The organism is Leclercia sp. UBA7405, assembly GCF_037152215.1.
In the GTDB taxonomy this organism is placed as follows: Bacteria; Pseudomonadota; Gammaproteobacteria; order Enterobacterales; family Enterobacteriaceae; genus Enterobacter; species Enterobacter pneumoniae.
Genome location: NZ_JBBCMR010000002.1, coordinates 115,344 through 230,686, shown reverse-complemented (window position 1 = coordinate 230,686; position 115,343 = coordinate 115,344). Strand labels below are relative to the sequence as shown.

Annotated in this window: 100 protein-coding genes, 1 pseudogene, 1 riboswitch and 1 other annotated feature (2 of these 103 cut by a window edge); of the genes and pseudogenes, 64 read left to right on the top strand and 37 right to left on the bottom strand. The window is 55.2% G+C overall.

The genetic code is table 11. From position 1 onward, the window contains the following. Positions 1-474, bottom strand: the 5' end (the start) of a protein-coding gene (locus WFN75_RS13370; protein WP_212477306.1) for a PTS transporter subunit EIIC. The gene continues 1,068 nt to the left of window position 1, outside the view; 474 of the gene's 1,542 nt are visible here — the first part of the coding sequence; the start codon lies at positions 472-474; its stop codon lies beyond the left edge, outside the window. 156 nt (positions 475-630) lie between these two features. On the opposite strand from WFN75_RS13370, the gene WFN75_RS13365 reads away from it, so the two are divergent. The 5 genes from WFN75_RS13365 to deoD all read left to right on the top strand — a co-directional run bounded on the left by WFN75_RS13365 (position 631) and on the right by deoD (position 7,280). Continuing rightward, positions 631-1,854, top strand: coding sequence for an anaerobic sulfatase maturase (locus WFN75_RS13365; RefSeq protein WP_336996311.1), 1,224 nt, complete (start codon positions 631-633; stop codon positions 1,852-1,854). Positions 1,855-2,996: 1,142 nt separating this feature from the next. Further along, positions 2,997-3,776 carry a deoxyribose-phosphate aldolase gene (gene deoC / locus WFN75_RS13360; protein WP_040077277.1) on the top strand — a complete coding sequence of 260 codons (780 nt, stop codon included), beginning with the start codon at positions 2,997-2,999 and terminating at the stop codon, positions 3,774-3,776. Between the two features lie 54 nt (positions 3,777-3,830). Further along, positions 3,831-5,153: a thymidine phosphorylase gene (gene deoA / locus WFN75_RS13355; RefSeq protein WP_336996310.1), complete on the top strand. Its 1,323-nt coding sequence runs from the start codon at positions 3,831-3,833 to the stop codon at positions 5,151-5,153. A gap of 53 nt (positions 5,154-5,206) precedes the next feature. Then, complete coding sequence (gene deoB, locus WFN75_RS13350) at positions 5,207-6,430, top strand: phosphopentomutase (protein ID WP_040077275.1); 1,224 nt, start codon at positions 5,207-5,209, stop codon at positions 6,428-6,430. A 130-nt stretch (positions 6,431-6,560) separates the two neighbouring features. Continuing rightward, the gene (deoD, locus tag WFN75_RS13345; protein ID WP_040077274.1) at positions 6,561-7,280 is read left to right on the top strand and encodes a purine-nucleoside phosphorylase; all 720 of its coding nucleotides are present in this window, start codon (positions 6,561-6,563) and stop codon (positions 7,278-7,280) included. 59 nt (positions 7,281-7,339) lie between these two features. On the opposite strand, the gene lplA is transcribed toward deoD, so the two are convergent. Beyond that, the gene (lplA, locus tag WFN75_RS13340; protein ID WP_040077273.1) at positions 7,340-8,356 is read right to left on the bottom strand and encodes a lipoate--protein ligase LplA; all 1,017 of its coding nucleotides are present in this window, start codon (positions 8,354-8,356) and stop codon (positions 7,340-7,342) included. Positions 8,357-8,394: 38 nt separating this feature from the next. Then, positions 8,395-9,039: a YtjB family periplasmic protein gene (locus WFN75_RS13335; protein WP_040077271.1), complete on the bottom strand. Its 645-nt coding sequence runs from the start codon at positions 9,037-9,039 to the stop codon at positions 8,395-8,397. Between the two features lie 118 nt (positions 9,040-9,157). Between WFN75_RS13335 and serB the strand changes: the two genes are divergently transcribed. Genes serB through nadR form a run of 3 tightly spaced genes read left to right on the top strand, consistent with a single transcriptional unit; the run spans position 9,158 to position 12,788 of the window. Beyond that, on the top strand, positions 9,158-10,126 hold the full coding sequence (serB, locus tag WFN75_RS13330; RefSeq protein WP_207292957.1) for a phosphoserine phosphatase: 969 nt from the start codon (positions 9,158-9,160) through the stop codon (positions 10,124-10,126). Between the two features lie 11 nt (positions 10,127-10,137). Continuing rightward, positions 10,138-11,520, top strand: a complete 1,383-nt coding sequence (gene radA / locus WFN75_RS13325; protein WP_046885038.1) for a DNA repair protein RadA — start codon at positions 10,138-10,140, stop codon at positions 11,518-11,520. Positions 11,521-11,555: 35 nt separating this feature from the next. Continuing rightward, positions 11,556-12,788 (top strand): multifunctional transcriptional regulator/nicotinamide-nucleotide adenylyltransferase/ribosylnicotinamide kinase NadR, encoded by a 1,233-nt coding sequence (gene nadR / locus WFN75_RS13320; protein WP_040077267.1) that lies wholly within the window; start codon positions 11,556-11,558, stop codon positions 12,786-12,788. A 134-nt stretch (positions 12,789-12,922) separates the two neighbouring features. Here the strand turns inward: nadR and WFN75_RS13315 are convergent, their stop codons facing one another. Then, positions 12,923-13,924: a zinc-binding alcohol dehydrogenase family protein gene (locus tag WFN75_RS13315; RefSeq protein ID WP_336996309.1), complete on the bottom strand. Its 1,002-nt coding sequence runs from the start codon at positions 13,922-13,924 to the stop codon at positions 12,923-12,925. A 108-nt stretch (positions 13,925-14,032) separates the two neighbouring features. On the opposite strand from WFN75_RS13315, the gene WFN75_RS13310 reads away from it, so the two are divergent. After that, a complete protein-coding gene (locus tag WFN75_RS13310) occupies positions 14,033-14,932 on the top strand; it encodes a LysR family transcriptional regulator (protein ID WP_040077265.1) in 900 nt (299 codons plus the stop codon). A gap of 76 nt (positions 14,933-15,008) precedes the next feature. On the opposite strand, the gene ettA is transcribed toward WFN75_RS13310, so the two are convergent. After that, complete coding sequence (gene ettA, locus WFN75_RS13305; RefSeq protein WP_040077264.1) at positions 15,009-16,676, bottom strand: energy-dependent translational throttle protein EttA; 1,668 nt, start codon at positions 16,674-16,676, stop codon at positions 15,009-15,011. Between the two features lie 219 nt (positions 16,677-16,895). Between ettA and sltY the strand changes: the two genes are divergently transcribed. Together sltY and trpR are read left to right on the top strand one after the other, a co-directional pair. After that, positions 16,896-18,833 (top strand): murein transglycosylase, encoded by a 1,938-nt coding sequence (gene sltY, locus WFN75_RS13300; RefSeq protein ID WP_336996308.1) that lies wholly within the window; start codon positions 16,896-16,898, stop codon positions 18,831-18,833. Between the two features lie 56 nt (positions 18,834-18,889). Then, complete coding sequence (gene trpR / locus WFN75_RS13295; protein WP_040077262.1) at positions 18,890-19,219, top strand: trp operon repressor; 330 nt, start codon at positions 18,890-18,892, stop codon at positions 19,217-19,219. On the opposite strand, the gene yjjX is transcribed toward trpR, so the two are convergent. Further along, complete coding sequence (gene yjjX / locus WFN75_RS13290) at positions 19,210-19,725, bottom strand: inosine/xanthosine triphosphatase (protein WP_046885036.1); 516 nt, start codon at positions 19,723-19,725, stop codon at positions 19,210-19,212. The two genes, trpR and yjjX, sit on opposite strands and share 10 nt — an antisense overlap. A gap of 49 nt (positions 19,726-19,774) precedes the next feature. Here yjjX and gpmB point away from each other — a divergent pair, with 49 nt between their 5' ends. Next, positions 19,775-20,422, top strand: a complete 648-nt coding sequence (gpmB, locus tag WFN75_RS13285) for a 2,3-diphosphoglycerate-dependent phosphoglycerate mutase GpmB (protein WP_207292961.1) — start codon at positions 19,775-19,777, stop codon at positions 20,420-20,422. Here the strand turns inward: gpmB and robA are convergent. Further along, positions 20,419-21,288 carry an MDR efflux pump AcrAB transcriptional activator RobA gene (gene robA / locus WFN75_RS13280; protein ID WP_040077258.1) on the bottom strand — a complete coding sequence of 290 codons (870 nt, stop codon included), beginning with the start codon at positions 21,286-21,288 and terminating at the stop codon, positions 20,419-20,421. The two genes, gpmB and robA, sit on opposite strands and share 4 nt — an antisense overlap. Positions 21,289-21,501: 213 nt before the next feature. On the opposite strand from robA, the gene creA reads away from it, so the two are divergent. Genes creA through creD form a run of 4 tightly spaced genes read left to right on the top strand, consistent with a single transcriptional unit; the run spans position 21,502 to position 25,498 of the window. Then, a complete protein-coding gene (creA, locus tag WFN75_RS13275) occupies positions 21,502-21,972 on the top strand; it encodes a protein CreA (RefSeq protein ID WP_207292962.1) in 471 nt (156 codons plus the stop codon). A 14-nt stretch (positions 21,973-21,986) separates the two neighbouring features. Further along, entirely contained in the window at positions 21,987-22,676 is a 690-nt protein-coding gene (gene creB, locus WFN75_RS13270; protein ID WP_336996307.1) for a two-component system response regulator CreB, read from the top strand. Continuing rightward, a complete protein-coding gene (gene creC / locus WFN75_RS13265) occupies positions 22,676-24,100 on the top strand; it encodes a two-component system sensor histidine kinase CreC (protein WP_336996306.1) in 1,425 nt (474 codons plus the stop codon). The genes creB and creC overlap by 1 nt, the downstream gene beginning before the upstream one ends. Positions 24,101-24,157: 57 nt before the next feature. After that, a complete protein-coding gene (gene creD / locus WFN75_RS13260; protein WP_336996305.1) occupies positions 24,158-25,498 on the top strand; it encodes a cell envelope integrity protein CreD in 1,341 nt (446 codons plus the stop codon). Positions 25,499-25,541: 43 nt separating this feature from the next. Here creD and arcA read toward each other — a convergent pair whose 3' ends face one another. Continuing rightward, positions 25,542-26,258: a two-component system response regulator ArcA gene (arcA, locus tag WFN75_RS13255; protein ID WP_040077250.1), complete on the bottom strand. Its 717-nt coding sequence runs from the start codon at positions 26,256-26,258 to the stop codon at positions 25,542-25,544. Positions 26,259-26,353: 95 nt separating this feature from the next. On the opposite strand from arcA, the gene yjjY reads away from it, so the two are divergent. The 7 genes from yjjY (at position 26,354) to WFN75_RS13220 (ending at position 33,130) form a co-directional block, all read left to right on the top strand. Continuing rightward, positions 26,354-26,494, top strand: a complete 141-nt coding sequence (gene yjjY, locus WFN75_RS13250; RefSeq protein WP_085938930.1) for a protein YjjY — start codon at positions 26,354-26,356, stop codon at positions 26,492-26,494. Between the two features lie 398 nt (positions 26,495-26,892). After that, positions 26,893-27,579: a tRNA/rRNA methyltransferase gene (locus WFN75_RS13245; RefSeq protein WP_336996304.1), complete on the top strand. Its 687-nt coding sequence runs from the start codon at positions 26,893-26,895 to the stop codon at positions 27,577-27,579. A 212-nt stretch (positions 27,580-27,791) separates the two neighbouring features. After that, positions 27,792-27,860: a thr operon leader peptide gene (gene thrL, locus WFN75_RS13240; protein ID WP_072039575.1), complete on the top strand. Its 69-nt coding sequence runs from the start codon at positions 27,792-27,794 to the stop codon at positions 27,858-27,860. Beyond that, positions 27,799-27,916, top strand: a sequence feature (Thr leader region). Its footprint overlaps the gene before it by 62 nt. Positions 27,917-27,940: 24 nt before the next feature. After that, complete coding sequence (gene thrA, locus WFN75_RS13235; protein ID WP_336996303.1) at positions 27,941-30,403, top strand: bifunctional aspartate kinase/homoserine dehydrogenase I; 2,463 nt, start codon at positions 27,941-27,943, stop codon at positions 30,401-30,403. 1 nt (position 30,404) lies between these two features. Further along, entirely contained in the window at positions 30,405-31,334 is a 930-nt protein-coding gene (gene thrB, locus WFN75_RS13230; protein ID WP_046885028.1) for a homoserine kinase, read from the top strand. Between the two features lie 3 nt (positions 31,335-31,337). Further along, positions 31,338-32,624, top strand: coding sequence for a threonine synthase (gene thrC, locus WFN75_RS13225; RefSeq protein WP_040077245.1), 1,287 nt, complete (start codon positions 31,338-31,340; stop codon positions 32,622-32,624). Between the two features lie 215 nt (positions 32,625-32,839). Beyond that, positions 32,840-33,130 carry a DUF2502 domain-containing protein gene (locus WFN75_RS13220; RefSeq protein WP_336996302.1) on the top strand — a complete coding sequence of 97 codons (291 nt, stop codon included), beginning with the start codon at positions 32,840-32,842 and terminating at the stop codon, positions 33,128-33,130. Positions 33,131-33,161: 31 nt separating this feature from the next. Here WFN75_RS13220 and yaaA read toward each other — a convergent pair whose 3' ends face one another. Next, the gene (yaaA, locus tag WFN75_RS13215; RefSeq protein ID WP_336996301.1) at positions 33,162-33,935 is read right to left on the bottom strand and encodes a peroxide stress protein YaaA; all 774 of its coding nucleotides are present in this window, start codon (positions 33,933-33,935) and stop codon (positions 33,162-33,164) included. A gap of 66 nt (positions 33,936-34,001) precedes the next feature. Further along, a complete protein-coding gene (locus WFN75_RS13210) occupies positions 34,002-35,432 on the bottom strand; it encodes an alanine/glycine:cation symporter family protein (RefSeq protein WP_336996300.1) in 1,431 nt (476 codons plus the stop codon). Between the two features lie 260 nt (positions 35,433-35,692). Between WFN75_RS13210 and tal the strand changes: the two genes are divergently transcribed. The 3 genes from tal to WFN75_RS13195 all read left to right on the top strand — a co-directional run bounded on the left by tal (position 35,693) and on the right by WFN75_RS13195 (position 38,780). Next, on the top strand, positions 35,693-36,646 hold the full coding sequence (tal, locus tag WFN75_RS13205; RefSeq protein ID WP_040077242.1) for a transaldolase: 954 nt from the start codon (positions 35,693-35,695) through the stop codon (positions 36,644-36,646). A gap of 110 nt (positions 36,647-36,756) precedes the next feature. Further along, positions 36,757-37,344 carry a molybdopterin adenylyltransferase gene (gene mog, locus WFN75_RS13200; protein ID WP_040077241.1) on the top strand — a complete coding sequence of 196 codons (588 nt, stop codon included), beginning with the start codon at positions 36,757-36,759 and terminating at the stop codon, positions 37,342-37,344. Positions 37,345-37,466: 122 nt separating this feature from the next. Then, the gene (locus WFN75_RS13195) at positions 37,467-38,780 is read left to right on the top strand and encodes an MFS transporter (RefSeq protein WP_336996299.1); all 1,314 of its coding nucleotides are present in this window, start codon (positions 37,467-37,469) and stop codon (positions 38,778-38,780) included. Here the strand turns inward: WFN75_RS13195 and WFN75_RS13190 are convergent. The 4 genes from WFN75_RS13190 to satP all read right to left on the bottom strand — a co-directional run bounded on the left by WFN75_RS13190 (position 38,755) and on the right by satP (position 42,549). Further along, entirely contained in the window at positions 38,755-39,879 is a 1,125-nt protein-coding gene (locus WFN75_RS13190; RefSeq protein WP_052953265.1) for an ABC transporter substrate-binding protein, read from the bottom strand. The genes WFN75_RS13195 and WFN75_RS13190 overlap by 26 nt on opposite strands. A gap of 26 nt (positions 39,880-39,905) precedes the next feature. Then, the gene (locus tag WFN75_RS13185) at positions 39,906-40,682 is read right to left on the bottom strand and encodes an ABC transporter ATP-binding protein (RefSeq protein ID WP_414671880.1); all 777 of its coding nucleotides are present in this window, start codon (positions 40,680-40,682) and stop codon (positions 39,906-39,908) included. Then, entirely contained in the window at positions 40,679-41,752 is a 1,074-nt protein-coding gene (locus tag WFN75_RS13180; protein ID WP_336996298.1) for a FecCD family ABC transporter permease, read from the bottom strand. The genes WFN75_RS13185 and WFN75_RS13180 overlap by 4 nt, the downstream gene beginning before the upstream one ends. A 230-nt stretch (positions 41,753-41,982) precedes the next feature. Next, positions 41,983-42,549, bottom strand: coding sequence for an acetate uptake transporter (satP, locus tag WFN75_RS13175; RefSeq protein ID WP_336996297.1), 567 nt, complete (start codon positions 42,547-42,549; stop codon positions 41,983-41,985). Positions 42,550-42,845: 296 nt separating this feature from the next. Here satP and dnaK point away from each other — a divergent pair, with 296 nt between their 5' ends. The 4 genes from dnaK (at position 42,846) to nhaR (ending at position 48,298) form a co-directional block, all read left to right on the top strand. Continuing rightward, positions 42,846-44,765 (top strand): molecular chaperone DnaK, encoded by a 1,920-nt coding sequence (dnaK, locus tag WFN75_RS13170; RefSeq protein ID WP_040077235.1) that lies wholly within the window; start codon positions 42,846-42,848, stop codon positions 44,763-44,765. A gap of 87 nt (positions 44,766-44,852) precedes the next feature. Further along, positions 44,853-45,992, top strand: a complete 1,140-nt coding sequence (gene dnaJ, locus WFN75_RS13165; RefSeq protein ID WP_046885021.1) for a molecular chaperone DnaJ — start codon at positions 44,853-44,855, stop codon at positions 45,990-45,992. A gap of 170 nt (positions 45,993-46,162) precedes the next feature. Beyond that, positions 46,163-47,338, top strand: a complete 1,176-nt coding sequence (gene nhaA, locus WFN75_RS13160; RefSeq protein WP_046885020.1) for a Na+/H+ antiporter NhaA — start codon at positions 46,163-46,165, stop codon at positions 47,336-47,338. A 60-nt stretch (positions 47,339-47,398) separates the two neighbouring features. Further along, positions 47,399-48,298, top strand: a complete 900-nt coding sequence (gene nhaR, locus WFN75_RS13155) for a transcriptional activator NhaR (RefSeq protein WP_040077230.1) — start codon at positions 47,399-47,401, stop codon at positions 48,296-48,298. 59 nt (positions 48,299-48,357) lie between these two features. Here the strand turns inward: nhaR and rpsT are convergent, their stop codons facing one another. Further along, positions 48,358-48,621, bottom strand: a complete 264-nt coding sequence (gene rpsT, locus WFN75_RS13150; protein ID WP_001518655.1) for a 30S ribosomal protein S20 — start codon at positions 48,619-48,621, stop codon at positions 48,358-48,360. 123 nt (positions 48,622-48,744) lie between these two features. Between rpsT and WFN75_RS13145 the strand changes: the two are divergent. From WFN75_RS13145 to folA, 14 genes and pseudogenes are all read left to right on the top strand, one after another. After that, a pseudogene (locus WFN75_RS13145) lies at positions 48,745-48,942 on the top strand (DUF2575 domain-containing protein). 7 nt (positions 48,943-48,949) lie between these two features. Beyond that, positions 48,950-49,888 (top strand): bifunctional riboflavin kinase/FAD synthetase, encoded by a 939-nt coding sequence (gene ribF, locus WFN75_RS13140; protein WP_046885018.1) that lies wholly within the window; start codon positions 48,950-48,952, stop codon positions 49,886-49,888. Between the two features lie 33 nt (positions 49,889-49,921). After that, entirely contained in the window at positions 49,922-52,738 is a 2,817-nt protein-coding gene (ileS, locus tag WFN75_RS13135) for an isoleucine--tRNA ligase (protein WP_263616186.1), read from the top strand. Then, the gene (gene lspA / locus WFN75_RS13130; protein ID WP_046885016.1) at positions 52,738-53,238 is read left to right on the top strand and encodes a signal peptidase II; all 501 of its coding nucleotides are present in this window, start codon (positions 52,738-52,740) and stop codon (positions 53,236-53,238) included. Before ileS ends, lspA begins: the two co-directional genes overlap by 1 nt. A gap of 52 nt (positions 53,239-53,290) precedes the next feature. After that, positions 53,291-53,740: an FKBP-type peptidyl-prolyl cis-trans isomerase gene (gene fkpB / locus WFN75_RS13125; protein WP_040077225.1), complete on the top strand. Its 450-nt coding sequence runs from the start codon at positions 53,291-53,293 to the stop codon at positions 53,738-53,740. A 1-nt stretch (position 53,741) separates the two neighbouring features. After that, positions 53,742-54,692 (top strand): 4-hydroxy-3-methylbut-2-enyl diphosphate reductase, encoded by a 951-nt coding sequence (gene ispH, locus WFN75_RS13120; RefSeq protein WP_040077224.1) that lies wholly within the window; start codon positions 53,742-53,744, stop codon positions 54,690-54,692. A gap of 189 nt (positions 54,693-54,881) precedes the next feature. Further along, positions 54,882-55,703, top strand: a complete 822-nt coding sequence (dapB, locus tag WFN75_RS13115) for a 4-hydroxy-tetrahydrodipicolinate reductase (protein WP_336996296.1) — start codon at positions 54,882-54,884, stop codon at positions 55,701-55,703. 454 nt (positions 55,704-56,157) lie between these two features. Then, the gene (gene carA / locus WFN75_RS13110) at positions 56,158-57,306 is read left to right on the top strand and encodes a glutamine-hydrolyzing carbamoyl-phosphate synthase small subunit (RefSeq protein ID WP_046885014.1); all 1,149 of its coding nucleotides are present in this window, start codon (positions 56,158-56,160) and stop codon (positions 57,304-57,306) included. 18 nt (positions 57,307-57,324) lie between these two features. Continuing rightward, entirely contained in the window at positions 57,325-60,549 is a 3,225-nt protein-coding gene (carB, locus tag WFN75_RS13105) for a carbamoyl-phosphate synthase large subunit (RefSeq protein ID WP_040077219.1), read from the top strand. 124 nt (positions 60,550-60,673) lie between these two features. Then, positions 60,674-61,162 carry a toxin-antitoxin system YwqK family antitoxin gene (locus tag WFN75_RS13100; protein WP_336996295.1) on the top strand — a complete coding sequence of 163 codons (489 nt, stop codon included), beginning with the start codon at positions 60,674-60,676 and terminating at the stop codon, positions 61,160-61,162. 88 nt (positions 61,163-61,250) lie between these two features. Further along, on the top strand, positions 61,251-61,484 hold the full coding sequence (locus WFN75_RS13095; RefSeq protein WP_046885013.1) for a YgdI/YgdR family lipoprotein: 234 nt from the start codon (positions 61,251-61,253) through the stop codon (positions 61,482-61,484). Between the two features lie 105 nt (positions 61,485-61,589). Next, the gene (gene kefF / locus WFN75_RS13090; protein WP_207292976.1) at positions 61,590-62,120 is read left to right on the top strand and encodes a glutathione-regulated potassium-efflux system oxidoreductase KefF; all 531 of its coding nucleotides are present in this window, start codon (positions 61,590-61,592) and stop codon (positions 62,118-62,120) included. Further along, positions 62,113-63,978, top strand: coding sequence for a glutathione-regulated potassium-efflux system protein KefC (gene kefC, locus WFN75_RS13085; RefSeq protein ID WP_212477251.1), 1,866 nt, complete (start codon positions 62,113-62,115; stop codon positions 63,976-63,978). The genes kefF and kefC overlap by 8 nt, the downstream gene beginning before the upstream one ends. Before the next feature lie 114 nt (positions 63,979-64,092). Then, entirely contained in the window at positions 64,093-64,572 is a 480-nt protein-coding gene (gene folA / locus WFN75_RS13080) for a type 3 dihydrofolate reductase (protein WP_006173915.1), read from the top strand. Between the two features lie 42 nt (positions 64,573-64,614). Here folA and apaH read toward each other — a convergent pair whose 3' ends face one another. From apaH to lptD, 6 genes are read right to left on the bottom strand one after another with little or no spacing between them, the layout of a single operon-like run. Further along, positions 64,615-65,463 (bottom strand): bis(5'-nucleosyl)-tetraphosphatase (symmetrical) ApaH, encoded by an 849-nt coding sequence (apaH, locus tag WFN75_RS13075; protein WP_336996294.1) that lies wholly within the window; start codon positions 65,461-65,463, stop codon positions 64,615-64,617. 3 nt (positions 65,464-65,466) lie between these two features. Next, complete coding sequence (gene apaG / locus WFN75_RS13070) at positions 65,467-65,844, bottom strand: Co2+/Mg2+ efflux protein ApaG (RefSeq protein ID WP_040077213.1); 378 nt, start codon at positions 65,842-65,844, stop codon at positions 65,467-65,469. 3 nt (positions 65,845-65,847) lie between these two features. Next, positions 65,848-66,669 (bottom strand): 16S rRNA (adenine(1518)-N(6)/adenine(1519)-N(6))-dimethyltransferase RsmA, encoded by an 822-nt coding sequence (rsmA, locus tag WFN75_RS13065; RefSeq protein ID WP_046885009.1) that lies wholly within the window; start codon positions 66,667-66,669, stop codon positions 65,848-65,850. Then, complete coding sequence (gene pdxA / locus WFN75_RS13060; RefSeq protein WP_263616184.1) at positions 66,666-67,652, bottom strand: 4-hydroxythreonine-4-phosphate dehydrogenase PdxA; 987 nt, start codon at positions 67,650-67,652, stop codon at positions 66,666-66,668. The genes rsmA and pdxA overlap by 4 nt, the downstream gene beginning before the upstream one ends. After that, entirely contained in the window at positions 67,652-68,938 is a 1,287-nt protein-coding gene (gene surA, locus WFN75_RS13055) for a peptidylprolyl isomerase SurA (RefSeq protein ID WP_040077208.1), read from the bottom strand. The genes pdxA and surA overlap by 1 nt, the downstream gene beginning before the upstream one ends. A gap of 54 nt (positions 68,939-68,992) precedes the next feature. After that, on the bottom strand, positions 68,993-71,350 hold the full coding sequence (gene lptD, locus WFN75_RS13050; protein WP_336996293.1) for an LPS assembly protein LptD: 2,358 nt from the start codon (positions 71,348-71,350) through the stop codon (positions 68,993-68,995). A 240-nt stretch (positions 71,351-71,590) separates the two neighbouring features. Between lptD and djlA the strand changes: the two genes are divergently transcribed. After that, a complete protein-coding gene (gene djlA, locus WFN75_RS13045; protein WP_040077205.1) occupies positions 71,591-72,409 on the top strand; it encodes a co-chaperone DjlA in 819 nt (272 codons plus the stop codon). A gap of 28 nt (positions 72,410-72,437) precedes the next feature. Here the strand turns inward: djlA and rluA are convergent, their stop codons facing one another. From rluA to araB, 6 genes are all read right to left on the bottom strand, one after another. Then, on the bottom strand, positions 72,438-73,097 hold the full coding sequence (rluA, locus tag WFN75_RS13040) for a bifunctional tRNA pseudouridine(32) synthase/23S rRNA pseudouridine(746) synthase RluA (protein ID WP_336996292.1): 660 nt from the start codon (positions 73,095-73,097) through the stop codon (positions 72,438-72,440). Between the two features lie 12 nt (positions 73,098-73,109). Continuing rightward, a complete protein-coding gene (gene rapA, locus WFN75_RS13035) occupies positions 73,110-76,016 on the bottom strand; it encodes an RNA polymerase-associated protein RapA (RefSeq protein ID WP_336996291.1) in 2,907 nt (968 codons plus the stop codon). Positions 76,017-76,146: 130 nt separating this feature from the next. Then, positions 76,147-78,504, bottom strand: coding sequence for a DNA polymerase II (gene polB, locus WFN75_RS13030; RefSeq protein WP_336996290.1), 2,358 nt, complete (start codon positions 78,502-78,504; stop codon positions 76,147-76,149). A gap of 130 nt (positions 78,505-78,634) precedes the next feature. Next, positions 78,635-79,330, bottom strand: a complete 696-nt coding sequence (gene araD, locus WFN75_RS13025) for an L-ribulose-5-phosphate 4-epimerase (RefSeq protein WP_046885004.1) — start codon at positions 79,328-79,330, stop codon at positions 78,635-78,637. Between the two features lie 53 nt (positions 79,331-79,383). After that, a complete protein-coding gene (araA, locus tag WFN75_RS13020; RefSeq protein WP_046885003.1) occupies positions 79,384-80,886 on the bottom strand; it encodes an L-arabinose isomerase in 1,503 nt (500 codons plus the stop codon). A 10-nt stretch (positions 80,887-80,896) separates the two neighbouring features. Further along, on the bottom strand, positions 80,897-82,606 hold the full coding sequence (gene araB, locus WFN75_RS13015) for a ribulokinase (RefSeq protein WP_046885002.1): 1,710 nt from the start codon (positions 82,604-82,606) through the stop codon (positions 80,897-80,899). Positions 82,607-82,941: 335 nt separating this feature from the next. Between araB and araC the strand changes: the two genes are divergently transcribed. Next, the gene (gene araC, locus WFN75_RS13010; RefSeq protein WP_046885001.1) at positions 82,942-83,787 is read left to right on the top strand and encodes an arabinose operon transcriptional regulator AraC; all 846 of its coding nucleotides are present in this window, start codon (positions 82,942-82,944) and stop codon (positions 83,785-83,787) included. Positions 83,788-83,916: 129 nt separating this feature from the next. Further along, entirely contained in the window at positions 83,917-84,684 is a 768-nt protein-coding gene (locus tag WFN75_RS13005; protein WP_046885000.1) for a DedA family protein, read from the top strand. On the opposite strand, the gene thiQ is transcribed toward WFN75_RS13005, so the two are convergent. From thiQ to sgrR, 4 genes are all read right to left on the bottom strand, one after another. Further along, on the bottom strand, positions 84,681-85,382 hold the full coding sequence (thiQ, locus tag WFN75_RS13000; protein ID WP_336996289.1) for a thiamine ABC transporter ATP-binding protein ThiQ: 702 nt from the start codon (positions 85,380-85,382) through the stop codon (positions 84,681-84,683). The genes WFN75_RS13005 and thiQ overlap by 4 nt on opposite strands. Then, positions 85,366-86,976, bottom strand: coding sequence for a thiamine/thiamine pyrophosphate ABC transporter permease ThiP (thiP, locus tag WFN75_RS12995; RefSeq protein ID WP_336996288.1), 1,611 nt, complete (start codon positions 86,974-86,976; stop codon positions 85,366-85,368). Before thiP ends, thiQ begins: the two co-directional genes overlap by 17 nt. Beyond that, positions 86,952-87,935 carry a thiamine ABC transporter substrate binding subunit gene (thiB, locus tag WFN75_RS12990; protein WP_207292985.1) on the bottom strand — a complete coding sequence of 328 codons (984 nt, stop codon included), beginning with the start codon at positions 87,933-87,935 and terminating at the stop codon, positions 86,952-86,954. Before thiB ends, thiP begins: the two co-directional genes overlap by 25 nt. Before the next feature lie 31 nt (positions 87,936-87,966). Next, a riboswitch (TPP riboswitch) is annotated at positions 87,967-88,066 on the bottom strand. Between the two features lie 36 nt (positions 88,067-88,102). Then, positions 88,103-89,758: an HTH-type transcriptional regulator SgrR gene (gene sgrR / locus WFN75_RS12985; protein ID WP_336996287.1), complete on the bottom strand. Its 1,656-nt coding sequence runs from the start codon at positions 89,756-89,758 to the stop codon at positions 88,103-88,105. 87 nt (positions 89,759-89,845) lie between these two features. Between sgrR and sgrT the strand changes: the two genes are divergently transcribed. Further along, positions 89,846-89,998, top strand: coding sequence for a glucose uptake inhibitor SgrT (sgrT, locus tag WFN75_RS12980; RefSeq protein WP_046884995.1), 153 nt, complete (start codon positions 89,846-89,848; stop codon positions 89,996-89,998). 101 nt (positions 89,999-90,099) lie between these two features. Further along, complete coding sequence (locus WFN75_RS12975) at positions 90,100-91,278, top strand: sugar efflux transporter (protein ID WP_040077189.1); 1,179 nt, start codon at positions 90,100-90,102, stop codon at positions 91,276-91,278. Between the two features lie 189 nt (positions 91,279-91,467). Here WFN75_RS12975 and WFN75_RS12970 read toward each other — a convergent pair whose 3' ends face one another. The 6 genes from WFN75_RS12970 to leuL all read right to left on the bottom strand — a co-directional run bounded on the left by WFN75_RS12970 (position 91,468) and on the right by leuL (position 96,937). Next, positions 91,468-91,740, bottom strand: a complete 273-nt coding sequence (locus WFN75_RS12970; RefSeq protein ID WP_040078599.1) for a hypothetical protein — start codon at positions 91,738-91,740, stop codon at positions 91,468-91,470. Positions 91,741-92,077: 337 nt separating this feature from the next. Next, positions 92,078-92,683 carry a 3-isopropylmalate dehydratase small subunit gene (gene leuD, locus WFN75_RS12965; protein ID WP_207292988.1) on the bottom strand — a complete coding sequence of 202 codons (606 nt, stop codon included), beginning with the start codon at positions 92,681-92,683 and terminating at the stop codon, positions 92,078-92,080. Positions 92,684-92,694: 11 nt separating this feature from the next. Next, positions 92,695-94,095: a 3-isopropylmalate dehydratase large subunit gene (gene leuC / locus WFN75_RS12960; protein WP_336996286.1), complete on the bottom strand. Its 1,401-nt coding sequence runs from the start codon at positions 94,093-94,095 to the stop codon at positions 92,695-92,697. 2 nt (positions 94,096-94,097) lie between these two features. Continuing rightward, on the bottom strand, positions 94,098-95,189 hold the full coding sequence (leuB, locus tag WFN75_RS12955; protein WP_046884993.1) for a 3-isopropylmalate dehydrogenase: 1,092 nt from the start codon (positions 95,187-95,189) through the stop codon (positions 94,098-94,100). Then, positions 95,189-96,760: a 2-isopropylmalate synthase gene (gene leuA, locus WFN75_RS12950; protein ID WP_040077183.1), complete on the bottom strand. Its 1,572-nt coding sequence runs from the start codon at positions 96,758-96,760 to the stop codon at positions 95,189-95,191. Before leuA ends, leuB begins: the two co-directional genes overlap by 1 nt. 90 nt (positions 96,761-96,850) lie before the next feature. Continuing rightward, positions 96,851-96,937 (bottom strand): leu operon leader peptide, encoded by an 87-nt coding sequence (leuL, locus tag WFN75_RS22685; protein ID WP_154298789.1) that lies wholly within the window; start codon positions 96,935-96,937, stop codon positions 96,851-96,853. A 615-nt stretch (positions 96,938-97,552) separates the two neighbouring features. On the opposite strand from leuL, the gene leuO reads away from it, so the two are divergent. The 15 genes from leuO to murC all read left to right on the top strand — a co-directional run. Then, a complete protein-coding gene (gene leuO / locus WFN75_RS12945) occupies positions 97,553-98,515 on the top strand; it encodes a transcriptional regulator LeuO (protein WP_046884991.1) in 963 nt (320 codons plus the stop codon). Between the two features lie 382 nt (positions 98,516-98,897). Next, entirely contained in the window at positions 98,898-100,622 is a 1,725-nt protein-coding gene (ilvI, locus tag WFN75_RS12940; RefSeq protein WP_046884990.1) for an acetolactate synthase 3 large subunit, read from the top strand. Between the two features lies 1 nt (position 100,623). Next, positions 100,624-101,115 carry an acetolactate synthase small subunit gene (gene ilvN, locus WFN75_RS12935; RefSeq protein ID WP_040077180.1) on the top strand — a complete coding sequence of 164 codons (492 nt, stop codon included), beginning with the start codon at positions 100,624-100,626 and terminating at the stop codon, positions 101,113-101,115. A 179-nt stretch (positions 101,116-101,294) separates the two neighbouring features. Beyond that, on the top strand, positions 101,295-102,299 hold the full coding sequence (cra, locus tag WFN75_RS12930) for a catabolite repressor/activator (RefSeq protein ID WP_040077179.1): 1,005 nt from the start codon (positions 101,295-101,297) through the stop codon (positions 102,297-102,299). A gap of 598 nt (positions 102,300-102,897) precedes the next feature. Then, a complete protein-coding gene (gene mraZ, locus WFN75_RS12925) occupies positions 102,898-103,356 on the top strand; it encodes a division/cell wall cluster transcriptional repressor MraZ (RefSeq protein ID WP_040077178.1) in 459 nt (152 codons plus the stop codon). Positions 103,357-103,358: 2 nt separating this feature from the next. Continuing rightward, positions 103,359-104,300, top strand: coding sequence for a 16S rRNA (cytosine(1402)-N(4))-methyltransferase RsmH (gene rsmH, locus WFN75_RS12920; protein WP_040077177.1), 942 nt, complete (start codon positions 103,359-103,361; stop codon positions 104,298-104,300). Beyond that, positions 104,297-104,662, top strand: a complete 366-nt coding sequence (gene ftsL, locus WFN75_RS12915) for a cell division protein FtsL (protein ID WP_040077176.1) — start codon at positions 104,297-104,299, stop codon at positions 104,660-104,662. The genes rsmH and ftsL overlap by 4 nt, the downstream gene beginning before the upstream one ends. Positions 104,663-104,677: 15 nt before the next feature. Next, a complete protein-coding gene (locus WFN75_RS12910; protein WP_040077175.1) occupies positions 104,678-106,444 on the top strand; it encodes a peptidoglycan glycosyltransferase FtsI in 1,767 nt (588 codons plus the stop codon). After that, positions 106,431-107,918: a UDP-N-acetylmuramoyl-L-alanyl-D-glutamate--2,6-diaminopimelate ligase gene (gene murE, locus WFN75_RS12905; protein WP_212477220.1), complete on the top strand. Its 1,488-nt coding sequence runs from the start codon at positions 106,431-106,433 to the stop codon at positions 107,916-107,918. Before WFN75_RS12910 ends, murE begins: the two co-directional genes overlap by 14 nt. Further along, positions 107,915-109,273 carry a UDP-N-acetylmuramoyl-tripeptide--D-alanyl-D-alanine ligase gene (murF, locus tag WFN75_RS12900; RefSeq protein ID WP_263616175.1) on the top strand — a complete coding sequence of 453 codons (1,359 nt, stop codon included), beginning with the start codon at positions 107,915-107,917 and terminating at the stop codon, positions 109,271-109,273. Before murE ends, murF begins: the two co-directional genes overlap by 4 nt. Next, positions 109,267-110,349, top strand: coding sequence for a phospho-N-acetylmuramoyl-pentapeptide-transferase (mraY, locus tag WFN75_RS12895; protein ID WP_040077172.1), 1,083 nt, complete (start codon positions 109,267-109,269; stop codon positions 110,347-110,349). Before murF ends, mraY begins: the two co-directional genes overlap by 7 nt. Before the next feature lie 2 nt (positions 110,350-110,351). Continuing rightward, positions 110,352-111,668 (top strand): UDP-N-acetylmuramoyl-L-alanine--D-glutamate ligase, encoded by a 1,317-nt coding sequence (gene murD / locus WFN75_RS12890; RefSeq protein WP_336996285.1) that lies wholly within the window; start codon positions 110,352-110,354, stop codon positions 111,666-111,668. Beyond that, complete coding sequence (gene ftsW / locus WFN75_RS12885) at positions 111,668-112,912, top strand: cell division protein FtsW (protein WP_040077170.1); 1,245 nt, start codon at positions 111,668-111,670, stop codon at positions 112,910-112,912. The genes murD and ftsW overlap by 1 nt, the downstream gene beginning before the upstream one ends. Further along, positions 112,909-113,973: an undecaprenyldiphospho-muramoylpentapeptide beta-N-acetylglucosaminyltransferase gene (murG, locus tag WFN75_RS12880; protein ID WP_336996284.1), complete on the top strand. Its 1,065-nt coding sequence runs from the start codon at positions 112,909-112,911 to the stop codon at positions 113,971-113,973. Before ftsW ends, murG begins: the two co-directional genes overlap by 4 nt. Positions 113,974-114,029: 56 nt before the next feature. After that, positions 114,030-115,343, top strand: partial view of a UDP-N-acetylmuramate--L-alanine ligase gene (gene murC / locus WFN75_RS12875; protein WP_336996283.1) — the 5' portion only. The gene runs 162 nt beyond the window's last position; 1,314 of the gene's 1,476 nt are visible here — the first part of the coding sequence; it begins with the start codon at positions 114,030-114,032; its stop codon lies beyond the right edge, outside the window.

Sequence of the window (115,343 nt, the reverse complement as noted above, 5' to 3'; positions counted from 1 at the left end):
CGTTTTCCCGAAGCGTTTCTGCACCCAGAACGCCAGGAGCCCACTCAGGATACCTCCCATGACCCCAGTCTGTAAGGTCGTGATACCCATTACGCTTGCCTGACCTGCCGCCGCCAGATTCTCTGTCGCCAGTGTGCCTGACAGTAACAGTGAGGCATTGATCGCCTTGTTCATCACGATAAAGCACAGCACTGCAGCAAGACCGGCGGTGCCTTTATCACTTCGGGCCATACCTACGGCTATCCCTACAGCAAACAGCAGGGACAGATTATCGAAGACCACGCTGCCGCATAGCTTCATGACCGTAAAGATCGCCTGAATAATCTCGCTGTTCAGTACGGGATAGGTAGCTATGGTAACCGGATTAGTGAAAACGCCGCCGAACCCCAGAAGCAGGCCTGCCGCGGGCAGGACAGCAATCGGCAGCATAAACGATTTACCCAGATTTTGTGCTCCGGCAAACAGTTTGCTCATAAAGACCCCTGATGTTGGTGTTATGAAGTTTATATTTCATGTTATATTTGTTTTTGAGAAATATATGTTTCGATCCTTTTTGTACAAAGTCAAAACACGTCAGCAAAACAGTGAACTCTGTCACTAAATTTCCCGGCGTGATTTTCAGGAGTGCGTATGAACAAACCCTTTCACCTTATGGCTAAGTCAGTTAGTTTTCAGTGCAATATCGCCTGCGACTACTGTTTTTATCTGGAGAAAGAAGAGGGAACACTCAAACCTCGTAAAGCTGCCCGTCATATGGACGATAGCACTCTGGAGGCTTATGTCCGGCAGTACATCGAATCAAACCCAGCCCCGGAAGTAGAGTTTACCTGGCAGGGGGGGGAGCCCACCCTTGCTGGTATCGCCTTTTATCAAAAGGCTCTGGAATTGCAAAAAAAGTTTGCTGGCACGAAACGCATTACCAACAGTATTCAGACTAACGGCGTGCTAATTGACGAGCAGTGGGCTGAATTTTTGGCGAGAAATCGCTTCCTGGTGGGACTCTCCATAGACGGGCCGGCATGGCTACACGATCGGTATCGTAAGACTCGCAGCCAGCAATCGGTCTTTGATAAGGTGCTACGCGCTATGAGGCTGCTACAAAAGTATCGTGTTGAGGTGAATGTACTCACAGTCGTGAACAATGTAACGGCCGAGCACCCGCAAGAAATCTACGATTTCCTGACTCAGGAGTTGAAAGCGGAATTTGTTCAATTCATTCCTGCCGTAGAACAACGCGCTGTTGATAAAAAATATGGTGAATTATTGTATCCGCAGACGCTCAAAGGTTCTGTCACCGAGTGGTCGGTCTCAGGTGAACAATACGGACAATTTATGAAGGGGGTGTTTGATCGCTGGGTGCGAAAGGATGTCGGTCGGGTGTACGTTCAGATGTTTGACAGCGCTTTGGCTGCCTGGCTTGGAGAGAAACCGTCGTTGTGTGTCATGCAGTCATCGTGCGGGTTCGGTCTGGTGGTAGAGCAAAACGGTGATGTCTACAGCTGCGACCACTATGTCTATCCTGAACATCGGCTGGGAAACGTCAGGCGAGATAATCTGGCCAGGATGGTCGCCAGTAAACAACAGCGCAAATTTGGTCTGGCAAAAACAGAGGTTAGTGCAGAGTGTATGCGTTGTGAGTGGCGCTTTGCCTGCCATGGCGGCTGCCCAAAACACCGTATCCATAAGAGTGGAGAGCGTTGGCACAATCATCTTTGCGCGGGCTATAAAGCCATTTTTAGCCACATGGATCCTTACATGCGGTATATGGCTGATCAAATAAAAGCTCAGCAACCACCGGCCAGGGTTATGCAGGTTATTGATTCGATTAGCGCCTCTGAATCCATATCGAAATAATCAATTCTGACGAAGAGGAGCGTCTCACTCTTATCTCTGTAATGTCACGGAAGAGGTTATTTTAACGTGCCGGGTCGGTCACCTTTGTGGATAAAATAACAGCCCCTTCATTTGTGTAGCCCGTCGGGAACAGTCTCTTTACACCTGCGAACACGAACGACCAGTAACACGGCATCGACTACTTCAACGTCCCGACTACATGGCAACGCGTCCCGAATATTACCCGCTTGCTCTCAGCGAGACGGGTTCCATAACATTCATTTTATAGCCAGTCGGGCCGCTCACCTTTTCCAGAACGCTATTATCAATAAAGCCAGCGTGTGCGTAGAGATCAACACTGCGCACCGGTGATTTTAGGGTGCAAAGAACAGCCGTACGACAGCGAGTTGTAACAAATGACGGTACTGGCGTGTTTTTTGTGACTATTTTACCATTTTTCGACATCAGGGGTGTCATGTTTGCTGGCTACACAAAGATGGTTGCCCGCATCCCGTCGTCAAACATTCGCGGCGTTCTGCCGATAATTATCTTCTGTCAAAGTGGACGTTAATGGCTGGGTGTCCGCTTCTTACCGTATTTTTTCTCTGATGTAAGGTCTGTTTTCTCTACCGATCTTCATGCCTATAAAAGCTTTCGACAGCATCAGAACGGTACAAGGTTTAAGACGACGATAGATTGTTTTTTGTGTTATAATTATAACATTCTGTTCGCCGTCGTTTACCAGCATGTTAGATGGAAGAGGCTGCTAAAAGCCAATGAGCCGCGAGAAGGCATAGTCAAAGCTTCCTCCTTCCGGTTCCAGCTATTTTGGCCGTTATAGAAGGCTTGTCACACTTAGCTGGCAACGTTATTGCAGGCCACTGAATAGGATGAGGGGCATATCTGCATCCTTAATCTGACTGTCTGGCATGAGCCACCTGGAGAGAGCGTGTGGCGGCTGGTTTTTAAAAACTACGCGTCTGCCTGACGTCGTCCTCAGCCGTCAGGGTGAGATTGTTTGAACTGGATCTCATTACAGTAATGCAAATTTGTATGCAGTTTTCATTAACTGTGATGAATGTCGAAGTGTATGTGCGGGCGGATGTTAGAATATTCACAGACCCGCAAGGTGAAATTTTACGGCAAAGCCGTTGGAGACTGATATGACCGATTTAACCGCAAGCAGCCTGCGCGCGTTGAAACTGATGGATCTGACTACCCTGAATGACGACGACACTAATGAAAAAGTGATCGCCCTGTGTCATCAGGCCAAAACCCCGGTGGGGACTACCGCTGCCGTCTGTATCTATCCACGTTTTATCCCGATTGCGCGTAAAACGCTGAAAGAGCAGGGCACGCCGGAAGTTCGCATAGCGACCGTTACCAACTTCCCGCACGGGAACGACGACATTGAGATCGCGCTGGCCGAAACCCGCGCTGCCATTGCCTACGGTGCTGACGAAGTGGATGTGGTCTTCCCGTATCGCGCGCTGATTGCTGGCAACGAGCAGGTCGGTTTTGACCTGGTGAAAGCCTGTAAAGAGGCCTGTGCCGCGGCAAACGTGCTGCTGAAAGTGATCATCGAAACCGGCGAGCTGAAAGAAGAGGCGCTGATTCGTAAAGCGTCTGAAATCGCGATCAAAGCGGGCGCCGATTTCATCAAAACCTCTACCGGTAAAGTGCCGGTGAACGCAACCCCGGAAAGCGCGCGCATCATGATGGAAGTGATCCGCGACATGGGCGTGGAAAAAACCGTCGGCTTCAAACCGGCTGGTGGCGTGCGTACCGCAGAAGACGCCCAGCAGTTCCTCGCCATTGCCGATGAACTCTTTGGCGCAGAGTGGGCGGATTCCCGTCACTACCGTTTCGGCGCATCCAGCCTGCTGGCAAGCCTGCTGAAAGCGCTGGGTCATGGCGATGGTAAGAGCGCCAGCAGCTACTAAGTATGAATTGCCGGGTGACGCGTTGCGCTCCCGGCCTATTTTCGGGAGGTTACCGTGTTTCTCGCACAAGAAATTATTCGTAAAAAACGTGATGGTCAGGCCTTAAGCGACGAAGAGATCCGCTTCTTTATCAACGGCATTCGCGATAACACCATCTCTGAAGGGCAGATTGCCGCTCTCGCGATGACCATCTTCTTCCACGATATGTCTATGCCTGAGCGCGTGTCGCTGACCATGGCGATGCGGGATTCAGGAACGGTGCTGGACTGGAAAAGCCTTAACCTTAACGGCCCGATCGTCGATAAACATTCCACTGGCGGAGTCGGTGACGTCACCTCCCTGATGCTGGGCCCGATGGTGGCAGCCTGCGGCGGTTACATCCCGATGATCTCCGGGCGTGGCCTGGGTCATACCGGCGGTACGCTCGACAAACTGGAAGCCATTCCAGGCTTCGATATCTTCCCGGATGACAATCGCTTCCGCGATATTATTAAAGACGTTGGCGTGGCGATTATCGGCCAGACCAGTTCGCTTGCGCCAGCGGACAAGCGTTTCTACGCCACCCGCGACATCACCGCCACCGTGGACTCCATCCCGCTGATTACCGCCTCTATTCTGGCGAAAAAGCTGGCGGAAGGGCTGGATGCGCTGGTGATGGACGTGAAGGTGGGTAGCGGCGCCTTTATGCCAACCTATGAGCTCTCTGAAGCGCTTGCCGAAGCGATCGTTGGCGTCTCCAACGGCGCGGGCGTGCGCACCACGGCACTGCTGACCGATATGAACCAGGTGCTGGCCTCCAGCGCGGGTAACGCCGTCGAAGTGCGTGAAGCGGTGCAGTTCCTGACCGGAGAGTACCGTAACTCACGTCTGCTCGACGTGACCATGGCGCTGTGCGTCGAGATGTTAATCTCCGGCAAGCTTGCTAAAGACGATACAGAGGCGCGGGCGAAGCTGCAGGCGGTGCTGGACAACGGCAAAGCGGCCGAGATCTTTGGCCGGATGGTTGCCGCGCAAAAAGGGCCAACCGACTTCGTCGAAAACTATGCCAAATACCTGCCGACGGCGACGCTCAGCAAAGCCGTGTATGCGGATACCGAAGGCTTCGTCTCAGCGATGGACACCCGCGCGCTTGGCATGGCGGTCGTCTCGATGGGTGGCGGTCGCCGTCAGGCCTCGGACACTATTGATTACAGCGTAGGTTTCACCGACATGGCCCGCCTGGGTGACAGCGTTGACGGACAGCGTCCGCTGGCAGTGATCCACGCGAAAGATGAAGCCAGCTGGCAGGAAGCGGCGAAGGCGGTGAAAGCGGCAATTTCCCTTGACGATAAAGCGCCGGAAACCACGCCGACGGTCTATCGCCGTGTCACTGAATAGCGGTATACTGATCTGATCACTCATTTTTGAAGCACTACGTACGGAGAACAATTATGAAACGTGCATTTATTATGGTGCTGGACTCATTCGGCATCGGCGCAACCGAAGATGCAGAACGTTTTGGTGACGTGGGTTCCGATACCCTGGGTCACATCGCTGAAGCCTGCGCAAAAGGCGAAGCGGACAACGGTCGTAAAGGCCCTCTGACTCTGCCAAACCTGACCCGCCTGGGCCTGGTGAAGGCCCACGAAGGCGCGACGGGTAAAATCGCCGCCGGTATGGACGGTAACGCGGAAGTGGTGGGCGCCTACGCCTGGGCGCACGAGCTCTCTTCCGGTAAAGATACCCCGTCAGGCCACTGGGAAATCGCCGGTGTGCCAGTTCTGTTCGACTGGGGCTATTTCTCCGATCACGAAAACAGCTTCCCGCAGGAGCTGCTGGATAAACTGGTTAAGCGCGCTAACCTGCCGGGTTACCTCGGTAACTGCCACTCCTCCGGTACCGTGATTCTGGACCAGCTTGGCGAAGAGCATATGAAAACCGGTAAGCCGATTTTCTATACCTCCGCTGACTCCGTGTTCCAGATTGCCTGCCACGAAGAGACGTTTGGCCTGGATAAACTTTACGAGCTGTGCGAAATCGCCCGAGAAGAGCTGACCGAAGGCGGCTACAACATTGGCCGCGTCATCGCGCGTCCGTTTATCGGCGACAAAGCGGGTAACTTCCAGCGTACCGGCAACCGTCACGATCTGGCCGTTGAGCCACCGGCACCGACCGTGCTGCAAAAACTGGTCGACGAGAAAGACGGCCAGGTGGTTTCCGTGGGTAAAATCGCGGATATCTACGCCAACTGCGGCATCACCAAAAAAGTGAAAGCCACCGGTCTGGACGCGCTGTTTGATGCCACCATCAAAGAGATGAAAGAGGCGGGCGATAAAACCATTGTCTTCACTAACTTCGTAGACTTTGACTCCTCCTGGGGCCACCGTCGCGACGTTGCAGGCTACGCCGGTGGGCTGGAGTTATTCGACCGTCGTCTGCCTGAGCTGATGGAGCTGGTGGGTGAGGACGACATTCTGATCCTGACCGCCGACCACGGCTGTGACCCGACCTGGACCGGTACCGACCACACCCGTGAGCACATTCCGGTGTTGGTGTACGGCCCGAAAGTGAAACCAGGCTCTCTGGGACACCGTGAAACTTTCGCGGATATTGGCCAGACCATCGCGAAATACTTTGGTACGTCCGACATGGAATATGGCAAGGCCATGTTCTGATGTGACAGGGGGGCGGCCTGATGCCGGCACCCCGGCCCTCTCACATAATAAACAAGGGTGCGGTCTGATGCCCTCACCCCAACCCTCTCCTACAGGGAGAGGGAAAATCTCAATGAAAAGGAACTGAAAGATGGCAACTCCTCACATTAATGCAGAAATGGGTGATTTCGCTGACGTCGTATTGATGCCGGGCGACCCGCTGCGCGCTAAACACATTGCTGAAACTTTCCTGGAAGATGTGCGTGAAGTGAACAACGTTCGCGGCATGCTGGGCTTCACCGGTACTTACAAGGGCCGCAAAATCTCTGTTATGGGTCACGGTATGGGCATCCCATCCTGCTCCATCTACACCAAAGAGCTGATCACCGATTTCGGCGTGAAGAAGATCATCCGTGTGGGCTCCTGCGGCGCAGTGCGTATGGACGTTAAGCTGCGCGATATCGTGATCGGTATGGGTGCCTGCACCGACTCCAAAGTCAACCGTATGCGTTTCAAAGATCACGACTTTGCCGCTATCGCGGACTTCGATATGGTGCGTAACGCGGTAGACGCGGCGAAAAACCTGGGCGTGGATGCGCGCGTGGGCAACATCTTCTCCGCAGACCTGTTCTACTCTCCGGACGGTGAAATGTTCGACGTGATGGAGAAGTACGGCATTCTGGGCGTGGAAATGGAAGCGGCGGGCATCTACGGCGTCGCGGCTGAGTTTGGTGCAAAAGCGCTGACCATCTGCACCGTGTCTGACCACATCCGTACCCACGAGCAGACCACTGCCGCTGAGCGTCAGACCACCTTTAATGACATGATTAAAATCGCGCTGGAATCCGTTCTGCTGGGCGATAAAGCCTAATCATCTCGTCCTCCCTCTCCCTTTGGGAGAGGGCTGGAATGCGGTTATCAGACCGCCCGTTACCGTACTGCCCTCGCAATCCACGTCGATAACTCCCGCAACTCTTTCTCTTGCTCCGGGAAATCCCCTAACAACGCATCGCACGCCTGCTGCAGGATATCGGCCCGGTACAGACAGCCCTGTAAACGCGCCGCCAATGCTTCCAGCGGGGCCGGATTCAGGCTATCGGTAAAGACCTGCGTGCGGGTGATATGCCCTTTTTCAACATCGAAATGCAGCTCTACGCCGCCCCAGGTAAAGCGCTCATCCAGCAGATGTGAGAATGCCGGCGCCTGGCCGAAATTCCACTCCCAGCTGCTCTGGCGCGCAAAAGTCTCAGCGAAATTGGGCAGATCCGGCGTTTTGTCTGGTGAGATCACCTCTGCTTCCACGCGCTCGCCGTAATAGGCGAAAAACGCCTCGCGCACGGCGTCGCAAATCTGCTGATGAGTGATCCCCGGCAGTAGCTCCACCAGATTCGCCACGCGGCCACGCACCGAGGTAATCCCCTTAGCCTGTAGCTTTTTCTTGTCCGGATTGAGGTAATTTGCCAGACGGCTCAGATCGGCATTCAATAGCAGCGTGCCGTGGTGGAAGCCCCGATCTTTGGTCTCCCGGTAGGCAGAGCCGGACACTTTTCGGTCGCCCTCCGCGGTTTTCACCACCAGATCGTTACGACCCGAGGCTTCTGCTGTCACGCCCAGCGAATTGAGCGCATTGAGCACGATGGCGGTCGAGATCGTTTTGTCATACTCCGGTTTACCCGCCATAAAGGTAAAGCAGGTGTTACCCAGGTCGTGAAACACCGCGCCGCCGCCGCTGCTCCGGCGCGCCAGGCGCACGTTGTCCTCTTCCATGCGCCGGGTGTTGCACTCCTTCCAGGGGTTTTGCGCCCGACCAATGACCACCGTATCGGCGTTACGCCACAGGAACAGCACGCGCTGGGTGGCGGGCATCTGGCGGAAGATGCACTCTTCCACCGCAAGGTTAAACCAGGGATCGTATGAATCTGAGATAAGCAGGCGTAATGTAGACATGCAGATTTCCTTTTCTGAAAGGGGAGTCAACTGTACCACTACTCTTTCTTTTCGCTCTCTTCCTCTTCCGGCACCGATTTACTGGCGGTCAGCAGGAAGGGCGATTGTTGCCAGCGGGTACGTTTCCCTTGCAACAGGGTTCGCGTCAGCACCACGCCGATTGCCAGCGACAGCAGCAACATCAGGCGCAGAATGTTAGTGGTGTTATCCACCTGCTTGGCCTCGGTTGCCAGCGTGTGGGTATCGAGGGTCAGGCGCAGGTAACCCAGCGGACCGTTTTTCCCCTGGATCGGCTCAACAATCTGCTGGTTAAAATATCCGCCCGCTTTTTTGCCATCCAGCGCCAGTCGGTCACGCACCTCGACGTGCTCGCCGGAGCGGGCAACCAGTTCGCCAGATTCGTCGTAAATGCTGGCATCCAGGATGCGGCTCTCTTCGGTTAACACCCGCAACACCTGGCTGATACGTTTTTCATCGGGCGTTTCGGTACGCATCATCGGGGCGACATTCAGTGAAACCTGTCGCGCCAGCGTGCGGGCCAGCTCTTCAAGCTGGGGATTCCGTTGTCGTTGGTGGTTCTGGCTGAACCACGACGCTCCCTGCATCAACGCCACTAACAGGGCGAGACAGGAGAGGACGATCACGGCACGGTGAAGCCGGAATTTCAGTTTTGCGCGAGCCATATTCCACCTGCTGAAAATTTTCGGCTTAATGTTGCCAGAAGTGATGGTTACAAGGTAGCCTCATGCGTTATTTTCCCCCTGGATGATTCCCGGCGCGAACGATTTTACAGGAGCTTTAATGCCAAACATTACCTGGTGCGACCTGCCTAATGATGTCTCTCTCTGGCCAGGATTGCCGCTCTCTCTCAGTGGCGATGAGGTAATGCCACTGGATTACCATGCTGGCCGTAGCGGCTGGCTGCTGTACGGACGCGGCCTGGATAAACAGCAACTGACGAAATATCAGCGCAAGCTGGGCGCGGCGATGGTTATCGTTGCGGCCTGGTGCGTAGAAGATTATCAGGTCATCCGTCTGGCGGGCTCCTTAACGCAGCGCGCCACGCGCCTGGCACATGATGCCGGGATGGACGTTGCGCCGCTGGGGAAAATCCCGCATCTGAAAACGCCGGGCCTGCTGGTGATGGATATGGATTCAACGGCTATCCAGATTGAGTGTATCGACGAGATCGCCAAACTGGCGGGGACCGGCGAAATGGTGGCAGAAGTCACTGAGCGCGCGATGCGCGGTGAGCTGGACTTTACCGCCAGCCTGAAACAGCGCGTAGCCACCCTGAAAGATGCCGATGCCAATATCCTGATGCAGGTGCGTGAAACGCTGCCGCTGATGCCAGGGTTGACGCAGTTAGTGCTCAAGCTGGAGACGCTCGGCTGGAAAGTAGCTATCGCTTCTGGCGGCTTTACCTTCTTCGCTGACTATCTGCGCGATAAACTGCGGCTTGACGCGGTGGTCGCGAACGAACTGGAGATCCGGGACGGTAAACTCACCGGCCAGGTGATCGGCGATATCGTGGATGCCCAGTACAAAGCGAACACCTTGCTGAGTCTGGCAGAGAAATACGCCATACCCTTCGAGCAAACCGTGGCTATCGGCGACGGCGCGAACGATCTGCCAATGATTAAAGCGGCAGGGCTGGGCGTGGCATACCATGCCAAGCCGAAAGTTAATGAAAAGACGGAAGTGACTATCCGTCATGCTGACCTGATGGGGGTGTTCTGCATCCTCTCCGGTAGCCTGAATCAGAAATAACGAGGTAAACCGTGGCGAAAGCTCCAAAACGCGCATTTGTCTGTAATGAATGTGGTGCGGATTATCCGCGCTGGCAGGGGCAGTGCAGCGCCTGTCATGCCTGGAACACCATCACCGAAGTGCGTGTGGCCGCTTCGCCAACCGTTGCCCGCAACGAGCGCCTGACGGGCTATGCGGGTAATGCGGGCGTTTCGAAGGTCCAGAAGCTGTCTGAAATCAGCCTGGAAGCGCTGCCGCGTTTCTCTACCGGTTTCAAAGAGTTTGACCGCGTCCTGGGCGGCGGCGTTGTGCCGGGAAGCGCCATTCTGATTGGCGGAAACCCGGGCGCCGGGAAATCCACGCTGCTGTTACAGACGCTGTGCAAACTGAGCGAACAGATGAAAACCCTGTACGTCACCGGGGAAGAGTCGCTGCAGCAGGTGGCAATGCGCGCCCACCGTCTGGGTCTGCCCACCGGCAACCTGAACATGCTGTCGGAAACCAGCATCGAGCAGATCTGCATGATCGCCGATGAAGAGCAGCCTAAGCTGATGGTGATCGACTCCATTCAGGTGATGCACATGGCCGATGTCCAGTCCTCGCCGGGCAGCGTGGCCCAGGTGCGTGAAACCGCAGCCTACCTGACGCGCTTTGCCAAAACGCGGGGTGTGGCCATTGTGATGGTGGGCCACGTGACCAAAGATGGCTCGCTGGCCGGGCCAAAAGTGCTTGAGCACTGTATCGACTGTTCGGTACTGCTGGATGGCGACGCCGATTCCCGTTTCCGTACTCTGCGCAGCCATAAAAACCGCTTTGGCGCGGTCAACGAGCTGGGGGTCTTTGCCATGACCGAACAGGGGCTGCGTGAAGTGAGCAACCCGTCGGCCATCTTCTTAAGCCGCGGCGATGAAGTAACCTCTGGCAGTTCGGTAATGGTGGTCTGGGAAGGGACCCGTCCGCTGCTGGTGGAGATTCAGGCGCTGGTGGATCACTCCATGATGGGCAACCCGCGCCGCGTGGCGGTGGGGCTTGAGCAAAACCGCCTGGCCATTCTGCTGGCGGTGCTGCACCGTCACGGTGGCTTGCAGATGGCGGATCAGGATGTCTTTGTCAATGTCGTGGGCGGCGTGAAGGTCACTGAGACCAGCGCTGACCTGGCATTGTTGCTGGCGATGGTCTCGAGCCTGCGCGACAGGCCGCTGCCGCAGGATCTGGTGGTCTTTGGTGAAGTGGGTCTGGCCGGGGAGATTCGCCCCGTACCGAGCGGCCAGGAGCGTATCTCCGAGGCTGCAAAACATGGCTTCCGTCGGGCCATTGTGCCGGCAGCCAACGTACCGAAAAAATTGCCTGAAGGGATGAAAGTCTTCCCGGTTAAAAAACTCTCTGATGCGTTAAGTGTTTTTGACGACTTATAATTATGCATTCGATGTTGCAGGAGGCACCGTAATTTATGTCGTCATTTGACTATATCAAGACCGCGATTCGCCAGAAGGGCTGTACGTTACAGCAGGTGGCGGAAGCCAGCGGCATGACCAAAGGCTATCTAAGCCAACTGCTTAACGCCAAAATCAAAAGCCCCAGTGCGCAAAAACTTGAAGCGCTACACCGTTTTCTGGGGCTCGAATTCCCGCGCCTTCAGAAGAACATCGGGGTGGTGTTCGGCAAGTTTTACCCCCTGCATACGGGCCATATCTATCTGATTCAGCGCGCCTGTAGCCAGGTGGATGAGCTGCACATCATCATGGGCTACGACGATAAACGCGACCGTGAGCTGTTTGAGGCGAGTGCGATGTCCCAGCAGCCGACGGTGTCGGATCGTCTGCGCTGGCTGCTGCAGACCTTTAAGTATCAAAAAAATATCCGCATCCACGCTTTCAACGAAGAGGGGATGGAGCCGTATCCCCACGGCTGGGACGTCTGGAGTAATGGCATCCGGGCGTTTATGGAAGAGAAGGGGATTCAGCCTAATTCGATCTACACCTCTGAAGAGTCTGACGCATCCCAGTATCTGCAGCATCTGGGAACCGAAACGGTGCTTATTGATCCTAAACGGACGTTCATGAACATCAGCGGCGCGCAGATCCGCGAAAACCCGTTCCGCTACTGGGAGTACATTCCCACCGAGGTTAAGCCGTTCTTCGTGCGTACCGTAGCGATTCTGGGCGGTGAGTCGAGCGGTAAATCGACGCTGGTGAACAAGCTGGCAAACATCTTTAACACTACCAGCGCATGGGAGTACGGGCGGGATTACGTCTTCTCACATCTGGGCGGTGACGAGATGGCGCTGCAGTATTCCGATTACGATAAAATTGCGCTTGGGCATGCCCAGTACATTGATTTCGCGGTGAAATATGCCAATAAGGTCGCTTTCATCGATACCGATTTCGTTACTACTCAGGCGTTCTGTAAAAAGTACGAAGGGCGCGAGCACCCGTTCGTACAGGCGCTGATTGATGAGTATCGCTTCGACCTGGTGATCCTGCTGGAGAACAACACGCCGTGGGTTGCAGACGGTATGCGTAGCCTCGGCAGTTCCGTGGACAGGAAAGAGTTCCAGACCATGCTGGTGGAGATGCTTAACGAGAATAACGTTGAGTTTGTGCACGTTGAAGCGTCGGATTACGACACCCGTTTCCTGCGCTGCGTAGAGCTGGTGAAGGCGATGATGGGAGAGCAGGGGTAGATTGCCACCCCTCACCCTAACCCTCTCCCACAGGGAGAGGGGATCGTTCAGAGTTGTCTTTTCACCTTCGCTTACAGGGTGAGTAGCCTATCACCTCCCTCTCCCTCTGGGAGAGGGTTAGGGCAGCAGACCGCTCAATACGCCACAACCACTTTTCCGCGCATATGCCCTTCCAGCACTTTACGGTGCGCCTCGGTGATGCTCTCTACGTTCAGACCATGCAGCGTCTCGCTGAGGGAACTCTCCACCACACCTTCATCCACCAGCTTCGCCACTGCGTTTAAAATCTCGCCCTGACGTGCCATATCTGCGGTCTGGTACATGCTGCGGGTATACATAAACTCCCAGTGCAGAGCAGCGGATTTGGACTTCAGCTTGTCCTGATTCAACGGATGCGCGTTCTCAACGATGGTACAGATATGCCCCTGCGGCGCAATCAGCTCACTGACTGCATCCCAGTGGCCATCGGTATCATTAAGAATAAAGATGTAATCGACGAAGTTAATCCCCTGTTTCGCCAGCTCACCTTTTAGATCGCGGTAGTTCACGACCATATCCGCACCGCGATCCCGACACCACTGCGCGGAATCCTCACGCGATGCGGTGGCAATCACCTTCACCTTGCTGTTGTGCTTCGCAAACGGGATCGCCAGCGAGCCGACCCCGCCCGCGCCACCGATAATCAGCAGGGTTTTATCCGCGTCGGCATCCTGTACGTTGAGTCGTTCAAACAGTCCCTCCCAGGCGGTGAGCGCCGTCAGGGGCAGGGCGGCAGCAGCGGCCCAGTCGAGGCGGGTGGGTTTATGGCCAACAATGCGTGCATCAATCAGCTGGTGCGTAGTGTTGCTGCCTGGACGGGTAATATCGCCGGCATACCAGACCTCATCACCTTCTTTAAAACCCGTGACGGCGCTTCCTGCGGCTTTGACTATGCCGCTGGCATCCCAGCCGAGAATACGCGGTTCCTGTAGGCCGTTTTTAGCTATCCAGGCATGGACTTTGGTATCGACCGGGTTAATGGAGACGGCCTTCACTTCAACCAGGAGATCGTGCTCACCCGGCTGCGGCATTGGCGGGGTGATTTCAATAAAAGCGGCGGGGTTCGCTGGGTTAACGGCAATGGCTTTAACTGACATGGTGTTCTCCTCATTGGAATGCGCTGTGTTGAGGCTAGTCTATTAAGCCATCAGTTGCGTGATAAGATGGACAATCAAGAACGAAGTGTTCGCATAAGGTGAACAATCATGTTTAAACAGCTGCAGGATATGGCGCTCTTTGCGCTGGTAGCGGAGTTGGGCAGCTTTACCTCGGCTGCGCTAAAGGCGGGTCTGCCGAAGTCGAGCGTCAGTCAGCGCATTAGCCAGCTCGAGCAGCAGGTAGGGATCCGCCTGCTCAACCGAACGACCCGCAAACTCAATCTGACGTTTGCCGGGGAGCATTACCTGATTCACTGTCGGGAGATGCTTGCCGCCAGTGAACGCGCCGAGTATGCCATTCAGCGGCTACGGGATAACCCCAGTGGGCGACTGCGCATCACCTGCCCGGCGGGTCTCGGCGCGACGTTGCTGGCCCATTTGAATGCCGAATTTCAGCGCCGCTATCCGGACGTTTCGCTGGATGTGTCCATCTCTGATGACGTGGTGGATTTGGTTGAGTCGGGCTTTGACGTCGCGTTGCGCACCGGCAAGCCGCAGGACTCCTCCCTGATTGGCCGCATGATTGGCCACTGTCCTCGTTACATGCTGGCCTCGCCGGACTATCTGGCGAGCCGGGCTCCGCTCACCCATCCCAGCCTGCTTGTAGAGCACCGCTGTATTACTCATAAAGCCTGGTCAGAGTGGTTGCTGCAAAGCGAGAGCGAGGATTACCGCTATCTGCCGGATAATGCCCATCTGACCGATAACCTGGTCTACGCCCGGGAGTGTGCTATCGCCGGGGCCGGGATCACGCTGCTCCCCGCGTTCCTGCTGGAAGATAAGATTGAGACAGGGGCGCTGGTAAAAGTGCTGCCGGAGTGGAACGTCGAGGGGAACGACCTGTGGCTGGCCTATCCGAGCCGCAAACTGAACTCGCCTGCGCTAATGAGTTATATCGAGTTTGCAATGCAGTTTGATGAGGTGAAGCGGTTTTACGTGGGAGTGTGAAAAGACGGCCTGATGCCCTTCCCACGGGGAGCCGGAACAAATATAAAAAACGGCAACCGAAGTTGCCGTTTTGCTTTTATTTCGCGATACGCTTGTACTTGATACGCTTTGGCTCCAGCGCATCAGCGCCCAGCGTGCGTTTCTTGTACTCTTCGTATTCGGTGAAGTTACCTTCGAAGAATTCCACTTTACCCTCGTCCTGGTAGTCCAGAATGTGGGTCGCGATACGGTCGAGGAACCAACGGTCGTGCGAGATAACCATCGCGCAGCCCGGGAACTCCAGCAGGGCGTTTTCCAGCGCGCGCAGGGTTTCGATATCCAGGTCGTTGGTCGGTTCATCGAGCAGCAGCACGTTTCCGCCTACCTGCAGCAGTTTCGCCAGGTGCAGACGACCACGTTCACCACCGGAGAGCTCGCCCACGCGTTTACCCTGGTCGGTGCCTTTGAAGTTAAAGCGGCCAACGTAGGCGCGGCTTGGCATCTCGGTGTTGCCGATACGCATGATATCCAGACCGCCGGAGACTTCCTCCCACACGGTTTTACTGTTATCCATCGCGTCACGGAACTGGTCAACGGAGGCCAGCTTCACGGTCTCACCCAGGGTGATAGAGCCGCTGTCAGGCTGTTCCTGACCGGACATCATGCGGAACAGGGTGGATTTACCCGCGCCGTTCGGACCGATGATGCCGACGATCGCCCCTTTCGGCACGGAGAAGCTCAGATCGTCAATCAGCAGGCGGTCGCCGTAGGATTTACGCAGGTTGCTGACTTCCACCACTTTATCCCCCAGACGTGCTCCAGGCGGAATAAAGAGTTCGTTGGTTTCGTTACGTTTCTGGTATTCGGTGTTGTTCAGCTCTTCGAAGCGTGCCAGACGGGCTTTGCCCTTAGACTGACGGCCCTTCGCACCCTGACGCACCCACTCCAGCTCTTTCTCGATAGACTTGCGACGCGCCGCTTCAGCAGAGGCTTCCTGCGCCAGACGCTGGTCTTTCTGCTCCAGCCAGGAGGAGTAGTTACCTTCCCATGGAATACCTTCGCCACGGTCCAGCTCCAGGATCCAGCCCGCCACGTTGTCGAGGAAGTAACGGTCGTGGGTAATGGCCACGACGGTACCTTCGAAGTCGTGCAGGAAGCGTTCCAGCCAGGCCACGGATTCTGCATCCAGGTGGTTAGTTGGTTCGTCGAGCAGCAGCATGTCTGGTTTTTCCAGCAGCAGGCGGCACAGCGCCACGCGGCGGCGTTCACCACCGGAAAGCTTCTCGACCTTCGCATCCCAGTCTGGCAGACGCAGGGCATCTGCCGCGCGCTCCAGCTGCACGTTCAGGTTATGGCCGTCGTGCGCCTGAATGATCTCTTCGTACTTGCCCTGCTGAGCAGCCAGCTTGTCGAAGTCCGCATCGGGCTCGGCGTATTTTGCGTACACCTCGTCCAGCCCTTTGAGAGCGTTAACCACTTCGGCAACCGCCTCTTCCACGGATTCACGTACGGTGTGTTCCGGGTTCAGCTGCGGCTCCTGCGGCAGGTAGCCGATCTTGATGCCAGGCTGCGGACGGGCTTCGCCTTCGATGTCTGTATCGATGCCGGCCATGATGCGCAGCAGGGTGGACTTACCGGCACCGTTGAGACCCAGAACCCCGATTTTCGCGCCCGGGAAGAAGCTCAGCGAGATATTTTTGAGAATATGACGTTTCGGCGGTACGACTTTGCCGACACGATGCATGGTATAAACGAATTGAGCCACGTTGGACTTCGCCTCTTTTATCGTGATGAGAATAGCTGCGAAGTGTAGCCTTTTTCCCGCCCTAATCCCAGCCACTGACGCCTGGAGTGTTAAAACGCGCAGAAAAGGTAAAAAAGTGTCCGCAACGTGGCGCGCTGCCGGATGCCTGGTTAGCATAAGTGGGTGACGCTTTTACGCGGCAAGATGCTGCATTTAATGATGAATCAAGAGGAAGAGCTTGTGGAAAAAGCCAAACAGGTGGTCTGGCGTCTGCTGGCTGCCAGCGTATGCGTGATGACGATAAACCACGTGGCTCGCGCCGATTCACTGGATGAACAACGTAACCGCTATGCGCAGATCAAGCAGGCCTGGGACAGCCGCCAGATGGACACCGTCCAGGCGCTGATGCCCAGCCTCAAAGACTATCCGCTGTACCCCTACCTGGAATATCGTCAGCTGACTGACGATTTGATGAACCAGCCGACCGTCGCCGTCGCCAATTTCATCCAGGCCAACCCAACGTTGCCGCCTGCGCGTACCCTGCAGTCACGTTTTGTGAATGAACTGGCGCGCCGGGAAGACTGGCGCGGATTGTTGGCTTTCAGCCCGGAAAAACCGGGCACCACAGAAGCACAGTGCAACTACTACTACGCCAAATGGGTTACCGGTCAGCAGGACGAGGCCTGGGCAGGAGCGAAAGCGCTGTGGCTGTCCGGAAAAAGCCAGCCAAACGCCTGTGATTCCCTCTTCGGCGCCTGGCGTGCCTCCGGCAAACAAGATCCGCTGGCCTGGCTCGAACGCATTCGCCTGGCAATGAAAGCTGGCAACACCCGTCTGGTGACCACCCTTGCCGGGCAGATGCCGTCGGAGTATCAAACTATCTCCTCTGCGGTTATCCAGTTAGCGAACAATCCAGACACGGTGATGGATTTTGCCCGCACGACCGGCGCGACCGATTTCACGCGTCAGATGGCGGAGGTGGCCTTCACCAGCGTGGCGCGGGAGGATGCGGAAAACGCCCGCCTGATGATCCCGTCGCTGGCAGAGGCACAGCAGCTCAACGAGGAGCAGACGCAAGCGCTACGGGACATCGTCGCCTGGCGTTTGATGGGCAATGATGTTACCGATGAACAGGCACGTTGGCGTGATGATGCCATCATGCGCTCGAACTCTACCTCGCTGGTGGAGCGCCGTGTCCGTATGGCGCTGGGAAGCGGCGATCGCCGGGGATTGAATACCTGGCTGGCGCGTCTGCCAATGGATGCGAAAGAGAAAGACGAGTGGCGTTATTGGCAGGCCGATCTGCTGCTGGAGCGTGGCCGGGAGGAAGAGGCGAAGACGATCCTGCATTCCCTGATGCAGCAGCGCGGTTTCTATCCGATGATCTCCGCTCAGCGTCTTGGTGAAGAGTACACCTACAAGATCGATAAAGCGCCGACAACGATCGACCCGGCGCTGGTGCAGGGGCCAGAGATGGCGCGCGTACGCGAGTTAATGTACTGGAACCTGGATAATACCGCGCGCAGTGAGTGGGCCAATCTGGTGACCAGCCGTACCCAGGATGAAAAAGCGCAGCTGGCCCGCTATGCCTTTAACAATCACTGGTGGGATCTTAGCGTGCAGGCCACGATCGCCGGCAAGCTGTGGGATCATCTCGAGGAGCGTTTCCCGCTGGCCTATAACGATCTCTTTGCGCACTACGTCACTGGCAAAGCGATCCCACAGAGCTACGCGATGGCGATCGCCCGCCAGGAGAGCGCCTGGAATCCAAAAGTACGTTCGCCGGTAGGTGCCAGTGGCCTGATGCAGGTGATGCCCGCCACGGCGACGCATACGGTGAAGATGTTTAATATCCCGGGTTACAGTAGCTCTGCGCAACTGTTGGAGCCGGAGATGAATATCAATATCGGCACCAGCTATCTGCAGCATGTTTATGAGCAGTTTGGTAACAACCGTATCTTCGCCTCAGCGGCCTATAATGCCGGTCCTGGACGCGTACGCACCTGGCTGAATAACAGCGCGGGGCGTATTGACGCGGTCGCCTTCGTTGAAAGCATTCCGTTCTCTGAAACCCGAGGCTATGTGAAAAACGTGCTGGCTTATGATGCCTACTATCGTCACTTCATGGGGCAGAAAGATACCCTGTTGAGTGAGAGTGAGTGGCAGCGACGTTACTGATCGCTGTGGGTTATGTTATGCTTGTACTCGTTTAAGAGTACAACAGGCGGCATAACATGACCCAGCATTCCCCGTATTCCTCGGCAATGGCCGAACAACGCAACCAGGAGTGGCTTCGTTTTGTGGAGCTGCTTCGTCAATCTTATGAGCAAGACTTGCACTTACCGCTGCTGCAGTTAATGCTCACCCCCGACGAGCGCGAAGCGCTGGGCACGCGGGTGCGTATTATCGAAGAGCTTCTGCGCGGTGAAATGAGCCAGCGCGAGCTGAAAAGCGAACTTGGCGCCGGTATTGCCACCATCACCCGAGGCTCAAACAGCCTGAAATCGGCTCCCGTAGAGCTTCGTCACTGGCTCGACTCTGTTCTACTGGGCGATCAGCGATAGATAGCGTTGTGGAACGGACTCAACGCCAGGATCACCGCCTGGTGATAGACGCTCGCGCGCGTGAGTGCCCCGGCAGTAAAGACACCGATCGCCCCCTCTTTACGACCAATCTCATCGATGCCGGTGTAGTGCGACATCACCGGCCCGAGCGCTTCACCTTCTTGCACTTTTCTTAAAATCTTCTCGGGTAACGGCAGGGTTGCCGAGCGGGCTTCGCCGCGCTGATCCCGGCTTTCGATCACCACCCAACTGAATGTCGCCCCTTCGTCGATACCGGCTTCAATGGCGACCCAAAAATCGGCATCCGGTACCGCGGCTTTGGCATTGGCAATGCGATTACGTGCGCCAGCCCGTGTTTCTTCACTGCCGAAAGGCTGTTCCGGGACGCCGCTCTCGACGCTGACGGCGTCAATGTGGCACGATCTTTCGCCGTAGATCTCTTCAAAAGCCTTTAGAATTGCCTGAATTTTGGCAGGATTAGTGGTAGCAGAGACAACATGGTGCATAATTGAACTCGATTCAAAAAAAACTCATCGCAGTATAACGGAAAATAACATGTTACAGGTTTACCTTGTTCGCCACGGTGAAACGCAGTGGAACGCCGAGCGACGTATTCAAGGCCAGTCAGACAGTCCTCTCACCTCCAAAGGGGTGGAACAAGCGTGGCAAGTAGCGGAGCGTGCAAGAACGTTGGGGATCACCCATGTCATTGCCAGCGACCTGGGCCGCACTCAACAAACGGCGCGCATTATCGCAGATGCCTGCGGATGCGAGATCACCCTGGACTCTCGCCTGCGCGAACTGGACATGGGTGTGCTGGAGCAGCGTCACGTCGACTCCCTGACAGACGAAGAGGAGAGCTGGCGTCGAACGCTGGTTAACGGTACGGAAGATGGACGTATTCCTGAAGGTGAGTCCATGCTTGAGCTGAGCCAGCGTATGCACGCGGCGCTGGCAGAGTGCCTGAAGCTGCCGGAAGGCAGTCGTCCTTTGCTGGTAAGCCATGGTATGGCGCTGGGCTGCCTGGTGAGTACCATTCTTGGACTGCCGGCTTACGCTGAGCGCCGCCTGCGTCTGCGCAACTGCTCGCTTTCCCGTATCGACTATCAGGAAAGCCCGTGGCTGGCGTCGGGATGGGTAGTGGAGATGGCAGGGGACATTTCGCATCTGGATGCCCCTGCACTGGACGAACTGCAGCGTTAACGACGAATCGGAATCAGGTATTCGCAGCGCAGGTCGATTGGGCGTTCGTCCGGCTTCACATCGGTGGCCGGGTAGTAACGCTCAATGTCCTGCCCTTTACGGCGGTTCAGATTGAGCATAGGCATGCAGGTGCCGTAAACCGTCAGAATGAAATCCTGCACCCCGGTTCCCAGCCCTTCATAGGTGAACATCACATACTCACCGCCTTCCACTACCACCGGTTTGGCATCATGGACATGGCCGTTGGCCATCTCTGGCGTCAGCGCGGTAGTGTAGAACACCTCTTGTTCGTCATCTTTTTCCTGGCTCGGACGCGTTTCGTTCAGGCCATACAGCAGCGGCGGGATGGCCGGAGCATGGCTCAGGAAGTCACGCCAGAACTGTACGCGCATCTGATGACGAAACTCTGAAATCTGCTCCAGTGAGCAGGAGTAGCTCTGCGTCGTGCCGATAAGGTGCGTTTCAGGCAAGGTAATGAATTCATGTTTAGGCATAGTGAATTCACCCATGCGCAGCGGCGGTCGCATCCCAAAGGAGTTCCAGTCCGGCGAGCGGCGATAGAGCGCCGGCGTGAGCGAGAACTGCTTTTTAAAGGCTCGGGTAAAGGTTTGCTGCGAGTCGAAACGGTATTGCAGCGCGATGTCCAGAATCGGACGCGCGGTAAGGCGAAGCGCGACGGCTGATTTAGAGAGCCGACGAGCGCGGATATAGGCACCGATAGCGTGGCCGGTGACATCTTTGAACATCCGTTGTAAATGCCACTTGGAATAACCCGCTTTTGCCGCCACATTATCAAGTGACAAAGGTTGGTCCAGGTGGCCTTCCAGCCAGGTAAGCAGATCGCGAATAATTCCAGACTGATCCATATACTATCCTCATCCTTAAAACAGCAAGAGCCCTGCTAACAGGTTAGCGGATAATAGCATTTTTTGATGTTTAAGCATTCGGTGTTTTTTTTGCGCATTGATGCGTTTTGACCAGTGGATATGAGAACTATTTTCTAATCCTGTGATCTTGCTACCTTTTTCTGCTCACGTGTTGAATAATTACGCAACGCAATTTTCTGATATGGTAACAATATGAAATACAAGAGTTTGATCGCTTTCACGCTCCTTTTTGCTGGCGCTCATGCCGCGCAGGCCGAGCAAATTGGTTCCGTTGACACCGTTTTTAAAGTCTTTGGCCCTGACCACAAAATCGTGGTTGAAGCCTTCGACGATCCTGATGTGAAGAATGTGACTTGCTACATCAGTCGGGCGAAGACGGGCGGCATCAAGGGTGGCCTGGGGCTGGCTGAAGATACCTCCGATGCGGCCATTTCTTGTCAGCAGGTGGGCCCTATTGAGCTCAGCGACAAGATCAAAAAGGGCAAGACAGAAGGGGATGTGGTCTTCCAGAAACGCACGTCATTGGTCTTCAAAAAACTGCAGGTCGTGCGTTTTTACGATGCAAAACGCAACACGCTGGCCTACCTGGCTTACTCCGATAAAGTGGTAGAAGGATCGCCGAAAAACGCGCTCAGCGCGGTGCCAATTATGCCGTGGCATTAATATAAGGACGCAGCATGCAGCAACCGTTGATATGGCTGGTTGAGGATGAAGCCAGCATTGCCGACACCCTCATTTATATGCTTTCGCAGGAGGGGTTTAGGGTCAAAGCGTTTGCCAGGGGTCTGCCTGCGCTGGAGGAAGCCTGGCATCAACTTCCGGCGCTGGCAATCCTTGACGTTGGTTTGCCTGATATCAGCGGTTTTGAGCTGTGCCGCCAGTTGCTGGCGCAGCATCCTCTGCTGCCGGTGTTATTTCTCACTGCCCGCAGTGATGAGGTGGATAAGCTGCTGGGTCTGGAGATGGGGGCCGATGACTACGTGGCGAAGCCCTTCTCACCACGTGAAGTGTGCGCCCGGGTCCGGACTATTCTGCGGCGCTTGCAGAAATCTTCCACACCTGCAGAGATCGTACACATCGGACAGTTTGCGCTTAATGAGCCCGCGGCGCACATCAGCTGGTGCGGCAAACCGCTGCAGCTGACCCGCTATGAATTTTTACTCTTGAAGACGCTGCTGCGTGCCCCAGGACGCGTCTACTCACGGCAGCAGCTGATGGACATGGTCTGGGGAGATGAGGGCGACAGTTTTGACCGCACCGTAGATACTCACATCAAAACCTTGCGCGCCAAGCTGCGGGCTATCAATGGCGATTTGTCACCCATTTGCACCCATCGTGGGCTCGGCTACAGTCTGGGTCTGAATTAATGCGCATCGGAATGCGGCTGTTACTGGGTTATTTTTTGATTGTGGCGATCGCCGCCTGGTTTGTGCTCTCCATCTTCGTACAAGAGGTCAAACCCGGGGTGCGCCGAGCCACCGAAGGGACGCTCATCGACACCGCCACGTTACTGGCCGAAGTCGGGCGCGACGACCTGCTGTCGGGCGACCCGCTAAACGGCAAGCTGGCCCAGGCATTTTCCCGGCTCGCTGCGCGCCCGTTTCGCGCCGATATTGGCGGGATTCATAAAGTCCGTAACGAGTATCACGTCTACATGACCGATGCCCAGGGGCGAGTGGTGTTTGACTCCGCTGGCAAAGCCGTGGGGCAGGATTATTCGCGTTGGAATGATGTCTGGCTGACGCTTCGCGGTGAATACGGCGCCCGGAGCACGCAGAGCAACCCCGGAGATCCCGAAAGCACAGTAATGTATGTGGCCGCTCCGGTAACGGAGAACGGCAAAATTATTGGCGTACTGAGCGTTGGCAAACCCAATAGCGCGATGGCACCGGTGATCAAGCGCAGTGAGCGCCGTATTCTGTGGGCCGGTGGCGCTTTGCTGGGTATTGCTCTGATGATTGGCCTGGCGGTGGCCTGGTGGATTAACCGTTCGATAAGCGCGCTGTCACGCTATGCCGATTCCGTCAGCGGCGACAACCCGCTACCGCTGCCCGATCCCGGAAGTAGCGAGCTTCGCAAACTGGCGCAGGCGCTGGAGAATATGCGTATGCGTCTGGAAGGTAAAAATTACATAGAGCAGTATGTTCACGCCCTGACCCATGAGCTGAAGAGCCCCCTAGCCGCCATTCGCGGCGCGGCAGAAATCTTACGGGAATTGCCCCCGCCGGATGTCGCTGCGCGCTTTACGGATAACATCCTGGTGCAAAATGCGCGGATGCAGACGCTGGTCGAAAAGCTGCTGGCGCAGGCGCGGCTGGAAAACCGTATCGAAATCAGCGCTACGGCTGTTTCGGTGGATGCACTGTTCCGCCGCCTCCTTGATGCCCGTGCTGCACAGATTCAGGCGAAAAAGCTTAACGTCATCTGCCCGACATCATCGCTGATGGTTCAGGGTGATGAGGAGTTGCTGGAGCAGGCGCTGGGGAATTTGCTGGATAACGCGATGGATTTCTCGCCGCCAGAAGGAACCCTTGCGCTTACGGCCCGCGAAGCGCATCAGCGGGTTATGCTGTGCGTGACGGACAGCGGCAGTGGGATCCCAGACTACGCCCTGCAGCGCGTATTCGAGCGCTTTTACTCCTTACCGCGGGAAAACGGCCTTAAGAGCAGTGGGCTGGGGCTGGCCTTTGTGCAGGAAGTGGCGCGCCTTCATCAGGGAGAGATCCATCTTCACAACCGCAAAGAGGGTGGGGTAGAGGCCGTACTGGAACTTCACCGTCCCTTCACATAACTTCAAATTACCCGCACAGAGCTGCCGTACGCTTTCTCCATCACAAAGGAGAAGGTCATGAAAAAATCCCCCCTGTTCTGGAAAGTTACTACCCTTATCGGCTGCATTATGCTGCTGCTCGTTCCCTTGCTACTGGTCAGTAACCTGACCGATGAGCGCGCCAGCTATCGCGAGGAGGTGGAGAGTGCGCTGCGCCAGAGTACCAGTGGTTCACAGCAGCTGGTCGGCCCGTTAATCGCTATACCGGTTACCGAGGTCTTTTACAAATTCGAGGAGGATAAAAAAGTTGAGCATAAGCGCAGCTTCCTCCATTTTTTGCTGCCGGAATCCCTGGTGGTTGACGGAAATCAGCAGGTTGAGTCCCGGAGTATCGGCATTTATGACGGTCAGATTTGGCATACCGATCTTAAGCTTCAGGCGCGGTATAACACCGAAAAACTGACGCAACTGACAGGCGAAACGCTGACATTAGGGCAGCCGTTTATTGTGGTCGGCGTAGGGGATGCCCGAGGTATTAGCGCGGTGAAAGTATCGCCCGTCAACGGCGAAACGCTCACCGTTGAACCCGGCTCGGGTGTGGCCGGGCAGCTGCCGGGCATTCATATTCCCTTGAGCGGTAAAATTCTGGAAGAGAAAACGATCGCCCTGGAGATGTCACTCAGTCTGAACGGTACAGGAAGCTTCTCGGTGGTGCCCGTAGGGCGCAATAGCCAGCTTAACCTGACGAGTAACTGGCCGCATCCCGGCTTTATGGGTGACTACCTGCCTGTAAAGCGTGACATCACTGCCTCAGGGTTCCAGGCACACTGGGAAAGTAGCTGGTTTGCGAACAACCTTGAAAGCCTGTTCAGCGAGAAAGCCCTTCCCGAATGGCACAACGTCCCTGCGTTTAGCGTCACGGTGGCGACGCCGGCGGATCAATATCAGCTGACGGACCGTGCCATCAAATATGCGATTTTGCTTATTACCCTGACGTTTATGGCCTTTTTCGTCTACGAAACCCTGACCAGGCTGCGTCTGCATCCGATGCAGTATCTGCTGGTTGGCCTGTCGCTAGTGCTCTTTTACCTGGTTTTGCTGGCCTGCTCAGAGCATGTAGGATTCACGCCGGCATGGGTCATTGCCAGCCTGCTGGGAGCAATGATGAACGGCATTTACTTACAGGCGGTGCTTAAAAGCTGGAAGCGCGGCGTCGTTTTCGTCATCGCGTTATTGATGCTGGATACGGTGATGTGGTTCCTGCTGCGTTCTGAAGACAGCGCGCTGCTACTGGGTTCAGGCGTACTGGTACTGGCGCTGTTTGCAGTGATGTACCTGACGCGTCATCTGGACTGGTATGCGTTTTCAACTGTAAAACCGCGTGAGCCAGATGAGGATTCAATGCGGCTATGGAAATAAAAAAAACGGCGCGAGATGCGCCGTTTTTACGTCTTTTGCTGGATTATTCCTGCAAATCACCGCAGAAACGGTAACCTTCACCGTGGATAGTGGCGATGATTTCCGGGGTATCCGGCGTGGATTCGAAATGTTTACGAATGCGACGAATAGTGACGTCGACGGTACGGTCGTGCGGCTTCAGCTCACGGCCGGTCATTTTCTTCAGCAGTTCTGCACGAGACTGAATTTTGCCCGGATTTTCGCAGAAGTGCAGCATAGCGCGGAACTCACTGCGTGGCAGTTTATACTGATCGCCATTCGGGCTAACCAGGGAGCGGCTATTGATATCTAATTCCCAACCGTTGAACTTGTAGCTGTCTACGCTGCGGCGCTCTTCGCTGATTGTGCCCAGGTTCATGGTACGGGACAGCAGGTTGCGCGCACGAATGGTCAGCTCGCGAGGGTTGAAAGGTTTGGTGATGTAGTCATCCGCACCGATCTCCAGGCCGAGGATTTTATCCACTTCATTGTCGCGGCCTGTCAGGAACATCAGCGCCACGTTCGCCTGCTCACGCAATTCGCGCGCCAGCAGAAGGCCGTTTTTCCCGGGCAGGTTGATGTCCATAATAACCAGGTTGATATCATTTTCAGAAAGGATCTGATGCATCTCTGCGCCATCGGTCGCTTCAAAGACATCGTAGCCTTCTGCTTCGAAAATGCTCTTTAACGTGTTGCGTGTTACCAACTCGTCTTCAACGATAAGAATGTGCGGGGTCTGCATGTTTGCTACCTAAATTGCCAACTAAATCGAAACAGGAAGTACAAAAGTCCCTGACCTGCCTGATACATGTCGCAAATTAACATGACCGGCGTAACGTGACTAAAGTACGTAATTGCGTTCTTGATGCACTTTCCATCAACGTCAACAACATCATTAGCTTGGTCGTGGGTGCTTTCCCTCTAGACCCGACAGTGTCAAAAACGGCTGTCATCCTAACCATTTTAACAGCAACATAACAGGCTAAGTGACACCGGACACCCAATAAAACTACGCTTCGTTGACATATATCAAGTTCAATTGTAGCACGTTAACAGTTTGATGAAATCCTCGTAGCGGATTGCTAGCCTTTGTCACAAATTTTCAATAAACCAACTAGTTGCGCTGATTGATTGATAAACGAGGCGAATCCAATGTCCTGCAACATCTTGTAATGATATTATCATTAATAAACATGAGGATAACCAGCTTTTTTTAACATTATCGCTGAAGTTTCGTCCATAAATAGTTTAGCGATTTTAATTTGTTATGAAACGCTATTTCGGTGATTCGTGTTGCAATTTTGTAAATTCGTGCTGCGTAATATGTTGATGGACATCACAATTTTACGCGCTAACTGCCTAAAAAGAGAGCATTAATGCATTTGTCTATCGTGCTGGTAGCCCCGGCAAGAGCGGAAAATATCGGCGCTGCCGCACGCGCTATGAAGACCATGGGGTTTACCGATCTGCGCATCGTAGCCAGCGAAGCGCACCTGGCAGAGGGTGCCCGTCGCGTTGCCCATGGTTCGGGGGAAATACTCGACAATATAACTACTTACGAAACGCTTGAAGCCGCGCTGCACGATGTTTCCTTTACCGTCGCGACCACCGCACGCAGCCGTTCCAAATTCCATTACTATGCGACGCCCGCCGAACTGGTGCCGCTGATGCAGGAAAAAAGCCAATGGATAAATCGGGCGGCGCTGGTCTTTGGGCGGGAGGATTCAGGTCTCACTAATGAAGAACTGGCGCTCGCCGATGTGCTGACAGGGGTGCCTATGGTGGCCGATTATCCTTCACTCAATTTGGGTCAGGCGGTGATGGTTTACTGTTATCAATTAGCTTCCCTAATGCAAATTCCCGCAGCGCCTGTCGACAAGGCAGATGAAAATCAACTTAAGGCATTGCGTGCCAGGGTAGAACGTCTTTTATCGACGCTGAATGTGGCAGATGATCAAAAAATGGCTGACTGGATAGCCCAGCGCATTGGCTTGCTTGAGCAACGAGACACGGCAATGTTGCACCGATTGCTGCACGATATTGAAAAAAAACTGGCAGAGTAAAATTCTGTTATCACTTTTTGTTATGGATAAAGCTCCGGGTTTGAGGAGGTATTTCGGTCCGATCTGGAATGAAATAAACCCATCAGCAGCGAGACGTAAAAACTCCCTGTCAGGGGCTTAAAATAGAAATTCGTTGACTTAGCCGCCCGGATACTTTAACCAATATAGGGATACAGCACAGACAGATAATAATTACAGAGTACACAACATCCATGAAACGCATCAGCATCACCACCATTACTACAACCACCATCATTACCACAGGTAACGATGCGGGCTGACGCGTACAGGAAAAACAGAAAAAAGCCCGCACCTGAACAGTGCGGGCTTTTTTTTCGGCCAAAGATCATGAGGTAATACCATGCGAGTGTTGAAGTTCGGCGGTACATCAGTGGCAAATGCAGAACGTTTTCTGCGGGTTGCCGACATCCTGGAAAGCAATGCCAGGCAGGGGCAGGTAGCAACGGTGCTCTCTGCCCCGGCCAAAATTACTAACCATCTGGTGGCGATGATTGAAAAAACCATCGGTGGCCAGGACGCGCTGGCGAATATCAGCGACGCCGAACGCATTTTCGCCGAGCTGCTGCAGGGCCTGGCCGATGCCCAGCCCGGTTTTCCCCTCGCGCAACTGAAAGCGTTTGTTGAGCAAGAGTTCGCGCAGATCAAACACGTACTGCATGGTATCAGCCTGTTAGGGCAATGCCCGGACAGCATCAATGCGGCGCTCATCTGCCGTGGTGAAAAACTCTCTATCGCTATCATGGCAGGCGTACTGGAAGCGCGTGGCCATAACGTCACCGTGATCGATCCGGTGGAAAAGCTTCTCGCCGTAGGTCACTACCTCGAATCTACCGTTGATATTGCCGAATCGACCCGTCGTATCGCTGCAGGGAAAATTCCTGCCGACCACATGATCCTGATGGCGGGCTTCACCGCCGGAAATGAAAAAGGCGAGCTCGTCGTGCTGGGGCGAAATGGCTCTGACTACTCTGCCGCGGTACTGGCCGCTTGCCTGCGCGCCGACTGTTGTGAGATCTGGACTGACGTCGATGGTGTCTATACTTGCGATCCGCGCCAGGTGCCGGATGCGCGCCTGCTGAAGTCGATGTCTTACCAGGAGGCGATGGAGCTCTCCTACTTCGGCGCCAAAGTGCTCCACCCGCGTACCATCTCTCCGATTGCCCAATTCCAGATCCCCTGCCTGATTAAAAATACGGGTAATCCGCAGGCGCCTGGCACGCTGATTGGGGCGAGCAGCGATGAAGATGGCCTGCCGGTGAAAGGCATTTCTAACCTGAACAACATGGCGATGTTCAGCGTCTCTGGCCCCGGAATGAAAGGTATGGTCGGGATGGCGGCCCGCGTGTTTGCCGCCATGTCGCGCAATGGCATCTCGGTGGTACTGATCACCCAATCCTCTTCTGAGTACAGTATCAGTTTTTGCGTCCCTCAGAGCGACTGTCTGCGTGCACGCCGGGCGCTGGAAGAGGAGTTCTATCTGGAGCTGAAAGAGGAGTTGCTTGAGCCGCTCTCCATTCAGGAGCGTCTGGCCGTTATCTCGGTTGTAGGCGATGGCATGCGTACCCTGCGCGGCATCTCCGCGAAGTTCTTTGCCGCACTGGCTCGCGCCAATATCAACATCGTGGCCATTGCGCAGGGCTCTTCTGAACGTTCAATCTCCGTGGTGGTGGATAATGACGATGCGACGACCGGTGTGCGCGTTACCCACCAGATGCTGTTCAATACCGACCAGGTGATCGAAGTGTTCCTGATCGGCGTAGGCGGCGTTGGCAGCGCGCTGTTGGAGCAGGTCAAGCGCCAGCAGACGTGGCTGAAGAACAAACATATCGATCTGCGCATCTGTGGCGTGGCGAACTCAAAAGCGCTGCTGACCAACGTGCATGGCCTGAATCTGGAAAACTGGCAGGCTGAACTGGCCGAAGCCAAAGAGCCCTTTAACCTTGGGCGCCTGATCCGCCTGGTGAAAGAGTACCATCTGCTCAACCCGGTCATTGTCGACTGTACGTCGAACCAGGTTGTCGCCGATCAGTACGCCGACTTCCTGCGGGAAGGCTTCCACGTGGTCACCCCGAACAAAAAAGCCAATACTTCGTCGATGGCCTATTACCATCAACTGCGCCACGCAGCGGCAAAATCGCGACGCAAATTCCTTTACGATACCAACGTCGGGGCAGGGCTGCCGGTTATCGAAAACCTGCAAAACTTGCTGAATGCCGGCGATGAACTGCAACGTTTCTCCGGGATCCTCTCAGGCTCGCTCTCGTTCATTTTCGGTAAACTCGACGAGGGCATGAGCCTCTCTGAAGCCACCCGATTAGCCCGTGAGATGGGCTACACCGAGCCGGATCCGCGTGATGATCTTTCGGGTATGGATGTGGCGCGTAAGCTGCTGATCCTTGCCCGTGAAACCGGGCGCGAACTGGAGTTGAGCGACATAGTGATCGAACCTGTGCTACCCGCATCCTTCGATGACAAGGGCGACGTGGCTGACTTTATGAGCCGGTTGTCGCAGCTGGACGATCTCTTTGCTGCTCGCGTAGCGAAAGCCCGTGATGAAGGTTGCGTATTGCGCTATGTTGGCAATATCGAAGAGGACGGCGTTTGTCGCGTGAAGATTGCAGAAGTGGACGGTAACGATCCGCTGTTCAAAGTTAAAAACGGCGAGAATGCGCTGGCATTTTACAGTCACTATTATCAGCCATTGCCGTTAGTGCTTCGCGGTTATGGCGCAGGGAATGATGTGACAGCGGCGGGGGTGTTTGCCGATCTGTTGCGTACCCTGTCATGGAAGTTAGGAGTTTAAGATGGTTAAAGTTTATGCCCCGGCTTCCAGCGCCAATATGAGCGTCGGGTTTGATGTTCTGGGGGCGGCTGTTACGCCAACCGAGGGCTCTCTGTTGGGCGATATCGTCACTGTCGAAGCGGCTCAGACGTTTAGCCTGCAAAATGTAGGGCGTTTTGCCAGCAAGCTGCCAACGGAACCGCGTGAAAACATTGTGTACCAGTGCTGGGAACGTTTTTGTCAGGAGATAGGGAAAACCGTTCCGGTGGCCATGACCCTTGAAAAGGGGATGCCGATTGGCTCAGGTCTGGGCTCCAGCGCCTGCTCCGTCGTTGCGGCCCTGGTCGCGATGAACGAACACTGCGGCAAACCGCTGAACAATACCCGTCTGCTGGCGCTGATGGGCGAGCTGGAAGGACGCATCTCTGGCAGCATTCATTACGACAACGTGGCCCCTTGCTTCCTGGGCGGCATGCAGTTGATGATTGAAGAGAATGGCATCATCAGTCAGCAGGTCCCCGGCTTTGATGAGTGGCTATGGGTGCTGGCCTATCCGGGCATTAAAGTTTCGACCGCCGAAGCGCGTGCCATTCTGCCGGCGCAGTATCGTCGCCAGGACTGCATCGCGCATGGTCGTCACCTGGCAGGCTTCATTCATGCCTGTTATACCCGTCAGCCTCAACTGGCGGCGAAATTGATGAAAGATGTGATAGCCGAGCCGTACCGCACCAGGCTGCTGCCAGGGTTTAACGAGGCGCGTAGCGCCGCCCTGGAGATCGGCGCGGTCGCGTGCGGTATTTCCGGCTCCGGTCCGACGCTGTTCGCACTGTGCGATAAGCCGGATACCGCGCAGCGCGTCGCGGAGTGGCTGGGTAAAAATTACCTGCAAAATCAGGAAGGCTTTGTTCATATTTGCCGTCTGGACACGGCGGGCGCACGAGTACTGGGATAATCGATGAAACTCTACAATCTTAAAGATCACAATGAGCAGGTCAGCTTCGCGCAGGCGGTGACTCAGGGGCTGGGTAAAAACCAGGGGCTCTTCTTTCCGCACGAGCTGCCTGAATTTAGCCTGACCGATATTGATGCGATGCTGGAGATGGATTTTGTCAGCCGCAGCACCAAAATTCTCTCCGCGTTTATTGGCGACGAAATTCCGCAGGAGCTACTGGAAGAGCGCGTTCGCGCGGCGTTTGCCTTCCCGGCGCCGGTGAGCCAGGTGGAGCCGGACGTAGGGTGCCTTGAGCTGTTCCACGGCCCGACCCTGGCATTCAAAGATTTCGGCGGCCGTTTTATGGCCCAGATGCTGACGCACATCAGCGGCGACAAGCCGGTAACCATTCTGACCGCGACCTCCGGTGATACCGGTGCGGCCGTGGCGCATGCGTTTTATGGTCTGAAAAACGTCCGCGTAGTCATTCTCTATCCGCAGGGTAAAATCAGCCCACTGCAGGAAAAACTGTTCTGCACCCTCGGCGGCAATATTGAAACTGTTGCTATCGACGGGGATTTCGATGCCTGTCAGGCGCTGGTAAAACAGGCCTTCGATGACGAAGAGCTGAAAACGGCGCTGGGCCTGAACTCGGCAAACTCCATCAACATCAGCCGTCTGCTGGCGCAGATCTGTTACTACTTCGAAGCCGTGGCGCAGCTGCCGCAGGAAGCGCGTAATCAGCTGGTGGTCTCTGTTCCGAGCGGTAACTTCGGCGACCTGACGGCAGGCCTGCTGGCAAAATCGCTCGGGCTGCCGGTGAAGCGCTTTATCGCCGCCACCAACGCCAACGATACGGTGCCGCGCTTCCTGAAAGAGGGCAAATGGACGCCAAACGCGACGCAGGCGACGCTCTCGAATGCGATGGACGTTTCCCAGCCTAACAACTGGCCACGCGTGGAAGAGCTGTTCCGTCGCAAGATCTGGCGTCTGGGCGACCTGGGCTACGCCTCTGTCACCGATGAAACCACTAAAGAGACCATGCGCGAACTGAAGCAACTGGGATACACCTCCGAGCCGCACGCGGCGGTGGCGTATCGCGCCCTGCGCGATCAACTGAACCCGGGTGAATATGGTCTGTTCCTTGGCACGGCGCATCCGGCGAAGTTTAAGGAGAGCGTGGATGAAATTCTGGGTGAATCGCTGCCGTTGCCAAAAGAGCTGGCGGATCGTGCCGATTTACCGCTGCTCTCCCACACGCTGCCGGCAGACTTTGCCGAGCTGCGTAAGTTGATGATGACGCGCGCGTAGAAGCCCTTAGCAGTGACACAGGCCCGGAAAGGCGAGATCGCCTTTTCGGGCTTTTTTGTGAAGAAATTATGGAGAAAAATAGCAGTAAAAAAGCAGAAATTCCCAATAAATGCGGTAACTTACAGAATAGGATTGCAGAGAATAACGTCCTCTTAACCCCTCGCGTAATCTCCTTACATCGGCCCACGCTGGGCAAGCTGAATAAGGAGTCACCCATGTCTACACTGAAACCTGCTCTCATCGCGCTTTCACTGATGCTGGTCGCTCCCATGGCGGTACAGGCATCGGAAATCACGCTGTTACCTGCGGTAAAACTGCAGATTGGCGATCGGGATAATCACGGACACTACTGGGATGGCGGCCACTGGCGCGACCATAGCTGGTGGAAGTCACATTACGAATGGCGTGATAACCGCTGGCGCGCCCATGACGCGCATCGTGACCACCATGATCACCATGACCACCGGGACGATCGCCGTCCGGGACCGGGCTGGAAGCACCACTAACAAGAACCCCGCCTGATGGCGGGGTGTGTTATTACTGTTCGTGACGCTTAAAGATTAACTCACCGTTTTCGGAAGCCTCTTCATCGAAGAAGTACCCTTCGCTATTGAACGCGGTCAGCTGTTCCGGTTGTGTCAGGCGATTTTCAATGATGTAACGGGTCATCAGCCCACGGGCTTTTTTGGCGTAGAAGCTAATGACTTTAAACTTGCCGTTCTTCTCATCAAGGAAGACCGGTTTGATGATCCCGGCATTCAGCAGTTTTGGCTTCACAGATTTATAGTATTCGTCAGAGGCCAGGTTAATGACGACGTTATCGCCTTGCTCTTTAAGCGCGTCATTCAGCGTCTGGGTAATGGTCTCGCCCCAGAAATGGTAAAGATCTTTGCCTTTCGCATTCTCCAGACGAATACCCATCTCCAGACGGTAGGGCTGCATCAGATCCAACGGGCGCAGCACGCCATACAGACCCGAGAGCATGCGCAGGTGCTTCTGTGCAAAATCGAAGTCAGCTTCGCTAAATGTTTCCGCCTGCAGACCGGTGTAAACGTCACCTTTAAAGGCGAGAATCGCCTGGCGGGCGTTAGCCGGTGTAAAATCGGGATGCCAGTCGTGGAAGCGGGTAGCATTTAAATCCGCCAGTTTATCGCTGATACTCATCAGCTTCGCGATTTGCGGGGCACTGAGTTTGCGCGCTTCGCGAATCAGTTGTTGTGAGTAATCCAACAGCTCAGGCTGGGTATAGCGCTCGGTGGCAAGCGGGCTCTGGTAATCGAGCGTTTTGGCAGGTGAAATCAGAATCAGCATATCCAGTCCTTGCGGGAAATTTGGTGCGATTTTATCAAATAAACCGTTACGGTTGATCAATAGCTGTTATTGACGCGGCAAATCATCCCAGGCACCTGGGGCGATTTGCGCCTCGATGTCCGGGTAGCGGGCTGCATCAAAGACGGGCTGGATGCCAAGCTTCCGCTGGCGCAGATAATCCCGGGCGATGAGCAGCACTACCGGCGAGAGCAGGAGGATAGCGGTCAGGTTGGTGATCGCCATCAGCGCCATGATCACGTCAGCCAGTTGCCAGACCAGTGGCAGGCTCAGTAACGATCCCATCACCACCATGGCGACTACACTGCCGCGCAGCAGCCAGCGCGATTTGCCGGCCGTGGGGTGGAGAAAGATTAAGTTATTCTCCGCATAGATATAATTCACCACGATGGAGCTAAAGGCGAAGAGGATGACAATCAGCGCCACGAAACCGGCGCCCCAGCTGCCGGCGAGGTTCATGAGCGCCTGCTGTACCAGCTGGATGCCAGCCACGTTCTGCTCATCATCAACAGGCCCGGCCAACAACACAATCATTGCGCTGGCGGTACAGATAACCAGGGTATCCACAACAACGCCAATCATCTGCACGATCCCTTGCGCAGCCGGATGCGGCGGCCAGGAGGCGGCAGCCGCAGCGGCATTGGGGGTAGATCCCATCCCGGCCTCGTTTGAAAACATGCCGCGCTGGAAACCCGCAGCCAGCGCCTGGCTCAGGGTATAGCCCATTACTCCGGCGCCCGCTTCGCGCCAGCCGAAGGCGCTGTTCATGATAAGCGTGAAGATATCGGGTAGTTGCTCAATATTGAGCGCGCTCACCACCAGGCTGGCCGCCACCCACAGCAGCGCCATGACCGGCACCATCCACTGCATTATGCGGCCAACCCCTTTAATACCGGTGACAATCACCAGCAACGTCGCCAATGCCATCACGCTGCCGGTGACAATTTCCGGGCAATCAAAGGCAAAACGCAGGGCGTGAGAGACCGAGTTAGCCTGAACGGTGTTAAAAATTAGCCCATAGGCGATGAGAAGCAAGATGGAGAACAGCACGCCCATCCAGCGCATGCCCAGGCCGCGTGCCATATACCAGGCCGGGCCGCCGCGAAACTGTCCCTGCTTGTCCGGCTCTTTATACAACTGAGCCAGCGAGCATTCGGCAAAGGCGGTGGCCATCCCGAAGAGCGCGGTGACCCACATCCAGAAAACGGCGCCAGGGCCACCGATGCTGATGGCCAGCGCCACGCCGGTAAGATTACCGCTGCCGACGCGCGCCGCCAGGCTCGTACAGAGCGCCTGAAATGAGGTTAATCCCCCCGGCTGCGGGGAGAGGCTGTTTTTCAGACTTTTTCCGAGGTAGCGAAAGGCGCGAAATTGAATAAAACCGCATCGAAAGGTGAACCAGATACCTGCCGCAGAAAGCAGGTAGATCATCACCGAACCCCAGAGAATTTCATTAATAAAGGATAAGAAATCAGGCATTAACGTCCCTCTTGTTGATGCCGAAGTGCATAGATAAGGGCTATGACTGATTGAACAACCAGGCCATTGGCGAGCAGATAATCTCTTGAGTTTATCATACTCTCCGTAAGCGCATTGTCTGCGGTTGCGCTGTCATTCCGTCGTGTTATCATCAGGGCAGACCGGTTACATCCCCCTAACAAGTAAACCTGTCATTTTTCCGTTTCTGGCATCCTGCCGGTTACGTGAATTATCCAGGGCAAGTAAAGAGAAACACTATCATGACGGATAAATTGACCTCCCTTCGTCAGTTCACCACTGTCGTAGCTGACACCGGAGATATCGCGGCAATGAAGTTGTATCAGCCGCAGGATGCCACCACCAACCCTTCTCTGATCCTTAACGCCGCCCAGATCCCTGAATACCGCAAGCTGATCGACGACGCTGTTACCTGGGCGAAAGCGCAGAGCAACGACCGTGCGCAGCAGGTTGTGGATGCCACTGATAAACTGGCTGTTAACATCGGTCTGGAAATCCTGAAACTGGTTCCAGGTCGTATCTCTACTGAAGTTGATGCCCGCCTGTCCTACGACACCGAAGCGTCAATTACCAAAGCAAAACGTCTGATCAAACTGTACAACGATGCGGGTATCAGCAATGACCGTATCCTGATCAAACTGGCTTCTACCTGGCAGGGTATCCGTGCTGCCGAGCAGCTGGAAAAAGACGGTATCAACTGTAACCTGACTCTGCTGTTCTCCTTCGCGCAGGCGCGTGCATGTGCGGAAGCGGGCGTGTACCTGATCTCTCCGTTCGTGGGCCGTATTCTGGACTGGTACAAAGCCAACACCGACAAGAAAGAGTATGCCGCTGCTGAAGATCCGGGCGTGGTTTCTGTTTCTGAGATTTACGAATACTACAAACAGCACGGTTACGAGACCGTCGTTATGGGCGCAAGCTTCCGTAACGTTGGTGAGATTATCGAACTGGCTGGCTGTGACCGCCTGACCATCGCCCCTGCGCTGCTGAAAGAGCTGGCAGAGAGCGAAGGTGCCATTGAGCGTAAACTCTCTTACACCGGCGAAGTGAAAGCGCGTCCAGAGCGCATTACCGAGTCTGAGTTCCTGTGGCAGCACAACCAGGATCCAATGGCTGTAGACAAGCTGGCGGATGGTATCCGTAAGTTTGCCATCGACCAGGAAAAACTGGAAAAAATGATCGGCGATCTGCTGTAATCACTCTGCGTGACCGGGCTCCCGGTCACGCGTCTTCTTTTGTCTCCTGTCTGAATTCCTCCTCTGCGTGTATCATTCACTTCAATCAGTATTGTTTGAATGGAATGAATATGAATACCTTACGCATCGGCTTAGTCTCGATCTCTGACCGCGCCTCCAGCGGTGTTTATCAGGATAAAGGCCTGCCTGCGCTAGAAGCGTGGCTGGGCAGCGCACTGACGACCCCATTTGAAATAGAGACCCGGCTGATCCCCGACGAACAGGCCATCATCGAACAGACACTGTGCGAGCTGGTGGATGAGATGAGCTGCCACCTGGTATTAACCACCGGCGGCACCGGCCCTGCACGGCGCGACGTGACACCGGATGCCACCCTCGCCATCGCCGATCGCGAAATGCCGGGCTTCGGCGAGCAGATGCGACAAATTAGCCTGCACTTTGTGCCGACGGCTATTCTCTCTCGACAGGTTGGAGTGATTCGTAAGCAAGCACTGATCCTTAACCTGCCAGGCCAGCCAAAGTCGATTAAAGAGACGCTGGAAGGGGTAAAAGAGGAAGATGGAAAAGTGGTCGTCGCCGGTATTTTTGCAAGTGTACCGTATTGTATACAGCTGCTGGATGGTCCTTACGTCGAAACCGATCCGCAGGTGATAGCAGCTTTTCGTCCTAAAAGCGCGCGACGCGAAACAATCTCCTGAAATTAGTGCTTTTGTGACATAAGCTGCAGCGCTGATAGCGTGCGGTTGGTTTTTCGGTATAGTAATTTTTTCTTTACGATCGCTGTAAAAATAAATCAACAACACAGATAAACAGGTTCGCTATGTCACATTACACCCGGCCTCTGAATCGTCAGGATTATAAAACGCTTACGCTCGCTGCTTTAGGTGGCGCGCTGGAGTTTTACGACTTCATTATCTTCGTCTTTTTTGCGGCCGTGGTAGGAGAGCTCTTCTTCCCGGCTGATATCCCGGAATGGCTGCGTCAGGTTCAGACCTTCGGCATTTTTGCTGCAGGCTATCTGGCGCGTCCGTTGGGCGGCATTATCATGGCGCATTTTGGCGATCTGGTGGGGCGTAAGAAGATGTTTACGCTCAGTATTCTGTTGATGGCAGTACCGACGCTGGCGATCGGTCTGCTGCCGACCTATGCCTCAATGGGTATCGTTGCTCCGCTGTTGCTGCTGCTGATGCGCCTGCTGCAGGGTGCAGCCATCGGTGGCGAAGTCCCCGGCGCCTGGGTCTTTGTGGCGGAACACGTTCCGGCACGCCGCATTGGTATCGCCTGCGGAACCTTAACCGCCGGGTTAACCATAGGGATCCTGCTCGGCTCAGTGGTCGCTACCCTTATCAATACCAGCATGACGCAACAGGCTGTGCATGACTGGGGTTGGCGTATCCCGTTCCTGCTGGGCGGCGCATTTGGCCTGGTGGCGATGTATCTGCGCCGCTGGCTGCAAGAAACCCCCATCTTCCTGGAGATGCAGCAGCGTAAAGCGCTGGCGCAAGAGTTGCCGGTGAAGGCGGTAGTGGTACGTCATAAGCGAGCCGTCGTGGTCTCCATGCTGCTGACCTGGCTGCTCTCCGCCGGTATCGTGGTCGTGATCCTGATGTCGCCCGTCTGGCTGCAAAAACAGTATGGCTTCGCGCCGGCATTAACCCTGCAGGCCAACAGCATCGCCACGATTATGCTCTGCTTCGGTTGCCTGATTGCCGGCCTGGTGGTGGATCGTTTTGGCTCCAGCGTGACCTTTATTATCGGAAGCCTTTTGCTGGCCGGCGCCAGTTGGACTTTCTATCATCTGGCGGGAGCTCATCCAGAACAGCTGTTCCTGTTGTATGGCACGGTGGGGCTTTGCGTGGGTGTCGTGGGGGCAGTGCCCTACGTGATGGTTCGCGCCTTCCCGCCAGAGGTACGTTTCACCGGCATCTCATTCTCTTATAACGTCTCGTACGCTATCTTCGGTGGGTTAACCCCCATCGCCGTTACGCTGTTAATGGGCGTATCGCCGATGGCACCCGCCTGGTACGTACTGGCGCTCTCACTGATGGGATTGGGAATCGGTCTCTGGTTACGCGGTGAGCGCCATCAGCTGATGGCGCCTGCGCCGGTTAATGAGGGGTATAGCTCAAAATAATGTTGTCATCCGGAATCTGAGTGAAGCGCGTGATAAGCAGATGATAATCCGCCAGCGGATCCACATCGGCAAACAGCGTTGGGTAGAAAATTTTACTCAACGCTTCGATGGCAATGATGTTGTAGGGGTTGTTGTAGAAATGATGATACAGCGCCCCGGTATGGCCTTTCTCTACCGCCGGGATACTGCTAACCCCCTGTCGCGCCAGTAACGCCGTGAAGGCCGATTGCACCGTATTCGCCTGTACGTTGTAGCCAAACGGAATGATGGCGGTGCCTTTGCCCGGGCGTTTGGAGCCGGTCATCAGGTAGTAGTCAGGGTTCATTGAAATGATCTTTTCTACCGAGACTGTCCCCGTCGCGCCCGGCAGCAGGGCAGAACCGATATTTTCCCCACCCGCAGCCTCGACCAGGCCGCCCCAGCCGTTTCGCGCATGGGTAAAGCAGCAGCCGTTGTCGAGCCCCGCAACACCGGCTATGGGCTCAATAAATACCAGCGGTTTTTTCCCGGCTTTGGCCAGGCGTTGATGGATCTGGTCCAGGCGCTGTTGATAGAAGTCGACATAAGCCTGCGCCCGCTCGGGCTGGCCCAGCACCTTGCCTAACAGAGAAATGCTGGCGCGGGTGTTTTCAACGGGATGTAACTCGTAATCCACAAACACCACGGGCACATGCAGGGCCTCAAGCTGTGTTAAGACTCCACTCTGGGTCAGAGCGGGTTTGGCCCGCAGTTGGGCAATCATCAGATCCGGCTTACGCGATATGACAGTTTCCAGATCCACATTGCCCTGGTCGGAGAATTTCATGTCGAGGATGCGCTCAGCCTCCGGCCATTTGCGCTTCAAAACGTTCCAGGTTTCGGTGTCCTGTTTTTTAGGCAGATTGTTCCAGGCCACAACTTTGGCGAAGGGGTCTTTAGGTTCCAGCATTGCCAGGGTGAGGATATCCCGACCATCCTGCAATATGATGCGCTGCGGCTCCTGTGGAATGGTCACCGTGCGGTTATCAATATCTTTTACGGTAACGGGCCAGGTTTGTGCCAGCGCCAGTAGTGGCGAGAGCAGTAGCGCTACGCCAAGAAGTGCTTTCTTTATTGCCATGATTTCCCCCTGTCTGCAGATTCTAGTTATATCGTTAAACCATCCACTACCACGTGTGGCAGCCCTTGCGAACAATATTCCACCCGGCCTTCTACGCCATATACCGTCGCCAGATTGGCGGGCGTAACGACCTCGTCGGGCCTGCCGCTGGCAATGAGCGCGCCGTTTTTTAACATCGTGGCGTACTCGGCGTGGCGCAGCGCGATGTTGATGTCATGGATAACCACCAGGGTGACGATATTTCGCAGGCGCGTTTCCCGTGCGACGATATCCATGACGTGGAACTGATAATTGAGATCGAGAGCGCTTAAGGGTTCATCCAGCAGCAGCAGATCGGGCTGGCGGATCAGCGACTGCGCCAGACCAATCAGCTGTTTCTGTCCGCCGGAGAGTTGGTCGAGGAAGCTCATGGCCAGGTGAGCAACCCCCAGCTTGTCGAGGATCGCAAAGGCCTCTTGCTCGGCATTACCCTGCTGCTGATATCCGCTGGCGCGGCGCGCCACCATCACCGACTCCAGCGCGTGCAGATGCACTCCTGCAGGCAGCGACTGGGGCAGATAAACGACTTTTTGCGCGCGCTCAGCGCCCGACAAGTGCATCAGGTTTTCGCCGTTGAGTTCAATGCTGCCTTCGGCGGGATTAAGATCGGCCAGCGCGCGCAACAGCGTGGATTTGCCTGAGCCATTGGGCCCCAGCAGGGCAGTGATTTTGCCGCGCGGCAGAAGTGGGGTAGTGAGCCCCTCGATAATGTTCTTTTTACGGTAGCCCGTATGAAGATCGCGAATCAGCAGGCCGTCCATCACAGCGTACCCCGGTGGCGAATGATAATGCTCAGGAAGAAGGGTACGCCGACCAGCGAGGTGACAATGCCCACAGGAATGATGACGCCAGGGACGATATTTTTAGACATCACCGACGCCAGCGACAACACCAGCGCACCAATAAACATGCTGCCCGGCAGATAGAAACGGTGATCCTCGCCAAACATCATGCGTGAAATATGAGGGGCCACCAGGCCGATAAAGCCCACCGGGCCGACGAAGGCCACGGTCAACGCTGAAATGATGCTGATGCGCAGCAAGGTTGTCAGGCGTAGCTGACGGACGTTAATGCCAAAGCTCACGGCGCGATCTTCACCAAGGCGCAGGGCGGTGAGCTTCCAGGCGTTTTTCAATGACAGCGGCGCGACGACAAGCAGGACCAGTGTCAGGATGCCGAGCTTATCCCATGAAGCGCGGGCGAGGCTGCCCATGGTCCAGAAAACCAGCCCTTGTAACGTGTCTTCGCTGGCAACAAATTGCAAAATTGAGATCAGCGCATTGAAGGTAAAGACGAGGGCGATGCCGAAGAGCACCACCCCGGAGGTCGCCACGCGCGTCCAACGGCTAATCCCATCGAGAATAAAACAGGCCATCAGGGCAAAGACAAAGGCGTTGACTGAGATAAACCATTGATCCGGTACGCCGGGGATGCCAAGACCAAGCACGATTGCCAGCGCGGCGCCAAACGAGGCGGCCGACGACACGCCCAGCGTAAAGGGGCTGGCAAGGGGGTTATTCAGGATGGTCTGCATCTCTGCGCCCGCCAGTCCCAGCGCCATCCCGACGACGATCGCCATCAGGGCGAAAGGAAGTCGGATATCCCAGACGATAACGCGCGTACCTGCATCGGCGGCCTCGGCATGGAATAGCGTTTGCCAGAGCGTTGATACCGACATGCCCGAAGGGCCAAGGGTGAAATCAAGCAGCAGCGAGCAGAGTATAAATAGCAGAAGCACGCCCGCGAGTGCATAGCGGCGTAGTACCACCCGGCGATAGTGGGCGGCAACGGTCGTTTCGTCAGGCTTTACGGCGGCGGCAAGGCTGGAATTCATTGGATAACCTTAAGCAACTCAACAAAATCGTCTGTCTCCCACCTTCCTGTTGGTCGTGCTGCCTGATATCCATTATCCGGGAGATACCGGGGGAGGGTATGCAAAGTGATAATGCTTATCAATTCAATGATGGAGTTATTGCTCTTTCATTGATTAATTGTTTGGGTTTTGCTGGAAAAGTAAGCGGGAGAGGAGACGTGCCTGCGAGGGCAGGCACGTTAAAGAGCGGATTAGTGTTTTTCACCAATAGGCAGCACGGTACGACCAAACTGCTCATTCAGCACTTCGCCCATTGCCAGGTAGATAGCGCTTGCGCCACACACCAGGCCAACCCAGCCCGCGAAATGAACGATGTCTTCGTTATCCACGAGATGGCCGATTGCCAGCAGGGCAAACAGGACGGTCAGGCTCAGGAATACAAATTGCAACGCGCGGTTGCTGGTCAGCGTACCGAAGAACATGAACAGGGTGAAGACGCCCCACAGGCCCAGGTAGACACCCAGGAAGTGGCCGTTCGCCGCTTCTGTCAGACCCATTTTAGGCATCAGCAGAATTGCGACCAGCGTCAGCCAGAACGAACCGTAGGAGGTAAATGCCGTTAAACCGAAGGTATTGCCTTTCTTATATTCCAGCAGGCCCGCGAAGATTTGCGCGATACCGCCGTAAAAAATGCCCATCGCCAGGATAATGCCATCCATCGGGAAGAGCCCGATGTTATGCAGGTTCAGCAGGATGGTGGTCATGCCAAAACCCATCAGGCCCAGCGGAGCCGGATTAGCCAACTTAGTGTTGCCCATAAGTCCTCAAAAAAATCATCATTAATATGGTGAAATGGTGAATCCCGCGTCAATTCTCCCTGACGGGGCGCGGCATCATAATGGGCGCTATCGATGCCGTCTATGATCTGATCAGGGTGAAATTAAAATATTTTTTATCCTTCCCCCTTGATGGATGCCGTGGCGACCCCATCTTGTAGTCAACCGCAGTGAGTGGACCTGAAAAAAAACAGATCTGGGCAGTTGAAAAAGTACCTTCTGCCCTTATTACAGGTACACAACCACATGTTGATCGAATTTTTAGTGGAGACGTTTAGATGGGTAAAATTATTGGTATCGACCTGGGTACTACCAACTCTTGTGTAGCGATTATGGACGGCACTACTGCACGTGTGCTGGAGAACGCCGAGGGCGATCGCACCACGCCTTCTATCATTGCTTATACCCAGGATGGTGAAACTCTGGTTGGTCAGCCGGCTAAACGTCAGGCAGTGACAAACCCGCAAAACACCCTGTTTGCGATCAAACGCCTGATTGGCCGCCGCTTCCAGGACGAAGAAGTGCAACGTGACGTTTCCATCATGCCGTACAAAATCATTGCTGCCGATAACGGCGACGCATGGCTTGATGTGAAAGGCACCAAAACCGCACCACCGCAGATCTCTGCAGAAGTGCTGAAGAAAATGAAGAAAACGGCGGAAGATTACCTGGGCGAACCGGTAACTGAAGCAGTTATTACCGTTCCTGCATACTTCAACGATGCTCAGCGTCAGGCAACCAAAGATGCTGGCCGTATCGCAGGTCTGGAAGTTAAGCGTATCATCAACGAACCAACCGCGGCCGCACTGGCTTACGGTCTGGATAAAGAAGTTGGCAACCGTACTATCGCGGTTTACGACCTGGGTGGTGGTACCTTCGATATTTCTGTTATCGAAATCGACGAAGTTGATGGCGAAAAAACCTTCGAAGTTCTGGCAACCAACGGTGATACCCACCTGGGTGGTGAAGACTTCGATACCCGTCTGATCAACTACCTCGTTGACGAATTCAAGAAAGATCAGGGCATTGACCTGCGTAACGATCCGCTGGCGATGCAGCGCCTGAAAGAAGCCGCTGAGAAAGCGAAGATTGAACTCTCTTCCGCTCAGCAGACCGACGTGAACCTGCCGTACATCACTGCAGACGCGACCGGTCCTAAACACATGAACATCAAAGTGACCCGTGCGAAACTGGAAAGCCTGGTAGAAGACCTGGTTAACCGTTCTATCGAGCCGCTGAAAGTTGCACTGCAGGACGCTGGCCTGTCCGTGTCTGATATCCAGGACGTTATCCTGGTCGGTGGTCAGACTCGTATGCCAATGGTTCAGAAGAAAGTCGCTGAATTCTTTGGTAAAGAGCCGCGTAAAGACGTTAACCCGGACGAAGCCGTTGCTATCGGTGCTGCCGTTCAGGGTGGTGTATTGACTGGTGAAGTGAAAGACGTACTGCTGCTGGACGTTACCCCGCTCTCTCTGGGTATCGAAACCATGGGCGGCGTGATGACTGCGCTGATCAACAAAAACACCACCATCCCGACCAAGCACAGCCAGGTGTTCTCTACCGCGGAAGACAACCAGTCTGCGGTAACCATCCATGTGCTGCAGGGTGAGCGTAAACGTGCCGGCGATAACAAATCTCTGGGTCAGTTTAACCTCGATGGTATCAACCCGGCACCGCGCGGCATGCCGCAGATCGAAGTGACCTTCGATATCGATGCTGATGGTATCCTGCACGTTTCCGCGAAAGACAAAAACAGCGGTAAAGAGCAGAAGATCACCATCAAGGCCTCTTCAGGTCTGAATGAAGAAGAGATCCAGAAAATGGTTCAGGAAGCGGAAGCAAACGCCGAATCCGACCGTAAGTTTGAAGAGCTGGTACAGACCCGTAACCAGGGCGACCATCTGCTGCACAGCACCCGTAAGCAGGTTGAAGAAGCAGGCGAACAGCTGCCAGCTGACGACAAAACTGCAATCGAAGCGGCGCTGACTGCACTGCAAACGTCTCTGAAAGGCGAAGATAAAGCAGATATCGAAGCGAAGATGCAGGAGCTGGCGCAGGTTTCCCAGAAACTGATGGAAATCGCTCAGCAGCAACACGCTCAGCAGCAGGCTGGCGCGGGTGCTGACGCTTCCCAGAACAACGCAAAAGACGACGACGTTGTCGACGCTGAGTTCGAAGAAGTTAAAGACAAAAAATAATCGCCCTGATGCAGGGTAATTAACCGGCACGGGCGAAGAGGTTTCCTCTCCGCCCGTGCTTGCATATTAAGGGGCTTAAAAAAAACAATGGCAAAGCAAGACTATTACGAGATTTTAGGCGTTCCGAAAAGTGCGGAAGAGCGTGAAATCAAAAAGGCCTACAAGCGCCTGGCCATGAAGTTTCACCCGGACCGTAACCAGGGTGACAAAGAGGCCGAAGCGAAATTTAAAGAGATTAAAGAAGCGTATGAGATCCTGACCGACGCCCAAAAACGTGCTGCCTACGATCAGTATGGCCACGCCGCGTTTGAACAAGGCGGTGGGGGCGGATACGGCGGTGGCTTCGGCGGCGGCGGTGCGGACTTCAGCGATATCTTTGGCGACGTGTTTGGCGATATCTTTGGCGGCGGCCGTGGTCGTCAGCGCGCGGCGCGTGGCGCCGATCTGCGCTACAACATGGAGCTGTCTCTTGAAGAAGCCGTTCGCGGTGTGACTAAAGAGATCCGCATTCCGACTCTGGAAGAGTGCGACATCTGCCACGGCAGCGGTGCCAAAGCGGGTACGCAGCCGCAAACCTGTCCGACCTGTCACGGTTCCGGCCAGGTACAGATGCGTCAGGGCTTCTTCGCGGTACAGCAGGCGTGTCCACACTGTCATGGTCGCGGTACGCTGATTAAAGACCCTTGCAACAAGTGTCATGGCCACGGTCGCGTCGAGAAAACCAAAACGCTGTCGGTTAAAATCCCGGCAGGTGTGGATACGGGCGATCGTATCCGTCTGGCTGGCGAAGGCGAAGCGGGCGAGCACGGTGCACCGGCAGGCGATCTGTACGTTCAGGTTCAGGTGAAGCAGCACGCTATCTTTGAGCGTGAAGGCAATAACCTTTACTGCGAAGTGCCGATCAACTTCGCCATGGCTGCGCTGGGTGGTGAAATCGAAGTGCCGACGCTGGATGGGCGCGTGAACCTGAAAGTGCCAGGTGAAACTCAGACCGGCAAGCTGTTCCGTATGCGCGGTAAAGGCGTGAAATCTGTCCGCGGTGGTGCACAGGGTGACCTGCTGTGTCGCGTGGTAGTAGAGACCCCGGTCGGCCTGAACGATAAACAGAAACAGCTGCTGAAAGAGTTGCAGGAGAGCTTCGGCGGTCCGACGGGTGAAAAGAATAGCCCGCGTTCTAAAAGCTTCTTCGATGGCGTCAAAAAATTCTTTGATGACCTGACTCGCTAATCACTTAGCAGAAGCCTGTCTCTGAAAGCCCGGAAGCGATTCCGGGCTTTTTGTTTTTGCAGGGATTGCTCGGTAAAACTGAATGTATTGGCAATATATATCTGTTTTTACCGATATGTGTGGCTTGGTATTATGGTTTTATCGAGGTATTGTGGTAAGAGAGAACTTAAATGAAATTATTACAGCGTTTCTTTAATAGCGAAGCGTCCAGCGGCATCATTCTGATTATTGCCGCCGCGCTGGCAATGATGCTGGCGAACCTGAATGTCACCCAGAGCATGTATCACGCTTTTCTGGAAACCCCCGTCGAGCTAAAAGTCGGGGTTCTGGAGATCAATAAAAACATGCTGCTGTGGATTAACGACGCATTGATGGCGGTCTTCTTCCTGCTGGTGGGCCTGGAGGTGAAGCGCGAACTGGTACTGGGATCGTTGGCCAGCCGGCAGCGTGCAGCCTTTCCGGTGATTGCCGCCCTTGGCGGTATGGTGGTGCCAGCGTTGATTTACCTGGCGTTTAACTACCAGGATCCTGTAGCGCGTCACGGCTGGGCGATACCGGCTGCGACCGATATTGCGTTTGCCCTTGGGGTGCTGGCACTGCTCGGCAATCGCGTGCCCATGGCGCTTAAAATCTTCCTGATGGCGCTGGCGATCATCGATGATCTGGGCGCGATTATAATCATCGCACTGTTCTACACCAGCGATCTGTCGATGCTCTCTCTGGGCGTCGCGGCGGCCGCGATTGCGGTACTGGCACTTTTGAATATCTGTAACGTGCGTCGGGTGGGCATCTATGTGCTGGTGGGCATGGTCTTATGGACGGCGGTACTGAAATCGGGGGTCCATGCGACCCTGGCCGGGGTCATCGTCGGTTTCTTCGTCCCCCTGAAGCAGCAGGAGGGTAAATCTCCGGCGAAACAGCTCGAGCATGTTTTACACCCGTGGGTCGCCTTTTTGATCCTGCCGCTGTTTGCTTTTGCGAACGCGGGGGTATCGCTGGACGGTGTGACGCTGGCGGGCCTGACCTCCATGCTGCCGCTGGGGATCATCGCCGGGCTGTTTATTGGTAAGCCGCTGGGGATTAGCCTGTTCTGCTGGCTGGCGCTGAAACTGAAGCTGGCATCGCTGCCGCACGGCACCACCGGTCGACAAATTATGGCGGTCGGCGTGCTATGTGGTATCGGCTTTACGATGTCGATTTTCATTTCGACGCTGGCGTTTGGCTCGCATGCCCCGGAGCTTATCGTCTGGGCTAAGCTGGGCATTTTAACAGGCTCGTTGTTGGCCGCGTTTGTGGGCTACACCTTACTGAAGATGAAACTACCGGAGCAGCAGCATCCGGCCTAAAGAGAATCGGGGGAGGGCAAGGGTGCCCTCCCGTCAAAATTAGCAGGGAGAGAAGCACGCATGTCTCATATTAATTACAACCATCTGTACTACTTCTGGCACGTCTATAAAGAGGGCTCGGTGGTAGGGGCTGCTGAGGCGCTCTATCTCACGCCCCAGACCATTACCGGGCAGATCAAAGCGCTTGAAGAACGCCTGCAAGGCAAACTCTTTAAGCGTAAAGGGCGGGGCATTGAACCAAGCGAACTGGGCGAGCTGGTGTTCCGCTACGCCGATAAAATGTTCACCCTGAGCCAGGAGATGCTGGATATCGTTAACTACCGCAAAGAGTCGAACTTGCTCTTCGATGTGGGGGTGGCGGATGCGCTCTCAAAACGGTTGGTGAGCGGCGTGCTGGATGCGGCGGTGGTGGCAGACGAGCAAATTCACTTGCGCTGTTTTGAATCGACACACGAGATGCTGCTGGAGCAACTGAGCCAGCATAAGCTGGATATTATTATCTCCGACTGCCCCATTGATTCCACGCAGCAGGAAGGGCTGTTCTCGGTAAAAATCGGCGAATGCGGTGTCAGTTTCTGGTGCATCAATCCTCCGCCGGAAAAACCCTTCCCCGCCTGTCTTGAAGAGCGTCGCCTGCTGGTGCCAGGTCGTCGTTCTATGTTAGGACGCAAGCTGCTGAACTGGTTTACCTCACAGGGGCTTAATGTTGAGATTCTGGGGGAGTTTGATGATGCCGCACTAATGAAAGCTTTCGGCGAGGCGCACAACGCTATCTTCGTGGCACCGACGCTTTATGCACACGATCTCTATACCGACGACAGAGTGACCGAGATTGGCAGAGTGGACAATGTGATGGAAGAGTACCACGCCATTTTTGCTGAACGAATGATCCAGCACCCGGCGGTGCAGCGCATCTGTAATCAGAACTACGCGTCGCTGTTTACGCCACCCGTGCGCTAAGGGCATAAAAAAACCCGCGTTAAGCGGGTTCTTTTAAAACAAGCAACAACAAGCGGCGATTAAGCCAGTTTGTTGATCTGCGCGGTCAGGTTTGCTTTATGACGCGCTGCTTTGTTTTTGTGGATCAGACCTTTAGCAGCCTGACGATCCACGATTGGTTGCATTTCGTTAAATGCTTTCAGTGCAGCAGCTTTGTCGCCTGCTTCGATAGCTGCGTATACTTTCTTGATGAAAGTACGCATCATAGAGCGACGGCTTGCATTGTGCTTACGAGCCTTTTCAGACTGAACGGCACGTTTCTTAGCTGATTTGATATTAGCCAAGGTCCAACTCCCAAATATGATCTATGTGGACAATTCAAAGGCCGAGGAATATGACCTCTTAGCCTTCTTTTGTCAATGGATTTGTGCAAATAAGCGCCGTTAGTGTGACAACGCTCGTTACGTATTGATGGCGCAGGATTCTACCAGCTTGTGAGGGCTGAATACAGCTTTTCGGCACAAAAAACGTCTAACACAGGCAGATTTTTTCGCTTTGAAAGGCAAGCGTGATGAAATCATTACGGCTTTCTCTTTTACGGCGACAATCGCCGGTTAACCTTAATCGCTGTACAAGGTATACTCGGGCGATTTTCACTGTTTTGAGCCAGTCATGAAGCTGATACGCGGCATACATAATCTCAGTCAGGCCCCGCACGGGTGTGTGCTGACTATTGGTAATTTCGACGGCGTGCATCGTGGGCATCAGGCGCTGTTGCAAGGATTACGCGAAGAGGGGCGGGCGCGTGGCCTGCCGGTAGTGGTCATGATATTTGAACCACAACCGCTGGAGCTGTTTGCCAGCGAAAAAGCCCCTGCGCGTCTGACTCGCCTGCGCGAGAAATTGCGCTATCTGGCGCAATGCGGCGTCGACTACGTGCTGTGCGTGCGTTTTGACAGACGTTTTGCCGCACTGACGGCGCAAAATTTTGTTGGCGACCTGTTGGTGAAGCGACTTGGCGTACAGTTTCTCGCCGTGGGTGATGATTTCCGCTTTGGCGCTGGTCGTCAGGGGGATTTCTTGCTATTACAGAAGGCTGGCCTCGAGTACGGCTTTGACGTGACCAGCACGCAAACTTTCTGTGAAGGCGGAGTGCGCGTCAGCAGCACGGCTGTGCGGCAAGCGCTGGCGGAAGATAAACTCGACGCGGCAGAGAACCTGCTAGGGCGTCCGTTTACTATTTCCGGACGCGTTGTGCATGGTGATGAGCTGGGCCGCACCATTGGTTTTCCGACGGCGAACTTACCGCTGCGTCGTCAGGTCTCCCCGGTAAAAGGGGTCTATGCGGTTGAAGTGACAGGACTGGGCGATAAGCCCTTGCCGGGCGTGGCCAATATTGGCACCCGTCCGACAGTTGCTGGCGTACGCCAGCAACTGGAAGTGCATCTGCTGGACGTTGTAATGGACCTCTACGGTCGCCATATAGATGTAATCCTGCGTAAAAAAATACGCAATGAGCAGCGATTCGCTTCGCTTGATGAGTTGAAAGCGCAAATCGCGAGAGATGAGTTAACGGCCCGGGAATTTTTTGGGCTTTCAAACCCGGCGTAACGCCTGAGTGATAAATACGGAACCGAGAATCTGATGAGTGACTATAAATCAACCCTGAATTTGCCGGAAACAGGGTTCCCAATGCGCGGCGATCTCGCCAAGCGCGAACCGGGAATGCTGGCGCGTTGGACCGATGATGACCTGTACGGCATCATCCGTGCAGCCAAGAAAGGCAAAAAAACCTTCATTCTGCATGATGGCCCTCCATATGCGAATGGCAGCATTCATATTGGTCACTCTGTAAACAAGATTCTGAAAGACATTATCGTGAAGTCCAAAGGACTTGCGGGATATGACTCGCCTTACGTACCGGGCTGGGACTGCCATGGTCTGCCAATCGAGCTGAAAGTAGAGCAGGAATACGGCAAGCCGGGTGAGAAGTTCACCGCGGCCGAGTTCCGTGCAAAATGCCGCGAATACGCAGCACAGCAGGTTGATGGTCAGCGTAAAGACTTTATCCGTCTGGGCGTGCTGGGCGACTGGTCGCACCCGTACCTGACCATGGATTTCAAAACCGAAGCCAACATCATCCGTGCGCTGGGCAAAATCATCGGTAACGGCCACCTGCATAAAGGCGCGAAGCCGGTGCACTGGTGCGTGGATTGCCGTTCTGCGCTGGCAGAAGCGGAAGTTGAGTATTACGACAAAACCTCGCCATCTATCGACGTTGCTTTCGAAGCGGTCGATCAGGATGCAGTCAAAGGTAAATTCGGTCTGCCTGGCGTAAATGGCCCGATCTCTCTGGTGATCTGGACCACCACCCCGTGGACCCTGCCAGCCAACCGTGCAATTTCCCTCTCCAGCGAGTTTGAATACGCGCTGGTGCAGATTGAAGGCCGCGCGGTTATCCTGGCGAAAGATCTGGTCGAGAGCGTACTGAAACGCGCGAACATCACCGACTACAGCATTCTGGGCACCGTCAAAGGTGACGCCCTGGAGCTGATGCGCTTTAAACACCCGTTCCTTGACTTCGACGTTCCGGCCATCCTGGGTGACCACGTGACGCTGGACGCGGGTACCGGTGCGGTTCACACCGCCGGTGGCCACGGTCCTGACGACTACAACATCAGCCTGAAATACGGTCTGGAAATCGCGAACCCAGTGGGTCCGGACGGCTCTTACCTGCCAGGCACTTACCCGGCGCTGGACGGTATCAACGTCTTTAAAGCGAATGACATTATCGTCAATATGCTGCGCGACAGCGGCGCGCTGCTGCACGTTGAGAAAATGCAGCACAGCTATCCGTGCTGCTGGCGTCACAAATCACCGATCATTTTCCGTGCGACCCCGCAGTGGTTCATCAGCATGGATCAGAAAGGTCTGCGCGCGCAGTCGCTGAAAGAGATCAAAGGCGTGCAGTGGATCCCGGACTGGGGCCAGGCGCGTATCGAATCCATGGTGGCTAACCGTCCTGACTGGTGTATCTCCCGTCAGCGTACCTGGGGCGTGCCGATGTCCCTGTTCGTCCATAAAGAGACGCAAGAGCTGCATCCGAACTCGCTGGAGCTGATGGAAGAAGTGGCGAAGCGCGTCGAAGTTGACGGCATTCAGGCGTGGTGGGATCTCGACGCCCGCGACATCCTGGGCGCGGACGCAGACAACTACGAGAAAGTGCCCGACACCCTGGACGTGTGGTTTGACTCCGGTTCTACCCACTCTTCCGTCGTGGATGTGCGCCCTGAGTTTGCCGGTCACGCCGCCGATATGTATCTGGAAGGGTCTGACCAACACCGCGGCTGGTTCATGTCATCGCTGATGATCTCCACCGCCATGAAAGGTAAAGCGCCATACCGCCAGGTACTGACCCACGGTTTCACTGTCGATGGTCAGGGCCGTAAGATGTCCAAATCTATCGGCAACACCGTTTCTCCGCAGGACGTGATGAACAAACTGGGCGCGGACATTCTGCGTCTGTGGGTGGCTTCAACCGACTACACCGGTGAAATGGCCGTTTCTGATGAAATCCTGAAACGTGCCGCCGACAGCTATCGTCGTATCCGTAACACCGCGCGCTTCCTGCTGGCGAACCTTAACGGGTTTGATCCGGCAAAAGACATGGTGAAACCGGAAGAGATGGTTGTGCTGGACCGCTGGGCGGTAGGCTGCGCCAAAGCGGCGCAGGAAGACATCGTAAAAGCTTACGAGTCTTACGACTTCCACGAAGTGGTGCAGCGCCTGATGCGCTTCTGCTCCATCGAAATGGGCTCGTTCTACCTCGACATCATCAAAGACCGTCAGTACACCGCGAAAGCGGACAGCGTGGCGCGTCGTAGCTGCCAGACCGCGCTTTATCACATTGCAGAAGCGCTGGTACGCTGGATGGCACCGATCATGTCCTTCACCGCAGATGAAATCTGGGGCTACCTGCCGGGCGATCGCGAGAAGTATGTCTTCACCGGTGAGTGGTATGAAGGTCTGTTTGATCTCTCCAGCACTGAAGCGATGAACCATACTTACTGGGACGCGCTGCTGAAAGTGCGTGGCGAAGTGAACAAGGTGATTGAGCAGGCGCGTGCTGACAAGAAAGTTGGCGGTTCACTGGAAGCGGCAGTCACCCTGTACGCGGAACCTGAGCTGGCGGCAAAACTGACGGCGCTGGGCGATGAATTGCGATTTGTCCTGTTGACCTCCGGTGCGAAAGTTGCGGATTATGCTGACGCTTCTGCTGATGCTCAGCAGAGTGAACTGCTCAAAGGACTGAAAGTCGCGCTGAGCAAAGCCGACGGTGAGAAGTGCCCGCGCTGCTGGCACTACACCACCGATGTTGGCCAGGTGGCGGAACACGCAGATATCTGCGGACGCTGTGTCAGCAACGTCGCCGGTGATGGCGAAAAACGTAAGTTTGCCTGATGAGTAAATCTCTGAGTTCAACGGGACTGCGCTGGCTGTGGCTGGTCGTGGTTGTGCTGATTATCGATTTGGGTAGCAAGTTCCTGATCCTCCAGAATTTCGCTCTGGGGGATACGGTCCCGCTGTTCCCGTCGCTTAATCTGCATTATGCGCGCAACTACGGTGCGGCTTTTAGCTTCCTCGCCGACAGCGGCGGCTGGCAGCGCTGGTTCTTTGCGGGTATCGCTTTCGGTATCTGTGTGGTGCTGGCAGTGCTGATGTACCGCGCTAAAGCGACGCAGAAGCTTAACAATATCGCTTACGCGCTGATCATTGGCGGCGCGCTGGGCAACCTGTTTGATCGTCTGTGGCACGGCTTTGTGGTCGATATGATCGACTTCTATGTCGGCAACTGGCACTTCGCCACCTTTAACCTGGCCGATAGCGCGATTTGCGTAGGCGCGGTGTTAATCGTGCTGGAAGGCTTCTTGCCGAAACCGGCCGCAAAAGAGCAGGCGTAACATACTCGCCCGGTGACGTAGCGTCACCGGGCAAAACCAGCGAGCAACTTGCATGTCTAAATCCGTACAGAGCAACAGCGCGATCCTCGTTCACTTCACCCTGAAACTTGATGACGGTTCCACGGCTGAGTCTACCCGCAATAATGGTAAGCCTGCGCTGTTTCGTCTTGGTGATACCTCGCTTTCTGAAGGCCTGGAGCAGCAGCTTCTGGGGTTGAAAGAGGGTGAGACAAAAGCCTTTTCTCTGGAGCCGGACGCGGCATTTGGCGTGCCGACCCCGGACCTGATCCAGTATTTCTCGCGCCGTGAATTTATGGATGCGGGTGAACCTGAGATTGGGGCAATTATGCTCTTTACCGCAATGGATGGCAGCGAAATGCCTGGCGTGATCCGCGAAATTAACGGTGACTCTATTACCGTCGATTTCAACCATCCCCTTGCCGGGCGTACGGTCCATTTTGATATCGAAGTGCTGGAGATCGATCCGGCACTGGAGGCCTGAAATGCAGATCCTGTTGGCTAACCCGCGCGGTTTCTGCGCCGGTGTAGACCGCGCTATCAGCATTGTTGAAAATGCGCTGGAAATTTACGGCGCCCCTATTTACGTGCGTCATGAAGTGGTGCATAACCGCTACGTGGTCGACAGCCTGCGCGAGCGCGGCGCCATTTTCATTGAACAGCTCAGTGAAGTGCCGGACGGGGCGATCCTCATCTTCTCCGCCCACGGCGTCTCCCAGGCGGTACGTAACGAGGCGAAAAGCCGCGATCTGACTGTGTTTGATGCCACCTGTCCGCTGGTGACAAAAGTACATATGGAAGTCGCGCGTGCCAGCCGTCGTGGTGAAGAATCTATTCTGATTGGTCACGCAGGCCACCCGGAAGTCGAAGGCACGATGGGCCAGTACAGTAACCCGGAAGGGGGGATGTATCTGGTTGAGTCGCCGGAAGATGTAATAACGCTGAACGTGAAAAACGAAGCGAAGCTGTCGTTTATGACCCAGACCACGCTCTCCGTTGATGACACCTCTGATGTGATCGACGCATTGCGCCAGCGCTTCCCGAAAATCGTCGGGCCGCGTAAAGACGACATCTGCTACGCCACCACCAACCGTCAGGAAGCCGTGCGTGCCCTGGCTGAACAGGCGGATGTGGTGCTGGTAGTCGGATCGAAAAACTCCTCAAACTCCAATCGCCTGGCCGAGCTGGCCCAGCGTATGGGGAAAGCGGCGTTTCTGATCGACGACGCTACGGATATTCAGGAAGCGTGGGTGAAAAACGCAGCCTGCGTTGGCGTAACGGCCGGAGCTTCCGCGCCGGATATCCTGGTGCAGAACGTCATTTCCCGTCTGCAGGAACTGGGCGGCGGCGAGGCGGTACCGCTGGAAGGGCGCGAAGAGAATATTGTCTTCGAAGTCCCTAAAGAGCTGCGAATCGACGCACGAGAAGTGGAGTAATCCTTCCAAAGCCAGCAATTCATTGCTGGCTTTTTTGTTTTACCGCCCAGTGCGGTAAATCATGTCTTTTACTGATAGTTCCTGCTGTTTATCATTAAATTCTAATTATCGACGTTTTCAGATGGCGGCTTCGGCGGAGGCTGGTTAATCTGAAAACGATTTACATCATTTTAACGTAAGAGAATAACTATGCATGATGCACAGGTCCGTGTCGCAATCGCGGGCGCAGGCGGCCGTATGGGCCGTCAGTTGATTCAGGCTACGCTCCAGATGGATGGCGTTGCGCTGGGTGCCGCACTGGAGCGCGAAGGCTCTTCTCTGCTGGGGGCTGATGCCGGTGAACTGGCAGGAACCGCGAAAACTGGCGTCACCGTTCAGAGCAGCCTTGAGGCGGTAAAAGAGGATTTCGATGTCTTCATCGACTTCACGCGTCCAGAGGGCACACTGCATCACCTGGCGTTTTGCCGTCAGCACGGCAAGGGAATGGTCATTGGGACTACTGGGTTTGATGACGCGGGTAAGCAGGCCATTCAGGACGCGTCTGGAGAGATCGCTATCGTTTTTGCGGCCAACTTCAGCGTCGGCGTCAATGTGATGCTCAAGCTGCTGGAGAAGGCGGCAAAAGTCATGGGTGACTACACCGATATCGAAATTATCGAAGCGCATCACCGTTACAAAGTGGATGCCCCCTCCGGGACAGCGCTGGCAATGGGTGAAGCCATTGCTCAGGCCATGGATAAAGATCTGAAATCCTGCGCGGTGTACTCCCGTGAAGGACATACTGGCGAGCGTGTGCCGGGTACTATCGGTTTTGCTACCGTTCGCGCAGGCGACATCGTAGGCGAGCATACTGCTATGTTTGCCGATATCGGCGAGCGCGTAGAAATTACCCATAAGGCTTCGAGTCGTATGACATTCGCCAACGGGGCGATTCGTTCGGGTTTGTGGTTAAAAGGTAAGGATAAAGGTCTTTTTGATATGCGAGATGTACTCGATCTCAACAATTTATGATGATTATTACCCTTCGTGATGTGGTTATGGCAGTCATAAGAGCTTGATTGCACGGGGCAATATTTTATTGCCCCTTTATTTTAGGCCTTATATCAATCTATTAGTTCGAAAGTGTTTTTATTAACAATTATATGCCCATTTATCGTTGCGTTTTTGTAAAATTTGACCATCTGGTCCACTTTTAGGCCCTCCTTATTGAGAATTGTTGATTAAACCGCTCCGCAAGCGATTTCCTGTGTGATTTATTTGATCTTTTCAGCGCTTAAAACCTCTCTTCGCCACCAGTGACGCAAAACAACAAATAAAATACGCGTTTTAAGTTGACTTTCCCCCCTGAAATCTCCAGAATGCCGCCGTTTGCCGAAAATCCACAGGCAACAAATTTGCATTGATCCGCAACATGGTTGTGAATTAATATGCAGATAAAGTGAGTGAATATTCTCTGGAGGGTGTTTTGATTAAGTCAGCGCTATTGGTTCTGGAAGACGGAACCCAGTTTATCGGTCGGGCCATAGGGGCAACAGGTTCGGCGGTTGGGGAAGTCGTTTTCAATACTTCAATGACCGGTTATCAAGAAATCCTCACTGATCCTTCCTATTCCCGCCAAATCGTCACCCTTACTTATCCCCATATCGGCAATGTCGGCACCAATGCCGCCGATGAAGAATCTTCCCAGGTACATGCACAAGGCCTCGTCATTCGTGACCTGCCGCTGATTGCCAGCAACTACCGCAACACTGAAGACCTCTCTTCATACCTGAAGCGCCATAACATTGTGGCAATCGCCGATATCGATACCCGTAAGCTGACCCGGATTCTGCGCGAAAAAGGCGCACAGAACGGCTGTATTATCGCAGGGGACAACCTCGATGCGGCGCTGGCGCTGGAAAAAGCAAAAGCCTTCCCCGGCCTCAACGGCATGGACCTGGCGAAAGAAGTCACTACCGCAGAAGCTTATAGCTGGACGCAGGGTAGCTGGACGCTGGCTGGCGACCTGCCAGAAGCCAAAAAAGAGAGTGAACTGCCTTTCCACGTGGTGGCCTACGATTACGGCGCCAAGCGCAATATCCTGCGCATGCTGGTGGATCGCGGCTGTCGCCTGACGGTTGTTCCGGCGAAAACCCCGGCTGATGAAGTCTTGAAAATGAACCCGGACGGCATCTTCCTCTCCAATGGTCCCGGTGACCCGGCACCGTGCGATTACGCTATCGACGCGATCAAAGCTTTCCTCGAAACCGATATCCCGGTCTTCGGCATCTGCCTGGGCCATCAGCTCCTGGCGCTGGCGAGCGGTGCCAAAACCGTGAAGATGAAGTTCGGGCACCACGGGGGTAACCACCCGGTAAAAGATATCGACAACAACACGGTGATGATTACCGCGCAGAACCACGGCTTTGCCGTCGATGAAGCTTCTATGCCTGCGAACCTGCGCGTGACGCACAAGTCGCTGTTTGACCACACCCTGCAGGGGATTCATCGCACCGATAAGCCCGCGTTCAGCTTCCAGGGTCACCCGGAAGCCAGCCCTGGCCCGCACGATGCCGCACCGCTGTTCGATCACTTTATCGAACTCATCGAGCAATACCGTAAGACCGCTAAATAATCAGGAGCCGAGAAGACCATGCCAAAACGTACAGACATAAAAAGCATCCTGATCCTTGGCGCTGGCCCGATTGTTATCGGTCAGGCCTGTGAATTCGACTACTCCGGTGCGCAGGCGTGTAAAGCCCTGCGTGAAGAGGGTTACCGCGTTATCCTGGTGAACTCCAACCCGGCCACCATCATGACCGACCCGGAAATGGCCGATGCGACTTACATCGAGCCGATTCACTGGGAAGTCGTACGCAAAATTATTGAGAAGGAGCGCCCGGACGCGGTTCTGCCAACCATGGGCGGCCAGACCGCGCTGAACTGTGCGCTGGAGCTGGAGCGTCAGGGCGTACTGGAGGAGTTCGGCGTAACCATGATTGGCGCCACCGCCGATGCGATTGATAAAGCGGAAGATCGCCGTCGCTTCGACGTTGCCATGAAGAAAATCGGCCTCGATACTGCGCGTTCCGGTATTGCGCACAATATGGAAGAGGCGCTGGCCGTGGCGGCTGACGTGGGCTATCCGTGCATTATCCGTCCTTCCTTTACCATGGGTGGCACCGGCGGCGGTATCGCTTACAACCGGGAAGAGTTTGAAGAGATTTGTGCGCGTGGCCTGGATCTCTCTCCAACCAACGAACTGCTGATTGACGAATCGTTGATTGGCTGGAAAGAGTACGAGATGGAGGTGGTGCGTGATAAAAACGACAACTGCATCATCGTCTGCTCTATCGAAAACTTCGATGCGATGGGCATCCACACCGGTGACTCCATCACCGTGGCCCCGGCCCAGACCCTGACCGACAAAGAGTACCAAATCATGCGTAACGCCTCGATGGCGGTACTGCGTGAGATTGGCGTAGAAACCGGCGGCTCTAACGTCCAGTTCTCGGTCAACCCGAAAAACGGTCGTCTGATTGTTATTGAAATGAACCCGCGTGTTTCCCGTTCCTCTGCGCTGGCCTCTAAGGCCACCGGCTTCCCGATTGCGAAAGTGGCGGCGAAACTGGCGGTAGGTTACACCCTCGACGAGCTGATGAACGACATCACCGGCGGCCGCACGCCAGCGTCTTTCGAACCGTCTATCGACTACGTTGTGACCAAAATTCCACGCTTCAACTTCGAGAAATTTGCCGGCGCGAACGACCGTCTGACTACCCAGATGAAATCTGTCGGTGAAGTGATGGCGATTGGCCGCACCCAGCAGGAATCCCTGCAGAAAGCGCTGCGTGGCCTCGAAGTGGGCGCCACCGGCTTTGACCCGAAAGTGAGCCTGGATGATCCGGAAGCGCTGACCAAAATTCGCCGCGAGCTGAAAGACGCGGGCGCTGAGCGTATCTGGTACATCGCCGATGCCTTCCGTGCTGGCCTCTCCGTTGACGGCGTGTTCAACCTGACCAACATTGACCGCTGGTTCCTGGTGCAGATTGAAGAGCTGGTGCGTCTGGAAGAGAAAGTGGCAGAGCTGGGCATTAACGGCCTGGACGCTGACTTTCTGCGCGTCCTGAAGCGTAAAGGCTTCGCCGATGCGCGTCTGGCTAAGCTGGCTGGCGTGCGCGAAGCGGAAATCCGCAAGCTGCGCGACCAGTATGACCTGCACCCGGTCTACAAGCGCGTGGATACCTGCGCGGCGGAATTCTCCACCGACACCGCCTACATGTACTCCACCTATGAAGACGAGTGCGAAGCGAATCCGTCTGTCGACCGCGACAAAATCATGGTACTGGGCGGCGGTCCTAACCGTATCGGCCAGGGCATTGAGTTTGACTACTGCTGCGTCCACGCCTCGCTGGCTCTGCGCGAAGACGGTTACGAGACCATCATGGTCAACTGTAACCCGGAAACTGTCTCGACCGACTACGACACCTCGGACCGCCTCTACTTCGAGCCGGTTACCCTGGAAGACGTGCTGGAAATCGTGCGCATCGAGAAGCCGAAGGGCGTCATTGTGCAGTACGGCGGCCAGACCCCGCTGAAGCTGGCGCGCGCGCTGGAAGCAGCAGGCGTACCGGTTATCGGCACCAGCCCGGATGCGATTGACCGCGCCGAAGACCGCGAGCGTTTCCAGCAGGCGGTTGACCGTCTGAAGTTGAAGCAGCCGGCGAACGCCACCGTGACCGCGATTGAAATGGCGGTGGAGAAGGCGAAAGAGATTGGTTACCCACTGGTGGTGCGTCCATCCTACGTACTGGGCGGCCGCGCGATGGAGATCGTCTACGACGAAGCCGACCTGCGCCGTTACTTCCAGACGGCGGTGAGCGTCTCTAACGATGCGCCGGTTCTGCTCGACCGCTTCCTGGATGACGCGGTAGAGGTCGATGTAGATGCTATCTGCGATGGCGAAATGGTGCTGATTGGCGGCATCATGGAGCACATCGAGCAGGCGGGCGTGCACTCCGGTGACTCCGCCTGTTCTCTGCCAGCCTACACCCTGAGTCAGGAAATTCAGGACGTGATGCGTCAGCAGGTGCAGAAGCTGGCCTTTGAGCTGCAGGTTCGCGGCCTGATGAACGTCCAGTTCGCGGTGAAAGACAACGAAGTTTACCTGATTGAGGTGAACCCGCGTGCGGCACGTACAGTACCGTTCGTCTCTAAAGCCACCGGTGTACCGCTGGCGAAAGTAGCGGCGCGCGTGATGGCCGGTCAGACGCTGGCGCAGCAGGGCGTGACCAAAGAGATCATCCCGCCGTACTACTCGGTGAAGGAAGTGGTGCTGCCGTTCAACAAATTCCCGGGCGTTGACCCGCTGTTAGGGCCTGAAATGCGCTCTACCGGGGAAGTGATGGGCGTGGGCCGCACCTTCGCGGAAGCGTTCGCCAAAGCACAGCTGGGCAGCAATTCCACCATGAAGAAACAGGGTCGTGCGTTGCTCTCCGTTCGCGAAGGCGATAAAGAGCGCGTGGTCGACCTGGCCGCTAAGCTGCTGAAGTACGGCTTCGAGCTGGATGCAACTCACGGTACGGCGATTGTACTGGGTGAAGCGGGCATCAACCCACGTCTGGTGAACAAGGTGCATGAAGGTCGTCCGCACATTCAGGACCGTATCAAGAATGGCGAATACACCTACATCATCAACACCACCGCGGGCCGTCAGGCGATTGAAGACTCCAAGCTGATTCGCCGCAGTGCGCTGCAGTATAAAGTGCATTATGACACCACGCTGAATGGCGGTTTCGCCACCGCGATGGCGCTGAATGCTGACGCTACAGAGAAGGTGATTTCAGTGCAGGAAATGCACGCGCAAATCGCGAAGTAAGCACCAGAATGCTCTTAAAACCCGCTTCGGCGGGTTTTTTATTGCCTTTACGACCAATATTGGCGGTTGCGCTTACAGAATAGTGGCCGCATGGTTAGCGCACTCATCTTAAAAGGAGTTTCTTGTGAATCGTACAATTGCGCTGATCTCGCTGGTGGCGTTGCTCTCTGGATGCGCGGATTTCGCCTCCTCTGTTACCAATACCATCGATAGCATGGGTATGACGCCCGACTATGCTAAAGGGTTGAAAGAGGATCTGGAGGGGCAGAAAAAGCTCACGACACCTGAGGTGAAGGTGGCGGACAACGTGCCGGAAGGCAAGCTGGTGGAGAAGTACGACAATGGCAGCAAGAAGTTTGAAACCGTGGTCAAAAACCGCTGTTTTGATGAGTACATTGATGTCTACTATCCCAATGGCGTGTTAAGAAGCCATACGCCGCTGGTCAATTGCAAAGCCAGCGGGGTTTCTCAGGGCTACACCCAGGACGGCAAACTGCATTCGACCATCACCTTTAAAGAGAGTGAGGCTAACGGAGAGGCGAAGACCTACGATGCCAACGGCAAAGTGGTGAAGACGGTGATCTATAAAGAGGGTCTGCCGGTAAAAAGCTAAGAGTGTTCTGTATTTACCCCTGCAGGCGGAATATTCCACTATAGTATTACGCTAAACGACACGTCTTGACTGACCCAGGGAGAATACAATGAACAACAAACTGCTGATGACCTCCATTTTTGCTGCCGCTGCTCTGTTTACCGTTGCCGGCTGCTCTTCTAACCAGTCAGTAAAAACGACTGATGGTAAAACTATTGTCACCGACGGCAAACCGCAGGTGGATGATGATACGGGTCTGGTTTCTTACAAAAATGCTGAGACCGGGCAGACAGAGCAGATTAACCGCGATCAGGTAAAATCAATGGGCGAACTCGATAACTAGTTCAGATTTACCCATTTAGCTCGTCAATATTATTCACTATTAGCCTGTTAGATTACTGACTACACTCTTTCCTTAAAAGAGAGCAGTAAATCAACAGGCTAATACATGATCTTAATTATTTATGCTCACCCTTATCCGCAGCACTCGCATGCGAATAAGCGGATGCTGGAGCAGGTAAGGAATCTCGACGGCGTAGAAGTACGCTCGCTCTATCAACTCTATCCCGATTTCAATATCGATATCGCCGCCGAACAGGAAGCGCTATCTCGTGCCGATCTCATCGTCTGGCAACATCCTATGCAGTGGTACAGCACGCCACCTCTGTTAAAACTCTGGATCGATAAAGTCTTCTCGCACGGCTGGGCGTATGGCCACAACGGTCAAGCGCTGCAGGGCAAAAGTCTGCTCTGGGCGGTGACCACCGGCGGGGGGGAGAGCCACTTCGATATCGGCGATTTCCCGGGCTTTGATGTGCTGGCGCAGCCACTTCAGGCGACCGCGCTCTATTGTGGATTACATTGGCTCCCGCCTTTCGCGATGCACTGCACCTTCGTTTGCGACGATGAAACGCTGCAAGCGCAGGCGCGTCATTACAAACAACGTTTACTCGACTGGCAGGAGAAGCACCATGGATAGCCATACGCTGATTCAGGCGCTGATCTATTTAGGCGCGGCGGCACTGATCGTGCCGGTTGCGGTACGGCTGGGGCTGGGATCGGTTCTCGGTTATCTCATCGCTGGCTGTGTCATTGGCCCCTGGGGATTGCGCTTAGTAACAGATGCCGAGTCGATCCTGCATTTTGCGGAAATCGGCGTGGTGCTGATGCTGTTTGTTATCGGTCTGGAGCTGGATCCGCGTCGTTTATGGACGCTACGGGCATCGGTATTTGGCGGCGGGGCGCTACAGATGATTGCCTGCGGCCTGCTGCTGGGTGGGTTCTGTATGCTGCTGGGTATGGAGTGGAAAGTGGCAGAGTTGATCGGCATGACGCTGGCGCTCTCCTCTACCGCCATTGCCATGCAGGCGATGAACGAACGTAATCTGACTGTTTCGCAAATGGGGCGCAGCACGTTCTCGGTGCTGCTGTTCCAGGATATTGCCGCCATTCCTTTGGTGGCAATGATCCCCCTCCTGGCAGCCTCTGGCGCCTCGACAACGCTGGGGGCGTTTGCGCTCTCGGCACTGAAAGTTGCGGGCGCGCTGGCGCTGGTGATCCTGCTGGGACGCTATGTTACCCGGCCGCTGCTGCGCTTTGTCGCGCGCTCTGGCCTGCGTGAAGTCTTCAGCGCCGTGGCATTGTTCCTGGTCTTTGGCTTCGGTTTGCTGCTGGAAGAGGCCGGATTATCGATGGCGATGGGGGCATTCCTGGCCGGGGTACTGCTGGCCAGCTCGGAATATCGTCATGCGCTGGAAAGCGATATTGAGCCATTTAAAGGCTTGTTGCTTGGGCTGTTCTTTATTGGCGTTGGGATGTCGGTCGACTTTGGTACGCTGGTGACGCATCCGCTGCGGATCCTGGTGCTACTGGTCGGTTTCCTGGTCATCAAGATGGCGGTGTTATGGCTTGTTGCCCGTCCGCTGAACGTGCCTAATCAACAGCGTCGCTGGTTTGCCGTATTGCTGGGGCAGGGGAGTGAATTTGCCTTCGTGGTTTTTGGCGCGGCGCAGATGGCGAACGTACTGGATCCTGAATGGGCAAAAGCCTTAACCCTGGCGGTGGCGCTCTCGATGGCGGTTACGCCACTCTTGCTGGTGCTCTTAACTCGCCTGGAAAATGCGGGCAGCGGCCACGAGCGTGAGGCTGATGAGATTGATGAAGAACAACCTCGCGTGATTATCGCCGGGTTTGGCCGCTTTGGTCAGATTACTGGCCGCTTACTGCTGTCGAGTGGCGTAAAGATGGTCATACTTGATCACGATCCGGACCATATCGAAACGCTGCGTAAATTTGATATGAAGGTGTTCTATGGCGATGCCACCCGGGTCGATCTGCTGGAGTCGGCGGGTGCCAGTAAGGCTGAGGTGCTGATCAACGCCATCGACGATCCTGAAACCAGCCTGCAGCTGGCGAAGCTGGCGCAGGAACATTTCCCACACCTGAAGATCATCTCTCGTGCGCGCGATGTGGATCATTACATCCAGCTACGGCAGGCCGGTGTTGAAGCTCCCGAGCGTGAAACCTTCGAAGGGGCGCTGAAATCAGGGCGTCTGGCGCTGGAAAAGCTGGGGCTGGGTGCCTACGAGGCGCGGGAGCGTGCCGATCTGTTCCGCCGCTTTAACATTGAGATGGTGGAAGAGATGGCCGCAATGACCGAAAGTGACGCGTCGTCGCGTGCCGCGGTCGTCAAACGTACCAGCGCGATGCTGACCGAAATCATCAGCGAAGATCGTAATCATCTCTCACTGATTCAGCGTCATGGATGGCAAGGGACCGAAGAGGGTAAGCATACGGGCAACCCTGCGGATGAGCCAGAGAGTAAACCTATGACCTGAAGAGGCCTCGACAGCAATATTTAAATATTTCCGCTTCTTTACTCTGCCGCCCGTCGACGAAAGATTAAGCTTTACGTATAGTGGCGGCAATTTTTATATCCGGGAAATTTTTCAATGATCAGTCTGATTGCAGCGCTGGCGGTAGATCGCGTTATCGGTATGGAAAACGCCATGCCATGGAACCTGCCTGCCGATCTCGCATGGTTTAAACGTACCACGCTGAACAAGCCAGTAGTGATGGGCCGCCTGACCTGGGAGTCAATTGGTCGTCCTTTACCTGGCCGTAAGAACATTGTCATCAGTAGCCAGCCAGGCACCGATGATCGCGTTGAGTGGGTTAAATCTGTCGATGAAGCTATCGCCGCCTGTGGCGACGCGGAAGAAATTATGGTGATTGGCGGCGGCCGTGTTTACGAGCAGTTCCTGCCAAAAGCCCAGAAACTCTACCTGACCCATATCGATGCGGAAGTGGAAGGCGATACCCATTTCCCGGATTACGATCCGGATGAATGGGAGTCGGTCTTCAGTGAGTTTCACGATGCGGACGCACAAAACTCGCACAGCTACTGCTTTGAGATCCTTGAGCGTCGCTAGCTGCGTTACGCACCTCTTTTTGACGAGAGGTGCGTACTTTCCTTAAGAGGCAACCGCCTCGTCGTCGCCTAAATTCGGCTGACGATTCGATGGTTGAATAAACCAGGCTTTATCTTCCCAGCGCAGGCAGGTGAGATCGCCACCCCAACAACAGCCGGTATCCAGAGCATAGATGCCCTCTGGCGTGCCTTTCCCCTCCAGTGATGCCCAGTGACCAAAGGCCACGCTATAGCTTTCCGTCACCGGCCCGGGGATAGCAAACCAGGGCTTGAGCGGCGCAGGCGCACTCTCGGGAACATCCTTGCAGTACATATCCAGCTGACCGTTCGGGAAGCAGTAACGCATGCGGGTAAAGGCGTTGGAGATAAATCGCAGGCGTGCCAGACCGCTCAGCTCAAGGCTCCAGTTATTCGGCATGTCGCCGTACATGGCATCGAGGAAGAAGGGGTAAGAGTCGCTGGTCAGCACCGCTTCTACATCACGCGCGCACTCTTTAGCGGTTTGCAGATCCCACTGCGGCGTAATCCCCGCGTGGGCCATCACCAGCTTCTTCTCTTCATCGATTTGCAGCAGCGGCTGACGGCGTAACCAGTTGATGAGTTCATCGGCATCCGGCGCATCCAGCAGCGGAGTGATACGATCTTTTGGCTTGTTACGGCTGATGCCGGCATAGACCGCCAGCAGATGGAGATCGTGGTTGCCCAGCACGACGCGAACGCTATCGCCGAGTGATTTAACGTAGCGTAACACTTCCAGCGAGCCTGGGCCGCGCGCGACCAGATCGCCCGTCAGCCACAGCGTGTCTTTGCCCGGTGTAAACTCCACCTGCTTTAACAACGCGATCAGTTCATCGTAGCAACCGTGAACGTCGCCAATAAGGTATGTAGACATGTTTTAGTGAATGAGTGTTGGGACAGCCAGACGGAAAACAGGAATGGCAATACGGAAGGTATTGCCGTCGGCATCGACCATTTCGTAATGGCCCTGCATGGTGCCCAGCGGCGTTTCGATGACCGCACCGCTGGTGTATTGATACTCTTCGCCAGGGGCGATATGCGGTTGTTCACCAACGACGCCTTCCCCCTGGACTTCGATTTCACGGCCGTTGCCATTGGTGATCAGCCAGTAGCGCCCAAGCAGTTGCACAGGCGTTCGCCCCAGGTTACGGATGGTGACGGTATAGGCAAAGACATAACGCTCTTCATCCGGCGTGGATTGCGATTCGATATAGAGACTTTGCACCTGAACACATACGCGGGGCGAATCAATCATGGCTTAGCTCTCCTTCGGCGGCGTATTTTCGCTGATGTAATTAGCCAGCTTGCAGTACTGCTCGACAGAAATATTTTCCGCACGCATTGCCGGATCGATGCCCAGCTCAGATAACACCTCAACGGTAAACGAGTTACTCAGGCTGTTGCGGATCGTTTTCCGGCGCTGATTAAAGGCTTCCGTCGTAATGCGGCTCAGTACGCGCAGATCTTTTACTGGATAAGGCATCGTGGTATGAGGAACCAGACGCACCACCGCAGAGTCCACCTTTGGCGGTGGCGTAAAGGCCGTCGGCGGCACTTCAAGTACCGGGATGACGTTGCAATAATATTGCGCCATTACACTCAGTCGACCATACGCTTTACTGTTCGGCCCTGCAACCAGTCGATTCACCACCTCTTTCTGCAACATAAAGTGCATGTCGGCGATGGCATCAGTATAGCTAAACAGGTGGAACATCAGCGGCGTCGAGATGTTGTACGGCAGGTTACCAAACACGCGCAGCGGCTGGCCCATTTTCTCTGACAATTCGCCAAAGTTCATGGTCATCGCATCCTGCTGATAGATAGTCAGCTTCGGCCCGAGGAAGGGGTGCGTTTGCAGGCGCGCCGCCAGATCGCGGTCCAGCTCGATAACCGTCAGCGCGTCAAGACGCTCACCGACCGGTTCAGTCAACGCAGCAAGACCTGGGCCGATCTCGACCATTGCCTGGCCTTTCTGTGGATTGATAGCCGAAACAATACTTTCGATCACAAACTGATCGTTGAGGAAGTTTTGCCCGAAACGTTTACGGGCTAAGTGGCCCTGATGGACGCGATTATTCATTGAGTATTAACAATCATTTTGATGGCGAGATTAAGCGCCGTAATAAAACTGCCGACATCTGCCTGGCCCAGGCCTGCTAAATCAAGTGCAGTACCGTGGTCAACGGACGTTCGAATAAAGGGTAAACCGAGGGTGATGTTCACGCCGCGGCCAAATCCCTGGTATTTTAGCACGGGAAGGCCCTGATCGTGGTACATCGCCAGCACGGCATCGGCATTCTCGAGATATTTGGGCTGGAAAAGGGTATCGGCAGGCAGTGGCCCGCTGAGATTCATCCCTTTCGCACGCATCTCGTTGAGGACCGGGATAATGGTGTCGATCTCTTCTGTACCCATGTGCCCGCCTTCCCCGGCATGGGGATTCAGGCCGCAGACCAGTACGTGCGGTTGCTCAATACCGAATTTAGTCTGCAAATCATGATGCAGAATCCCGATAATTTCCCGCAAAAGTGCCGGGGTAATGGCATCAGGAATCGCCTTAATGGGCAGGTGGGTGGTGACCAGCGCCACGCGCATCTCTTCAGTGGCCAACATCATCACCACTTTCGGGCTATGCGAGCGCTCTTCAAAGAATTCGGTATGCCCTGTAAAAGCAATACCTGCGTCGTTGATCACCCCCTTGTGCACCGGACCGGTAATCAGCGCCGCAAATTCGCCGTTCAGACAGCCATCGCAGGCACGCGCCAGGGTCTCTACCACGTAGTGACCATTTTCGGTGCTGAGCTGACCGGGAATCACGGGTGCGCGCAGCGGGACATTGAGCAGGGTTAAGGTCCCCGCTTGCTGGGGAACCGGCTGCAGGGCGGCATCATAGGGGAGGAGAGATAAAGGCAGACCGAGCAGTGCCGCCCGGTCTTGTAACAGTGTGGCGTCAGCACAGATGACCAGCTCTACCGGCCAACTTCGTTGCGCGAGCTGGACAACGAGGTCCGGACCAATCCCGGCGGGTTCGCCGGGAGTGATGACAACACGGTGGTGTTTCATTAGTTGCTCAATACTTTCACGTAAGCGCTGGCGCGTTGCTCCTGCATCCAGGTCGCCGCTTCTTCCGAGAATTTACGATTGAACAGCATGCGATACGCGCGATCTTTCTGCGCCGCATCGGTCTTATCCACGCTGCGGGTATCCATCAGTTCGATCAGGTGCCAGCCAAAGGTGGAGTGAACCGGCGCGCTCATCTGGCCCTTGTTCAGCTTCATCAGCGCATCACGGAAGGCCGGATCGTAGATATCGGCTGCCGCCCAGCCCAGATCGCCGCCCTGGTTAGCAGAGCCTGGATCCTGAGAAAACTCTTTTGCCGCATTGGCGAAAGAGGTTTTTCCGCTACGAATATCTGCAGCAATCTGCTCCAGCTTCACGCGTGCCTGATCGTCGTTCATGATCGGTGATGGCTTCAGCAAGATATGACGGGCATGCACTTCCGTGACAGAGATGCTCTGGCTCTGGCCGCGCAGGTCGTTCACTTTCAGGATGTGGAAGCCAACGCCCGAGCGGATCGGACCAATGACGTCACCTTTCTTCGCGGTGCTCAAAGCCTGAGCGAAGATAGACGGCAGCTCCTGGATACGGCCCCAACCCATCTGGCCGCCTTTCAGCGCCTGCTGGTCGGCAGAGTAAGTGATTGCCAGTTTGCCAAAATCACCGCCGTTTTTCGCCTGATCGACGATGGAACGCGCCTGGTTTTCCGCATCAGCAACCTGATCGGAGGAAGGATTTTCCGGCAGTGGGATCAAGATGTGGCTCAGGTTCAGCTCTGTACTGGCATCGTTCTGGTTACCCACCTGTTTCGCCAACTGATCCACTTCCTGAGGCAGGATGGTGACACGACGACGGACTTCGTTGTTACGCACCTCAGAAATCAGCATCTCTTTGCGAATCTGATTACGATAGGTTGAGTAGCTAATACCGTCATAGGCCAGACGGCTGCGCATCTGATCTGCAGACATGTTGTTTTGTTTAGCGATGTTCGCGATCGCCTGATCGAGCTGTTCGTCAGAGATCTTCACACCCATTTTTTGACCCATCTGCAGAACGATCTGATCCATGATCAGACGTTCAAGGATCTGATGACGCAGCGTGGCATCATCCGGAAGTTGCTGACCTGCCTGACCCGCGTTGAGCTTCACAGACTGCATTAAACCATCAACGTCGCTCTCAAGTACTACACCGTTGTTCACAACGGCTGCGACTTTATCGACAACCTGTGGGGCCGCGAAGCTGGTATTCGCAACCATGGCGATACCGAGCAGCAGCGTTTTCCAGTTCTTCATACTTTTTCCATTTCAATTAACCGCAAATGCGGATTACGTTGTCATTCAAGTGCATCACAGAGAATTTTGGTACGGCAGAATGTTAGAACGCAGCATCTGCTGAGTACCCAGGCCGTAATTCGAACTCAGGCCACGCAGTTCGATGTTAAAGCCGATAACTTTATCGTATTCGCTCTGCTGGCGAGTTGTATCCCAACCGTTCAGCTTACGTTCGTAGCCGACAGTGATAGCGTAGCAGCAGGAGTTATACTGCAGCCCCACCATCTGATCGGCCGGCTTGCTGGTGTTGGTGTCAAAGTAGTACGCACCCACGACGGACCAGCGATCGGCGATCGGCCAGCTTGCTGTGCCACCCACCTGCGAAATGCCCTCTTTGTACTGCGCAGCATTCCAGGTCTTGTCATTATTGTCTCTCGGTAATGTAGCGCGGATGTACTCCGGGCTGGCGTAGCGATAGCTTAGCTGCACCAGACGGTCTTCATCGCGACGATACTCAATGGTGCCGCTACCGGTTGAGACATTGTTCAGGCGGGTGTCGTACTGTACGCCGCCGCGCAGGCCCCAACGGTCGGTCATGCGCCAGTAGGTGTCTCCAGCCCAGACCAGGGAGCCCGTTTTGTTGTCGTCTTCCCACTGGACATTGTCATCACCGGTACGAGACTCGGTGAAATAGTAGATTTGACCAACAGAAACGTTAAAACGTTCAACCTGAGCGTCATCATAAACGCGGGAGGTTACCCCGGTCGTCAGTTGATTGGCAGAGGCAATGCGGTCCAGACCACCGTAAGTACGGTCACGGAACAGCCCGCTATAGTCGGATTGCAGGAAAGATGAGTCGTAGTTCTGGATATTGCTCTGATCGCGATAAGGCACGTACAAGTACTGCATACGCGGCTCCAGTGTCTGGGTATAGCCGTTTGCCAGGTTCATATCACGTTCAAAAATCAGCTTACCGTCCATCTTGAATTGCGGAAGGGTACGGTTTACAGAGTCATCTAATTGAGCATAATCATCGATTTTTTTCTGCTGATAGTGGGTTGCCATCAGCTTCGCTTCGGTATCGAGACTTGCCCAGTTATTCGACAACGGCAGATTAATCGTTGGCTCTAAATGTACACGCGTGGATTCCGGCATGTCGTCATTAGTGTTAACGAAGTGCACCGCCTGGGCATAAACGCGAGTATCGAACGGCCCGACATCATTTTGATACCAGTTAACATCAAGCTGCGGCTCGGCAGCATAGGTGCTGCGGGTCTGGGTGTTGAAGACCTGGAACTGTTTGGTGGAGACCGTCGCGTTAAAATTCTGTACCGCATAGCCGGCGCTAAAAATCTGCGTTGCATAGCCGTCAGTACTGGAACCATATTTGGAATCAAAGTCATTGAAATAGGATGGGTCGCTGACCTTGGTGTAGTTGACGTTGAAACGCCACACCTGATCCATCACACCCGCATGCTGCCAGTAGAATAACCAGCGATGACGATCGTCTCCGGATGGATTATTTTTGGCATCATCTCGGTAGACATCATCGGAAGGCAGATAATCCAGCTCCATGACACCCGCGCCCGCCTGCGACAGATAGCGGAACTCATTCTCCCACATGATATTGCCGCGCTTATGGATATAGTGCGGTGTAATCGTGGCATCCATGTTTGGCGCGATGTTCCAGTAGTACGGCAGGTAAAACTCGAAGTAGTTACTGGTGCTGTATTTCGCATTCGGGATCAGGAAACCTGAACGGCGCTTATCGCCAACCGGCAGCTGGAGGTAAGGGCTGTAGAAGATCGGCACCGGGCCGAGCTTGAAGCGGGCGTTCCAGATCTCTGCAACTTGCTCTTCGCGGTCATGGATCACTTCGCTTCCCACGACGCTCCAGGTATTAGAGCCGGGCAGACAGGAGGTGAAGGTGCCGTTTTCCAGAATGGTATAGCGGTTTTCACCGCGCTGTTTCATCAGATCGGCGTTACCGCGACCCTGACGACCCACCATCTGGTAATCGCCTTCCCAGACGTTGGTATCTTTGGTATTAAGATTTGCCCAACCTTTCGGACCTTTCAGAATGACCTGATTATCGTCATAGTGCACATTACCCAGCGCATCAACAGTTCGCACCGGTTCGGCGGCACCGTCAGGCTGCTTTTGATGAAGCTGAACCTCATCGGCCTGCAGACGGCTATTACCCTGTGCAATATCGACATTGCCGTGGAAAACGGCATTGTCAGGGTAATTACCTTTTGCGTTATCCGCAGTGATGGTGACCGGTAAGTCGTTCGTATCACCCTGAACCAACGGGCGATTATAGCTGGGAACACCCAGCATACATTGCGAGGCGAGATCGGCTGCCAGTCCCTGTTGTGTATAGAGGGCAGTGCCAATCATTGTGGCCAGAAGGGTGGGGATACGTTTTTTCATACGTTTTATTTGTTGTTCCGTCATCAGTGGCTATACGCTGGCAAACGGTCAGAGACTATCTTACTCATCATCGCAGTGCCAGCGTTAATCCTGCCCGTTTGCGAGCCGTGGTGATAGGCTCGCTATTGAATGACGAGTATGATAATGCAAATTATAGGCGATGTCCTTCAATTGACCGTGGCGAGACCACAGGAATGATGGCATTGCACAGGATCAGATCCATCACCATTTGGGGAGTATATGCAGTATTGGGGAAAAATTATCGGCGTGGCGTTCGCATTAATGATGGGCGCAGGCTTCTGGGGCATCATTCTGGGGCTGATTATCGGCCATATGTTTGATAAAGCTCGCAGTCGTAAGATGGCCTGGTTCGCCAATCAGCAACAGCGTCAGGCCCTCTTTTTTGCGACGACCTTCGAAGTGATGGGGCATCTGACCAAATCAAAAGGGCGCGTGACAGAGGCGGACATTCACGTCGCCAGCCAGTTTATGGACCGAATGAACCTGCACGGGGATTCGCGTGCGGCGGCGCAACATGCATTTCGCGTAGGTAAGGCGGATAACTATCCCCTGCGTGAAAAGATGCGTCAGTTCCGTAGCGTCTGTTTCGGTCGTTTTGATTTGATTCGTATGTTCCTTGAGATCCAGATTCAGGCAGCCTTTGCCGATGGTTCGCTTCATCCTAACGAACGCGACGTGCTGTATGTCATTGCGGAAGAGCTCGGTATCTCACGAATGCAGTTTGACCAGTTCCTGCGCATGATGCAGGGCGGAGCGCAGTTCGGTGGCGGTTACCAACAGCAGCAATCTTCTGGCGGCGGCTGGCAGCAGGCGCAACGTGGCCCGACGCTGGAAGATGCCTGTAACGTGCTGGGCGTGAAGCCAACGGACGATGGCCCAACCATTAAGCGCGCCTATCGTCGACTGATGAGCGAACATCATCCGGATAAGCTGGTGGCGAAGGGGTTACCGCCAGAAATGATGGAGATGGCGAAGCAGAAAGCGCAGGAGATTCAGAAAGCGTATGAGCTCATAAAAGAGCAGAAAGGCTTTAAATAAGATACGCCCGGTATAGCCGGGCGTTATTTTAGAAGTCGACCGGGGCTTTAAAGGTCATCGCATTCCCGAAAGCGGGATGGGTGATGGTCAGCATCCGGGCATGCAGTTGCAGGCGAGGCGCCAGCGCGCGCGCCTCCGGTGGCGCATAGAAGCGATCCCCAAGAATCGGATGCCCCAATGCCAGCATATGCACGCGCAGCTGGTGTGAGCGGCCGGTAATCGGTTTTAGCAGGACCCGTGCCGTATTATCCGGCGCGTACTCCAGCACTTCATACTCAGTCTGCGCCGGTTTGCCTGTCTCATAGCAGACCATCTGCTTCGGACGGTTTGGCCAGTCGCAAATCAGGGGCAGATCCACCAGCCCTTCGGCTTTCTCCGGGTGCCCCCAGACGCGGGCAATATACTCTTTTTTGGGCTCACGCTCTCGGAACTGGCGCTTAAGCTCCCGCTCCGCCGCTTTGGTCAGCGCCACCACAATCACGCCGCTGGTGGCCATATCCAGACGATGAACCGACTCTGCCAGCGGATAATCGCGCTGAATGCGCGTCATCACGCTGTCTTTGTGTTCATCCAGACGGCCCGGTACGGATAACAGACCGCTCGGCTTGTTGACCACCATGATATGTTCATCCTGATACAGGATAACCAGCCAGGGATCCTGCGGCGGATTGTAGGGCTCCATTTGCATGCTGCGCTCCGGTTACTGATGCGTCACGACGATAAGGCGCAGCGCATCCAGACGCCAGCCAGCCTGCTGCAAGCTTTCCAGCACCTGCTGACGGTTGCTCTCAATCGCTGCCAGCTCATCATCACGGATGTTCGGGTTCACTGCACGCAAGGCTTCGAGGCGAGAGAGCTCGGCAGAGAGTTTTTCATCCGCTTCGCTGCGCGCCGCGTCAATCAATGCCTGAGCCGCTTTCTCAATCTGCGTTTCACCCAGTTGCAGGATGGCATGAACGTCCTGTTGTACCGCATTCACCAGTTTGCTGCCGGTATGGCGGTTTACCGCGCTGAGCTGACGGTTAAAGCTTTCGAACTCGACCTGCGCGGCAAGATTGGTGCCGTTTTTATCCAGCAGCAGGCGTACCGGCGTCGCGGGCAGGAAGCGGTTAAGCTGCAGCTGTTTTGGCGCCTGGGCCTCAACCACGTAGATAAGTTCTACCAGCAGGGTACCCACCGGCAGGGCCTTGTTTTTCAGCAGCGAGATGGTACTGCTGCCGGTATCGCCGGAGAGAATGAGATCCAGACCGTTGCGGATCAGCGGATGTTCCCAGGTGATGAACTGCGCATCCTCGCGTGAGAGGGCCACATCACGTTCAAAGGTGATGGTGCACCCGTCTTCCGGCAGGCCCGGGAAATCCGGCACCAGCATATGATCGGAAGGCGTCAGCACAATCAGGTTTTCGCCACGATCGTCCTGGTTAATGCCCACGATATCGAACAGATTCATGGAGAAGCTGATCAGACTGGTATCATCATCCTGCTCTTCAATGCTTTCGGCCAGGCGCAGTGCTTTTTCGCCGCCATTGGAGTGGATCTCCAGCAGGCGATCGCGGCCCTGTTCCAGCTGCGCTTTAAGCGCATCATGTTTTTCACGGCAAGATTTAATCAGCTCGTCAAAGCCTTCGGTCTCTTCCGGCGCGGCCAGGTAACCAATCAGATCGCCATGCACCTGATCGTAAATAGTGCGACCGGTCGGGCAGGTATGTTCAAACGCGTCCAGACCCTCGTGGAACCAGCGCACCAGCACGCTCTGAGCCGTTTTTTCCAGGTAAGGCACATGGATCTGAATATCGTGCGCCTGCCCAATACGGTCCAGACGGCCAATACGCTGCTCCAGCAGGTCCGGGTTAAACGGCAGGTCAAACATCACCAGGTTGCTGGCGAACTGGAAGTTACGCCCTTCAGAACCGATTTCGGAACAGAGCAGTACCTGAGCGCCGCTATCCTCTTCGCCAAACCAGGCGGCAGCGCGGTCGCGCTCGATAATGGACATCCCTTCGTGGAACACGGCGGCGCGGATACCTTCGCGCTCGCGCAGCACCTGCTCCAGCTGCAGCGCAGTGGCGGCTTTGGCGCAAATCACCAGCACCTTCTGGGAGCGATGCGCGGTCAGGTAGCCCATCAGCCACTCAACGCGCGGGTCGAAGTTCCACCAGGTACCGGTATCCCCTTCGAATTCCTGATAGATCTGCTCGGGATAGAGCATGTCACGGGCGCGATCTTCAGCGCTTTTACGCGCGCCCATAATGCCGGAGACCTTAATGGCCGTCTGATACTGGGTCGGCAGCGGCAGCTTGATGGTGTGCAGTTCGCGTTTCGGGAAGCCTTTCACACCATGGCGAGTATTACGGAACAGCACGCGGCTGGTGCCGTGGCGGTCCATTAGCATAGAGACCAGCTCCTGGCGGGCAGCTTCTGCACCGTCATGCCCGCTGTTGGCCGTCTGCAGCAGCGGCTCGATATCCTGCTCGCCAATCAGATCGCTCAGAGTATTAAGCTCATCATTAGAAAGATGTTTGCCTGCCAGCAGTAGAGCTACCGCATCGGCAACCGGACGATAATTTTTTTGCTCTTCGACGAACTGCTCGAAATCGTGGAAACGGCTCGGATCGAGCAGGCGCAGGCGGGCAAAGTGGCTTTCCAGCCCCAGCTGTTCTGGCGTAGCGGTCAGCAGCAATACGCCCGGCACGCGCTCGGCCAGCTGTTCGATAGCCATATATTCGCGGCTTGGCGCATCGACGCTCCAGACCAGATGGTGCGCTTCATCCACCACCATCAGATCCCATTCCGCGTCGCAGAGGTGTTCGAGGCGCTGTTTGCTCCGGCGGACGAAGTCCAGCGAGCAGATCACCAACTGTTCGGTTTCGAAGGGGTTATCTGCATCGTGCTGGGCTTCGGCGTAACGCTCGTCGTCAAACAGCGCAAAACGCAGATTGAAGCGACGCAACATCTCTACCAGCCACTGGTGTTGCAGGGTTTCCGGGACGATAATCAGCACGCGCTCGGCGGCGCCGGAGAGCAGCTGTTGATGCAGGATCATGCCCGCTTCGATGGTTTTACCCAGGCCAACCTCATCTGCCAGCAGTACGCGCGGTGCGTGGCGACGGCCTACGTCATGGGCAATGTTGAGCTGATGCGGAATCAGGCTGGTGCGCTGGCCACGCAGGCCGCTCCAGGGCATGCGGTACTGTTCGCTCTGGAATTTACGCGCGCGATAACGCAGGGCGAAACGGTCCATACGGTCAATCTGACCGGCGAACAGACGATCCTGAGGTTTGCTGAAGACCAGTTTGCTATCAAGCAGCACCTCGCGCAGCATCACATCGCTCTCGTCCGTGTCGAGGCGCGTGCCAATATAGGCAAGCAGTCCATTCTCTTCTTTTACGTCTTCAATCTTCAGCTGCCAGCCTTCATGGCTAGTCACGGTGTCGCCCGGGTTGAACATGACGCGGGTAACAGGGGAGTCATTGCGAGCGTACAGACGGTTTTCACCGGTAGCGGGGAAGAGGAGAGTCACCATTCGCGCATCCAGCGCCACAACCGTTCCTAATCCAAGTTCGCTTTCTGTATCGCTGATCCAGCGTTGACCAAGTGTAAAAGGCATATATGTTCGGCTCTACTCTTTAAATTGCAGGCAATAGTTCAACCACCGTCGAAGATCGACAGTCATTAAAATATGGGTCCGGGAATGGAAAGGGCGCTATGGTACTGGATGGCAGCGATTTCGTCACCTGTCAAAATAGCCCCATCTGCCCAGTCATCAGTGTAGCAAAATCGTCGTCCAGGAAGGGTAAAATTCCGTCCGCCACGGGCTGAAGTTGTTTTGTGAGGTAGTGATCATAGTCAAGCGGCGAGCGCTGATAGTCCACCGGCTCAGGCCCGCTGGTGGTCCAGACGTATTTGATTGTGCCGCGGTTCTGATACTGCTGCGCGCGCCCCAGACGGACATTCTCTTCATCGGCAAGCCTGGCAGCACGCACGTGCGGCGGCACATTGCGCTGGTATTCCGCCAGCGGCCGACGCAGCCGCTTACGGTAGACCAGCTGTGTATCCAGTTCGCCCGCCATCAGGCTGGCAATGGTCTCCCGGACATAGTCCTGGTAGGGCTCATTGCGGAAGATTTTCAGGTAAAGCTCTTGCTGGAAACGCTGGGCCAGCGGCGTCCAGTCGGTACGCACCGTCTCCAGCCCTTTAAACACCATGCGCTGGTCATCGCCCTGCTGAATCAGCCCGGCGTAGCGCTTTTTGCTGCCCTGATCGGTACCCCGAATAGTGGGCATTAAGAAACGGCAGAAATGGGTTTCATACTCCAGCTCCAGCGCGCTGGTTAACCGCTCTTTTTGCAAATGGTTTTGCCACCAGTCATTGACGTAGGCGACCAGCCGTTTGCCAATGGCCATGGCCTGGTCTTCGCTCTGCTGGCCTTTTAGCCAGACAAAGGTCGAGTCCGTATCGCCGTAAATCACCTCATAGCCCTGGGATTCGATTAACGCCTTCGTCTGGCGCATGATCTCATGTCCACGCATGGTGATCGACGAGGCCAGTCTGGGATCAAAAAAGCGGCAGGCGCTGGTGCCGAGCACGCCATAGAAGGCGTTCATGATGATCTTCAGTGCCTGAGAGAGAGGCGAATTGCCGTGACGCTTTGCTTCGTCGCGGCCATGCCAGATCTGGCTGACGATCTCGGGCAGGCAGTGTTTCTGACGGGAAAAATGGGCCCCGAGAAAGCCTTCGGTGCTGTGGGTGTCATCTGGCTGCGCCATCCCCTCTACCAGACCCACAGGATCAATTAAAAAGGTGCGGATGATAGAGGGATAAAGGCTTTTGTAATCCAGCACCAGCACCGAGTCATACAGCCCTGGCCTGGAGTCCATCACGTAGCCTCCAGGGCTTGCCTGCGGCGGCACATCGCCGAGATTCGGGGCCACATAGCCCGCCCGGTGCATGCGAGGAAAATAGAGATGGCTAAAGGCCGCTACCGAGCCCCCGTGACGATCCACCGCCAGGCCGTTGACCGTGGCGCGCTCCAGTAAAAAGGGCATGATCTCTGTTTTATGGAAAATCTGGGTCACCAGCTCGCAATCTTTCAGGTTATAGGTAGCGAGCGCCGGTTTGTTTTCGGCGAAACGGCGGTCAATTTCGTCCATCCTGTCCCAGGGGTTATCGATCGCTTTTCCTTCGCCGAGCAGCTCCTGGGCCACCGATTCGAGGGAAAATGACGAGAAATTCCAGAAGGCGGATTTCAGCGCTTCGATGCCGTCGATAATCAGGCGTCCATTGGCCTGCGCAAAGAAGACCCCATTCTTGAAGCCGTGCTCGCGCCACTCCAGCTCGCTGTTGTCGCGCCCCAGAAGCAGTGGGATACGATAGCGTTCCGCATGCTTTTGCAAAACGCGCAGATCGAACTGCACCACATTCCAGCCGATGAGCACATCGGGATCGTGCTGGGCAAACCAGTCGTTGAGTTTTTCGAGAAGCTGGGGGCGGCTTGAAACATATTCCAGCTGGAAATCGAGGCCAGAAGCCTCGCCATTCGGCGGCCCCAGCATATAGACAACCCGATGGCCACACCCCTCAATGCCAATGCAGTAGAGCTCACCGTGACGAGTGGTTTCGATATCCAGCGAGGCCCATTTTAGTGACGGGCGATAGTGGGGGTTTGGTTTAAGACGGGCATTAACCAGCCGGTTGCCCTGTGAGGTGCCATCGACCCAGACGGGGGCGGTGATAAAGCGCTCCATTAAAAAACGCTCAGGCGGCCGGATATCGGCCTCGTAGAGGGTAACGCCCGCCTCGCGCAGCACTTTTTCAAAGCGCATAAGCTGGCGGTGACCGCGACAGTAAAGGCCATACACCGTGCGGCGCTGGAAATCTTTTAATGCAAGCGGCGTAAGGCGCCAGCCGTTTTCGTCGCGCAGCAACGTTCGGGTCTTTTCAACATGAGGCTCGGGAATAAAGGCCACCGATTCCTGCGGCGGTAGCGTAACATGCAGCGGACCCTCGTCCGTAGCCAGCCAGAACGCTACCTCGGTACCTTGCGGCGTGTCTCGCCAGTGTCGGGTCAGTAAAAAGCCTTCTCGCGCCTGCGTCACGCCATTATCCCATCAAACAAAACCAGGCGTGATTATAGCCTGGTTGAAGGGCTTTTGCTGGGGTTTTATACAGGTGTGTTCGGCCGGAAGGCCCCGGCTTACCCCTCCCCCGACAGGGGAGAGGCGGTGCTCACTGCCCGTAATAGGCTTTTGCGCCGTGCTTACGCAGGTAGTGCTTATCCAGCAATGTTTGCTGCATATCGGGTAATTGCGGCGCCAGCTGGCGGCAGAAGATGCCCATATAAGCCACCTCTTCCAGCACGATGGCGTTATGAACCGCATCCTCGGCGTTTTTACCCCATGCAAACGGGCCGTGGGAGTGAACCAACACCCCCGGCATCTGCGCCGCGTCGATCCCTTGTTTCTCAAAGGTTTCGACAATGACGTTACCTGTTTCCCATTCGTATTCGCCGTTAATTTCAGCATCGGTCATCAGACGGGTGCAGGGGATGGTGCCGTAAAAATAGTCCGCATGGGTAGTTCCGGTGGCGGGAATAGACTGACCGGCCTGAGCCCAGATGGTGGCATGACGTGAGTGGGTATGCACAATGCCGCCAATCGACGGGAATGATTGATAAAGCAGGCGGTGGGTTGGCGTATCGGAAGAGGGCTTTTTGGTCCCTTCCACCACTTCGCCGGTGGCAATGCTGACCACCACCATGTCTTCAGCGGTCATGACGCTGTAATCCACCCCTGAGGGTTTGATGATAAAGACACCTTGCTCACGGTCGACAGCGCTGACGTTACCCCATGTGAGGGTAACGAGGTTGTGCTTCGGCAGCGCCAGATTCGCTTCCAGCACCTGACGTTTCAGATCTTCTAACATGCATTCCTCCAGGAAAAAGAGGCCCGCCCTGCGGCAGGCCAAAGGTTCCCCTGTTAACGTTTTGAGCCGTAGTAGACTTCGTTCCAGCGCAGCGCGTCTTTAAAGGCTGGCAGGCGGGTGTCGTTATCAATGACGGCAATTTCAATGTCGTGCAGTTCAGCGAACTGACGCATGTCGCTCAGATCCAGCGCATGGCTAAAGACGGTATGGTGGGCTCCGCCCGCCACGATCCAGGCTTCGGAGGCGGTCGCCAGGTCTGGCTGTGCTTTCCACAGGGCGTTGGCTACCGGCAGCTTCGGCAGGGCGTGCGGGGTTTCGACCGCATCCACGCAGTTCACCAGCAGACGGAAACGATCGCCCAGGTCGATCAGGCTGGCGTTGATAGCTGGGCCGGTACGGGTATTGAAGATCAGGCGTGCCGGATCCGCTTTACCGCCAATGCCCAGATACTGCACGTCGAGGGTCGGTTTCTCTTCCACGGCGATGGTTGGGCATACTTCCAGCATGTGTGAGCCCAGCACCAGATCGTTGCCGTTTTCGAAGTGGTAGGTGTAATCCTCCATAAAGGAGGTGCCGCCCTGCAGACCGGTTGACATCACTTTCATAATGCGAAGCAGAGCGGCAGTTTTCCAGTCGCCTTCGCCCGCAAAGCCGTAGCCCTGCTGCATCAGACGTTGAACCGCCAGGCCTGGTAACTGTTTCAGGCCGTGAAGATCTTCGAAGGTGGTGGTAAAGGCATGGAAGCCGCCTTGTTCAAGGAAGCGTTTCATCCCCAGTTCGATTCGCGCGGCATCCAGCACGTTCTGACGTTTGTCGCCGTTAATCTGCGCGGCGGCCGTCAGGCGGTAGCTGCTCTCATACTCGTCCACCAGCGCGCTAACGTCGCCGTCGGCAACTTCATTCACCACCTGTACCAGGTCGCCCACGGCCCAGGTGTTCACGGAGAAACCAAATTTAATCTGCGCAGCCACTTTGTCGCCGTCGGTAACGGCCACTTCGCGCATGTTGTCGCCGAAGCGCACTACTTTCAGCTGACGGGTATCTTGTTTAGAGACCGCCTGACGCATCCAGGCGCCAATGCGTTTGTGTGCCTGAGCATCCTGCCAGTGGCCCGTGACCACGGCATGCTGCTGACGCATACGCGCGCCAATGAAGCCGAACTCGCGGCCGCCGTGAGCGGTCTGGTTCAGGTTCATAAAGTCCATGTCGATGCTGTCCCACGGCAGGGCCGCGTTGAACTGGGTATGGAACTGAAGCAGCGGCTTATTGAGAATGGACAGGCCGTTGATCCACATTTTTGCCGGGGAGAAGGTATGCAGCCACACCACCATGCCTGCGCATTTATCGTCGTAGTTTGCGTCGCGGCAGATATGGGTGATCTCGTCCGGGGAGGTGCCCAGCGGTTTCAACACCAGTTTGCACGGCAGTTTGGCCTCGGCATTCAGGGCATTGACCACATGTTCAGCGTGTTGCGTCACCTGGCGCAGGGCTTCCGGCCCGTAGAGGTGTTGGCTACCAATCACAAACCACACTTCATAATTATTAAAAATCGTCATTATCGTGTCCTTAATGTGTCAGGGTTGCCGTGGATTCCGGGCTGTTTTTTGCCGGTGCGGCGACAGGGAGATAGTGAAGTTCAGCGCTTTTCGCCCACTGCTGGTAGCGCTGATAAAGTTGTTCAAAGCGTTGCGCCTGGGCGGTACGCGGCTGAAGGGTGTTTTCCACGGCGCTGGCCATATGCTGTTGCGCAGCAGGAATATCGGCATGGACCCCAGCGGCCACGGCGGCAAAAATGGCGGCACCGAGCGCGCAGCACTGATCGGAAGCGACAATCTGCAGCGGGCGATTCAGCACGTCGCAGCAGGCCTGCATGATCACCGGGTTCTTACGGGCAATACCGCCCAGCGCCATCACGTTGTTGACGGCAATTCCTTGCTCCGTGAAACACTCCATAATGGCGCGTGCGCCAAAGGCGGTAGCGGCAATCAGACCGCCAAACAGCGCCGGCGCATCTGTCGCCAGGTTAAGATCGGTAATCACCCCTTTCAGGCGTTGGTTAGCGAAGGGAGTACGGCGGCCGTTAAACCAGTCGAGCACCACCGGCAGATGCTCCAGGGAGGGATTTTTCGCCCAGGCATCGGTGAGCTGCACCAGCAGCTGTTTTTTACTCTCGGCAATCTGCGTTTTCAGTTCCGGATGGGTCGCTGCCAGTTGATCAAGCGGCCAGCCCAGCACGCGGCCAAACCAGGCATAGATATCGCCAAACGCCGATTGACCTGCTTCCAGGCCGATAAAATCGGGGACGACGCTGCCATCAACCTGGCCGCAAATACCTTTTACCGCACGCTCGCCGACGCTGGCTTTATCGGCGGTCAGGATGTCGCAGGTCGAAGTGCCGATGACTTTCACCAGGGTGTTTGGCTGCGCACCTGCGCCCACGGCACCCATATGGCAGTCAAACGCGCCGCCGGCGATCGCTACGGTTTGTGGCAGACCGAGACGTTCAGCCCACTCGGCGCAGAGGTTGCCTACTGGCACGTCTGCGGTCCAGGTATCGGTAAACAGCGGGTAGTCGAGATGCTGATTGATGATGGGATCGAGCTCGTCAAAGAAGGTCGCGGGTGGCAGACCGCCCCAGCTTTCGTGCCACAAGGATTTGTGCCCGGCGCTACAGCGGCCGCGGCGAATATCCTGCGGGCGGGTGGTGCCAGACAGCAGGGCCGGAACCCAGTCGCATAACTCGATCCACGACACTGCTGTCTGGGCAACGCGGGGATCCTGGCGGGTCACGTGCAGGATTTTGGCCCAGAACCACTCGCTGGAATAAATACCGCCGATATAACGTGAGTAATCGCTCTTACCCGGCTGATGGCACAAACGGGTGATGGCCTCGGCTTCTTCAACTGCGGTATGGTCTTTCCAGAGCACGAACATAGCATTCGGGTTATCGGCAAATTCGGGGCGCAGCGCCAGAACGTGGCCGTCGGCATCAATGGGGGCGGGGGTCGAGCCGGTGCTGTCCACGCCAATGCCCACAATCTGGCTACGCTGGTCCGCACTCAGCCCGGCGAGTACGGTTTTGATCGCCGCTTCCATCGACTCGATGTAGTCACGGGGGTGATGACGAAACTGGTTGTTCGGCGCATCGCAATAACGCCCCTCTTGCCAGCGCGGATACCACTCCACGCTTGTCGCTATCTCCTGACCGGTTGTGCACTCCACTGCCAGGGCGCGTACCGAGTCACTGCCAAAATCGAGGCCAATTGCAATTGCCATGGTGCTGCTCCATCAAAATACAGGTATGGAAGAACATTAGAGAGTGGGGGGAAAAATCGTCAGGCAGGATTCGCTAATCTTATGGATAATTTTGCTATGCCTGTGGAAAGTGTGACGCTGTGCAAATATTCAATGTGGACATTTCTGCCGTAGTTATAGACACTTTTGTTACTGATTATCGGCCTCTGATACGGCGAAAATGTGACGCAGTACGCTAAAGCGCCGTACCTTAACGAGAAGTCATCCCGTTCACGGCTTTCAGACGCCTTTTTTCAGGTCGGCTCTGTAGATATGGACAATTGGTTTCCTTACCCTCTGCCAGGAGTATTGAATTTATGGCTGAAACGCAAAACGATCCCTTACTGCCAGGCTATTCGTTCAACGCGCATTTGGTGGCGGGGCTGACCCCTATTGAGGCTGAGGGATATCTCGATTTTTATATCGATCGCCCGCTGGGTATGAAGGGCTATATCCTTAACCTGACGGTGCGTGGCGAAGGCGTGATTAAAAATCAGGATCAGACCTTTGTCTGCCGTCCGGGCGACATCCTCCTCTTTCCTCCCGGGGAGGTTCACCACTATGGTCGTCATCCGGATGCCAGCGAGTGGTATCACCAGTGGGTCTACTTCCGTCCGCGCGCTTACTGGCAGGAGTGGCTGAGCTGGCCATCCATGTTCGCCCACACCGGTTTCTATCGCCCGGACGAGGTGCATCAACCGCTGTTTCGTGAACTGTTTGCGCAGATCATCGAGGCAGGGCAGGCGGGGGGGCGCTATGCCGAGCTGCTGGCCATTAACCTGCTGGAGCAACTGCTGCTCAGACGTATGGAAGCCATCAATGAATCCCTTAACCCGCCGCTGGATCACCGGGTGCGCGATGCCTGCCAGTACATTAGCGATCATCTGGCGGACAGCCAGTTTGATATTGCCAGCGTAGCCCAGCATGTCTGCCTGTCGCCGTCACGCCTCTCGCATCTGTTCCGCCAGCAGTTGGGGGTGAGCGTGTTGAGCTGGCGCGAAGATCAGCGTATCAGCCAGGCCAAGCTGCTGCTCAGCACTACCCGCATGCCGATCGCCAGCGTCGGGCGCAATGTCGGGTTTGAGGATCAGCTCTATTTTTCTCGCGTCTTTAAGAAATGCACCGGTGCCAGCCCCAGCGAATTCCGTGCAGGTTGTGAATAAAGCGTAAAAAAAGATAAACGACATGGCGCAAGTCTGTTCACACCCGGTAAACTATTCAGACAATTGATGTCTTGACGCAGCAGGCGGCTCTTCGCAGAATCCCTGCTTCGTTATCTGACCGGAAAAGTTATGCAGGCATTGCTGGAACACTTCATCACCCAGTCCGTTACTTACTCCCTCATTGCCGTTGCGCTGGTGGCTTTTCTGGAATCGCTGGCGCTGGTCGGGCTGATCCTCCCCGGTACGGTGATGATGGCTGGTCTTGGCGCGCTGATAGGCAGCGGCGAGGTTAATTTCTGGCAGGCCTGGCTGGCGGGCATTATCGGTTGTCTGCTGGGCGACTGGATCTCGTTCTGGCTGGGCTGGCGTTTCAAAAAGCCGCTGCATCGCTGGTCTTTCATGAAAAAGAACAAAGCGCTGCTGGATAAAACCGAGCATGCCCTGCATCAACACAGCATGTTTACGATTCTGGTGGGACGTTTTGTTGGCCCGACGCGTCCGCTGGTGCCCATGGTGGCTGGCATGCTCGATCTGCCGATCAAAAAATTCATTGTGCCAAATATCATTGGCTGCCTCTTCTGGCCGCCATTCTACTTCCTGCCTGGCATTCTGGCCGGAGCGGCTATCGATATTCCTGCAGGTCAGGATAGCGGCGGCTTTAAGTGGTTACTGCTGGCAACGGCATTGCTGCTTTGGCTGGCGGCCTGGCTCTGCTGGCGTCTTTGGCGCAGCACCAGGGCTAACGTCGATAAGCTGAGCGCCTGGCTGCCGCGATCGCGATTACTGTGGCTGGCACCCCTGCTGCTGGGCGTGGCGGTGGTGGCGCTGGTGGCGCTTATTCGCCACCCGCTGATGCCCGTCTATGGTGAGATTCTGTTGAAGGTCGTGAGCCGTTAACCGCGCGCAATGCCCAGCAGATGCGAGGCGCTGGCGCCGCCGCTAAGCAGCACGCGGGTCTCACCGTCCCAGGCGATACGCCCGTCAGCCACGACTATCGAACGTCTGGCGATGCGGGCCGCATCTTCCACGCTATGCGACACCATCAACATGGTGAGCTGCTGACGCTCGCAGACCTCTTTGACCAGCAATAGCATCTCCTGACGCAGAGCAGGATCGAGGGCGGAAAAGGGTTCGTCCAGCAGTAATATCGGCTGTTCTCGCACCAGGCAGCGCGCCAGCGCGGCACGCTGGCGCTGGCCCCCGGAGAGCTCTCCTGGCAACCTGTCCAACAGATCGCTGATACCCATCTGGCCGGCGATGGCCGCGAGCTTGCGCTGTTGATCGCCATTGAGCTTCAGGCCAGGGTGCATCCCCAGCCCGATGTTCTGCCGAACGCTCAGGTGGGTAAAAAGGTTGTTTTCCTGGAACAGCATCGACACCGGGCGCCGGGAAGGGGGCGTCCAGGTGTGATCCCGGTTTTCTATCAAGATTGTCCCGCTGGCGGGCTGCAGAAAACCGGCGATCAGATTGAGCAGGGTGCTTTTCCCCGCACCGCTTGGGCCGAGGATGGCAACCGACTCTCCCTGCGGCACAGAGAGGGTAAAACGCATCGGCAGGTGCTGGTAAAGCCAGGTCACATCAGTCAGTTTTAGCATCACGCCCCGGAAGTTTTTCAATAACGGTAAACAAGGCAAAGCAGAGCATCAGGAGCAGAAGCGCCGTAACGGCTCCGTCCTGGCTGCGATAGGAGCCAATCTGCTGATAGAGCCAGAACGGCAGGGTGCGGAAATCGTCATTGCCAAACAGCGCCACCACCCCAAAATCACCAATCGAGAGTACGCAGGCAAAGGCCAGCGCCTGCGCCAGTGGGCGTTTCAGGGCGCGCAGTTCCACCACTTTTAGCCGTTGCCACCCCTGCATCCCTAATGATCCGCAAAGCAGCGTATAGCGGGCGCTGAGGTCGCGCATCGGGTTTTCCAGAACCTTAAGGGCATAAGGGATGGCCATCAGCGCATTGGTAAAGATGACAATGCCGTCCGCCGAAGCGGGCAGCCCGACGGTGCGGGTAAACAGCAGGAAAAAGCCGGTCGCCAGTACGATGCCGGGCATCGCCAGAATCAGCATGCCGCTCAAATCCAGCAGCTGTCCTGCGGCGGTGGCCTGCCGGGCATAGAGCTCACGGCTGCTCCAGAGGAGCATCATGGTCAGGATCACGCAGAGCAGGCCGGCGCCTGCGGCAATGCGTAGCGAGGTCGTTAACGCCTGCCAGAGCACCGGCTGTTGCAGCACGCTGATAAGATTCCCGTTAAGACCATCCACCACGACCGCCAGTAGCGGCGGCAACAGCAGCAGCAGTGCCAGCGTAATCAGCAGCGCGTCCGTAAGTCGGCTACGCAGGCTGTCCTGGGGATCGCGCCAGCCGCTGAGCTGACTTGTGCCTACGGCGAGGGCTTTGCCCAGACGCTGGCTCAGTAAGACCAGAGCCAGACAACAGACCATCTGAATGATCGCCAGCAGCGCCGCCCGGCCAGGATCATAGTCATAGCTCAGGGCCTGGTAGATAGCCAGCTCAATAGTGGTAGCCTGCGGCCCGCCGCCGAGTGAGAGCACAGTGGCAAAACTGGCGAAGCAGAGCATAAAGATTAGCGCGGCAGTAGGGAGGATCTGGCGGCGTAGCCATGGCCATTCAACAAAGCGGAAGAAGGACCAGCCGCGCATATTGAGCTGGGCGGCGAGCTGGCGTTGCTCGCCGGGAATGTTCTCCAGCGCCTGTAAGAGCAGGCGGGTGGCCATGGGCAAATTAAAGAAGACGTGGGCCAGTAAGATCCCCTGCAGGCCATAGGGAGAGAAGCGCCAGTTCAGCCCGATCGCTGCACAAATTTGGGCCAGCCAGCCCTGACGGCCATAGACGCTGAGTATGCCAAACACGGCGACCAGCACGGGCAGTATCAGCGTCATGGCGCACAGGCGCAGCAGGGCTTGCCTGCCGGGAAAACGACGGCGATACAGCGCACGCGCCAGCAAAATGGCGGGCGCGACGGAGAGCAGGGCTGACAAAAAGGCCTGCCAGAATGAGAAGCGTACGACGTGCCATAAATAACTGTCGTGCCACAGCGCAGAGACGTCGGCGTCGGGCGCACTGAACCACAGCGACAGAAAGGCGCCCAGAGCGACAGCCACCAACAGCGTGGCGGCCGTCAGCCCCGGTATGAGCCAGCCCGCGATTAACGGCTGACGGCGCGTTGCCATTCACTTACCCAGCCAGCACGCTTATCCGCAACCTGTTGCGGGGTGAACTCCAGCGTATTTTTCGGTTTGACCAGGCTATTAAAGCCCTCAGGCAGCGCAACATCGGTCACCGGGTACATCCAGTTACCGGTCGGGATTGCCTTCTGGAAGGCCGGCGAGACCATAAACTTCAGGAACTGCTCTGCCAGTTCTGGCTGTTTGCTGGCTGCGGTGCGGGCAGCCACTTCCACCTGCAGGTAGTGTCCTTCTGCAAAGTCAGCGGCAGCATAGTTCTCTTTTTTCTCTTCGATGATGTGATAGGCCGGGGAGGTGGTATAGCTCAGCACCAGGTCCCCTTCTCCTTTGAGGAAGAGACCGTACGCTTCGCTCCAGCCTTTAGTGACGGTCACCGTTTTGGCAGCCAGTTTTTGCCAGGCTTCCGGGGTTTTATCGCCATAGACTTTCTGCATCCACAGCAGCAGGCCGAGACCCGGCGTGCTGGTGCGGGGATCTTCATAGATCACGCGCCATTTTTGATCGCTTTCAACCAGCTCTTTCAGGCTCTTCGGTGGGTTTTGCAGTTTGGTTTTGTCGTAAACGAAGGCGAAGTAACCATAATCGAAAGGCACAAAGGTGTCATTTTTCCAGCCACCCGGCACAGTTACTGCATCGTTCGGGACATTACTTTTGGCAAACAATCCGGTCTGGGTGGCCGCATTGAGCAGGTTGTTATCCAGCCCCAGCACGACGTCGGCTTTGCTATTTTTACCTTCCATGCGCAGCCGGTTGAGCAGGGAAACCCCGTCCTCCAGCGCCACGAACTTCAGTTCACAATTGCAATCGGCTTCAAAGGCTTTTTTGACCACCGGGCCAGGGCCCCAGTCAGCGGCGAAGGAGTCGTAGGTATAGACCGTCAGCACGGGTTTCGCGAAAGCAGGCAGCGCCAGCAGGGCCAGCAGGGGAAGAGCTTTTTTTAACACTTTGCACCTCAATGTTGAGTGGCAAAGGATTTTGAGTGACAGCCTCAAATCCCTTCGCCGGCGTTATCCGGATCAGGTTCGACGGGTATTTTCTCAGCACACGCTTTCGCGCAGCACCCCGTTGAGAACGGCAGTATTGTAATGATTTGGTGAATATTACGAAAGTGTTATGGCTCCGGCGGCGCAAACCACGCCGATTTAAAGTCAAACCAGCCGAGCGTGTTCATCCGCAGACCACGCATACTGCGCTGACCCTGAATCATCAGCCAGTGGTGAATAAGCGGTACCATCGCTTGCTGTGCCAATAGTTGCTGGCACCACACCGCGAGGTTCATCTCACCCGCCCGCCACTCGGCGGCGTCTTGCTGCCAGTCGCGGGGAATGCAGTTTTGCAGCAGCGGGACCTCATACAGGTGCGAGAAGAGCGAGAAATCGAGCGGCAGAGTAAAGTTCACGCTATTTAGCCAGATATCGCTGACGATATCGCCGCGATGCCACTCGTCATAATCCACTTCCACTATTTCCAGTTTTACCCCTTCGGCGGCCAGCATAGCGCTCATCATTCTGCCGATGACCCGGTGTTCAACGTGTTCACGGTAGTAGGTCAGGGTAATGCTCTCAAGACCTGCAGGTTTTTCGCCACATCCCGGCCGGGCATGGTGCCAGCGAGGCAGCAAGCCCCAGGCGGGGAACCAGTAAGTCTGGTACTGCGCTTCCGCCTGATAGATCAATTTAGCGGGAGAGAGGATCTGGCTGATCCACTGACGGACCTCCTGGCTGGCACCGCGTCGGGATCGCGCGTCGAAGAGCAGGTAATAGCACCCCTCTTCCAGACGACTCTCTACCGCTTTCTCCCCTTCGGTCGGCCCCTCAAGCGTCAGCCCTGGACTCAGCTCTTCACTGATATCGGGTAATACCCAGACGTTCACTTCATCGATCAGCGCGCGATAGCCAAAGTAATCGTCAAAGGCCTGAATCTTTAACTGATTATTGTTATTGCGCACCACCGCATAGGGGCCTGTCCCCACGGGTTGGCTGGCAAACTTAGGCATCGATTCCCATTCACGCGGCAAAATCATTGAAGGGACGTAACCCAGCAGCCACGGCAGCCAGCGGTCTGGTTCATAGAGGTGAATATCCAGCGTCCACGCGGTGGGAGACTGAACGCTAACGATGTGGGAATAGAGCGGCAACATTCTGGCGCGCTCGAGCGAGGCAATCACATCGCTCATCTCCAGTTCACGGCCATGATGAAAATGGATGCCGGGCCGTAAAAAAAAGCGCCAGTGAAGGGGGGCAATCTGCTGCCAGTGATGCGCGATATCGGCTTCCAGTTCCCCGTTTTCCTCATTTATGCGGGTTAGCCCGCTGAAGATTTGCCGCGCCATGTGGGTCTCGGATCGACGTAATGCGCTACCCGGCAACAGGTTTTTCATCGGCCTGTAGTAGAGGACGCGCAGGATATGCTTCCCCTGGCGGAAACTGCGGCCCAGATGAGAAACCAGCATCTGCCGTACCGCAGCTTTATCGCCGACTAACTGCACCAGTTGATCGATCCGATCCTGCTCCAGCAGGTCTTCGGCCCGCTGTTGCTGCAGCGCCAGGCCGGTATACAAAAACGTGAGGCGCGAGCGTTTACCGCGTCCGGCTTCGGCCTCCCAGTTCAGCCAGCCCTGCTGCTGCATCGTATTGAGCAGGGTACGCATATGGCGGCGCGAACAGTTAAGCAGCGCGGCCAGTTCACTGAGGGTAGTATCCTGGGTCTGGCCTTCACAGCATTGCCACAGGCGGATGAATTGTTGTTGCAGGCGACCAGAGGCCATAAAAGAGGAACTCCTGACAAAAAATCAGCAATTTATTAATCCCTATATTAAGCCAATAATTCTCTTCGATGAAGCGAGGAGGTGAATATGAGGAAGTCGACCGCACGTCAGTTTTTCCAACAGTACTTTGCCGCGACAAAGGGAGTGTCCTGGCTGGCCCGCCAGTGTGAAGCACAACGGTTCAAAATACTGGAAGAGTTGATGCAGTGGGACGTTACAACGCCGACTTCTGAACGCTGACTCGCCTCGATCATGTGTGACTGAGTATTGGTGCTAATCACCACGCCAGCAGTTATTATCTGCTGGCTTTTTTCATTTCTTTTGCGCTTAAGGATAGGGTCATGCTCTGGTTAATGACGATGGGTCGCCGCCTCAACGGTGTCTATGCCGCGTTTATGATAGTGGCGTTTATGATGGGCGTTGCCGGCGCGCTGCAGGCCCCGACCTTAAGCCTGTTCCTGAGTCGTGAAGTCGGGGCGCAACCTTTCTGGGTAGGGTTGTTCTATACGGTCAATGCCATCGCCGGGATTCTGGTCAGCCTGTGGCTGGCGAAGCGCTCCGACAGTCAGGGCGACCGGCGTAAATTGATCCTCTTCTGCTGCGCCATGGCCATTGCTAACGCACTGCTGTTTGCATTTAACCGCCATTACATGACTTTGCTTACCTGCGGGGTTCTGCTGGCGGCGCTGGCGAACACCGCCATGCCACAGCTCTTTGCCCTGGCCCGTGAATACGCCGACAACTCCGCGCGGGAAGTGGTGATGTTCAGCTCGGTGATGCGTGCTCAGCTCTCGCTGGCGTGGGTAATCGGCCCGCCGCTGGCCTTTATGCTGGCCCTCAATTACGGCTTTACCGCCATGTTCTCCATCGCGGCGGCAATCTTCGCCATCAGTCTGGGGCTTATCGCCTTTGCGCTGCCCTCTGTCGCTCGGGTAGAGCAGACGGTGGATACCCCGGTGACCCAGGTGAGCGGCTGGCATAACAAAAATGTCCGCCTGCTGTTTATCGCCTCGACGCTAATGTGGACCTGTAACACCATGTATATCATTGATATGCCTTTGTGGATCAGCAGCGATCTGGGGTTGCCGGATAAGCTGGCGGGTATTTTGATGGGCACGGCCGCGGGGCTTGAGATCCCGGCCATGATCCTGGCGGGATATTACGTAAAACGCTTCGGTAAACGCCGAATGATGACCCTTGCTGTGGCGGCGGGGGTGATGTTTTACGTGGGGTTAATTCTGTTTCATAGCCGTGAGGCGCTGCTGGCGCTCCAGCTGTTTAATGCCATTTTTATCGGGATCGTTGCCGGGATAGGGATGCTTTGGTTCCAGGATTTGATGCCCGGCCGGGCGGGCTCGGCCACCACCCTGTTTACAAACAGCATCTCTACGGGCGTGATTCTGGCGGGGATGATCCAGGGCGCTCTGGCCCAGAGCTACGGACATGCAGCGGTTTACTGGACGATTGCGGCTATCTCGGTGGTGACCTTAGCGATCACCTCCCGGGTGAAAGATGTCTGACCGTGATTAAGCGGTTCGGGAAAGAATAAAAACAGGATGGCGGTTCTTATTAAGGGAATAATGAAGAGCCGTGAGTAAATAGAGTATTTGGCGGTAAAAAAAACAACGAGCCGTCATTATTGTTGAAACCTATGCAGGGTGTGAGGCTAGCGGAGGGGGGAAATATCTCCGCGAGCCTTGACTCTTTTATTAACAACGACCGGCTTTCCTGGAAAGCGCATCACATGTGGTATTACTGGTGCCGTTATTAGTGCCGGCGCAAATCGCATCGGATACCGTATCCTCAGCGCCTAATGGAATCACGCCATATAATTTTGCCGCGCCGACTTTGGTTACGTAGCAACGGTGGGCCGTGTTGTTGACGGTGGCGACGAAATTGGTTTTAACCCCTTTTTTGTCGACATTTGAGATGGTTACCTTGCTGGCGTCGACATTCAGGGCAAATGACGCCGCATCTTTCATCTCTTTCTCTGTTACGGCCGGACTCATTCCGCAACCGGCTAAAAGCAGAGTCGATAATACGATGGCGACAAAACGACGTTTATTCATGGTAGTGCTCCTTGCAAATTATCATGTCCGCCAAGTATAAGTGTTATTAATATTAGAGCCTGTTGATTTTGATCATTAAATAAGGTGCTTTGAATCTGGGTTTATTATTTATTATGAGGTTGGGATGGCGTTATTTATATGCGGAGATAATGATTATTTTATTCTGATAATTATTATCTATTTATATTTTATTAAAGGGAAAGGTAATAAAGGGAAGGAAAAACAGGCCCGCCAGACGCGGGCCTGTTTTTTAGCTCATAAACGCAGGCTGTTTGTTCTCGTAGGCGGAGATTGCCTCTTCATGCTGTAACGTCAGGCCGATGCTGTCCAGGCCATTGAGCATGCAGTGGCGGCGGAAATCATCAATCTTAAAGCTGTAAGACTTTTCGCCCGCTTTCACCACCTGAGCTTCCAGGTCCACCTCAAAGGTGATCCCCGGCTGCGCTTTCACCAGCGCAAACATCTCGTCTACCTGCGCATCGCTCAGGGTCACCGGCAACAGCTGGTTGTTAAAGCTATTGCCGTAAAAGATGTCGGCGAAGCTGGGGGCGATAACCACTTTGAAACCGTAATCGGTCAATGCCCATGGCGCGTGCTCACGCGAGGAGCCGCAGCCAAAGTTTTCGCGAGCAAGCAGGATGGAAGCCCCTTTGAACTCCGGAAAGTTCAGCACAAATTCCGGGTTCGGCACTTCGCCTTTGTCATCGAGGAAACGCCAGTCGTTAAACAGGTGCGCGCCAAAGCCGGTGCGGGTCACCTTCTGTAAAAACTGCTTTGGAATGATGGCGTCGGTGTCGACGTTGGCCGCGTCCAGAGGGACAACCAGGCCCGTATGCTGGGTAAATTTCTCTGCCATGATTGTCTTCCTTATTTCAGGTTGCGGATGTCGGCGAAATGGCCGGTAACGGCGGCGGCCGCTGCCATGGCCGGGCTGACCAGGTGCGTGCGTCCACCGCGACCCTGACGGCCTTCGAAATTACGGTTGCTGGTAGAGGCGCAGCGTTCACCTGGGTTCAGACGGTCGTTGTTCATGGCCAGACACATAGAGCAGCCAGGCAGACGCCATTCAAAGCCGGCGTTGATAAAGATCTTATCCAGACCCTCTTCCTCCGCCTGCGCTTTCACCGGGCCAGAGCCAGGAACGACCAGCGCCTGAACGCCCGGTGCCACTTTGCGGCCTTTGGCGATCTCTGCCGCGGCGCGTAAATCTTCGATGCGCGAGTTGGTGCAGGAGCCGATAAACACCTTGTCGATCGCCACCTCAGTTAAGGGTATGCCCGGCTGTAAGCCCATATAGGCCAGCGCTTTCTCGGCGCTGGCGCGTTCAACCGGATCGGCAAAGGAGGTGGGATCCGGAACCGCGTCGTTCACGGAGATAACTTGCCCCGGGTTAGTCCCCCAGGTGACCTGCGGTGCGATCTCTTCGGCCTGCAGGGTTACCACAGTATCGAAGGTGGCGCCGTCATCGGTCTTCAGCGTCTTCCAGTAGGCAACCGCCTCGTCATAATGCTGGCCTTTTGGCGCATGCAGACGCCCTTTCACATAGTCAAAGGTGGTTTGATCCGGTGCGACCAGGCCCGCTTTGGCACCCATTTCGATAGCCATGTTGCACAGGGTCATACGTCCTTCCATGCTCAACGCCTGGATGGCATCGCCGCAGAACTCCACCACGTGACCGGTGCCGCCAGCGCTGCCGGTTTTACCGATGATCGCAAGGACAATATCTTTTGCGGTAATACCAGGGGCAGCCTGACCTTTTACCTCAATCTTCATGGTCTTCGCGCGCCCTTGCTTCAGGGTCTGGGTCGCCAGAACATGTTCGACCTCAGAGGTGCCGATACCGAATGCTAACGCGCCAAATGCGCCGTGGGTGGCGGTGTGGGAATCGCCGCAGACAATGGTCATCCCCGGCAGGGTGATGCCCTGTTCGGGTCCCATCACGTGCACGATGCCCTGGTAAGGGTGGTTCAGGTCATAGAGCTCTACGCCAAACTCGTTGCAGTTTTTGATCAGCTCCTGCATCTGAATCCGCGCCATCTCACCGGACGCGTTGATGTCTTTCGTCTGGGTGGAAACGTTATGATCCATGGTCGCGAAGGTTTTACCCGGCTGGCGCACTGGACGATGATGAGCACGCAGGCCGTCAAACGCCTGCGGAGAGGTCACTTCATGTACCAGATGGCGATCGATATAGAGCAGCGGGGTTTCGTTCTGCGCTTCGTAAACCACGTGAGCATCATAAACTTTTTCGTACAACGTCTTCGCCATGATTACACCCCTTCAGCGACATAGCGGGCAATGATATCGCCCATTTCTTCGGTACTGACTGCCGCGTTACCGCGGGCTAAATCACCTGTCCGCACCCCCTCTTCTAAGGCGCGGTTAATGGCATTTTCAATGGCGGTTGCCGCATCATTTGCATCCAGGCTGTAGCGTAACAGCAGCGCCAGGGAGAGGATCTGCGCAATAGGGTTAGCGATGTTTTTACCCGCGATATCCGGCGCCGAGCCACCAGCAGGCTCATACAGGCCAAAACCTTCTTCGTTCAGGCTGGCAGAGGGCAGCATACCCATCGAGCCGGTGATCATGGCGCACTCGTCAGACAAAATATCGCCGAACAGATTCGAACAGAGCAGTACGTCAAACTGAGACGGGTCTTTGATCAACTGCATGGTCGCGTTGTCGATGTACATATGTGACAGCTCAACGTCCGGATACTCCTGGGCGATTTCGTTCACGATTTCACGCCACAGAATGGAGGATTGCAGGACGTTGGCTTTATCAATTGAGGTCACTTTGTGACGGCGCTTGCGTGCAGATTCAAAGGCGATGCGGGCAATACGCTCGATCTCAAAGCGATGATAGACCTCGGTATCAAATGCTTTTTCATGCTGACCGCTGCCTTCGCGGCCTTTCGGCTGGCCGAAATAGATCCCGCCCGTTAATTCACGTACGCAAAGGATATCGAAACCGTTGGCGGCGATGTCGGCGCGCAGTGGGCAGAACTCTTCCAGGCCCTGGTAGAGTTTGGCCGGACGCAGGTTACTGAATAATTTGAAATGCTTACGCAGCGGCAGCAGAGCACCACGCTCAGGCTGCCCGGCAGGAGGGAGATGCTCCCATTTCGGGCCGCCCACGGAGCCGAACAAAACGGCATCGGCGTTTTCACAGCCGGTGACCGTGGCCTGTGGCAACGGCGTACCGTGATTATCAATGGCGATACCGCCCACATCATAGTGGCTGGTGGTAATTTTCATCGCAAAACGGGTGCGAATCGCGTCCAGTACTTTCAGCGCCTGTGCCATAACTTCGGGGCCAATTCCATCACCCGGTAACACAGCAATATGGTAATTCTTCGACATTACACGGTTTCCTTATTGTTCTCTTTATTCTGAGCTTTGCGTTGTAACTCTTTCTCGACCTCAGCGGCGCGCCAGATGTTGTTTAGGACGTGCACCATCGCCTTCGCGGAGGATTCGACGATATCGGTCGCCAGACCTACGCCGTGGAAGCGACGGCCGTTGTAGTTAACCACGATGTCTACCTGACCCAGCGCATCTTTGCCGTGACCTTTGGCGCTTAAACCGTATTTCACCAGCTCAATGTCATAGTCGGTGATGCGGTTGATGGCCTGATAGATCGCATCGACCGGGCCGTTTCCGTTAGCCGCTTCGGCTTTCACTTCTTCACCACAGGCCAGTTTGACGGAGGCGGTGGCAATATCGCTGGAGCCCGACTGCACGCTGAAGTAATCCAGACGGAAGTGCTCTGGTTCCTCTTGCTGCTTATTAATAAACGCCAAAGCTTCCAGATCGTAATCGAATACCTGACCTTTTTTATCCGCCAGCTTCAGGAACGCGTCATACAGCTGATCCATGTTGTAGTCGGCCTCTTTGTAACCCATCTCTTCCATACGGTGTTTCACTGCCGCACGGCCGGAACGGGAGGTCAGGTTCAACTGCACTTGATTCAGCCCGATGGATTCCGGGGTCATGATTTCGTAGTTTTCGCGATTTTTCAGCACACCATCCTGGTGAATGCCCGAGGAGTGGGCAAAGGCGCCGGTGCCGACGATGGCTTTGTTCGCCGGGATCGGCATGTTGCAGATCTGGCTGACCGTCTGGCTGGTACGCCAGATTTCGTTGTGATTGATGCGGGTGTGCACATTCATGATGTCTTTGCGCACCTTGATGGCCATGATGACCTCTTCCAGTGAACAGTTACCGGCGCGCTCGCCGATACCGTTCATCGCGCCTTCAACCTGGCGGGCACCCGCGTGGACGGCGGCAATGGCGTTACCTACGGCCAGGCCCAGGTCGTCGTGGGTATGGACAGAGATGATGGCTTTGTCGATGTTAGGCACACGCTCATACAGCCCGGTGATGATATTGGAGAACTCGAACGGCATGGTATAGCCGACGGTATCCGGGATATTGATGGTGGTTGCGCCTGCGCTGATGGCGGCTTCGACGACGCGCGCCAGGTCAGCAATTGGGGTGCGGCCCGCGTCTTCGCATGAGAATTCCACGTCATCAGTGTAATTACGGGCGCGTTTTACCATATAGATGGAGCGCTCAATCACTTCGTCCAGCGTACTACGCAATTTGGTTGCAATGTGCATTGGCGAGGTGGCGATAAAGGTATGGATACGGAAAGCTTCGGCCACTTTCAGCGACTCGGCAGCGACGTCGATATCCTTTTCTACACAGCGCGCCAGACCACAAACCCGGCTGTTTTTGATCGTGCGGGCGATGGTCTGTACAGATTCAAAATCACCCGGTGAGGAGACCGGGAAACCCACTTCCATGACATCTACGCCCATACGTTCGAGGGCCAGAGCAATCTGCAGTTTTTCTTTAACACTCAGGCTGGCCTGTAATGCTTGTTCACCATCACGTAAGGTCGTATCGAAAATAATGACTTGCTGGCTCATGGGTTAGGTCCTTGTCTGTATTTGGGCGCCTTGCTACGAGCATAAAAAAACCCGCGCAGTGGCGCGGGTTTTTTGTTTACCAGAGACGATTCAACGCTGAATTTCGTCCGCCAGTCTACCGCGCACAATGGATGCGTTTAGTAGTAGTAGACCGGTGAAACGAATGCTGCGGATCATGAATCTAGCCTCGGTTAAATGCGATATGCTTTTAGTGGTACTGGATACGCGCATTGATGTCAACCCCGCAAGGGTGAAAAGGGCGGACGAGAAGGCAGACAGCCAAAGATGAAATGAGCTAATTGTGCTGCTTTTTTCGTTGAAGACAATTTAAATGCTCTGCGATTCATTTGCATATTCATCGCTGGAATTAAAAGAAGATGTTTGTTTGCATTTGTACAAATTTTGCGACATGTCGCTAATATTATTTATTGTCTTATGAATCAGAAGGTTGTTTAGGCTCTTTTTTTGTGATGAAGAATAAAGTGATTAGGTTGGTAATTCATTGTTAATAATTACCTCTAGAAAGTTGTTAACAATTAATAGTGGCTTAAATAATCCTTAATTAGATGCCGTGTTGTATATTTATAGAGATTATGATTTCATTGGATAACTAAACTATTTAGTATGTTTTGACGGGGCAACTCCCTTTTTAAGGTACAGAACTCCTTTTTATCGCTTGTGACAGAGTTTGATGTTTTCTGAAATTTATATATTTCTCTTTTGCTTGTTTTATATGCGTGATAAATCATATTTTGTCAGCTTATTATTGCGCACAAGTAAAAGGAGCTTAGCATGACAGTGAAGATGGATATGTGTGACGAAAATAGTGAAAAAGCACCGCAGAATGAGAATACTAAACCTCAGTTGCGTACCGTGGATCTTAATCTGCTTACCGTCTTTGATGCGGTAATGCAGGAGCAAAATATTACCCGGGCGGCACATGCCCTGGGGATGTCGCAACCGGCAGTAAGTAATGCGGTTGCAAGACTTAAAGTCATGTTTAATGATGAATTATTTGTAAGGTATGGCAGAGGGATTCAGCCCACCGCCCGCGCGTACCAGCTGTTCGCTTCGGTGCGACAAGCGCTGCAACTGGTGCAAAATGAACTACCGGGTTCCGGTTTTGAGCCGTTAGTTAGCGAGCGTATTTTCCATCTCTGTGTATGCAGCCCACTGGATAATTATTTAACCTCGATTATTTATAATAAAGTGGGTGAGATCGCCCCCAATATTCAACTTGTCTTCAAATCCTCTCTCAATCAAAACACGGAACATCAGCTGCGTTATCAGGAGACGGAGTTTGTTATTGGTTATGAAGAGTTTCGTCGCCCGGAATTCTCCTGCGTGCCTTTATTCAAAGATGAAATGGTTCTGGTATCCAGTAAAAAACATCCGCGTTTGCATGGCACGCTGCATGAAAGCGATATTTATAATGAGCAGCACGCCGTTGTTGCCCTGGACAGATATGCCTCCTTCAGTCAGCCGTGGTATGACACGCCGGATAAACAAGCCAGCGTTGCTTATCAGGGCATGGCAATGGTCAGTGTATTAAATATTGTGTCGCAAACACATCTGGTCGCTATCGCTCCGCGCTGGCTGGCTGAGAAATTTGCCGAACCGCTGAGCTTACGTATTCAGGCGTTGCCTCTGCAGTTGAATACGCGGACCTGTTATCTCTCCTGGCATGAAGCGGCGGGGCGCGATAAAGGTCATCAGTGGATGGAAGAGTTATTAGTGAATGTCTGTCATCGCTAAAACATCACAGGATAAGCACCATATTTGTTGTTTATCCTGCATTTTTTAATCGTTATGAAATTTTATACTGTCAGCCATTTTTTTACCTCGCCTTCTTTGTCACAAAAATGGATGAATTTCTGTGACGCTTCCAGTTTATGTGATTATTGGTCGGTGCATTTCCTGCTGGCAGTATATTTATCCATAACTCAACCTTATACCCCTTGATTCTACTTTCTTAGGCTATCCCCTTCGGGGGAGCGCGAATTGCCTGCCTGAGGGCAAGCGGTTATGTTAACTGTCACTCTGCACAATAAAAATGACTGGGGTCACCCTGGTCAATAAAGATGGAGCAGAAATGATCTCTGCTGTCCGTCTGTAACGTGATGCCTGGAGGCAAAGCATGGAGATGTTGTCTGGCGCCGAAATGGTCGTCCGGTCGTTAATCGATCAGGGCGTGAAGCAAGTGTTCGGTTATCCTGGGGGCGCAGTCCTCGATATTTACGATGCACTACATACCGTTGGCGGTATTGACCACGTGCTGGTGCGCCACGAGCAGGCGGCGGTGCATATGGCTGATGGACTGGCGCGCGCGACCGGCGAAGTGGGCGTGGTGCTGGTCACTTCTGGCCCTGGGGCAACCAATGCCATTACCGGGATTGCTACCGCCTATATGGACTCTATCCCGCTGGTGATTCTCTCCGGTCAGGTCGCGACATCGCTGATAGGTTATGATGCCTTTCAGGAGTGCGACATGGTTGGGATCTCCCGGCCGGTGGTCAAGCACAGCTTCCTGGTGAAACAGACGGAAGACATTCCGGGCGTGCTGAAAAAGGCATTCTGGCTGGCGGCCAGCGGCCGTCCTGGCCCGGTCGTGGTGGATCTGCCAAAAGATATCCTCAACCCGGCGAATAAGCTGCCGTACGTCTGGCCTGATTCGGTCAGTATGCGCTCTTATAATCCGACAACCCAGGGACACAAAGGGCAGATTAAGCGCGCCCTGCAAACGCTGCTGGCGGCGAAAAAACCGGTTGTCTATGTCGGTGGCGGGGCCATTAATGCCCATTGTGAAGAGCCGTTGCGTGAGCTGATTGAAAAGCTCAACCTGCCGGTAGCCTCTTCACTGATGGGATTAGGGGCATTTCCGGCCACCCATCGTCAGGCGTTGGGGATGCTTGGCATGCACGGCACCTATGAAGCCAACATGACGATGCACAACTCCGATGTGATTTTCGCCGTCGGGGTTCGCTTTGATGATCGCACCACAAATAATCTCGCGAAATATTGTCCGAACGCGACCGTACTGCATATCGATATCGATCCCACCTCGATCTCTAAAACCGTCGCGGCGGACGTTCCGATTGTGGGCGATGCGCGCCAGGTGCTGCTGCAGATGCTGGAGCTACTGCCGCAGGAGACAACCACGCAGCCGCTCGACGACATACGTGACTGGTGGCTGCAGATCGAACAATGGCGTACGCGTCAGTGTCTGAAATACGACACGCAAAGCGAGCACATCAAACCGCAGGCGGTAATCGAAACGATCTGGCGTCTGACAAACGGCGATGCTTATGTCACCTCAGACGTAGGTCAGCACCAGATGTTTGCGGCACTCTACTATCCGTTTGATAAACCTCGCCGCTGGATTAACTCTGGCGGTCTGGGAACCATGGGCTTTGGCCTGCCTGCCGCGCTGGGCGTGAAGATGGCGCTGCCAGCGGAAACCGTCGTTTGCGTGACGGGTGATGGTAGTATCCAGATGAATATTCAGGAGCTCTCCACGGCGCTGCAATATGACCTTCCGGTGCTGGTGTTAAACCTTAACAATGGCTATCTGGGGATGGTGAAGCAGTGGCAGGACATGATCTACTCGGGCCGCCACTCTCATTCATATATGAAGTCACTGCCTGATTTCGTTCGTCTGGCAGAAGCCTATGGCCACGTTGGGATCCGGGTTTCCGATCCGGCAGAGCTGGAAGCGAAGCTCGCGCAAGCGCTTGAACAGGTGAAAAACAATCGCCTGGTGTTTGTCGATGTGATCGTAGACGGCACTGAACACGTCTATCCGATGCACATTCGCGGAGGCGGAATGGATGAAATGTGGTTAAGCAAAACGGAGAGAACCTGATATGCGCCGGATATTATCTGTCTTACTGGAAAACGAGTCTGGGGCCTTATCGCGAGTCATCGGGCTTTTCGCACAGCGCGGCTACAATATTGAGAGCCTTACCGTGGCGCCCACCGACGATCCTACCCTCTCGCGGATGACCATTCAGACCGTAGGCGATGCCAAAGTGCTGGAGCAGATCGAAAAGCAGCTGCATAAGCTGGTGGATGTACTGCGCGTGAGCGAGCTGGGGCAGGGGGCCCATGTTGAACGGGAAATCATGCTGGTAAAAGTTCAGGCCACCGGTTACGGGCGTGAAGAAGTGAAACGTAACGCGGAGATTTTCCGCGGCCAGATCATCGATGTTACTCCGTCTATTTATACCGTGCAGCTTGCGGGTACCAGTGACAAGCTTGATGCTTTCCTCGCTTCGGTAAGAGATGTGGCAAAAATCGTTGAAGTGGCTCGCTCTGGCGTCGTAGGGTTATCCCGCGGCGATAAAGTGATGCGCTAAGTCTCAACGAGCCTCTCTCGAACATGCCCGGTCTTCATAACCGGGCTTTTTTTTGCGGCCTGCACCTTTGTGCAGACAAAAGCGGTTGCCGCACACTCTTTTCTGCGCTTAGATGTTAAAAGATTTAGCCATAACCCTGTTGAGGTCATGGACTCTTTTATTTTTTTTGAGGGGCAATTGTGAAACTGGATGAAATCGCCCGGCTCGCCGGCGTGTCACGAACTACGGCAAGCTATGTGATTAACGGTAAAGCGAAGCAATATCGTGTGAGCGATAAGACCGTTGAGAAAGTCATGGCAGTGGTTCGTGAACATAACTACCATCCGAATGCCGTAGCGGCGGGTTTGCGCGCCGGACGCACCCGTTCAATAGGTCTGGTCATTCCGGATCTGGAAAACACCAGCTACACCCGTATTGCAAATTATCTGGAACGTCAGGCGCGCCAGCGTGGCTATCAGCTGCTTATCGCCTGCTCGGAAGATCAGCCTGATAACGAAATGCGCTGTATCGATCATCTGCTGCAGCGTCAGGTTGATGCGATCATTGTTTCAACCTCCCTGCCACCGGAGCACCCTTTTTATCAGCGTTGGGCTAACGATCCGCTGCCGATTGTCGCTCTGGACCGTGCGCTGGATCGCGAACATTTCACCAGCGTTGTGGGAGCGGATCAGGACGACGCCGAAATGCTGGCGGCAGAGCTGCGTACCTTCCCGGCGGAAAAAGTCCTCTATCTGGGTGCGTTGCCAGAGCTATCCGTCAGCTACCTGCGTGAACAGGGCTTCCGGACCGCATGGAAAGACGATCCGCGCAAAGTGGAGTTCCTCTATGCCAATAGCTATGAACGTGAAGCCTCTGCGCAGCTTTTTGAGAAGTGGCTAGAGACGCACGAGATGCCGCAGGCGCTCTTTACCACCTCTTTTGCCCTGTTGCAGGGGGTGATGGACGTGACGCTGCGTCGTGAAGGCAAATTACCCTCGGATCTGGCTATCGCCACCTTTGGGGATAATGAACTGCTCGATTTCCTGCAGTGCCCGGTACTGGCCGTTGCCCAGCGCCACCGCGATGTGGCGGAACGAGTACTGGAAATCGTGCTGGCAAGCCTGGATGAGCCGCGCAAACCTAAACCGGGATTAACCCGTATTCGGCGTAATCTTTATCGCCGTGGTGTACTCAGTCGCGTGTAATAGCCTGACAGGGCAGGTGGGCTGCCCTGTTATTTTGCTTAAATACTTTAAAAATAATGGCCATATTTTTTTTAGGATAATTCTTTAAAAAAGGGCCAGCCCCCTTCTTCAATTACTCGAACATTTAAATTTGTCAGTTTCCTGCTTATTTCAATGTTATTCGTTTACCAGGTTGTATTATTTTGTAACATTCCTGAAGTGCGGTGCTGAATTATCAGCCATTTTTTCCCATCTGAACCTCCCCGGCGCAGTACCGCGGCAGGCTGCGACACATAGCCGTGCAACTGGCGCTGTTATCCCCCTGCAATATGTCTTAAAATGCTGCCCGCGTCGCAAACTGACACTTTATATTTCCTTGCGATGAGAGAAGTGATCTTTAACGCCACTATGTTTATTCGATTTTTTCTTACAAATATTCATAACGTTAATTTGCCTCGCCGGTTGTTCAGTTATTAGCCGGGTCAGGTTACGTCCGTAAACTTGGCGTATTTAGTCTGGTATGGCGGAAGTCCTGGCTTGACAAGGTTTTCCCTCGCTCCGTAAACTCCTTCGGGTGGGATTTTGTGGGTTAAAGTGGTATTGAGGGGGTGAGGCTGGCATGTTCCGTGGAGCGACGTTAGTCAATCTCGACAGCAAAGGGCGTTTATCGGTACCAACCCGATATCGTGATGAGCTGAATGAGAGCGCTTCTGGTCAAATGGTGTGCACCATTGACATCAACCACTCCTGCCTGCTGCTTTACCCCTTGCCTGAATGGGAAATCATTGAGCAAAAGCTGTCTCGACTGTCGAGCATGAATCCACAGGAACGCCGCGTGCAGCGTTTGTTGTTGGGGCATGCGAGTGAATGTCAGATGGACAGTGCGGGCCGATTATTGATCGCCCCGGTACTGCGGCAACATGCTGGTCTGACGAAAGAAGTGATGCTGGTCGGACAGTTCAACAAGTTTGAACTGTGGGACGAAACGACCTGGTATCAACAGGTCAAGGATGATATCGACGCTGAGCAGTCCGATTCCGCGATGTTAACGGATCGATTGCAGGATTTGTCTCTATAAAAATGATGGAAAATTATAAACATACGACGGTGCTGTTGGACGAGGCCGTAAACGGCCTGAATATTCGTCCTGACGGCATTTATATTGATGGGACATTTGGTCGCGGCGGTCACTCGCGTCTGATTCTCTCCCAACTGGGAGCAGAAGGTCGCTTACTGGCAATCGATCGCGATCCGCAGGCTATTGCCGTGGCGAAGACCATCGATGATCCGCGCTTTTCCATCGTACATGGCCCTTTCTCTGCGTTGGCTGACTATGTCGCTGAACGCGATCTGACCGGTAAGATCGACGGTATTCTTCTCGATCTTGGCGTCTCTTCACCACAGCTTGATGACGCGGAGCGCGGCTTCTCCTTTATGCGCGATGGCCCGCTGGACATGCGTATGGATCCTACGCGCGGACAGTCTGCCGCGGAATGGTTGCTGACGGCCGAAGAGGCGGATATCGCCTGGGTGATCAAAACCTTTGGTGAAGAACGTTTTGGTAAGCGCATTGCCCGCGCCATCGTTGAGCGTAACCGTATTGAGCCGATGACCCGTACCAAAGAGCTTGCGGAAGTTATCGCAGCGGCGATGCCGGTGAAGGATAAATACAAACACCCCGCGACCCGTACATTCCAGGCGGTGCGCATCTGGGTAAACAGTGAACTGGAAGAGATAGAGCAGGCGCTAAAAAGCTCGCTCGGCGTGCTGGCCCCGGGAGGGCGGCTATCAATCATCAGTTTCCATTCGCTGGAAGACCGCATTGTGAAGCGTTTTATGCGCGAACAGAGCCGCGGTCCGCAGGTTCCGGCAGGGTTACCGATGACTGAAGAGCAACTCAGGAAACTGGGCGGCCGTCAGTTGCGTGCACTAGGCAAGTTAATGCCGGGCGAAGAAGAAGTGGCTGAAAATCCACGTGCCCGTAGTTCAGTACTGCGCATTGCAGAAAGGACGAACGCATGATCAGCAGAGTGACAGAGACCCTCAGCAAAGTGACGGGATCGTTAGGAAGCAACGAGCGCCATGCCTTGCCTGGCGTGATCGGTGACGATCTTTTGCGATTTGGGAAACTGCCACTCTGCCTGTTCATCTGCATTATCGTAACGGCCGTAACGGTGGTCACCACCGCACACCACACCCGTTTGTTAACGGCGCAACGTGAACAGCTGGTACTGGAACGTGATGCGCTGGACATTGAGTGGCGAAATTTGATTCTTGAAGAAAATGCGCTCGGCGATCATAGCCGGGTTGAACGGATCGCAACGGAAAAGCTGCAGATGCAGCATGTTGATCCTTCTCAGGAAAATATCGTAGTACAAAAATAAGGGAAAACGCGACGCATGAGAGCAGCGGCAAAAGCGCTAAAACCAAAACGTCAGGAAGAACAGGCCAGCTTTATCAGCTGGCGTTTTGCGTTGTTATGCGGCTGTATCTTACTGGCGCTGGGCTTTCTGCTGGGGCGGGTGGCGTGGCTACAGATCATCGCACCGGATATGCTGGTACGTCAGGGGGACATGCGCTCCCTTCGCGTACAAGAGGTCTCGACATCACGAGGGTTGATCACCGATCGTTCTGGTCGTCCGCTGGCCGTCAGCGTGCCGGTAAAAGCGATCTGGGCCGATCCGAAGGAGCTGCATGACGCCGGCGGGATCTCTCTGGATAACCGCTGGAAAGCACTCTCTGACGCGCTCAAAATGCCGCTGGATCAGCTCGCCGCGCGGGTGAATGCCAACCCGAAAGGGCGATTCATCTATCTGGCGCGCCAGGTCAATCCTGATATGGCTGATTACATTAAAAAGCTGAAACTGCCGGGGATCCATCTGCGTGAAGAGTCACGCCGTTACTATCCGTCAGGGGAAGTCACCGCTCACCTCATCGGCTTCACCAACGTGGATAGCCAGGGTATTGAAGGCGTCGAGAAGAGTTTCGATAAATGGCTCACCGGCCAGCCTGGCGAGCGTATCGTGCGTAAAGACCGCTATGGCCGCGTCATTGAAGATATCTCCTCTACCGATAGCCAGGCGGCACACAACCTCGCCCTCAGCATCGATGAGCGTCTGCAGGCGCTGGTTTACCGTGAGCTGAATAACGCCGTCGCTTTCAACAAAGCTGAATCAGGTAGCGCTGTGCTGGTCGACGTCAGCACCGGCGAAGTGCTGGCGATGGCCAGCAGTCCTTCCTATAACCCGAACAATTTCGCCGGTACCGCCAAAGACGCAATGCGTAACCGGTCCATTACCGACGTGTTTGAACCGGGTTCAACCGTGAAGCCTATGGTCGTCATGACCGCCCTGCAACGCGGTATCGTCAATGAAAATACGGTGCTGAACACGGTTCCTTATCGAATTAACGGCCACGAAATCAAAGACGTGGCGCGCTACAGCGAATTGACCCTGACCGGGGTTCTGCAGAAGTCGAGTAACGTCGGTGTTTCTAAGCTGGCGTTAGCGATGCCGTCCTCAGCGTTAGTAGAAACTTACTCACGTTTTGGGCTAGGAAAGGCGACCAATTTGGGGTTGGTCGGAGAACGCAGTGGCTTATATCCTCAAAAACAACGGTGGTCTGACATAGAGAGGGCCACCTTCTCTTTCGGCTACGGGCTAATGGTAACCCCGTTACAGTTAGCGCGAGTCTACGCAACGATTGGCAGCTATGGCATCTATCGTCCGCTGTCGATTACCAAAGTTGATCCCCCGGTCCCCGGCGAGCGTGTCTTCCCGGAGTCTATCGTACGTACGGTTGTGCATATGATGGAGAGCGTGGCGCTGCCAGGCGGCGGCGGGGTCAAAGCCGCAATTAAAGGCTATCGTATCGCGATTAAGACCGGTACAGCGAAAAAAGTAGGGCCAGACGGTCGCTACATTAATAAATACATTGCCTATACCGCAGGCGTAGCGCCTGCAAGCAATCCGCGTTTTGCGCTGGTGGTAGTAATTAACGATCCACAGGCGGGTAAATACTACGGTGGCGCCGTTTCCGCGCCGGTGTTTGGTGCCATCATGGGCGGCGTTTTACGTACCATGAACATCGAACCGGATGCGCTGGCAACGGGCGAGAAAAGTGAATTTGTAATTAATCAAGGTGAGGGAACAGGTGGCAGATCGTAATTTGCGCGACCTTCTTGCTCCATGGGTGCCAAACGCACCGGAGCGAGCACTGCGGGAGATGGTACTCGACAGCCGTGTGGCTGCATCGGGCGATCTCTTTGTAGCGGTGGTCGGTCATCAGGCGGACGGGCGTCGGTATATCCCGCAGGCGATTGCGCAAGGTGTAGCTGCCATTATTGCTGAGGCAAAAGATGAGGCGACCGACGGTGAAATCCGTGAAATGCACGGCGTGCCGGTAATCTTTCTCAGCCAGCTGAATGAGCGTCTCTCTGCACTGGCAGGACGTTTTTATCATGAACCGTCTGAACAACTGCGTCTTATTGGCGTAACCGGTACGAACGGCAAAACTACCACCACGCAGCTTATGGCGCAGTGGGCGCAGCTGCTGGGCGAGACCGGTGCGGTGATGGGCACCGTTGGCAATGGTTTGCTGGGCAAAGTGATCCCAACAGAAAACACCACCGGCTCTGCGGTTGACGTCCAGCACGTGCTGGCGGGTCTGGCAGGGCAGGGGGCAACCTTTGCTGCGATGGAAGTCTCTTCTCACGGGCTGGTTCAACATCGTGTGGCGGCGCTGAAGTTTGCCGCCTCGGTGTTCACCAACCTGAGCCGCGATCACCTCGATTATCACGGTGATATGGAAAATTACGAGGCCGCGAAATGGCTGCTCTATTCCACTCACCACTGCGGTCAGGCGATCATTAATGCCGACGATGAAGTCGGCCGCCGCTGGCTGGCTAAGCTGCCGGACGCCGTTGCCGTGTCGATGGAAGACCATATCAACCCGAACTGTCATGGCCGCTGGCTAAAAGCCACGGAAGTGAACTATCACGACAGCGGTGCAACCATCCGTTTCGCCTCCTCCTGGGGCGAAGGCGAAATTGAAAGCCGTCTGATGGGGGCGTTTAACGTTAGCAATCTGCTACTGGCGCTGGCAACGCTGCTGGCACTGGGTTACCCACTCGCAGAACTGCTGAAAACCTCAGCTCGCCTGCAGCCGGTATGTGGCCGCATGGAAGTCTTCAGCGCACCGGGTAAACCGACCGTAGTGGTTGATTATGCCCACACTCCGGACGCACTGGAGAAGGCGCTGCAGGCAGCTCGTCTGCACTGTGCCGGCAAACTCTGGTGCGTGTTTGGCTGTGGCGGCGATCGTGATAAAGGCAAACGTCCGTTGATGGGCGCCATCGCGGAAGAGTTTGCAGACATTCCGGTCGTGACAGATGACAACCCACGTACCGAAGAGCCGCGCGCCATCATTAACGATATCCTGGCCGGGATGCTGGACGCCGGACGTGCTCGCGTTGTTGAAGGGCGCGCCGAAGCGGTCACTAACGCCATTATGCAGGCCGGTGAAAACGACGTGGTCTTGTTGGCGGGTAAAGGGCACGAAGATTATCAGATCGTGGGGACCAACCGTCTGGACTACTCCGATCGTGTGACCGCAGCGCGTCTGCTGGGGGTCGTAGCATGATTAGCGTATCGCTAAACCAACTCGCCGGCATTTTGCACGGTGAACTACAGGGACAGGATCTGACCTGTGATGCGGTAACAACGGACACCCGTAAAATCACCCCAGGGTGCCTGTTTGTGGCACTGAAGGGCGAGCGTTTTGACGCTCATGATTTTGCCGATCAAGCCAAAGAGGCCGGCGCTGGCGCACTGTTAGTGAGTCGTAAGCTGAATGTCGATTTGCCCCAGGTGGTGGTGAAAGATACCCGCCAGGCGTTTGGTGAACTGGCGGCATGGGTGCGCCAACAGGTCCCTACGCGGATCGTGGCGCTGACCGGTTCATCCGGTAAAACTTCGGTTAAAGAGATGACCGCGGCCATTTTGAGCCAATGCGGTAACACTCTCTACACTGCCGGGAACCTGAATAATGACATCGGTGTGCCGATGACTCTGCTGCGTCTGACGCCAGAGCATGAGTATGCCGTGATTGAGCTTGGCGCTAACCACCAGGGCGAAATCGCCTGGACCGTCAGCCTGACTAAACCGGAGGCGGCGTTAGTCAATAATCTGGCGGCCGCTCACCTCGAAGGGTTTGGCTCGCTCGAAGGCGTGGCGAAAGCGAAGGGCGAAATCTATACCGGTCTGCCGCAGAACGGTATCGCCATCATGAACGCCGATAATAACGACCAGTTGAACTGGAAGAGCGTGATTGGCGATCGCAAAACCTGGCGATTTTCACCGAATGCCGCCAACAGCGACTTTACGGCAACCAATATCCATGTGACCTCGCACGGTACAGAGTTCACCTTACAAACGCCAACCGGCAGCACGGACGTTCTGCTGCCGTTGCCGGGGCGCCATAACATCGCCAACGCGCTGGCCGCGACGGCGCTGGCTATGGCGGTCGGTGCTCCCCTGAGCGCTATCAAAACCGGACTGGCAAATTTGACCGCGGTACCAGGTCGTCTGTTCCCGGTCCCACTGGGTGAAAACAAACTGCTGCTGGACGACTCCTATAACGCCAACGTCGGGTCGATGACCGCTGCGGTTCAGGTGCTGTCCGAAATGCCGGGCTACCGCGTGCTGGTGGTCGGTGACATGGCAGAGCTGGGTGATGAAAGCGTAGCGTGTCACCGCCAGGTGGGGGAAGCAGCGAAAGCTTCAGGTATTGATCGCGTGTTAAGCACCGGAGCATTAAGCCAGACACTTAGTGAGGCAAGCGGCGCAGGTGAGCACTTTGCTGACAAAGCCGCCCTGATCACCCGCCTGAAGGCGTTGATTCAGGAAAAACAAATCATCACCGTTTTGGTGAAAGGTTCACGTAGCGCAGCCATGGAAGACGTTGTGCGCGCATTACAGGAGAATGGGACATGTTAGTTTGGCTGGCCGAACATTTGGTCAAATATTATTCAGGCTTTAATGTCTTTTCCTATCTGACGTTTCGCGCCATTGTCAGCCTGCTGACTGCGTTGTTCATCTCTTTATGGATGGGCCCGCGCATGATTGCCCATCTGCAAAAGCTCTCTTTCGGCCAGGTTGTCCGTAACGATGGTCCGGAATCACACTTCAGCAAACGTGGTACGCCAACCATGGGCGGCATCATGATTCTGACGGCGATCGTCGTTTCCGTGCTGTTGTGGGCCTACCCGTCTAACCCCTATGTCTGGTGTGTGCTGGTTGTGCTGGTGGGCTACGGGATTATTGGTTTTGTCGATGATTACCGCAAAGTGGTACGCAAAGATACCAAAGGGCTGATAGCCCGCTGGAAATACTTCTGGATGTCGGTGATTGCGCTGGGCGTGGCATTCGCGCTCTACCTGGCCGGCAAAGATACCCCGGCCACCGAGTTGGTGGTGCCGTTCTTCAAGGATGTGATGCCACAGCTGGGGATCTTCTACATCCTGCTGGCTTACTTCGTCATTGTGGGTACCGGTAATGCGGTGAACCTGACCGATGGTCTGGACGGCCTGGCTATTATGCCAACTGTCTTCGTGGCTGGCGGGTTTGCGCTGGTGGCCTGGGCAACCGGGAATATGAACTTCGCGAACTACCTGCACATTCCTTATCTGCGTCATGCCGGCGAGCTGGTGATTGTCTGTACGGCGATTGTGGGCGCGGGGCTCGGATTCTTGTGGTTCAACACCTATCCGGCGCAGGTCTTTATGGGTGACGTCGGTTCGCTGGCGCTGGGTGGTGCACTGGGCATTATCGCCGTGCTGCTGCGTCAGGAGTTCTTGCTGGTGATCATGGGAGGGGTGTTCGTGGTTGAAACCCTGTCAGTGATTTTGCAGGTGGGCTCCTTCAAGCTGCGCGGTCAGCGCATCTTCCGTATGGCGCCGATTCACCATCACTATGAATTGAAAGGCTGGCCGGAGCCGCGCGTGATTGTGCGCTTCTGGATTATTTCGCTGATGCTGGTGCTGATTGGCCTGGCAACGCTGAAGGTACGTTAATCATGGCAGATTACCAGGGTAAAAAAGTCGTTATCATCGGGCTGGGCCTTACCGGGCTCTCCTGCGTGGACTTTTTCCTTGCGCGCGGCGTCACGCCGCGCGTAATGGATACGCGTATCTCTCCGCCTGGGCTGGACAAACTGCCGGAACAGGTTGAACGCCACCTTGGTGGTCTTAATGATGACTGGCTGCTGGCAGCCGATCTGATCGTTGCCAGCCCCGGTATGGCGCTGGCGCACCCTTCGTTAAGCGCCGCAGCCGATGCGGGCGTTGAAATTGTGGGTGATATTGAACTGTTCTGCCGTGAAGCGCAGGCGCCCATCGTCGCTATTACCGGCTCTAACGGTAAAAGCACCGTCACGACCCTCGTGGGTGAGATGGCAAAAGCGGCAGGCGTGAGCGTCGGTGTCGGCGGAAACATTGGATTGCCGGCCTTAATGCTGCTCGATCAGGGACGCGAGTTGTATGTTCTGGAGCTTTCCAGCTTCCAGCTGGAAACCACCTCCAGCCTGAAGGCCGTGGCCGCCACGATCCTCAACGTAACCGAAGATCATATGGACCGTTACCCGTTTGGTCTGCAGCAATACCGTGCAGCCAAACTGCGGGTTTACGAGAATGCAGAAGTTTGTGTGGTTAACGCCGATGATGCGCTGACCATGCCGGTTCGCGGCGCCGATGAGCGCTGCATCAGCTTTGGTATCAACATGGGTGACTATCATCTGAATCGTCAGCAGGGCGAAACCTGGCTACGCGTGCAGGGTGAAAAAGTGCTGAACGTAAAAGAGATGAAGCTCTCCGGGCAGCATAACTACACCAATGCGCTGGCCGCACTGGCGCTGGCGGATGCCGCCGGGTTACCGCGTGCGTCCAGTCTGAAAGCCCTCACCACCTTTACCGGTCTTGCTCACCGATTCCAGCTGGCGCTGGAACACAACGGCGTGCGCTGGATCAACGACTCCAAAGCGACCAACGTGGGTAGCACCGAGGCGGCGCTGAATGGCCTGCACGTAGAGGGTACGCTGCATCTGTTGCTTGGCGGTGATGGCAAATCGGCTGACTTCTCCTCTCTGAAACAGTATCTGAAGGGCGACAACGTGCGCCTTTACTGCTTCGGCCGGGATGGCGCAGAGCTGGCGGCATTACGTCCGGAGGTCGCACAGCAGACAGAAACCATGGAACAGGCGATGCGCCTGCTCGCCCCCACGCTGAAGCCGGGCGATATGGTGTTGCTCTCTCCTGCCTGCGCCAGCCTTGATCAGTTTAAAAACTTTGAACAGCGTGGCGATCTCTTCACCCGCCTGGCGCAGGAGTTAGGCTGATGCGTTTATCTTTCCCTCGCCTTCGTCTGCCGCGCCTGCCGGGATTCGGTATCCTGGCGTGGATCTTCGCGGCGCTGAAAGGCTGGGTGATGGGCTCACGGGATAAAGATTCCGATAGCCTTATTATGTACGACCGTGTGCTGCTCTGGCTTACGCTGGGGCTGGCCGCTATTGGCTTTATTATGGTGACCTCCGCCTCGATGCCCGTGGGGCAGCGTCTGGCGAACGATCCTTTCCTGTTTGCCAAGCGTGATGGTTTGTACATTATTCTCGCATTCTGTCTGGCGATGGTGACACTGCGTCTGCCGATGGAGTTCTGGCAGCGGCACAGCACCGCAATGCTTATCGCCTCCATCGTCATGCTGCTGATTGTTCTGGTGGTGGGCAGTTCTGTTAACGGGGCATCGCGCTGGATTGCCTTTGGCCCGCTGCGAATTCAGCCTGCGGAGTTTACCAAACTGTCGCTCTTCTGCTATCTGGCCAACTACCTGGTGCGTAAAGTCGATGAGGTGCGTAATAACCTGCGCGGCTTTTTAAAACCGATGGGCGTGATTCTGGTGCTGGCGGTATTACTGCTTGCGCAGCCTGACCTGGGTACCGTGGTCGTGCTGTTTGTCACCACGCTGGCCATGCTGTTTCTCGCTGGCGCCAAATTGTGGCAGTTCATCGCCATTATCGGGATGGGCATCTCTGCCGTCGTGCTGTTGATTCTGGCTGAACCCTACCGTATCCGCCGCGTCACCTCGTTCTGGAATCCGTGGGAAGATCCCTTCGGCAGCGGTTATCAGCTCACCCAGTCATTGATGGCGTTTGGACGAGGTGAATTCTGGGGGCAGGGGCTGGGGAATTCCGTCCAAAAACTGGAGTATTTACCGGAGGCACATACCGATTTCATCTTCTCCATCATTGGGGAAGAACTGGGTTATATCGGTGTGGTATTAGCACTTTTAATGGTATTCTTCGTCGCTTTCCGCGCCATGTCGATTGGCCGAAAAGCGTTGGTGATTGATCATCGCTTCTCGGGCTTTCTGGCGTGCTCGATCGGGATCTGGTTCAGTTTCCAGGCTCTGGTGAACGTCGGCGCGGCGGCCGGCATGCTGCCCACAAAGGGGCTGACGTTGCCGTTGATCAGTTATGGTGGCTCGAGTCTGTTGATTATGTCGACCGCCATTATGTTTTTGCTACGTATAGATTATGAAACGCGTCTGGAGAATGCCCAGGCGTTTACACGAGGTTCACGATGAATCAACCGAAGCGGTTAATGGTGATGGCAGGCGGTACCGGCGGACATGTCTTTCCGGGGCTGGCGGTTGCGCACCATTTGATGGATCAGGGCTGGCAAGTACGCTGGCTAGGAACCGCAGACCGCATGGAAGCCGATCTGGTGCCGAAACATGGTATCGAGATCGACTTTATTCGTATTTCCGGTCTTCGGGGCAAGGGAGTGAAAGCTTTGCTGCTCGCACCGGTACGCATTTTCAATGCCTGGCGTCAGGCGCGCGCCATCATGAAACGCTTTAAGCCGGACGTGGTGTTGGGCATGGGCGGTTATGTCTCTGGCCCGGGTGGCCTGGCGGCATGGTCGTTGGGTATCCCCGTTGTGCTGCATGAGCAGAACGGTATCGCGGGCCTCACCAATAAATGGCTGGCGAAAATTGCCAGCAAAGTGATGCAGGCTTTCCCGGGAGCGTTTCCGAAAGCCGATGTCGTGGGTAACCCGGTGCGCGTTGATGTGCTGGCGCTGCCGCTACCCCAGGCGCGACTCACCGGTCGTGAAGGGCCGGTGCGGGTGCTGGTCGTCGGAGGCTCGCAGGGCGCGCGCGTGTTGAACCAGACGATGCCGCAGGTGGCTGCGAAGCTGGGTGAGGCTGTGACAATTTGGCATCAAAGCGGTAAAGGCGCTCAGCAGACCGTTGAGCAAGCTTATGCAGAGGCCGGTCAGCCGCAGCATAAGGTCACCGAATTTATCAACGACATGGCCGCCGCTTACGCCTGGGCCGATGTGGTAGTTTGCCGCTCTGGTGCATTGACGGTAAGCGAAATCGCTGCCGCCGGTTTGCCGGCGCTGTTTGTGCCGTTCCAGCATAAAGACCGTCAGCAGTACTGGAATGCGTTGCCACTTGAAAAAGCGGGCGCCGCAAAAATCTTTGAACAGCCGCAGTTTACCGCAGATGCGGTCGCCACCACCCTGGCGGGCTGGAACCGGGAGACATTACTGGAGATGGCGCAGCACGCACGCGCGGCCGCGATCCCGGATGCCACCGAGCGGGTAGCAAAAGAAGTGAGCCTGGCAGCCCAGGCTTAACCCTCGCAGCGCGTGTTGCGCTGCACGAATTTTAAGTAGTCGATGGCGTTTAGAGAATGAATACACAACAACTGGCGAAACTGCGTTCAATCGTGCCCGAGATGCGTCGCGTCCGGCACATTCACTTCGTTGGCATCGGCGGCGCCGGTATGGGCGGTATTGCCGAAGTGCTGGCGAATGAAGGTTACCAGATCAGCGGTTCTGATCTGGCGCCGAACCCTGTTACGCAACAGTTGGCGTCGCTTGGCGCAACAATCTATTTCAACCATCGCCCGGAAAACGTCAGTGACGCGAGCGTGGTGGTGGTATCCAGCGCGATTTCTGCCGATAACCCGGAGATTGTGGCTGCGCACGAAGCGCGTATCCCGGTAATCCGCCGCGCCGAAATGCTGGCTGAGTTGATGCGTTTCCGTCACGGCATCGCTGTTGCCGGAACTCACGGTAAGACCACGACGACGGCGATGGTCTCCAGTATTTATGCCGAAGCGGGTCTCGATCCAACGTTCGTGAACGGCGGGCTGGTGAAAGCGGCAGGCGTGCATGCACGTCTGGGTCACAGCCGTTACCTGATTGCTGAAGCGGATGAAAGTGATGCGTCATTCCTGCATTTGCAACCGATGGTGGCGATTGTTACCAACATCGAAGCCGACCATATGGATACTTACCAGGGCGATTTCGAAAATTTAAAGCAAACATTCATCAACTTTTTGCACAATCTGCCGTTTTATGGACGTGCAGTAATGTGCGTGGACGATCCGGTCATCCGCGAGCTGCTGCCGCGAGTGGGGCGTCAGATAACTACTTACGGCTTCAGTGAAGATGCCGATGTGCGCGTTGAGAACTATCAGCAGATTGGTGCTCAGGGGCACTTTACACTGGCCCGCCAGGATAAAGAGCTGGTGCAGGTCACGCTGAACGCGCCGGGTCGCCACAACGCGCTAAACGCCGCGGCGGCGGTTGCCGTAGCAACGGAAGAGGGCATTGAAGACGAGGCAATTTTGCGCGCGCTGGAGAGCTTCCAGGGCACTGGCCGTCGTTTTGATTTCCTTGGGGAGTTCCCGCTGGCAGAGGTTAACGGCAAAACCGGTACCGCTATGCTGGTAGATGACTATGGTCATCACCCTACGGAAGTGGATGCCACCATTAAGGCGGCGCGTGCCGGCTGGCCAGATAAAAATCTGGTGATGGTATTCCAGCCTCATCGCTATAGCCGTACCCGCGATCTCTATGATGACTTCGCTAACGTCCTGTCACAGGTGGATGCCCTGCTGATGCTGGATGTTTACTCTGCGGGTGAAGCGGCAATTCCGGGCGCGGACAGCCGTTCGCTGTGTCGTACCATTCGTGGGCGCGGTAAGATTGACCCGATT

Coding starts and splice junctions, on each gene's coding strand:
- WFN75_RS13365 (WP_336996311.1), top strand. CDS start 631: ATGAACAAACCCTTTCACCTTATGGCTAAGTCAGTTAGTTTTCAGTGC.
- deoC (WP_040077277.1), top strand. CDS start 2,997: ATGACCGATTTAACCGCAAGCAGCCTGCGCGCGTTGAAACTGATGGAT.
- deoB (WP_040077275.1), top strand. CDS start 5,207: ATGAAACGTGCATTTATTATGGTGCTGGACTCATTCGGCATCGGCGCA.
- deoD (WP_040077274.1), top strand. CDS start 6,561: ATGGCAACTCCTCACATTAATGCAGAAATGGGTGATTTCGCTGACGTC.
- lplA (WP_040077273.1), bottom strand. CDS start 8,356: ATGTCTACATTACGCCTGCTTATCTCAGATTCATACGATCCCTGGTTT.
- WFN75_RS13335 (WP_040077271.1), bottom strand. CDS start 9,039: ATGGCTCGCGCAAAACTGAAATTCCGGCTTCACCGTGCCGTGATCGTC.
- serB (WP_207292957.1), top strand. CDS start 9,158: ATGCCAAACATTACCTGGTGCGACCTGCCTAATGATGTCTCTCTCTGG.
- nadR (WP_040077267.1), top strand. CDS start 11,556: ATGTCGTCATTTGACTATATCAAGACCGCGATTCGCCAGAAGGGCTGT.
- WFN75_RS13315 (WP_336996309.1), bottom strand. CDS start 13,924: ATGTCAGTTAAAGCCATTGCCGTTAACCCAGCGAACCCCGCCGCTTTT.
- WFN75_RS13310 (WP_040077265.1), top strand. CDS start 14,033: ATGTTTAAACAGCTGCAGGATATGGCGCTCTTTGCGCTGGTAGCGGAG.
- trpR (WP_040077262.1), top strand. CDS start 18,890: ATGACCCAGCATTCCCCGTATTCCTCGGCAATGGCCGAACAACGCAAC.
- yjjX (WP_046885036.1), bottom strand. CDS start 19,725: ATGCACCATGTTGTCTCTGCTACCACTAATCCTGCCAAAATTCAGGCA.
- gpmB (WP_207292961.1), top strand. CDS start 19,775: ATGTTACAGGTTTACCTTGTTCGCCACGGTGAAACGCAGTGGAACGCC.
- robA (WP_040077258.1), bottom strand. CDS start 21,288: ATGGATCAGTCTGGAATTATTCGCGATCTGCTTACCTGGCTGGAAGGC.
- creA (WP_207292962.1), top strand. CDS start 21,502: ATGAAATACAAGAGTTTGATCGCTTTCACGCTCCTTTTTGCTGGCGCT.
- creB (WP_336996307.1), top strand. CDS start 21,987: ATGCAGCAACCGTTGATATGGCTGGTTGAGGATGAAGCCAGCATTGCC.
- creC (WP_336996306.1), top strand. CDS start 22,676: ATGCGCATCGGAATGCGGCTGTTACTGGGTTATTTTTTGATTGTGGCG.
- creD (WP_336996305.1), top strand. CDS start 24,158: ATGAAAAAATCCCCCCTGTTCTGGAAAGTTACTACCCTTATCGGCTGC.
- arcA (WP_040077250.1), bottom strand. CDS start 26,258: ATGCAGACCCCGCACATTCTTATCGTTGAAGACGAGTTGGTAACACGC.
- WFN75_RS13245 (WP_336996304.1), top strand. CDS start 26,893: ATGCATTTGTCTATCGTGCTGGTAGCCCCGGCAAGAGCGGAAAATATC.
- thrA (WP_336996303.1), top strand. CDS start 27,941: ATGCGAGTGTTGAAGTTCGGCGGTACATCAGTGGCAAATGCAGAACGT.
- thrB (WP_046885028.1), top strand. CDS start 30,405: ATGGTTAAAGTTTATGCCCCGGCTTCCAGCGCCAATATGAGCGTCGGG.
- thrC (WP_040077245.1), top strand. CDS start 31,338: ATGAAACTCTACAATCTTAAAGATCACAATGAGCAGGTCAGCTTCGCG.
- WFN75_RS13220 (WP_336996302.1), top strand. CDS start 32,840: ATGTCTACACTGAAACCTGCTCTCATCGCGCTTTCACTGATGCTGGTC.
- yaaA (WP_336996301.1), bottom strand. CDS start 33,935: ATGCTGATTCTGATTTCACCTGCCAAAACGCTCGATTACCAGAGCCCG.
- WFN75_RS13210 (WP_336996300.1), bottom strand. CDS start 35,432: ATGCCTGATTTCTTATCCTTTATTAATGAAATTCTCTGGGGTTCGGTG.
- tal (WP_040077242.1), top strand. CDS start 35,693: ATGACGGATAAATTGACCTCCCTTCGTCAGTTCACCACTGTCGTAGCT.
- mog (WP_040077241.1), top strand. CDS start 36,757: ATGAATACCTTACGCATCGGCTTAGTCTCGATCTCTGACCGCGCCTCC.
- WFN75_RS13195 (WP_336996299.1), top strand. CDS start 37,467: ATGTCACATTACACCCGGCCTCTGAATCGTCAGGATTATAAAACGCTT.
- WFN75_RS13190 (WP_052953265.1), bottom strand. CDS start 39,879: ATGGCAATAAAGAAAGCACTTCTTGGCGTAGCGCTACTGCTCTCGCCA.
- WFN75_RS13180 (WP_336996298.1), bottom strand. CDS start 41,752: ATGAATTCCAGCCTTGCCGCCGCCGTAAAGCCTGACGAAACGACCGTT.
- satP (WP_336996297.1), bottom strand. CDS start 42,549: ATGGGCAACACTAAGTTGGCTAATCCGGCTCCGCTGGGCCTGATGGGT.
- dnaK (WP_040077235.1), top strand. CDS start 42,846: ATGGGTAAAATTATTGGTATCGACCTGGGTACTACCAACTCTTGTGTA.
- dnaJ (WP_046885021.1), top strand. CDS start 44,853: ATGGCAAAGCAAGACTATTACGAGATTTTAGGCGTTCCGAAAAGTGCG.
- nhaA (WP_046885020.1), top strand. CDS start 46,163: ATGAAATTATTACAGCGTTTCTTTAATAGCGAAGCGTCCAGCGGCATC.
- nhaR (WP_040077230.1), top strand. CDS start 47,399: ATGTCTCATATTAATTACAACCATCTGTACTACTTCTGGCACGTCTAT.
- ribF (WP_046885018.1), top strand. CDS start 48,950: ATGAAGCTGATACGCGGCATACATAATCTCAGTCAGGCCCCGCACGGG.
- ileS (WP_263616186.1), top strand. CDS start 49,922: ATGAGTGACTATAAATCAACCCTGAATTTGCCGGAAACAGGGTTCCCA.
- lspA (WP_046885016.1), top strand. CDS start 52,738: ATGAGTAAATCTCTGAGTTCAACGGGACTGCGCTGGCTGTGGCTGGTC.
- fkpB (WP_040077225.1), top strand. CDS start 53,291: ATGTCTAAATCCGTACAGAGCAACAGCGCGATCCTCGTTCACTTCACC.
- ispH (WP_040077224.1), top strand. CDS start 53,742: ATGCAGATCCTGTTGGCTAACCCGCGCGGTTTCTGCGCCGGTGTAGAC.
- dapB (WP_336996296.1), top strand. CDS start 54,882: ATGCATGATGCACAGGTCCGTGTCGCAATCGCGGGCGCAGGCGGCCGT.
- carB (WP_040077219.1), top strand. CDS start 57,325: ATGCCAAAACGTACAGACATAAAAAGCATCCTGATCCTTGGCGCTGGC.
- WFN75_RS13095 (WP_046885013.1), top strand. CDS start 61,251: ATGAACAACAAACTGCTGATGACCTCCATTTTTGCTGCCGCTGCTCTG.
- kefF (WP_207292976.1), top strand. CDS start 61,590: ATGATCTTAATTATTTATGCTCACCCTTATCCGCAGCACTCGCATGCG.
- kefC (WP_212477251.1), top strand. CDS start 62,113: ATGGATAGCCATACGCTGATTCAGGCGCTGATCTATTTAGGCGCGGCG.
- folA (WP_006173915.1), top strand. CDS start 64,093: ATGATCAGTCTGATTGCAGCGCTGGCGGTAGATCGCGTTATCGGTATG.
- apaH (WP_336996294.1), bottom strand. CDS start 65,463: ATGTCTACATACCTTATTGGCGACGTTCACGGTTGCTACGATGAACTG.
- apaG (WP_040077213.1), bottom strand. CDS start 65,844: ATGATTGATTCGCCCCGCGTATGTGTTCAGGTGCAAAGTCTCTATATC.
- rsmA (WP_046885009.1), bottom strand. CDS start 66,669: ATGAATAATCGCGTCCATCAGGGCCACTTAGCCCGTAAACGTTTCGGG.
- pdxA (WP_263616184.1), bottom strand. CDS start 67,652: ATGAAACACCACCGTGTTGTCATCACTCCCGGCGAACCCGCCGGGATT.
- surA (WP_040077208.1), bottom strand. CDS start 68,938: ATGAAGAACTGGAAAACGCTGCTGCTCGGTATCGCCATGGTTGCGAAT.
- lptD (WP_336996293.1), bottom strand. CDS start 71,350: ATGAAAAAACGTATCCCCACCCTTCTGGCCACAATGATTGGCACTGCC.
- djlA (WP_040077205.1), top strand. CDS start 71,591: ATGCAGTATTGGGGAAAAATTATCGGCGTGGCGTTCGCATTAATGATG.
- rluA (WP_336996292.1), bottom strand. CDS start 73,097: ATGCAAATGGAGCCCTACAATCCGCCGCAGGATCCCTGGCTGGTTATC.
- rapA (WP_336996291.1), bottom strand. CDS start 76,016: ATGCCTTTTACACTTGGTCAACGCTGGATCAGCGATACAGAAAGCGAA.
- araD (WP_046885004.1), bottom strand. CDS start 79,330: ATGTTAGAAGATCTGAAACGTCAGGTGCTGGAAGCGAATCTGGCGCTG.
- araA (WP_046885003.1), bottom strand. CDS start 80,886: ATGACGATTTTTAATAATTATGAAGTGTGGTTTGTGATTGGTAGCCAA.
- araB (WP_046885002.1), bottom strand. CDS start 82,606: ATGGCAATTGCAATTGGCCTCGATTTTGGCAGTGACTCGGTACGCGCC.
- araC (WP_046885001.1), top strand. CDS start 82,942: ATGGCTGAAACGCAAAACGATCCCTTACTGCCAGGCTATTCGTTCAAC.
- WFN75_RS13005 (WP_046885000.1), top strand. CDS start 83,917: ATGCAGGCATTGCTGGAACACTTCATCACCCAGTCCGTTACTTACTCC.
- thiQ (WP_336996289.1), bottom strand. CDS start 85,382: ATGCTAAAACTGACTGATGTGACCTGGCTTTACCAGCACCTGCCGATG.
- thiP (WP_336996288.1), bottom strand. CDS start 86,976: ATGGCAACGCGCCGTCAGCCGTTAATCGCGGGCTGGCTCATACCGGGG.
- sgrR (WP_336996287.1), bottom strand. CDS start 89,758: ATGGCCTCTGGTCGCCTGCAACAACAATTCATCCGCCTGTGGCAATGC.
- sgrT (WP_046884995.1), top strand. CDS start 89,846: ATGAGGAAGTCGACCGCACGTCAGTTTTTCCAACAGTACTTTGCCGCG.
- WFN75_RS12975 (WP_040077189.1), top strand. CDS start 90,100: ATGCTCTGGTTAATGACGATGGGTCGCCGCCTCAACGGTGTCTATGCC.
- WFN75_RS12970 (WP_040078599.1), bottom strand. CDS start 91,740: ATGAAAGATGCGGCGTCATTTGCCCTGAATGTCGACGCCAGCAAGGTA.
- leuD (WP_207292988.1), bottom strand. CDS start 92,683: ATGGCAGAGAAATTTACCCAGCATACGGGCCTGGTTGTCCCTCTGGAC.
- leuC (WP_336996286.1), bottom strand. CDS start 94,095: ATGGCGAAGACGTTGTACGAAAAAGTTTATGATGCTCACGTGGTTTAC.
- leuB (WP_046884993.1), bottom strand. CDS start 95,189: ATGTCGAAGAATTACCATATTGCTGTGTTACCGGGTGATGGAATTGGC.
- leuA (WP_040077183.1), bottom strand. CDS start 96,760: ATGAGCCAGCAAGTCATTATTTTCGATACGACCTTACGTGATGGTGAA.
- leuL (WP_154298789.1), bottom strand. CDS start 96,937: ATGATCCGCAGCATTCGTTTCACCGGTCTACTACTACTAAACGCATCC.
- leuO (WP_046884991.1), top strand. CDS start 97,553: ATGACAGTGAAGATGGATATGTGTGACGAAAATAGTGAAAAAGCACCG.
- ilvI (WP_046884990.1), top strand. CDS start 98,898: ATGGAGATGTTGTCTGGCGCCGAAATGGTCGTCCGGTCGTTAATCGAT.
- ilvN (WP_040077180.1), top strand. CDS start 100,624: ATGCGCCGGATATTATCTGTCTTACTGGAAAACGAGTCTGGGGCCTTA.
- mraZ (WP_040077178.1), top strand. CDS start 102,898: ATGTTCCGTGGAGCGACGTTAGTCAATCTCGACAGCAAAGGGCGTTTA.
- rsmH (WP_040077177.1), top strand. CDS start 103,359: ATGATGGAAAATTATAAACATACGACGGTGCTGTTGGACGAGGCCGTA.
- ftsL (WP_040077176.1), top strand. CDS start 104,297: ATGATCAGCAGAGTGACAGAGACCCTCAGCAAAGTGACGGGATCGTTA.
- WFN75_RS12910 (WP_040077175.1), top strand. CDS start 104,678: ATGAGAGCAGCGGCAAAAGCGCTAAAACCAAAACGTCAGGAAGAACAG.
- murF (WP_263616175.1), top strand. CDS start 107,915: ATGATTAGCGTATCGCTAAACCAACTCGCCGGCATTTTGCACGGTGAA.
- mraY (WP_040077172.1), top strand. CDS start 109,267: ATGTTAGTTTGGCTGGCCGAACATTTGGTCAAATATTATTCAGGCTTT.
- murD (WP_336996285.1), top strand. CDS start 110,352: ATGGCAGATTACCAGGGTAAAAAAGTCGTTATCATCGGGCTGGGCCTT.
- ftsW (WP_040077170.1), top strand. CDS start 111,668: ATGCGTTTATCTTTCCCTCGCCTTCGTCTGCCGCGCCTGCCGGGATTC.
- murG (WP_336996284.1), top strand. CDS start 112,909: ATGAATCAACCGAAGCGGTTAATGGTGATGGCAGGCGGTACCGGCGGA.